A 115,343-nucleotide genomic window follows, 5' to 3' on the forward strand; every position below is an offset into this window, starting at 1 on the left:
GCATCTATGCAATTGGGGGGCTGTCGCGCGAGGCACAAATGGTTGATCGAGTGGGCAGGCAACCGGTCCCCCTGAATACGATTGAAGTCTATGATTCGCAACAAGATGAGTGGCAACTTAGAGCCCGTCTACCACATGCCGTTGCGTTTGCAGCCGCAGCACTTCTGGGCGAAGATATCTATGTTTTTGGCGGGCTCAGCAAAAACATTCCGGTCGCCTTGATTCAACGTTTTCGCCCGACCACCAGCGAGGTCACGCCTTTAGGCGCTACCCTCCCCCAGGTATGGTGGGCTGGAGCCGCCCTGCCCTATCAGAACAAAATTATTCTGCTTGGAGGACTTGGTGACCGGGAAACCCCGTTGCCCAACGTTTATGCTGTGCAGTTCATGGAGAGAGCTGCAGAGTTTCGCGAGCGTCCTCCCCTGCTGCAAGCTCGCCTTAGCTTTGCCGCCGTGGTGCATAACGATACCGTGTTTGTTTTTGGAGGCCTGAATCAGCGCGACGGTTATCCGTTGCGTACGGCTGAAGCCGCCGCTGCGGCCGTCCTGACGCCGCGGGAAGCTCTTACCTTACCTGCCGACTTTGAGCTGGCGCTGCCTTATCCGCAACCGTTCCGCGAGCAGGTTACCCTGACGTTTCGCGTCAGCACGCGTTTGCCCGGTGCGCTGGTGCAACTGGAGGTATACGACCTGCTGGGACGCCTGGTCACCCGGCTGCTGAATCAGCCGCTTCCGCCGGGCCAGCACACGCTCTTCTGGACAGGTCTTGACGCAGCGGGACATCCCGTGCCCGCCGGCGTTTATCTGGTACGTCTGCGGCAGGGGCCCTACCAACATGAACGTCTGCTGATTCGGACTCGCTAAACGTATGCGCCGGGCCGTACGCTGTTGGCTATTGATCCTCGCAGGAATGCTGCCGAGCTCATTCGGTTATGCCCAGCCGATTCCCAGGCCGGCGCAGCTCCTTCAGGCAGTCTGGCAGGCCTATCAGGCGTTGGACTACGACCGGGCCGATAGCCTGGCCCAGCGCGCTCTTGCCAACTACCGCCAGTTTACTCCAGACCAACTGGTCGAACTGCACACGGTGCTTGCGCTGGTGGCCATTTCGCGCAACGAAACCACCGAAGCGCGGCGCCACTTTGAAGCAGCCCTGTCGTTGAACCCCGGCCTTCAGCTTGATCCGGTGCTGGCCTCCCCCAAGGTCCGGGCTTTCTTTGAAGAAATTCGCCAGGAAATGCACGCTGCCCCGTCGGTTGCTGCTTCGCCCGAAGGGGTTATTCGCTACGTAGTGCAGCCAGATCTGCGACCTGCCGCCGCCCTGCGCTCGTTGCTGGTGCCCGGCTGGGGCCAACGCTACAAAGGGCAACGCCTAAAAGGATGGCTCCTGACCGGAAGCTGGGGGCTGCTGCTCGGAAGCAGCCTTACCGCCCATCTGCAGTACGAACGCGCCCACAACCGCTACCGGCGCGCAACCAATCCCGATGACATTGAAAAGCGTTATCAGACAGCCAACCGCTGGTTTAAGATCCGCAATGGATTGCTCATGGGGCTGGGCGCTGTATGGGCATATAGCTATCTGGATGCGCTGCTTTATCCTGTTCCTACCGCTCCCGATGCGCCGGTTGTGCGCCCTCACGTCTCAGCGGCCGGCGCCGGCCTGAAAATGCGCTGGCACTTCTGAAATGCGCACGCGCTGCGCCGCCGCGTTGCTTGTCTGCACAGCCCCCGGTCGGACTATATGCTTTTACATGCCTTCCTGAATGGCATGCTCTTTGTTTTATCACAGAACAGGGGGGTGATCGACCCGTCCCGCGCCGGAAGCCGGGATGAGGGAGCACGCGCAAGGGGATCCCATAACGGGATCCCCTTGTAGCTTTTCATCCCTTGATGCATCCGATGGGTCGAAGTTGCGCCACTTTGCGTGAGATACCTGCCTGATGGCACACCTCAACCACTTCCGCTACATCCTTATAGGCCTCCGGGATTTCCTCATTAATGGTTCGCAGGCTGGCGCCGCGCACAATGATCCCCTGGGCACGCAGTTCGTCGGCAACGCGGCGTCCACTGGCTACCTTCTTGGCCTTTCTTCGACTGAGCTGTCGGCCAGCTCCATGACACGTGCTGCCAAAAGTCTCTTGCATGGCCTGTTCCGTGCCGATCAGCACATAAGAGTAGCGGCCCATATCGCCAGGTATCAGCACGGGCTGTCCTATGCTTCGATAGGCGGCCGGAATTTGTGGATGCCCTGGCGGAAAGGCCCGGGTGGCACCCTTGCGATGCACGCAGACGCGCCGCTGCTCGCCATCGATGGTGTGTTCTTCAATCTTGGCAATATTATGGGCGACCTCGTAAACCGTCCGCAGCCCCACCTCTTCTTCTCGCATGCCCAGCGCTTCGGCAAACGCCTTGCGCGTGTTATGTGCAATGATCTGGCGGTTGGCAAAGGCGAAATTGATGCCGCAACGCATGGCCGCCAGGTACTGCTGTCCTTCTGGTGAGCGCAGCGGCGCGCAAGCAAGCTGGCGATCGGGCAGGCGAATGTGATATTTGGCCAATGCGCGGTCCATAATCGCCAGATAGTCATCACAGATCTGATAACCAAAGCCCCGGGATCCCGTGTGAATGATAACGGTCACCTGTCCGGGAAAAAGCCCTAGCACCCGGGCGGCTTCGTCATCGAAAATTTGCGCCACGTAGCCGACCTCCAGGAAGTGGTTGCCCGAGCCCAGCGTACCGAGTTGATCGCGACCGCGTTCATAGGCGCGTTCCGACACAGCATCCGGATCAGCGCCCTCCATGCGTCCGCTTTCCTCAATAAAGGCCAGATCTGTTTCGGAACCGAAGCCCTGACGTACGGCCCAGTGGGCCCCTTCGACAGCCACGCGCCGCAGCTCCTGGCGCGACACTTTGAGCGCTCCGGCAGCCCCAACCCCTGTAGGAACCCGCCGGAAAAGAATATCGACGAGTCGCTCCAGGTGGGGAGCCACCTCCTCATAAGTCAACCGGCTGGCCAGTAGCCGCACGCCGCAGTTAATGTCGTAGCCCACCCCTCCGGGCGAGATTACCCCTTCTTCCAGATCAAATGCGGCCACGCCGCCAATGGGAAAGCCATAGCCCCAGTGAATGTCGGGCATCGCCAGCGAGTACTTGACAATACCCGGCAAATGGGCCACGTTGACCGCCTGCTGGGGCGCCTGATCTTCCTTTAGCTCGCGCAAGATCCTTTCGCTCGCATAAATGCGGGCGGGCACCCGCATGCCACCCGCTTTAGGGATTTCCCAGAGATAGTCGTGCACCTTGACAAAGCGCAATGCCGCCATGGCTGTTTTCTTTCCATTAGAAACGCAGCTTTCTTTTTAACAGCCTGGCGGACTTTCCGTTCAGGCCACGGCGCGGCGCCGCGTCGAACGCACGCCCCACTGCATCCAGGTAGGCCGACGAGCCAGAAGATCCAACACCAGCGCTGCTGTCCAGGAAAACTGCTCCGAGCCGTGCCCTTCACCTGTGTACGGATGGTAGTATTCGTAAAAGCCGTGACGCTCGACCAGCAGGCGCACGGTGCGGCAGAGATGGGCCGCATGTTCTGTGTAGCCGTACCGGGCAAGCCCCTCGATCAGCAGCCAGTTAATGTTGATCCAGACCGGTCCGCGCCAGTATTGCACGGGTGAAAAGCCCAGTCCATTCGGGTCATAACTGGGCACCGAATATCGTGAACCGTCCCAGTTAAAAAAGCCGGAAGCCTCCAGATGACTGACCAGCCGGGCCGCCTGGAGTCCATCAGGAATGCTGGCAAACAGGGGCGTAAAGCAGGCGGCCATGCGCACCCAGATTCGCTGGCTCACGCCCAGATCATAGTCGAAATACAACGCCCGCTGTTCATCCCAGAGGCATCGGTTGACGGCCTCGGCGACCCGACGTGCCCGCTGGCGAAACGGCTCCGGATCTTCGCCCAGCACCGACGCAATTTCTGCCAGGTCCTGCTCGGCCTGGCAAAGCAAGGTGTTAAACAGCACGTCTTGCACCAGGAACGGGCACGCTTCCCGAATGCGCGCTTCGTCGTAGCCTGCTTCGGCGAACAGGCGCACCAGGTATACATAGCGATCGTATTCAGCCCCTGTGGGGCGGTCGGCTTCGGCCACCAGCATGGTATCGACGCGCCGGTAGCGCGGCCGATCGCTCGGGTTCAGGTGCATTCGCTGTTCGATCCCATCCCACAGCGGCGCATTGTCCATGCCCGACTCCCAGGGATGGCGTATGTACACCAGTCCCTCCCCCTGGGGATCACGCTCCCGAAAAAGGTAGTCGTGCCAGGCTACCAGCTTTGGAAAAAGCTCTTCCAGAAAAGCGCGCGCTGCGCTTCGATCGGTCGCCTGCTGGTAAATAGCCCAGGCCGCCGTCGCATGCAGAGGGGGCTGCACCACGCCAGAAGTTGCCTTGCGAGCCGGAGCGTGCGGGCAACGATGGGTTTCCCAGACCTGGGGTCCTGGAAAGTAGCCCCGCGCCCGCCGGTCAAACACAATGTGGGGCACCAGTCCATTGCGCCATTGCGCCCGAAACAAATGCCGCAGCTCCTGCTGCGCTCGTTTCTGATCTACATGCGCCCACCCTAATGCAATGAACGCTGCATCCCAGGACCACTGGTGCGGGTACAGACGCGGAGCCGGCCTGGTAAAACGCCCCGTCCAGTTGGACTCCAGAATTTGACGCGCCTGTTCCCGTAAAGCTGCCGTTGCATTCATACGGATACGTCCTGAACAACTCCGGGTATGCGCAGCATATGTTATCGGACACTTTCATCAAAGATTAACATGGCGCAAAACAACTTCACCATTGGTTCGAGAAAAGCGGTATTTCTGACGCAAGAGGCCCCGATACTCTGGCGCATCTGGAAGTCGGAACCTGGACGGTAGGCTATACCGTTTCTGTTTTTAGCAGGCGTTCTCTCACAACGTCAGAACCTTTGGTCTCATCGGAGCGACCCGGAGACTCGGTCATCAAACAGGAAAGGAACCATGCGCATTGAGATACCACGGGAAGCTGAGCGGTTTGGTGCCAATCACATCTACGGCGTACAGAAGGTCTATGAACTAGACTCAGGCCTTCGCCAGGATGCACCGGCTTCGGAAAACAGCGTCATCCAGAATCTTCCCTATGAAACCCTCTATGAGATCGAGCGCGACATGGCCATTGTCGTTCCGATTCGGGACGAACGTCTCAAGCTGCTGGAAGGTGTATTGTTTGGGATCCCTCATCAGTGCACTGTAATCATCGTATCGAACAGCCGGCGCGCTCCGGTTGACCGCTTTAAGATGGAGCAGGATGCCATTGAAACCTGGTCGCGTTTCACGCAAAAGCAGTTGTTGCTGGTCCATCAGAAAGATCCCTTCATCGCCCGCGCCCTGGCCGAAGCCGGTTACCCGTATATCCTGGATGAAAATGATCTGGTGGCCAATGGCAAAGCAGAAGGAATGATCATCGCCACCCTTCTGGCGCGCATCCTGGGCAAACGGTACATCGGGTTTATTGATGCCGACAACTACTTTCCGGGCGCTGTTTACGAGTACGTGCATGAATATGCCGCTGGTTTTGCGTTGAGCAAGTCGCCCTATACCATGGTGCGCATTGCCTGGCACAGCAAACCCAAAGTGGTCCAGTCGCAGCTTTTCTTTGCCAAGTACGGCCGCACGTCGGTCGTTACCAACCGTTTCCTGAATCAGCTTATCAGTTATTACACAGGCTTTGAAACCGAAGTAATCCGCACGGGCAATGCGGGCGAGCATGCCATGACGATGGAGCTGGCCATGCTCCTCGACTATGCCACGGGCTACGCCATCGAGCCCTATCACTACATTGATCTGCTCGAGAAGTATGGCGGCGTCATTGAAAGTGCCCATCCCGAAGTGATGCAGCATCAGGTAAACGTCTTTCAGATTGAGTCGCGCAATCCCCACCTGCACGAGTCGAAAGGAGAAGAACACATCGACGACATGATTCTTTCTTCGCTGCAGGTAATCTATCATTCCAAGATCTGTCCCGAGCCGATCAAGCGGGAGGTGCTGCGTGAGCTGTATCGGCGAGGCATCCTGGCCAAAGGAGAAGAGCCGGCCCCGCCACGCATCTATCCGGCCCTGCTACACGTGGATCTGGAAGCCTTCCGAGATGCGCTGATGCGCGCGCCCTATGGTGAGCAGTTGGAAACGATTGCGCAGGTGCGGGGTTATCGCCGCCGGCTGCCTCGGCCAACGGCCGTCACGCCTCCCGAAGGTGATGGATCCGAACAGGTTGCCACCCCTGCATGAACCGGTTACCCACGCCTCTGCCAGTCGTCTTTACGGATCTGGACGGGACGCTGCTGGACCTGCATACGTACGATCCCGGTCCAGCCCGTGAAGCTGTAGCGCTGCTGCAGGAACGCCGCATTCCCATTGTGTTCTGCTCCTCTAAAACGCGGGCCGAACAGCTTGTCTACCGGCGCCTGCTGCGCATTCAAGATCCTTTCATTGTGGAAAACGGAGCCGCCATCTTTATCCCTAAGGGTTATTTCACAGTACCCCACGAAGCACGCCCCACCTCGCATGGCCTGGAAGTCATCGAACTGGGCCGTCCAGCAGCGGCCATTCGCCGCGCCCTTCGGGAAATCCGCAAAGAGACCGGGCTGTCATTCCAGGGCTACCACGAAATGACCCTTGAAGAAGTATCTCGACTGACTGGCCTGCCGCCAGAAGCAGCGCGCCGCGCCACGGCTCGCGAGTATAGTGAAACCATTGTCGTGGACTTCGGCCCGGCCGACTGGCAGCGATTCAATGCGGCCCTGGTTGCGCATGGCCTGGTATGCTTTGCAGGTGGCCGTTTTCACACCGTTGTGGGCCTCGGCACCGATAAAGGTCGCGCCGTCCATCTGTTGGCCGAGCTGTACCGCCGGCAATACGGCTCCATTCTTACGATCGGGCTGGGCGACAGCCCCAACGACGTTCCCATGCTTCGCGCTGTCGAACGCCCCTTTCTGGTACAGCGACCCGACGGAAGCTGGGAGTCGGTCGATGTGCCGGGCCTGGTACCTGTTCCAGCTCCTGGCCCTGAAGGCTGGCGCATGGCTATCGAACAACTCCTGACCCAGCTTGCCGTTTAAGCTGGCCTGCTGCGTGCCAGCACAATCGCCATCTTGCTCCTGAATTGCTGGAATGACTTGCCATTGATCAGGGGCATTGCTTCCCAGGCTGCATGCCAGGGCGGCAGTAGCAACCGCGCTGGAATGTACTTGACAGTCACCCCGGGCATCTCTACCTGACGCGCCGGAAAGTGCTTCAGAAAATGCCAGAACTGGACAAAGACGTTCGGCAAAAGCTGCTCCCGTCTCCATCCCCGCAACAGTAATCCCTTTAGCAAGGCCGGCGTGCAGACGTCCTCCGGCACCACGCTGGTTTGCAACGCGCGGCAGCTCATCACCTGCCGGGGAATACGTTTTGCCTCAGCCCCCGGGTAACGCTGCTGGCGAAGGGTCAGATCAATTACCTGAAAAGGTGGCGCCACTACCCACGCATGTGGAACCTCCAGCGGCTGCAAATCAAACAGGTAAAAGACGCGTGGACGCACATTAGCCGGTACAAAGGATAGCACACATCCGCCGGCCACCACATAGTTCCAGATGCCCAGATCTTCCAGCAATCGGCTCAGCAACGCACTGGCCTGCACACAGAGCCCCGGACGTCCATCAGCGGCCAGTTCCGCTCCGAGCCACCGAACCAGACGCGGCACAACCTGCCGAACATGCTGCAAATAATCTTTCGAATAGCTCCGCGCTTCCACATGCCGTGCGTAAAGCTGCAATGCCGTCGGATAACGCGCCAGCAGCTCCTGGAAGGCAGCCGTGCGATAGCAGCCCGGCACGTCAAACGAGAACCCGTCGTCTTTGGGGACAGCATGTATGTCGGACAGGCGCGAAGGCATGACAGGCAGCATTTGTCCGAACAGATTATTTCTGGAATCGGCCTGTAAAGGAGCAGCTTAAATATCCTCACGAGCTCCACCGATCGGCTCGTAGCAGCGCCGGATCAATTGGAGGCGTGTCTTCTCCAACAAGCGCTGCCACCAGCTCACCGGTCACAGCCGCCAGTGAAATGCCCAGCATGGCATGGCCGGTGGCCAGCCAGAGGTTGTCGGTACCGGGCACCCGATCAACTACCGGCAGGCCATCCGGGGTGCAGGGACGCAGCCCCGCCCAGATCTCAGCCTGCTCTATTGGAGGCAAGGGTAGCGCTGGCAGGTACCGTTGAGCAGCTCGGTAAATGGCCTGCACGCGTCGCTGTCGAATAGACAGCTCCAGCCCGGACAGCTCCAGCGTTCCAGCCAGGCGAAATGCCTCCCGGAATGGGGTTACTGCCACTTTGGTCTCAGTCAGGAGCAGCGGACGCCGGGGCACCAGCTCTGGTGGCGGCGTGAAGGTTAAACTATACCCCTTGGCCGGCTGCAACGGCAACCGGTATCCGACTGCCCGTACCAGACGGGCCGACCAGGCGCCGGCAGCCACCACCACCTGATCGGCGGCCAGCGTGCCATTAGACGTCTGCACCTCGGTTACCTGGCGTCCTCGACGCACCAGTCCGGTAACCTCTGTCTCTGGCAAAAACTGCACGCCCTGCCGTTCCAGATAGCGGTGCAGCGCTGCCGTAAATCGATCGGGCCGCAGATGGGCATCTCCCGGAAAGAACAGACCGCCTATCGCGCGCACCTCCATGCCCGCCAGCTCATTCAACCGATCCACCGGAACCCACTCATGGGTCATGCCCAACCGCGCTGCCTCTCGGGCCAGTTGTTCACACTCGCCTCGCCCTTCTTCACTCTGGTAAGGCATCAGCAGGCCGTCCTGACGCAACTCAAAATCCTCCGTTACGTCCTGGATCTGGGCTGTCAGATCGCGACTGCGCTCCAGCAGCGCCTGCAATACCGGAGCACTGCGCGTTACATGCGTTGCCGTGGCCGACCGGCGAAAGCGCCAGAGCCACCGGAAAAGCTCCAGATCCCATCGAGGCCGAATATAGAAAGGGCTTTCTGGATCCAGCAGCCAGCGCAATCCTTTTCCAATCACGCCAGGTGCTGCAAGCGGTACCATGTGACTCGGACTCAAAAATCCGGCGTTCCCGTAGGAACAGCCATTGCCAATAGGGCCCTGGTCCAGTACCGTAATGGAAAAAACTCCCCGTCGATGCAGAAAAAAGGCGGACGCCAACCCGATAGCGCCGCCTCCTACAATAACAACCGATGCCATATCCTGCCAATCGGATGGTTACCTCTAGCTTCTTTTTATCATTTTAATTTAATTTAGAGCACCTGAAAGCCATGACAGTATGGATCAGCTTCATCAATGAAAATCGTGTTGAATCCGATCACCCGGGCCCATCCTTCAATGCTGGGAATGATGGCAGGGTATTCTCCCACGCGCGCCGTCGCTTCAACACGCCCGATGAACAGGCTGCCGATAATGCTCTCGTGCACAAAGCTGTCCCCTACGTTCAGCTTCCCTTTCGCGTAGAGCTGGGCCATCCGAGCTGACGTGCCCGTCCCACAGGGCGACCGGTCGATGGCTCTCCTGCCGTAAAAGACCGCGTTGCGGGCATTGGCTTCCGGATGACGCGGCGGACCGGTCCACATGACATGACTGAGCCCCGAAATGCGTGGATCTTCAGGGTGCACAAAACGGTGCGCGGCATTCAACCGCTCCCGAATCACCGGACTCCAGCGCAGTATGTCCAGCGCCGAGATGGCCTCCAGGCCCGGATAGTTCTCCTGGGGATCAATAATCGCGTAGAAGTTCCCGCCATAAGCCACGTCTACCCGTAACACGCCCAGCTCCGGACACTCCACGCAAAGGCCCTCTGCATAGAGAAACGAAGGCACGTTGACAATGCGCACCGCCTCCACATAGTCACCGACCTTCCGATAGTAGGCCTCTACGCGGCCAGCAGGTACTTCAAGCGCCACGACCCCTTCCCTTCGGGGACGCACCAGACCATGTTCCAGCAGCACCGTGACCGTTCCGATCGTTCCATGCCCGCACATGGGCAGGCAACCGCTTGTCTCAATAAAGACCAGCCCTATATCGCAGTCAGGCCGTTGCGTCGGGTAAAGCAGACTGCCCGACATCATGTCGTGGCCGCGCGGCTCAAACATTAACCCGGTGCGAATCCAGTCGTAACGTGCCATAAAATCCAGCCGCTTTTCGGCCATCGTATCGCCCTGCAACGGGGGCGCTCCCCCTACCACAACCCGCACCGGATTGCCACAGGTGTGCGCATCAATGCACCAGAACGTGTAGCGCGCCATCTTTCCGCTGCCTTGCTCAGCCTACTGGCGGACGTGCTGCCACATGCCCCGCCAGGCAGTCGCTCAGGGCGCAACCGTTCGCTGAATCACCCGATGCGTAAAACGCTCCATCGCCCGAATTAATTCCTCAGAAGCTGCTTCGGCCGCCTCAACCGCCTCTTCTGCAATGCACTCCATCAATTGCGTATGCAGTTGAATGGCCTCTTCCAGGTCGCCTTCATGATGATAGGCATACCAGAAACGGCGGCTCAGCGTATGCAGCGGCGCTACTGCCCGAACCGCAAACCGGTTGTGGCAGGCCGCCTCAACCAGATGATCAAATCGACGGTCTAACTGCATGAACGCGTCCAGGTCCGGCTCCTGCAACTGACGCATGGCCTGCGCCAGACGGGCAAACTGCGCGCGCTCCTGCGGACGAGCCAGCCGGGCAGCCCGCCGTACCATCAGCCGGTCTAGCTCCCGTCGCACTTCCAGTACGGCCAACTGCTCCGTCAGGTTAATCTCTGAAATGTAAATCCCTTTGCGCGGCAATACAGTTACCAGGTGCTCCTGAGCCAGGCGAAGCACAGCCTCCCGCAACGGCGTGCGACCAATGCCAATGTCCTCCACCAACTCCTGCTCCGTAACCACAGTGCCCGGTACAAGCCGAAGCGTCACGATGCGATGCTCCAGGGCCTCGTAGGCCTGATCGGCTAAACTTATGCGACGTACTCTCATGACTCCGTAAACTTCAGGTGCGACATAGTAAATTCTGATCGACGTGTGCAATTTCTGCACACACTTTTCTGCACTTCGCGACTATAGCCCATCTCCCGCTCCCCCACGAAACATGAGTTTCCTCCCTCAAAAAACCGTTTCCAGGGCCCACCTGCCTGCGCCAGTGCAGGGAACGGATGCATTGGCATGAGCGCATGAAAACGCTAACCGACAGGCTATATCCCGCAGCCAGCGCCGCCTGGTGCGTGCACATGCAGATAAGCGTCACGATGAACACCAGAATTTCCCTCTAATTGGTGGCACACCCGTATTTACCGCTCCATCGCTGCCTGCGCCGGCTAACCAAACAACCACTACGCGTCTGGACAACTCAATGTAATAAATCGCGTTGCATCGAATCTTCCCTCAATAACCGGTCCAATATGGTGCCCCTGATTCCGCCAACCGTTCAGAAACTCCATCCCCACCGTGAAATGCCAGGCTGTTGCGCAGCATCCATTGTCGGGTCAAGTCCCCGGCCAACTGTCGCAAGTGCCTGATCCGCTCAGAGCAGCCGACCCAACACGGACCCCCCCACCACGGTCCGCTACGAGCCAGAACTGATCGCCTGCTCCAGGCGAGGCCCAACCGTCACAACGCTCTCGCCCAGCACATCTCCTCCCGCCCCCTACTTGCCCTGCTTACGCTACCGGTACTTCTCCACACGACACGTTACCCTTTTCCAACGTTTCGGAGCCGTCGAATTCCCCTCATCCAGAAAATGTACCGGCCCGTATGCCCGAGCACGCCCCCCTGAACGGCCTCCACCGACAATGCGTAGCAGTCGAAGTCTGTGCTCGTTCTGCGATGAAGCGGTTGTCTGGAATACTACAGTATGCACACGCGATATATCAATCCCAGAGACCAGTACCCCGAAGGTATCCGTTGCTTACCTGCCGCTTTCCAAAGAATTTCATGATCTTCCGTACAATACCTTTCCATGTCCCGTAGCGTCTCAGCTTGCATCATCCCACCGCTCCCAGAGCGCTTGCGATCCACAGCTCAGAAGCCATGTGATTTTCTCACTGAAACCGTTCGAAATGCCCCCGTATAGCCTTCGCGCCTCGTTTTCTTACCTGCTGGCACACGTTAGCTACATGCCTATCTCTCAGGACCTCAGAAAAGTGTCGGCATTCATCCAGAGCTGCTCAGCCCCCGACTGCTTTTCTACCATAGGATGTGCTTATCTGTCGCTCCAGAGACGTTACGTCCTTTTCCAGCGGCCAGGCGTACCCTGCCCGTTCCGCTTAGCGGATATACCATCCTGACCGGTCGATGCTGGGTGCTATACCCGTAGATCAATGTGACGGCCGGTATCGCCTACGGAAGAAGTACCGGAAGCATGCGACGTTTTACGAACTTTTTTCTTACGACGTCGCCGATGCGCCGGCTCCTCCTTCGCACGGTATTGCTCCCGGTCGGTCGCCACTTCGGTAACCCGGGGCATCCAGCCAATGTCACCGGGACGCATGGTAACCCCTGTAAATTGATAAACATCTTTCCGAAATATCGCATATTTCGTGCCTTAGTTAAACTTCTACGACAGAGAAACGGGAAGTCGGCGCGTAAAAGGACGCAACTGTGAAAGCAGCATGCCTCCCAGCATCAGCATGCATCCCAGAAGCTGGCGCGTTGTGAGCGTTTCGTTGAGCAACCACCACCCTCCAAGCGCTGCAAAAACCGCCTCCAAACTGAAAAGAATCGCTGCATGCGTGGGATGTGCTTCGCGCTGAGCCACCACCTGCAACGTGTATCCAATGCCTACGGAAAGAAACCCGGCATAGAGTAATGCCCCCCAGGCATTACGTTCGGTTGGCAACACAGGCGTCTCGACCACCGCAGCCGTCAGCCCGCTTAGCAGAGCACATGCGACAAACTGGGTAAACGCCAGCCGAAAAGGAGGCATGCGGTGGGCATAGCGATCGATTAGATGAATATGGAAAGCCCAGCAGACAGCGCTCGCCAGCACCAGCATATCTCCCGGATTGACGGTAAGCGTTTCCGCCACACTGAGCAAATACATCCCGGCGGCCGCTAACATTGCTCCCAGCCAGGCATCCAGATAAGTATGCTGCCGCCAGAAAATGCCCAGAAGGGGCACAAAAATCACGTAGAGGCCGGTTATGAAGCCAGCCTTGCCCGCAGTCGTATAGACCAGACCAATCTGCTGCGCAGAAGCGCCGAGGAAGAGAATCAGACCTGCCAGCAATCCCACCCGCAACTGTACGCTGGGAGGGATTTCGGCAGAACCACGCTGGGCGAGCAGGGGCACCAGGACAAGACTACCCATCGTAAATCGCAACGCATTAAACCAGAACGGCCCCATGTACTCCATACCGACGCGCTGCGCCACAAAGGCAAAGCCCCAGATGGCCGTGGCCAGCAAAATGAGCAGGTCTGAGCGAAGCGTACGGGTTTTCATAGCTCCCTGTCTTTTACACTGGTGGCCCATGATACGCCAGACAGCGCTTTTCAGCAATCGGCTTCAAAAGTCCTTGATGCTCTTCTAAACGCAATGTCAAAGTCAGAACGGAAATCGCTACCTACGGCTGGATGGAATTGCGGCGAGACGTTTTTTCGCGGCAGACGTTACAGGTCCCTGAGACCAACCCAGACACCGACGCAGTATGTCAACAACAACGTTGCTCCGCGTCTATCCGGTATGGATTGAAGCGGTAGGCACCGTCCTTCAGGAGATTTTTCGTTCGCCACTGCCGGCCGACACCATCTTGCAACAGTTCTTCCGAAAACATCGCAAGATGGGCAAACGGGACCGGGCCTTTGTCGCTGAAACCGTTTACGGAATGCTGCGGCACTACCGACGCCTGGCTTACGCCGCCCGACGCCGCGCCGATGATCTGCGTTTTCTCACCTTGCTCTATTTAAAAGTGTTTGGCTTCGGAGCGGCCTCGCTCGATCTGCCCGTGCGTCCCTCCGAACAGGGAGCCCTTGAAGCATCGGTCCAGCGGTTTCAGCACCCCTCGCTTCCGGACGATCCGGTAGCTGCTCTCGGCCTGTGCTACAGCCTGCCCGACTGGCTGATAGCTGCCTGGCTGGACACGCTTCCCCGCGAGGCAGTCGAAGCCCGCTGCGCCGCCCTGAAAGCGCCGGCCCCGCTGACCATCCGGGTCAACACGCTAAAAACCGACCGCGAGACCGTCCGGCAACGATTGCGGGCCGAGGGCTTTCCGAGCCGCCCGACCCCTTACAGTCCCGTGGGGTTGATCCTGGAAGAAAAGGCGTTCATTTTCCGCACCCGTGCCTTTCAGGAAGGGCTTTTCGAGGTGCAAGATGAAGGCAGTCAACTCATCAGTTTTCTCACCGAAGCTCAGCCGGGTCAGGTGGTCGTGGACGGCTGTGCCGGTGGCGGTGGCAAGACGCTCCACCTGGCGGCGCTCATGCAGGGCAAAGGACGATTGTATGCCTTCGACATCCATAAAGCGCGCCTGCAGGAACTCCGCCCACGAGCACGTCGTGCGGACGTGCACAACATTCGGCTGCACGTGCTGCCGCACAACCGCGCCTCCATTGTGCGCCGCCTGTATGGCAAAGCTGATGTTGTGCTCGTGGATGCACCTTGCAGCGGCACCGGCGTCCTTCGGCGTAATCCAGATGCTGCCTGGAAAATGACGCCTGCGCGCGTAACCGCCCTTGTCGAGCAGCAGCGGCAAATTCTTGATGCCTACGCTCCCCTGGTGCGGCCGGGTGGCCGGCTTGTTTACGCTACCTGCTCGCTATTGCCGGCAGAAAACGAACAGCAGGTGCACGCTTTTCTGGAGCGCCACCCGGACTTTGTCCTGGCCCCGGCCACCGATGTGCTATCCCGCCAGGGAATTGTGCTTCCCCATCAACGCGATGCATTTCTCCGCGTGGAGCCTGCCACGCATGGAACCGACGGATTCTTTGCAGCCGTACTGCTGCGGCGGTCGTAAACGGCTTGTTTTTTCGCGTGCTGCCCTGTAGTATTGATCCAGTGTTTTGTCTTTCGCCAAACCCAGATGCCGGCTATGCGGTACGCTTTGATTGGCGCATTCCTGTCTCTGTCGGCGCTTGTGCTGCAGGCGCAGCCTTTTTCGCTCGAAGACGTGCTGAGCGCTCCCTATGTGGAAGCTGCGGTCTTTGCGCCGGAGGTCCCTCGCGTCGCCTGGGTAGTCAATCAGGAAGGGGTGCGGAACATCTGGATAGCCGACGCCCCGGACTTCCGTCCGGTACCGGTAACCCATTACACAGAAGACGACGGACAGGTGCTCGGTAGCCTCGCCTTTACCCCCGATGGTCGCCTGCTGCTGTATGTGCGCGGCGGCGCACCCAACCGACGGGGGGAATATCCCAACCCCCGGAGTCTGCCCGACGGCGTGCGCCGCGAAGTGTGGGTGGTCGAGCTGGCTACCGGTCGGACCTGGTCCTTAGGAGAAGGAGCCAACCCGGTGGTTTCACCGGATGGGCAGACCGTACTGTTCAGCCGACGCGGCACCCTGTATCGCATAGCTCTGCACCCCGACTCAACCGAGGCGCGACCGCTCTTCCGAGCGCGGGGCAGCACTCAGTCGCCTGCCTGGTCGCCGGACGGCCGCTACGTAGCGTTCGTGAGTAGCCGAGGCGCCTATAGCTTCATCGGCGTTTACGACACCCACGCCCATCGCATTCGGTGGATGGCACCAGGCGTTGACCGCGACATGGATCCAGTCTGGTCGCCCGATGGCCGGCATCTGGCCTTTATTCGCCAGCCCGGCTTGAAGAAAGGGGAACGCTATAACCTGATGGCCGGCTATCCTTTTCAGATTTTGATCGCCGAAGTAGCAACGGGCGAGGCACGCGTCGTCTGGAGGTCGCCGGGTCGCGATGGAGGATTTGCGCAGTACTATCCGGCCGAACCGCTGCGCTGGGTACGCAATGGCCGACTGCTGTTTTACTCGGAGCATGAAGGCTGGCTGCACATTTACAGCCTGGATCCAGAACAGGGTACGTTGACCGATCTGACCCCGGGCAAAGCAGAAGCCGAGCACAGCGTTGTGTCGCGCGACGGTGCCTGGCTTTACTTTAGTGGCAACCACAACGATATCGACCGGCGGCACCTGTGGCGGGTACCAACGACCGGAGGCACTCCTGAACTGCTTACGCCGGGCACCGGCATCGAAACAGATCCCATCATTTCGCCGGACGGTCGCTGGCTGGTTTACCGGGCCGCTACGGCCCGACGCCCACAGCATCTGGTCGCGCTCGACCTGCAAACGCGCAGGATGCATCGCATCTTTCCGGAGCAGTTACCCGAACGTTTCCCGGAGGCTTACCTGGTCGAACCAGAGCCTGTGGTTTTCGCTTCCCTGGATGGACTCACGCTTCACGGTCAGCTCTTTCGGCCGCCTGATCTGCGCTCGGGCGAACGCCGGCCAGCCGTGATCTTCCTGCATGGCGGCCCTATCCGCCAGATGCTGTTAGGCTGGCATTACCGGGGATATTATGCCCGGGCGTATGCCTTAAACCAGTACCTGGCAGCCCGGGGCTATGTGGTGCTGTCGCTTAACTACCGTACTGGGATTGGGTACGGACGAGCGTTTCGCCTGGCTGCGCGTCAGGGACCTCGTGGCGCTTCAGAATACCAGGACGTTGTAGCAGCTGCGCTCTTTTTGCGTCACCTGCCTGAGGTCGATCCTGACCGCATCGGCCTCTGGGGCGGCTCTTACGGCGGCTATCTAACGGCCATGGGGCTGGCCCGCGATTCCGAGTTGTTTGCTGCCGGCGTCGATCTGCATGGCGTGCACGACTGGGCGTTCCGTGCTACGGACTTTTCGCCCGGCGGCGGCTGGGGCATCGCCAACCATCCTGATAGCCTGGCCCTGGCCTATCGCTCTTCACCCGTAGCCGACATAGATCGCTGGCGCTCTCCGGTCCTGCTGATCCACGGCGACGATGACCGCAACGTCCTCTTCGAGCAGACCGTGGATCTGGCCCAACGGCTACGGGAACGGGGCGTGCACGTTGAGCTGCTCGTCCTGCCCGACGAGGTGCACAGCTTTCTGCTGCATGAAAGCTGGCTGCGCGCCTATCACGCCACCGTAGACTTTCTGGACCGTATGCTCCGCGACCGCACGCTGCCTTTCAGGCACAACTAACGGTCTGTGCGAGCCGGTACAGGTGGAGGCTGGTCGGGAGGCAGCGGCGACTGATAGGGTTTGCCGCCGGTCAGGCGCAGAAATTCCTCACGGGCAGCCTGAAGCAGCTCAGGCCGCAGCAACATGTCCAGACCTGTGGTGGCAATTACCTTAGCAGCCACTTCGGCGCCTTTGTAACCGATGGAAGTGCCATGACAGGCCGTGGTGGCCCAGCTATGCCAGGGGACATCTTTCGCAGCCGTGGCCACGCTAAAACCTACCGTTGGCGTAATCCAACTAACCTCCGCCACATCGGTCGATCCGCCTCGAGGTGGCTCTGGTCCCTCAGGCAGAGGCTTGATCGTTGTATCCAGACCTACCGGATCTACTTGCAGAAATTCCTGCAACGCCCGGGCAAACTGTTGCTCTTCCGCATCAAAACGCGGAGGCCCCACCAGCTCCAGGTTGGCCTGGACGGCTTCCTGCAGCGGCCGGTTCAGAAGCACTTCGTGCACGCCCGTGATGAACTGGATGTCATACTCGGTGCGCGTCATGAGCGCTGCCCCTTCGGCGATTTTCTTCAGCCACTCGTACATGAACTCGACGCGCTCCCGGTTGATATCGCGGACGTAGTACCAGACTTCAGCGCGCTCGGGCACAACGTTGGGGGCTTCACCGCCGTCTGTAATCACATAGTGGATGCGCGCCGTTGGATGAACGTGCTCCCGCATCATATTGGCCGCGTGGTTCATCAACTCGACGGCATCCAGCGCACTGCGGCCGTTCCAGGGATCGGCCGAAGCATGCGCCGCCTGACCATAAAAACGCACAATAAAGTTGTTCATGGCCCGTCCCGGCTGGTTGCGCACGGCCGTTTCCGTCCCGGGATGCCACTCAATGGCCGCATCCAGATCATCGAACACACCTTCGCGGGCCATGTACACCTTGCCCACGACGGTCTCCTCGGCAGGCGTTCCATAGAGCCGAACCGTTCCGGGGAGCTGATGGCGCTCCATGAGACGCTTTAACACAATGGCGCCCACCGTGGAAGCTGCGCCAAACAGGTTATGCCCGCAGCCATGTCCGCTGGTCACTGCGTCGGCTCGAGGCTGACGAGAGGGAACCGGTTCGTTGCCCACACCAGGCAGCGCATCGTACTCGGCCAGAATGCCGATAATAGGCCGCCCACTTCCCCATTCGGCGATAAACGCTGTCGGCATCCCGGCCACGCCCCGCTGCACCCGAAAGCCCTCAGCCTCCAATGCACTGGCCAGCAATTCGGCCGACCGGTGCTCCTGCAACGCCGTTTCCGCATAGCGCCAGAGCTCCTGCGCTAAATGCTGCAGCGTCTCCCGAAGCTGCTCTGTTTCGCGCAACGCCTCTTGCTTATAAGCGTCCAGCGTCTGGGCTTCCGCGACCGAAACACTTACAGCCAGCAGTAAGCCCCAGATAATCCCGTAGCGCCGCATGATGACTATCTGTTTGTTCTGTTTTTGCGGGAAATTGAGCATTTCCAGGCACTGGTGCAAGCCCTTCCAGCAACAAGTCCCTGCCAGCAGTGCAATTCTTCTCCAGAAGATACGGGCTATAACCGTAGGGGAATAGCGCAGCTGAAGGGTATATCCAGTAGCATTCCCTTTAACTCAACCATGCGATGCCATGCGTACCCGGAGCAAGGTAGGTTTTTCTCTGCTACTGACCGTCCTGTTGCTGATTGGCTTTGTCGCAAACGCAGCGCAGGCTCATCCCAAACGGATAGTGAAAGTGCTTCCGCGTGGTCACGTGATCGTTCACGTGGGCAAGCTTCGCTACCACTACCATGCCGGCGTCTTTTACCGGCCGGTTCGAGGAGGCTTTGTAGTGGTCCGCGCTCCGGTTGGAGCCATCGTACCAATACTGCCCCCGCGCTATCGGGTCGTGCATGTGCACGGACGCGTGTACTACGAACACCGAGGCGTGATTTACCGACCCATTCGACGCCATGGTCACACCGCTTATATGGTCGTCAGGCTCCACGTAGACTTGTAGGGCCCAATGCCCGAGCTTACGCTACTCCGCTTCATGAAGCGGACCGTTTTTTCTCGGGGCAAGCAACTTGCATAATCAAAACGGGACGCATTCCGCGTAAGGGAGAATCTCCTGCAACTTCTATCGAATGGGGCAAGTAGCTTTCGCCCTCCAGCCCCTGGTCTTGCCACGACTGAGCTTCGGCCCACCAGTAGCCCGAAGGTTGTCGCGCGGGCAGAAAGTCAGAATCATACCAAATTCTTTCTGATCTGGAGGAGCAAGGTAATCTGCCCACCTCCGGTCAGTGGAAGTCTGTCCTGCACTCCTCAGAAAGATTCGAGACTGCCTTGAACCCGGTTGAATCTTTCAAAGCCTGGTGCCGGTTGTACTTTCAAAAAGCGAATACCGCCATGAAACTCCGTCTTACCGAACGCGACCTGCGCCTCCGCCTGGAAGCTGACGATCTGGAAATGTTGCGGCAAACGGGCCGTGTGGAACTCGCAACCCCTTTCGATGCACAGACAGCTTTCACCTGCACGCTCCGTATCGATGCGCAGACGGCTGTCCCGGTGGCTCATCTGGACGGCTCGCGTCTTACCGTGCTGCTTCCTACCGACGAAGCCCGGCAATGGCTCGACAGTGATCAGATCGGTATTGAAGCGCGCCAGTCGGCCGGTCCCAACCGCACGCTGAAGCTGCTCATTGAAAAGGATATTGGCTGCCGGCACAAACCACAGGCGCGGCCGTCCGATGCCACCGTTGAACACTGACCTGACGGCACTTTTACTGGCCGGCGGCCGAAGTCGCCGCTTTGGGACCGACAAAGCGCGGGCCGAAGTAAACGGCAGGCCCATGCTCCAACGGGTCTATGACGTAGCCCGGCGTTTCACGCCGCACGTTCTGCTCAGCGTTCGGGCCGATGGCGACTTTTATTTTGATCTGGTACCGCCAGCCGTTCCGCGCTTGCTGGATCCGGTGCCCGATGCCGGTCCGCTGGCCGGGCTGGTTGCAGGACTGCGCACCGCGCGTACGCCCTGGTTGCTGGCCCTGGCCTGCGACCTGCCTTTCCTGACGAAGGAAGCCCTTCAGCCACTGCTTGAGGCCCGCACTGCTGACGTCACGGCTGTGGTGCCCATTACGTCCGACGGTTACCGTCAACCGCTCTGCGCGCTGTACCATGTAGCGGCGGTGCGTCCGGTCGCCGAAGCGCAGCTTACGGCTGGTTGCTACGCGCTACAAACGTTGCTTGACCGGTTACGGCTCGCTATCCTGTCCCTGCCGGATGCTTCCCTGCGCAATGTCAACGTACCCGACGACCTACGACTCGGAGGCATCGGTCCGGAATGAGGCTTTTCGGAGAGGAAGGTATTGTCGTTGCATTCCTGATCTGACCTCCGCCGGATCCAGCCGGAAGCGTCCGAACTGGATCGTGGCAATTTCACGCGCCTGAAAGGGAGGGGCCCAGAGATACAGCCACTGCAGGTCGGCGTCATACCGGGTTACGATCCCCAGCACCCGGGCGAATCCATATCGATCACAGAGAGCCACCAGGCGATGCCGGACCGCTTCCGGATTGTCCAGCGCCGGTACCATGCCGTGCAGTCCACGCGCGCGCACCGACAGCCGCCGCAATCGCGCCTCGGCAAAGTAGCGTTGAAATCGGTCGCGGCGGTACGAGCTTCGCATCCACCGGTCGCGCTCCTGTACGGCTTCCGCCACTGCCAGCCGAATAATCCGAGGGCGCCGGCTTCTTCGGAAGCACTGGAGCACTGGCTCCAGCTCAGCATCGCGTTGGAGGGCGACCACATAGTCCGGGCGCAGCACATCCAGCATCTGAAAAAACAGTTCACGTCCAGCTTCGTTGGCCATATGGCCAGGCAGGTCGATTACCAGCCGCTGCGCCCGATGGCGACGCGCTGCTTCGACCAGGCGCACCAGCCCGCTGAGCATCTGCAGCAGATGTCCCTCCGGCGAAATATGCCCCACAAATCGGAGCTTGAGCCAGCGCTCGGGATGAAGCGGAAGCGCGCTCAGCGCCAGCGTAGTCGGTGGACCTATCAGCGATTGCCCTGGATCGGCATCCAGAAAAAGCGTACGGGTTTGCGCCTGCAATTGCTCGGCCAGCCAGCATGCCAGCGTGGTCTTGCCGGCATTAATCGGGCCTGCCACCATCAGCAGGCGCCATGGCCTTCCGTTCAATAACCGCGCGCGCAACGCTTCCCATTCAGCCGGAACGGTAATGTCCATGGCTCAGGCAGGTGGTTCGACGCGCACCCGAAGCGTCCGCAGACGGTTCAGCGCAGCCGCCAGCTCTTGCGCGCGAAATCCGGCCAGGTCCAGCAACCCCCGGGGATCCAGCACGTCCAGACCTTGCCGCTCGATATCTGCCAGCACAGCCGCCACGATTTCCGGAATCGTGCGGCGGCCATCCATGTAACGCCGACGGGCATAGGCCAGCGCCTGTCCAATAGCTCGCGTCTGTGCCACGTGCACCAGTTGTTCAACGGCCCGCAGGTCTACAATGGTGGTCCCGAGCTGAAGCGTTTCGCGCCCGCGTGCCCGAACGTAGGACAAACGTTTTCCTTTCTGGGGCGACACGCTGGATGGATCAGGCACGCGTCGCACAGACGGTTCCCGGAAGGGATTATCCGGAACGGGCGTGCGCTCGCTTGGAAACGCCCGGGCAATTTCTCGAGCCGCTGTGGTCACGTCTTCCACGCGGTATTCGTGCAGTTTGATGACGGTGTCGGCCACGTCGAAAAAGTCGCCGCTGGAGCCGACCACCAGAATCGTACTGACGCCCCGCGTTTCGTAAAGCTGGCGCACGCGGTCAATGAACGGTGTGATGGGCTCTTGAGCGCCGGGCACCAGGCGCTGCATCCGTCGGTCGCGTACCATGAAGTTGGTGGCCGCCGTATCTTCGTCGATAAGTAGCAGCGAAGTGCCGATTTCCAGCGCCTCCTGGATAGCGGCCGCCTGGCTGGTTGAACCGCTGGCATTGGCCGTGGAGAACGCGCGCGTATCAATGCCAGAGGGCAGATTGCGAATGAAAGGGGACAGATCCACGCCAGCCACACTCCGCCCATCCTCCGCCCGCACTTTGACCGCATCGGGCACGGTCACGACGAACTCCCGGCCGTCGCCCGGCGCATGGTTATAGACGCCGCGTTCCAGCGCCCGCAGGAGCGTGCTTTTTCCGTGATAGCCGCCGCCCACGATAAGGGTAACGCCGGCCGGAATGCCCATGCCGGTCAGGCGACGACCGCTGGGCAGCACGACCTCTCGCTGCAGGGAAGGTGGCGCCTGAAACAGCACGGCACCGGTTTCCAGAGGCCGCTCGTCCACGCCGGAGCGACGAGGCAGGCAGGCGCCGTTGGCCACGAACGCCACCAGTCCCCAGGACGGCAGTTGCGCCCGCAGCCAGGTAGCGTCTTCGTTCACTTCGGCGAACGTGCGCACGGCGTCCGGATCGTAGGCCGAAAAGCGCAGGCTTTCGCGCACGACCCGTGGTACGTCTTCCAGCAGCAGAGCCTGGGCCTCGTCGGCAGCAATCCGGCGACCGTAGGCCGGGAGCCCGACGGAAAAGCGGGCTTCGACGCCTTCGGCCGTTAGCCGCACCGCGGTGCGGGGGAGCACTTCCTGGCCGGGGCAGTCCATTTCGATCCGTCCGCTGTGCCCGCTCCCTCGCGGACGACTGAAACGTCGAGCTTTCTCAGCAAAGGTGCGGGCCAGCAGATGAGCCACGCCGATCGCCCGCGCCTCCGACTGATAACTCCACACGGGAAATTGAGCAACCTGCTGGGGGACCCAGACGTGCACGCGGCTGGGCGTGGCAAAGGGATCGCCCTGCACGTGCACCAGATGCAGCACGAAATCTCCTAGATCATAGGCTCCCTGCAGCGTCTTGTATGCCTTGTATCCCCGCCCGTCGATGCGCCGGAGCTGCCGTCGCAGGGCTTCGGCCGTCTGCACCGACACCGCATCCGTTCGCATTCTCATTGCTTTGCGGCAAACGCGTTGATCCGGAAACGCTCATAAAAAACCGGCCTCACCGTAACGTTCCTGTCGGTGAGGCCGGCCCTAACTGAGCGTGGCAAACCGTCCCTTAGAACTGTCCGCGCAACGTGAACACGTGGTTGTTCTCGAAGAATTGTGCAGGGATAAAGCCGTAGTCGAACGCCATATTCACACCCAGCACAGGACGCAGATTTAGCGTAGCGCCGAAGGCCGGTCGATTATCGAAAGGCCCCTCCAGATTGCCTTGCTTTTGCGTATTCTGGACGTAGGCGCCCCGTACGATGAGGTAGTCCTGGAAGTTATAGGAAAGCTGGCCCTGCACCTGGCTGGGGCCGTAGGTATTTTCCATATAGGTCAGGCTGACCGAAAGGCCCTGCCAGACGCGATAACTGACCGCCACATCGACTACGGTCGGCACGTCGGCGTCGGCGGCTACGACTTTGTACTTTGTAACGGACCGTTCTCCTTCTGTGGTGCGGGCATCTACCAGCAGGGGTGGCCCGTCATACCGCATGGAGGTCCCGATGTTGCGAATGGCCACTCCTATCGAAAGCCCGCCCACTCCCAGGAAGTTATCGTACTGCACGCCGGCATCGAACGTTACGCCACTGGCGGCGACGTTGGCGAAGCTTTCGTAGTTCAGGTTAACGGTGGCTCCGACTCGAATGCGGTCGGTCATAGCCCGGCCGTAAGAGAGGCCCAGCGTAAAGAACGTGGGCGAGAAAGTCTCGCCGGTGCCGTCCATGTTGAATTCATCCGTCTTCGGAATATCGCCTATGTCGAAGCTGCGCAGGTGGAGGGCAAGCGCCCCGAGCGTCCCAAAACGCAGTCCGACCGCTGCAAAGTTGATCCCAATGTCCGCGATATAATTACGCCGCGAAATCATCACCATCACGTTCCCTTCGCCGTAGTCGAGGCCGGCCGGGTTCCAGAGCACGCTTTCGATGCCCGTGACGGCCGCAGCCGCGCCTCCGCCTCCCAGGAATTGCCCTCCCAGCGGAATGAGCAGTTGGGAAGCAGCGTTCGTTCCGTTACGGGCCTCCTGAGCTTGCAGCGCCCCGGCTGAGCTCAGCAGCAGGACCAGCAGTACCAAGAGACCTGTGCGAAGCGATTTGGCTTTCATAATCTATGCCCTCCGTTTGGCTTCAACATGATGGCTCAATACCGTTGCAGAATCTGCTCTTCCTGCACAATGGCCAGCTTCAGCACCTTCTCGCCATAGGGGGTTTCTATGTGCACGATGTAGATGCCGCTGGCTACAGGGATACCCGATTCATTCGTCAGATCCCACCGCTCAAACTGAGAGGGGCCTTCATGCTCAATCACCTTGACCGGTACCCCCGCCAGCGTAAAGATTCGGATCGTCGCTTTCTCGGGCAGGTGCGTAAAGGTGACGAACTTCTGGAATCGGTTGGCTTCCAGTCGGCTGAACCCGAAGTAAGGGTTCGGGAACACGTTAATGTCCTCTACCGCCTGCCGCTTCAGCTCAGGGTCATCCTGGACAATGCCTTCAATGGTGAATTCGTACCGATCATTTGGCGTCAGGGCAATGGCCGGGTAGAAGTACAGGCGGAAAGGAGCTTCTAGATATTGAAGGTCTTCGACTAGCTGGGGCCAGAAAGCATACATCACATCCGCTCTCGGCGCCCAGTTGTCGTTGTTATAGTCAGCTCCTTCGTTGTAGTCGGACTTATGGATAAAGACATATTCCCGTCCTCCTGATTCCTGGCATTCTTCCCGACCGGTAAGCACCCCCAGATCCCATCGCATGTTGCTGCAGGACAGGTTCAGCTCCACAAAGCTCACGTTCACCTGACGCCGTGAGCCATCTGGCTGGATCTCATAGGCGGCAAACGGCAGGTAGCCGGTTCCCGCATAGGCATACCCCTGCCCCCGAATATAGACAGCGCCCTTACTGGCCCAGCCGTCAGCCGGTCCGCTTGTGGTGTCGCCCTGGAATTCCAGCACGACAGGCGCCAGTTGATCGTCGGGTAGCGTGCTTCCGAAGAAGTGCGATCCGATGGCGGCCCCACCCGACAGGGCTTCGCCGCCCCAGTTAACACCGGTTATCCAGCAGGTGCTGTCACAGCGCCAGTCGGCAATCTGGGGCACCACGAAGGGGACGTACACCTGCAGCCCTTCAATTACGGGCACAATTTCCTGCGGCGGAACCGGGCCATCGGGATCAATCTGCGGCATCCAGTCGCTGATGGGCTGTCCGTCCCGAAGGAGGCGCCAGCGCAGTGGCCAGGGATCCCCGAGCTTGAACTGGTTCGCCGCGCTGTAGTGCTCATGCTCGAAGAGGCCCTCGACCGCGGTCAACGTATCTTCGGGGGCCAGCGTGGTTTTCGTGGTGCCGGTTGCCGGGTCATAGTAGGCAAATTCCAGCGTATAGGTGCCGTTTTGCACCCGGGCCGGGTTGACCACCTTGATCTGCACGGCACTGGTGGAAGTCCCCGTATGCTGTAGCGTCACATCACTTTCAGGCGCCGGTAGCTCTGTTGAACCCGGCCTGGGTGGTTGAGGCGTGGCGGCTACGACCACAGGCGTACTTTCCAGCACGCGGAAGGGGGCCTCTATATCTTCGGTCAGCACAGCATAAGAGGTAATAGCGAAGTAATAGGTTACCCCGTTAGCGAGCGGACGCTGCCGTATGGCATCCCGCGTGATGGTAAGGTAGCGTTTGAGCCCTTCATCCGATCCGAACTGGACCGGCTTTTCCAGCACGAAGCCGGTTGCCGGGTCAAACGCGTTGTCAAAGACAATGGTAATCAGGTTTTTCTTGTCAAAGGTGGCCAGTCGCACCCCATCTGCTATTGAGGCGGTGGGAGAGGGAAGCTGATAGACGTTATAGCCTTCAAATTCAAACCCGGAGTCTCGATAGCTTTCGACCTGGGCGACCTGATCCCCATCGAAGCCCCAGTCCAGTACGATTTGCTTGTCCAGCTCTACCACCTGCACAGGAGGAACGTCTGGAGGCGAGGGCAGGACAAAGTTGTTGTCGTAGGCAAACTGGGCGAACAGGTCGTAGTACTTCAGGAGACTGATGCTGGAGAGATTGTTCGTTCCCAGGGCAGCGATCTGCCCCACTACGACATCAACCGTATCGCCTTTGTGCATGGTGAAGGGTCCACTGGAGAGGACGATTCGGCGGTCACCGGGAGGCAACTCCTGACCGTCGATCCAGCCGCGTCCGGTTACCGGATCGCCGGTCAGGGCAAACTTGGTAGGTTGCCCTGTATTCGGATCAATGAAGGGGTCTCCAGCGGGATATTCTGGCCGCGGGCGATACCCGCGCATCAGGTTGTACCACTGGAGCGTCCCGCTGTACTCGCCCAGATCCGGGTCGTTGATATCGGAGCCGGCGGCAAAGTACACAAACGCCGTCATCCCCAGCGTATCGCCCTCCGCATTGACCGGTCCTTGCAGGAAGTCCCAGCCTACCGCCGGTGGGGGCAGGTTAAACGCTTCGTAGGAGTCATCACGCGGGTTGGCGTTATAAGCATATCCCAGCGATAGCGTCGTGTCGCTGCCGGCAAAGTCGTCCGAATACGTGCCTACGTCTGGGTCAACCCACCAGACCACAAACATCGAATCGATACGAGCATCCGGAGGCGTGTCGGGCGTGCCCGTGTAGATCAGACGCGCCCGCATAAAGGCGATGTTGCCCAGCGGGTTGGTGGCTGGAAAGTCGTACCCCCAGATGGTGAGCTGATACTCGATGCCAATGGCTGGCGACCCATAGCTCCGCTCCGAGGTCCCCTGCCGCAGGTCGTTGGTTACGATCCAGAGCGTCTGATCGGCTCCGGGATAGCCTGGAATATCCCCATCCTCAGGGGAACACTCAAATTCACCATCTTCGTCGGGATCCGTCGCAGGCTGGTAGCCTGGGATGCCGTTGCACTCCTGGTAGGGCGCGCCCCACTCGGCCGGCCAGTTGTTCCAGTCATATTCGTATTGATCTAGGATGGCCTGGCGTTCCTCCTCTGTAACCTCGCTCGGATCTTTACCGAAGAAGTAAGCAGCGGCCGCGGTCACGTCGAACGAGCTAGACTTCCAGCGGCGATGGACGCGCCAGACGTGGTACTTTTCCAGGCTGATCTCGTCGGGCCCTTGCACGGTCCCGGTCACGGGATCCCAGAGCACCCGGCCCGGATCCAGGCCGGTTTCATAGGTGCTCCCGTTTACCCGCACGACCGGCATTTTACCATCCATTACCTTCCCGCCCCACACAAACCCCTGCGCAAAAACCGGCCCAGCTGTGCGTTTGGGCATCGTGCCATTGACCCCGGAGAAGGGGTCAATCCAGTCAAATTTTCCGTCATTCCGGATCCAGACGGTTGAGTTGTTCACATCCAGTACCGAAAAGCGTGGATGCTGAGGTTGCGCCACAGCACGGGGCTGCTTCATGAGAGCGGTTTTATCCTGCGTCCAGGCAATGCCGGGTACCAGCAAGAGCAGCCCCAGACCTACGAGCAGTCGCTTTATTTTCGCGTACATTGCTCCTCCGAGTCCTTTCGTTCAGACGGTTGTTATTGGATATGCTGCCTTAAAATTCCACCCGCAATCCGAGCCGGACCTGACGAGGCCGGTCAAAGAGATCTACCCCTTCATCGGCGATGTAATGCTGCCGGTTGCGCAGGTTGATCTGCTGATAGTAGTAGACATAGTCCGGTCCCTGTCCCTGCACAATCTCTTCGCTCAACTCCGGATTGCTCAGGAACCCGTCATCGAAGGGGTTCCCGGTGCGCAGGTACACGTTGATCGGGTTGCGCCGGTTGAGCAGATTTTCAATGTACATGTAGGCGGTAGCTGTAGCCCGTCCCAGCGCAAATCCTTTCTCAATGCGCAGGTCGGTGCGGAAGTACCAGGGCGTTGTGGAGGCGTTCAGCGGTTCCAGCGGCACGCGGTTCCGCGGGTCACTCCCCGTCAACAACGCTCCCTCATCGGCTCCCCGCTGCCCCACGCCTCCCGTGCTGCGCGTAAAGCGATGTCCACTGTTAAAGGAGAACAGCAGGTTTACGGACAGATGCTGCAATACCACCGGCTGATCAGCCCCTGTTCGGTAGTCCAGCACAATTGCTCCCCGATGGCGCTGCTCAAATGACAGGGGTTGCAGCAGCGATGGGGGCGCTGTCCCGTTCTCCAGGGCCGAGACCTGTCCCCCAGGCTCCGAGTTCGTCCCCTTCGCATCGGTGAGCGTGTAGTTGAACATGGCCATCACGCCCCCAATGCGCCGCGTGCGCAGGCTGATTTCAATGCCTCGGGCGATGGAGAAATCGCCATTGGTGAACAGGTTGTACGGATTGGCTGAAGAGGTGGGATCGGTATTGATCCGAATAATCTCAATCTGCCCTTCGGTCTTCCGATAGAAAGCCGTGATATCAAAGGCCGAAAAGTCCGTAAACTGATGGCTGAAGCCAATCTCGTACTGCGTCGTTTTGATCGGCTCCAGCTCAAAGGCAAAGGGATGGGCAAAGAAGAACCGGCCGCTGAAGATCAGCGCCATGCGCGAGCGCCGGGTATAGGCAAAGCCCATATCCGGCATCTGGGCGAACTTCCCGTACTGCAGGTGAAACACCGTCCGATCGGTCACCGGGAAGGAGAGTCCGAGGCGCGGCTGCAGCACCGATTTAGCGGGCGCTGCCTTCAGCCCATTGGGAATTCCCGGACCTGCTCCCAGTACGGTTGCCTGGTTTGGATCATAGGCAGGATTGCGTCGATCTTCCACCGTCCACAGATCCATATCAAAGTAATCCCACCGCAATCCAGCATTTACAATGATGTCGTTGAATTCAATTTTGTCGTTAATGTATAGCGAGGCAGTAACCGGGCGCTTGGGGCCGTCCAGACCCCTATTCAGCTTGTTCATGAACTCGTCGTATCCATACCCGCCCCATCCGTCCTGGCGAATCCGAAATGCAACTTCATCGGCCTCTGCCTGAATCTTCTGGATATAGCTCGGGTCGTTTTGCAGAATAGAGGCCAAACCGCTACCGCTGAGCACGTACTCACGAAGCGTCCAGCGCTGGTAATGCCCCCCAATGCGCAGCTCGTGATTCCCCTGCTGCGAAACCAGGCCCAGCGCAATGTTCCAGTATGACTGTTCGCGCCGCTGATAGGTGGTCAATACCCGTCCCGGACGATGGAAGCGGAACGTGTGGAATCGATAAAGCGGGGGTTGCTGATACTGCCCCTGCCAGAACCGCGTATAGAGATCAGCTACCTCCGGGTCGCTGCTCAGGGCCTCCCGAACGGCCTCCCGGTTGTAATAGTTCACGACATTGAGGACGGCTCCGCCTTTTCCATCTGCCCGGGGAGGATCAAACAGCGGGTCGTAAATCTCAAAGTTGTACTGGAAGAATCCCAGCGTTCCTTCCAGGTAGGTATTGCTGCTCAGGAAGTAGGTAGCCTGCAGGCTGGCCAACCAGCGCAGGTCGTCCCGACGGGGCAGCCGCTTCTGGTTGTAGAAGTTCCGGATGGGCAAATTATTGAGCCGTCGATTCCCGGTCAGCAGCGCTCCCCCCAGCCGCACGCGTAGCGGATTGAAATCAAACAACAGCGTGCCATTGATCCGCCACACTTCCAGGGGCCGTCCAATTCCCGGCAGCTTACCATCTTCCCACCGAAGAGGCGCTACCGCCGTATCTCCTCGAATATCATCAATCGGGGGGATGCACTCCTGATCGGGGTCGTTGACGCACAATCCCCCGTTCTTGCTGTAGTCCAGGTTGGCGCCATACCAGAACAGGGGATTATAGTTGTCTGTGCTCCGTCGATTGACGGCGATGAAAAAGCGATGCTGCTTCCATACCAGCGGTCCCCCCAGCGTCAGGGTCAGATCGTTATATCCGTACGCATACGTGTTGTTAAATGCATCCGCGACAAAGTCGCTTTCGTACTGCACCATTCCGCTGAGCCGGGGCCCACCGGTCCGCAACACCTGCTGCACAATGCCCGCGTTGGCTCCTCCCAGCTCAGCACTATATCCCCCGGCGAAGACCTGAATCTCTTCAAGGGCCTCGGGAATGACCGGAATCACGTTGTCCGTCCCAATCAGGCTGCGCGCGCTGATGCCTTCCAACAGATATTCCGTCTCATCGGGACGTCCGCCGCGGATGTAAACCTCGCCATTGAGCAAGGTAACGCCCGGTTGAATGGCATAATAGGTGGCCACACTCCGGGTAGGAAGCTTCTCAAACGCCTCGCGGTCGAGGCGGCGCACTGCATTGGTCGCTGTGGGATTAATCAGCGGCCGCGCTGCCACCACGACAATTTCCTCGCCTTCAATGGTTGCAGGCCGCAGTTCGAAGTCCAGCCGCGTGGTAATCCCTGCAATGACCTGTACATTTTCCTGCCGCACTGTCGCATATCCCACAAAGCTGGCTACCACCGTATAGGTGCCCGGTGGCACCTCAAAGATGGTGTATTCCCCACTGACGTCGGTCGAGGTGCCCAACGTTGTCCCTTCCAGAAACACGTTGGCCCCTGGAAGGGGTTCGCCCGTACTGGCATCGATGACTCGTCCCGCTAGCTTTCCTGTGTTCTGGGACCATGCTAGTGCAGGGAAGAGCAGGAATGTCAGCAGTTGTAGCATCCATGTGCGCAACATCATACGTCTCCTCCGTGATTGGCTCAGACTTAGGAAAAAGCGCTCTCAGAAACGGCGCTATAGAATCTGAATCCTCCCTCACGAAAGGCCTATCTCCTACGGGCGGAGGTAATGTATACCATGCGTCCCTGTTGTGCCAGCCTTCTGGCTGACAACCTCCCAAAATCGATGTTCAATGGTCGTTTTGGGGACTTGAATGGTCAGGAGGCCCAAATGGGCTTCCACTGTCGCAGCCGATCTTTGATGTAGGAGAGGAGCTGGGTTTCATGAACGCGCTCCTGCTGCATCGTGTCGCGGTCGCGCACGGTAACAGTACCATCTTCTAGGGTCTGGCTGTCGATCGTCACGCAGAAGGGCGTGCCCACCTCGTCCATGCGCCGGTAACGCCGACCAATTGCCCCTTTTTCGTCATAGAACGTGTTCAAGAACGGCCGCAGCTCGCGCACCAGCGCCTGCGCGCGCTCGGGCATCCCATCTTTGCGCACCAGCGGGAGCACCGCCACTTTAATAGGCGCCAGCCGTGGATGCAGCCGGAGCACCACACGCGTTTCCCCTTGCACTTCCTCCTCGTCATACGCCTCGCAGAGCAGCATCAGGATCGTGCGGTCCAATCCAGCCGACGTCTCCACCACGTACGGGATATAGCGCTCCTGCGTCTGCGCATCAAAGTACTCCATCTTCTTCCCGGAAAACTCCTGATGCCGCCGCAGATCGTAGTCCGTCCGCGAATGTATACCTTCGACTTCCTGCCACCCCATCGGAAACAGGTACTGGATGTCGACGGCCGCATCGGCATAATGCGCCAGCTTCTCATGCACATGGAAGCGCAGATGATCGGGGCGAATGCCATTCTCAATGTGCCACTGCAGCCGCTTTTCCTTCCAGGCTTCGAAGGCTTCCATCTGCGTGCCCGGCCTGACGAAATACTGCATCTCCATCTGCTCAAACTCGCGCATCCGAAAGATGAACTGCCGGGCTACAATCTCATTCCGAAATGCTTTGCCAATCTGCGCAATACCAAAGGGAATCTGCAGCCGCGAGGAATCCTTTACGTTGTGAAAGTTGACAAAAATGCCCTGGGCCGTCTCCGGGCGCAGATATACCTTGGTCTCTTCCGAAGCGACCGGCCCGACGTGCGTTACGAACATCAGATTAAACTGGCGCACTTCGGTCCAGTCAAAGGCCCCTGAGTCCGGAGACGGAATGCGCTCCTCCATGATGATCTGATAGAGCGCGCGCGGCATGTCGTCAGCATTCAGCGCTTCAATAAGCCGCCGATGCAGCGCTTCGGCCCGTTCTGTTTCCCCCCGGGCCCGAAGTTTCTCGATGTAATCTTCAATAAGCTGATCAGCCCGATAGCGACGCTTCGACCGTCGATCGTCAATGAGCGGATCATTAAAGGCATCCACGTGGCCTGACGCCTTCCAGACCATGGGATGCATCAGGATCGCGGCGTCCAGGCCGACAATGTTCTCGTGCTCATAAACCATGGCCTCCCACCAACGCTGCTGCACGTTTCGTTTCAGCTCAACGCCCAGGGGGCCATAGTCGTACACAGCCGCCAGTCCCCCATAAATTTCCGACGAAGGAAAAATGAATCCGCGTCGCTTGCTGAGCGAAACAATCTTTTCGAGCCGATCCTGCATGGTTGTTTCGTATCCTCTTACAGAGCAAACGGAGTTTTCAAAGGTAGGCCGCCCATGCGCCGGACGCAACGTATTCCTGTTGAATTCCTTTCAAACCCCACAAAAATAGGATTTCTGCTTCTCGTTGTCTTCTTGCTGGGATTGACGGCCTGCGCCTCCGAATCCCCACCCCGTCCCCGAACGTTCCTGTTCGTGCATACGGCGACAGGGGCACTATTCCGGGCGCAGACGTCCGTGCCCGAAGTGATCGCCCAGGCAGAAGCCGAGCTGAACCGTCCTTTCCACGACCGACACCTGTTCCCTAATGGACTCATCGCTCGCGGCGACGGCGGCCACAATGCGCCCTGGTCCTGGCATTTTGTGCCAGACCAATGGGAGCTGACCGAGGTCAGCATCGAAGTCTGCGATGCTACTCCCGAGTACGTCGAAGCCAACGTGGACTATTTTGTCGATACGCTGGGTCGGTACTGCCCCTGGGGGGCCCGTCTGGTGCGCACGCCCGATGAAGCCCGCCTGCTTGTTACAGCACGCCTCGCTCTGCCAGGGATGTGTACGTGGTGCCCGCAATAATGATGTGATCGTGCACAGGAATCCCCAGCAGACGTCCCGCTTCGGCAAGCTGGCGTGTAATCCGAATGTCCTCAGGGCTGGGCTCTGGATTCCCGGAGGGGTGGTTGTGCAGGCAAATGATCCCGGCTGCGTTGTCCAGAATGGCCCGCTGAAAGACTGCCCGGGGTTCCACAATGCTTGCCGCCAGCCCGCCTTCGCTGATCGTGTAGTCGGCAATGATATAGTTGGCCGCATTAAGCAGAACAACCTTGAAAACTTCGCGCTTGAGATCGCGAAGAAGAGGTCCGTAGCAGGCAACAACGTCGTCCGGCGTGCGCACCTGGATGCGCTGGCCTGGGCGCTGCGCTTCAACGCGGCGGCCGATCTCAAAAGCCGCCACGAGCTGGACCGCCTTGGCTGGTCCGACCCCGGCCACGCGGGTCAGTTCTCTCAGATCGCGCTGCGCCAGTGCATAGAGCGAGCCATAGGCGCGGAGCAAAGCCTGTCCAAGCTGCACTGCTGAGATAGGTCCATGCTTCGTGCGCGTGCCACTGCCAAAAATCAGCGCTATCAGTTCAGCATCAGAAAGTGCCGAAGGTCCGCGACGCATAAGTTTTTCGCGGGGGCGATCCGCTTCATCCCACTGGTTGATGGGCACCTGGTAGCGCACGAAGGGCTCTTCCGAATGCGCCTCGCGAGACATGGATCTTTCTGTGTTTTTCTCCCAACAGACACCCGCACCGACCACCTGTTACCTTTTGTGCAAATGAATGTCCCTTTCAGGCTGCCGCACTCCTAAGAGGGTAGTCCAGCGCTTTACCTTCCCGCCTTCCTTTCCTCTAGGGAGCGAAAAGAAAAAAAGGTTGGTAGCTGATGCGGGGACTGTCTGGATATGCGTGCTGCGGGGACAAACCAGCTTCGCATGCCCCAAAAGCAAGGAAGCAGCTACCTCGAAGGCGCGAAGGCGTGGCTTGCGAAATCTCGAAGAAACGGCCCAGCCCGACCCGGCCTGACGAGCGCCCATCCAGCACATGTGCGTCTCCTTGCCGGATAGCTGTCCGCAGAAGATCACAAACTGCTGCCTCACGCCGCCGAACATACCGAGAAAAGCGATAAAATCCACGCAAATGCCTGAGGTCAGCACTGCTTCTACAGAGAGTTGCTTCCGAGCGACCGCGGAGGTAATCCCCGTAGCAACCGCTGACGCCGGAGCCGGAGGAGTTCAGCGGGAAAGCCTCTGCCGCGGCTTTCCTTCAAGGTGATCAGATTACTCCACAGGCACCAGGCTGTTAAGCAGTTCTTCGTTGGATTCTGTTTGCTGCATATGACGCAGCAGGGCTTGCATGGCCTCAATTGGGGGCCGCGAGTTCAATGCCCGGAACAGGCGATGATGCTGTTCGACCCGATCCCCGAGGAGTCGCTCTTCATTCCGCGTACCGCTTTTGCGCAGGTTGATGGCCGGATAGATGCGCTTGTCGGCCATCTCGCGGTCCAACACGATTTCTGCGTTACCAGTGCCTTTGAACTCCTCGTAGATCACTTCGTCCATTCGGCTGCCCGTTTCAATGAGCGCCGTCGCAATGATGGTCAAGGACCCCCCGCCTTCAATATTCCGGGCCGCTCCGAAAATGCGTCGCGGGATTTGCAATGCCCGCGCATCCAGACCACCTGAGAGCGTACGGCCGCTGCTTTCAACGTACAGGTTGAACGTGCGCCCCAGCCGCGTAAGCGAGTCGAGCAACAACACGACGTCATGCTTCAACTCAACAAGCCGTTTGGCAAACTCCAGCGCCAGCGTGGAAACGCGGATGTGGTTGTCTTCCTCTCGATCGTTGGATGACGCAAAAACGACAGCGGGCGTCGAACGCCGAAAGTCGGTCACCTCTTCAGGACGCTCGTCCACCAGCAGGGCGACCAGCTTGACTTCTGGATGGTTCTGGGCAATACCGGCGGCAATTTGCTTAAGCAGCACTGTCTTACCGGTGCGCGGTGGGGCCACAATCAGAGCACGCTGTCCCTTGCCAATCGGTGCCGCCAGATCGACCACGCGCATCGCGTAGTCTGTGGGCCCCGTCACTAGGTTGAACTTTTCGTCGGGATAGACGATCTGCCCGGACTCAAAATCTTCAGTCTTCGCCCATGCTTCAGGCGAAACCCCCATAATTGAGTGGATTTCATCCACCTGCATATCGCCTTTGCGGCCCGGGCGCAGCGTGCCTTCAATCAGTACCCCGTCCCGCAGCTTGTAGTGCCGAATAACCGGTGGGGCAACGAAGGGATCATTCTTGCCCTTAGGCAGATCGGGACGAAACTCGCGCACAAAGCCAAACTTTTTGTCCCCGATCAGTTCTAAAATGCCTCGAAACGTTTGTCCGTTCATAGATGCCACGTTTACTGCTTCAATTCATACACCTGGAAGCTCTCGATTGGATGCTATCTATCCAACAGAAAGTACATGCATGTTTTACCGAATGCAATGCGCGGAAGACATACGTATCAACTCTCTGCCCCCGCTCGGGGCCTGCCACAGATCTCGGATCCGTCCCCACCAACCACGGAAACTCGTTGGCCGACGGATAGAGAGGGAAACCTGAACCAACCGAACCGGTCCCTGCTGCATGTTGGAACGACAGCCGTGCTGGTTGGTTTCCCGACCCAATCCATGACGCTGCTCCATGCAAACGGTTGAAGTGTCTGCTGCCTCCCAGCACATTCTGCCAGCCTGGACGAAGCGGCTGCACCTGGACGTGCAGGGCCCAGAAAATGCACCGCCCGTGCTGTTGCTGCACGGATGGGGGAGTAGCGCGCAGCTCATGGCGCCTATTGCAGAAGCGCTGGCCGATCGCTATCGGGTGTTCAACGTAGACCTTCCGGGGCATGGGCTTACGCCGCCCCCACCTGAACCATGGGGCATTCCCGAACATGCTGCTCTGGTTGCCCACCTGATCCGCACCCGCATTGGCCGCCCCGTTGCGCTCATTGGTCACTCCAACGGCGGCCGCATCGGCCTCTATCTGGCCTCCGAACCAGAAGGGAAGGAGCTGCTGCGGGCCCTTGTGCTGATCAGTCCGTCCGGCATGCGCCCCCGTCGCCCCTGGCACTATTACGTGCGCACAACGGTGGCCCGCCTGCTCAAGGCGCCTTTTCTGGCGCTGCCACAACCACTTCGGGAGCCTGCGCTCGACTGGCTCCGGCATACGGTCGTCTGGAAGGCGCTGGGATCGTCGGACTACCGCCGGCTCGAAGGCGTCATGCGGGAAACCTTTGTGCGGGTCGTCAACACCTACCTCGAAGATCGGCTCGACCGCATCTCAATCCCTGTCCTGGTCTTCTGGGGCGAACGTGACCGAACCGTCGGGCGCGAACAGATGGATCGGCTTGTCCATAGCCTCCCCGATGCCGGTCTCGTCGTCCTGCGCAATGCCGGCCACTACGGCTATCTGGACGATCCCGATACGTTCATCGCCGCCACCCGGTATTTTCTGGAACACCTGCCGAAAGACTGAGATACCTGCTGCTTTCAAAGACCCCGACGTGCCCGCCGCTCTGGGCGAGTATCGCTGGGACGCCGGCCGCGGACTGTACACCTTCGTCTATCTGACCATCGGCACCGGCATCGGCGGCGGGGCTATCGTGAACGGCCAGCGCCACCACGGCCACCAGCACCCTGAAATGGGCCGCCTGCTCCTGGCGACCGCGCTGGCGTTCTGGGCGCCCTGGCCCTGGCCGAAGAAGTGCTCGCCTGAAAGCCCCCTTTCTCCGCTGCCCATTATTGCCGGAGCACTACCCGGTAGCGCCCGATCAACCGACGATCCGGCTCGTCCGACAACCGAATGTAAAGATGATAGGCCGCGTCCCGCCCCAGCACCGGGCCCGGAAGCTCCAACGCCTGCTGCCACCTGCCCGACGTCGAAACAAGCACCCCATAAGGCGCAATCGCCGCATCCTCCCAGCCCGGACGCTCATAAAAATCCACCTTCTTGTTGTAAAAATACGCCAGCACCAACGTATCGGCTACAAAATACGCCCGGCTCATCCATGAAGCCCGCCGCATGAGTTCGTTATACCGCGCACGGTTTTCTACCGCCAGACGTGCCGGCAACTCTTGCGGCGGATCCCGCCAGGCAGGATGACGCAACACCACACGACGCAACAACACCCCACCTGTGTCCGATACCGCATAAAACTGCACCTCCGAAGACAAGCCATACACCGCTACCGCAAGTCCCCCGTCAACCTGCACGTCTATCTCAGCAGCACGCGCAGCATAATTCCCCTCCCAGTACATTTGAGGATACACCCCAAACCGACCCGTAACGCGTCCCAGCCCGGTATCAACCACCGAAAACACCCGCGTCTCGGCACACACCGGCTCCCACACCGAACTGCACGGCTCGGCGTAACTAAACGACGGGACCACCAGATGCCCCGCATCTAACAACCTAAACCCCAGCGTAGCAGGATCATACCCCTCCGGAAAACGAAGCCGATCCATGAAGCGTCCAGCACGATCAAAACGACTGATTATGCCATATTGCTGGAGCACATAGATAAACTTCTCATGTAAGAGCACCCGATATGGAGGATATAGCGCCCCTGGTCCCTCGCCGCGATGTCCAATTACCTGAACGGGACGCCCACTGCTATCGTAGACCACCACGCGTCCCAGCCGAAAATCCGGCACATACAATCGAAATGGCTGCAGAGCTACCTCAATCCATAGAAACTCCCCCAGAAACAGCGTGTCCGGCTCCGCAAGCCGAATCGTATCGACCAAAACCAGCTCGGCCCGGAGCTCGGCAGGCTTTTCCGCACCACACCCGCACAAAAGGGCCCCGGTGACCACCACCCACAGCCACCGGAGCCCCTTGTTATCAGTCCCTAAGCCCATCACTGCGGCGTAATGATGATCGATCGAATGGGCTTTTACTAAACCTGGCTCATCCAGGAGCAGCGACATCGGAACGCTTTGCTGGCGGAAGTCCTGCCCTGTACTCCTTAAAGAGGATGTAGCTGAGATCTATGAACAGCACCAGCAACACAATATAGGACCACATCGGGAAATCATGTGCCGCAAGCACATACAATGCAAAGACGAACATCGCTAGTGCGAGCGTCTCCGCCACAAAAAAGATAGGCAGAGATAGCGAGCGAAAAGGAATATCTCCCCGCATTTTACGACCCAATAAATACACCAACCATCCTATTAGTGGAGATAGGGCAAGGATTATCACTTCGGGAATCGTATTCCATACAACATAGGCCATAAATGCACTTGCGACCAGAACAAATATGGTTACATGAAGTAAATGTTCTCTCGTATTCATTTTTATTCTTGTGCTTTGTTTATAAAGATTATATCTAGGCACATACTACCGCTCCAACCACTCCTATTGCAAATCCTACGAGAGCAGTTGTTCCGGCTGAAATTCCCCCAAGTGCTAGGGCATACCCTATCCAGGCACCATATTGTGCAAAGCCTATTCCACATATCACACTTTCTAACTTACCCCTGACCTCGTTGTTATCTGCTAACATGTTCTCTGCTTTATAATTTGACAAGGAGAATAGAAATGATAGGTTATTTATCAAGGCATAGTTAGCGCTATACAATCCATATTTTTTATAGCATTCATGGCTTCTCTAAGAAGCGTTGTAAGTTCTTCCTGGAAGAAATTTTCTTGCATCTTACTCACTGTTTTACTATGAAAAAATTAATTGTAAATTTCATCAATTCTATCTGCTGATGAATGGCGTTTTCTATATACGGATTTTCCCAATCCTCTTCCACAGGCGAGACGGTTTCGCTGCATCCAGCATTACCCAGAAACCCAGCGATTAACATTGCCGAGATAAAGAGCGTATTCTTTCGGCGCTTCATAGCTACCTCCTAGTTTCCAACCGCTAAATGCCACCAAAGGCTATCTCCCTGATAATCTGCCAACACCAAACCGATTCGCCTCCACACCACACGCGCCCTCCGATCCCTCCATCCAGAACGCCGCCGTGCGCGCCACCGTCTGCCCGCATTCGTCCGGGCTGAAAAACAGCAGCACCTCGCCCCGAGCAACGGCCGTTGCGCTCGAGGCTCCCCGAGGCGACCAGACCGGCACGAACGCCTCGGACGGGAAGGGCACCTGCGGCAGGCGTTGCTGCGTTTGCCAGCCGTAGAGGCCCCAGCTCAAGGCGACAAGCAACAGGCCCAGACCGATTTTCCAGGCCGCCGACATGGCCGAAATGCTTCAAAGGGAACCGTACCTCGGCTTTGAGAAGCTGCTATTAAATTACACACACCCAGGATTTGTCAAGTAGGAGGGTCGACATAAAATGTAACTTTTTTACCTTCATATACTTGAATAAATATATAGGATGCGTAGTTGGTTGGAGCGTGAGGGTTTGCAGGCGTGGCCTTTCAACAGAGCGATGGATTTATTCCGGCCCCCCTGCTGCGTCGGCCTGCCCAAAACTGAGGCACCGGATAGCAGGTATGAAAACATCGCGTTGAGTGGGCCTGGCGTTTCATTGCGGGTCGTGCGTCCGTATCTTGAGCACCGGTCATTCGAGTTGCATGCGGCTTATGCTCTGGCTGGTTGCCCTGCTGGCTACGCTGTTCGCGGGTTGGCGCGCCATGCGCCGACTCCTGTTCTTTTTGCACCTGTTCCAGCTTGAAGGCTACAAGCCGATCCGCTTCGTGCGCTGGCTGCAGCGACACCCTGATGTGCTGCTGCGGCGTTCGCATGCGGCCGGTGCCCTGCTGCTGGGAGCAGGTGCGCTGGCGTTTTCGCTGCTGGGTCCCTTCTGGACACCGGTTCTGGTGCTGCTGGGCTGGTGCGTCGCCTTTGCGTCGTCGCGCCGCTACCGCCGCGACCGTCCGAAAAAGCCGCTGGCCTTTACGCCGCGCATGCGTCGCCTGCTGAGCGTAGCGGCCCTGCTCACGCTAACCGGCCCCTTCGTCGGGGGGCTGCTGGGCTACGACGCGGGCGCGGTCGGCTGGCTGTATTACCTGGGCGGCTGGCTTGCGGCAGACCTGGGCGCACCGCTCTGGGTATTGGTGGCCGGATGGCTGCTCTGGCCGGTCGAACGCGCGATCCAGGAGGGATTCAAACGCAAAGCCCGTCGCAAGCTTGCGGCCCATCCCGACCTGACCATCATCGGGATCACGGGCTCCTACGGCAAAACCAGCACGAAATTTATCCTGGCCGAAATCCTTCGCCTGCGTTACCAGGTGCTGGCCACGCCAGGCTCTTACAACACCCCCATGGGTATCTGTAAGGTGATCAATGAGCAGCTCCGCCCCGAACATCAGGTGCTCGTACTGGAAATGGGGATTCGGCATCCCGGTGATATCCAGGAGCTGTGCGCCATCGCCCGACCGGACATTGGCGTGGTGACGACCGTAGGCCCCATGCATCTGGAAACCATGGGGTCGCTGGAGGCCATCGCCCGGGAAAAGAGTGAACTGGTGGCCTGCACCCGGCCGGGCGGCCCCGTCGTGCTGAACATAGATAATCCGCACGTAGCGGCTATGGCCGAGCGGGCCCGGGGACCGGTCTGGCGCGTGTCGGTCGAAGGACACCCGGAAGCCGACCTGAGGGCCTGTGACATTACCTATGGGCCCGAGGGCACCCGCTTCGTCGTGCGCGCAAAGGACGGAACCGAGCAGACGTTTCAAACCCAACTGCTGGGTCGCCACAATGTGCTGAATATCCTGCTGGCGCTGGCCGTCGGACGCATCTTTGGCCTTCGGCTGCGCCAGATGGCCCATGCTGTCTCCCGGATTCGCCCTGTCGCGCACCGCCTTCAACTGCGCCGGGAAGGCCCTATTACGGTGATCGATGATGCCTTTAATGCCAACCCTGTCGGTGCCCGCAACGCGCTGGAGATCCTGGGTCAATTCCGAACCGGCCGTCGCATTGTGGTTACCCCGGGCATGATTGAACTCGGCGCGCGCGAAGCCGAAGAAAACCGGGCACTCGGCCGCTTCATGGCCCAGCATGTGGATCTGGCCGTGCTGATTGGTCCACGCCGCACGCAGCCCATTCAAGAAGGACTGCGCGAAGCTGGCTTCCCGGAAGACCGGATTCGCGTGTTCAAAAGCCTCTTTGAGGCGCAGGATTTTCTTAAAACGTATCTTCAGCCAGGCGACGTGGTCCTCTACGAAAATGACCTGCCCGATCAGTACGACGAAACCTGAAACCTTTATGCCCGGGAACGCTCCGGAGTTTGACTGCTGGAACCGGGGGTATCGATATGTAGCCGGTGTGGATGAAGTCGGACGCGGCTGCCTGGCCGGTCCCGTTGTGGCAGCTGCCGTTATTCTTCCGCCCCACTTTCAGCTTGATGGTCTGCGCGACAGCAAGCAACTCCGCCCTGCAGTGCGCGCCCAACTGGCTACCGCCATCCGTGCCCAGGCGCTGGCCATCGGGATCGGGCTGTGCACGCCGGCAGAAATCGACCGCCTGAACATTCTCAACGCGGCGCTGGAGGCTATGCGCCGCGCCGTAGCCAACCTGTCTCAAAAGCCAGACTATCTGCTTATCGATGGCAACCGTTGCTTTCCTGATCCCCCCTGCCCTGCAGAGCCTGTTGTGAAAGGCGACCAGCAAAGCGCCCTTATTGCGGCCGCTTCCATTCTTGCCAAAACCACCCGCGATGCCTTGATGCAACGGCTACACCAGGAATTTCCGGTCTACGGCTGGGATCGGAACGTGGGCTATCCAACGCGAGCCCATTACGAGGCGCTGGCGCGCTATGGCCCCTCCCCTTATCACCGACGTTCATTTCGGCTATCGCGATAGGTGCGAAGCGCATGCAATACGGCCTCGACCGTCTCCGCGATCGACAGCCCGTCGGCAGCGACAACATGGTGCGCCCGCTGATACCAGGGCACGCGGCGAGCCAACAGCGTGGCGATGCGTCTGCGCAGGGCCGCTCCCCTTAACGGACGTCCATACCGGTCCTGCAGGAGGGGGCGCCCGGCCGCCCGAGGCGCCAGCCGTCGGACCAGTTCATCGACCGATACCTGCAGGTACACCACCCGTCCGTTGCGAAGGGCCCACGCCAGGTTGTCGTCCGAAACCAGCGTTCCTCCACCCGTAGCGATGACGTAGGCGTCCATCATTGCTGTCTGGCGCAAAGCTTTGCGTTCCAGCGTCCGAAAGGCAGCTTCTCCGCCCGCAGCAAAAATCTCTGGAATCGAACATCCTGCCTGCTGCACAATCAGTGCATCCAGGTCTAGAAATGTGTAGCCCAGACGTCGCGCCAACAGGGGCCCGATGGTGCTTTTGCCACAGCCCATAAAACCGGTCAGATAGATGCGCGTAGGAAAGGCCGCCAGAAACTGCATCGGGAGTCAATGCCTACGTATCGGTTGTTGATCGAATACGACGGAACCGACTTCAGGGGCTGGCAGATCCAGCGCAACGGTCCCAGCATCCAGGCTGCGCTGGAAGAAGCGCTGGCCATCGTGCTGCGCGAGCGCGTGCGCGTTACCGGATCCGGCCGCACAGACGCCGGTGTCCATGCCCGTGGCCAGGTGGCTCATTTCCGCACGCAGCAGCCTGTGGACCCAGAGCGGCTGCAGGGTTCCTTAAATGGTCTGCTGCCACCCAGCATTGCGATCCGAGCGGTCACGCGGGCTCCCGACAACTTCCACGCCCGTTACGATGCTCGCTGGCGTCGGTATCACTACTACGTTGCTACCGTTCCCTGCGCGCTGGAGCGACACCTGCGCTGGTATCTGCGTCCGGCCCCCGACTTTGAGCGCATGAACCGGGCAGCACAGGACCTGATAGGTACCCATGACTTTTCTACGTTCTGCCGTACCCAGAGCGCCACGCGCAACCGCATGTGCACGGTGTACCTGGCCCGATGGGTACCGGATCCTCGCCCCGGCGACTGGCATTTTGAAATTGTAGCCGACCGGTTCCTGCATGGCATGGTGCGCGCGATTGTGGGCACGTTGATTGAAATCGGGCGGTGCCAGCGTGCCGAAACATCTATCCCGGAACTGCTGGCCCGCCGCGACCGTCGCCTGGCCGGTCCTGCCGCCCCAGCCCATGGGCTGGTCCTGGAGGCTGTTGGGTACGAAAACGATCCGCCTCTCTGATGAAGTCGCCTGTCGCCCTGGCCCCGCTGCTGATGCTGCTCGTGGCCTGTGAGCGGCCATTTGTACCGGTGCGCGCGCCTGAGATTGAGGTGGTAACGCCCGATCTTACGGAAGTCCAGACCAACGCGCGCCTGAAGCTCGCCGTGCGGGCTACCTCGTTCCGCGCTATCGCGCACGTAGAAGTCGAGGGTCGGCCGATGCGCTACGACAGCCTGCGCGACGTGTGGGTTGGCGAGGTTTCGCTGCAACATGGCCTGAATCGCCTCCGAATTACGGCAGTAGATGAAAAAGGCGTAGCGGCCACCGATACGGCCTGGGCCCTGCATCTACAGGCAACGGTGCAGCCGGGGCCGCCGCTGCCTGCCGGACGTGGCGGGGGACGGTTGCTGCGCCTGAGCGACGGGCGGGTGCTCTTCGCCGGAGGCGCTGAAGTGTGGACCGGCCCTGCCAGCCATGATCTGTATGTCTGGACACCTGAAGCCCCTACCTTTGAGCGCCTGAACCCGGGCCTGCGTGCACCGCGGGCCGGTCATACGGCCACCCTCCTATCTGACGGACGCGTCCTCTTGCTGGGCGGTAGCGTCCGGGGACGCCCGGCCCTCGCCGAGGAGCTGCGTTCCGATGCCGAGCTGCTGGATCTGGAGAAAAGCGCGCGCCAACTGCTGCCTATCGTCGCCAGCGCTGCCCGCGCCTGGCACGCAACGGCACTGCGCCGGTACGAAGGCCGGCGCTTCCTGGAGGTGCTGGGCGGCTACCGCCGGTTGCGCAGCGGCTCTCCTGACCTGGGCGCCGCAGCCGACCTGATCACGTTCGAACTGAAAGAAGATTCCCTGGTATTGCTGACGCCCGGTCTTGGACTCTACCTCACTCCGCTGGCCGCCCACATCATGGCCCCACTCGACGCAGCGGGCACCCGCTTTCTGGTAGCCGGATCGCTGAGCATGCCGGGGGGTTATCTTGAAACCCAGACGTTTCGGCTGGTGCTAGAACCTGCCGGTTGGGTTGACACGCTTGGCGCACCTCCTCTTCCTGAACCCCGCCAGTTTGCTACGGCCGTTATGCTTCGACCGGGCGTCGTGGTTCTGATAGGCGGCTATGCGGATCAGTTTCTCCAACCTTATTCCTACGTACTCTTGTATTTAGAGGCGGCCAACCGTTTCTTTCGCTTTCGAGCGCTGCCGTTGCAACCGCGCTTCGATGCCAGTGCAACCTTGATCGGCGACTTTCGAATACTGGTTACGGGCGGCTTCGGCCCGAATGGGCAGGGGCTTTCACAAACCGAAATCGTGGCGTTTATGCCATTTTGAAAATCCGGACGTGCTATGGATCTGCAGCAGGTATTGCGCGGACTGATCGTGGTTATCGTATTGCTGGTGGCTGCCGTACTACTGGGCGTGATTCTTCAGGTCGCCACCGCGCTGTTGAAGTTTGCCCTGAAGGTATTGCTCATCCTGATGGTTGTGCTCATCGTGCTCCGCTTTTTGGAAATGCTTCGCCGTCGGGTCTGATCTTCAAAACGCTTCCGACGTATCTTTGCACGTCGTCTCTTTGACCAACTGAAAAAAGAAATGTCCACCACGGCCTCGCTTCCGACGGTTTCGTTTCGCTTTGCCATAACCTCGGAAATCGATCCGCTGCAGCAGGTGATCGTCCATACGCCCGGCGCCGAGCTCGAGCTGGTGATCCCTGAACAGCGGCTAACGTTGCTTTTCGATGACATTCTATTTCTGGAAGAAGCCCAGGCCGAACATCGACAGATGTGTGCGCTGTTCGAAAAAGTCGTTGGCTCGCAAGGCGCCGTGCTCCAGATCACCGATCTGCTGCGGACGGCCTTCGCCTCAGAGGCAGCGCGCGAAGCGTTTATCGAGCAACTCTGTCGCCTGCAGCCGGAAGCCAACTTGCAGGCCTTTGCCCGGGAACTGACCCGCCTGGAGCCAGACGAGCTCCTGCATTTTGCGCTGACCGGACAGAGCCCGCTGCCGCTCAATGCGTCTCCGCTCCCTAACTTACTCTTTACGCGCGATCTGGCCGCTGTCGTCAACGATCATCTGATCGTCAGCCATCCGGCTACCGCTGCCCGCGCCCGCGAAAGCCTGATCCTGCGCATCATTCTGGAATATCACCCGGGGTTTGCGGCGCTGCGTGACCACATCATTTACCTGCCCGAAGGCGTTACCTTTGAAGGCGGCGATCTGCTGGTAGCCTCTCCCGAGGTGGTGCTGCTGGGGCATTCGGAGCGGACCTCACTGGGTGGGGTGGCCCACGTAGCCCGGTCGCTGTTCAGCCGCACGGCCGTTCGACACGTGCTCGTGGTGGATCTGCCCAAACAGCGCGCTTCCATGCACCTCGATACCGTCTTCACGTTCGTCTCGGCCGATGAATGCGTCGTTTTCCCCCCGCTGCTCCATCAGGAAGGTAATGTGTTGCACCTGATGCCCGGTGATACGCCCGAGCAGTTCGTCACCGAAATGCCAGCCGATCTGAAGACAGCCCTGGAAAATCTGCTGGACCGCCCCCTGACGTTCATTCCCTGCGGCGGCGACAATCCGGTTCACCAGAAGCGCGAGCAGTGGACTGATGGGGCCAACTTCTTTGCCCTGGCTCCCGGCGTGGTAGTGGGATACGAGCGCAATCATTACACCTTCGAAGAAATGCGGCGCCACGGCTACCGTGTCGTTACTGCCGAAAGCTTCCTGTCCTATTACGCCGAGAGCCCCTTCGCACCGGGCGCCGAAAAACTCGCCATCAAGCTGGAAGGAAACGAACTGTCGCGCGGCCGCGGCGGTCCCCGGTGCATGACCCTCCCGCTGGCCCGGCAAGTCATGCCCCCGGAGGCGAAGGCCTCTACGGCCCCTCAGCAGCGGTAGACGCGTACTTCAACGAAATCGTCCAGAATACACCAAAAAACAGCACGGCAAGGATAAGTATTAAATAAATGAAGGAAGCTATCTCCATAAAAGGATCTCTAAACAATTGAATTATAATAACAGGCATGGCAAGCAAGATGGCAGCATAGCTGGCAAAAAGTCCTACTATAATAGTTTTTTCACCCTTGTTAACATTTAGCCGTTTATTTACACCGATCCATAATTTTAAGGCACACATTTCACCCGCTATTCCAACTCCACTCATCAAAATAGCAACCATGTTTTCATCATAATCGCTTATTTTCATAACAATCTTAATCACAAGATAATACAGTAAGGATAGTACAATCCATCCCACAATATAAGCAACGATCTGCTTAATCCTGGTTTGCATCATCTTTGCTGATCAATTTAAAACCGATCTTCGAGCTGAGCATAGACCGTGGAAGCAGTAAACTGGTCAGGTAAACAAGTATAAAAATGACTACAAATAAAATTACAATGATAAAATAATCCACTTCATCCCATATAGTCCTATTCCAGATTTTCAGTTCAAAAAATATCAAAAACATGGCAAACACAGATAGAACCAGTGCATATATATGAGACACAATTTGACTTATTCTTTTATTTTCCAATTCATAAGCTATAGTCAGAAGAAAATGAGCGAATCCAACGCCCGCGAGATTGATCACAGCAGCCCTTCCCAAAGCATTGAAGATTATCTTTAGATGAAATGCAGAACTTTCTTCCGAATTTGAATAGAATATAAAATCATTTATTAGAAATAATATTGACAGAATAAGCCAGTTAATCATGTAGAATAGAAAGGGCCTTCTCTGTAAAAACTTGCGCCACATTACTCTTTCTTTCTGAATAGCCACCCATATTTTCTGAATTTTAACGAAAATATCTATTTCACATTTATTCAAAACAATTTTTATTTGTCTTTTTAAAAGACCACAGAATGCAACCATGAGCCTGCATCGTCTGCTGGAGGCGCATCGGCGCTGGATGGCGGCTGCGCTCCGCGAAGCGGAGCAGGCCTTTGACGAAGGCGAAGTGCCCGTCGGCGCCGTCATCGTGAAAGACGGTCGGATTGTCGGGCGCGGCCACAACCGCGTTGAGCAGCTCAACGACCCTACGGCCCACGCCGAAATGCTGGCCATCACGGCTGCCTGCTCCACGCTGAACACGAAATACCTGAACGGCTGCACGCTCTACGTGACGCTTGAACCCTGTCCCATGTGCGCCGGCGCCATGGTGTGGGCCCGGCTGGACCGGGTCGTCTTCGGCGCATTCGACGAAAAGGCCGGGGCGGCCTCCACGCTGTACAATATCCTGCAAGACCCTCGCCTGAACCATCGCGTGGAAGTTATCTCCGGGATAGAAGCCGACCGCGCAGCCGCGCTGCTTCAGCAATTCTTTCGCCAGCGCCGCACCGAATGAAAGATGCTTTACGCAACACTTCATGGCTCAGCTCGAAACCCAACTGCACGCTCTCGGTACAGCCAGCAAGTTGTAGTAACAGCAGCCTGTGGCCATGTGGGATGTCATCATCATCGGGGCAGGCCCTATTGGTCTGGCCTGCGGCATTGAAGCCCGCCGGCGTGGCCTCCGGGCGCTCCTCATCGAAAAAGGGGCGCTGGTGAATTCCTTTCTGGGATATCCTACCAATATGGAATTCTTCTCGACCCCGGAGCTGATGGAAATTGGCGGGCATCCTTTTCCCACCCGTGGCTACAAACCCACCCGCGAGGAAGCCATTGAATACTACCGACGGGTAGCTGCAGTAGAACAGCTTCGCATTCGGCTCTATGAGCGCGTGTTGCGCGTGGACGGCTCGGACGGCAACTTCACGGTCGTTACGGAGAAAGGGACCTACCCTGCCCGTAAAGTGGTGGTGGCCACCGGCTTCTTCGATATCCCCAACTATCTGAACGTACCGGGCGAGGATCTGCCCAACGTCACTCATTACTACAAGGAACCGTTTCCTTACAGTGGTCAGAAAGTGGCCGTTATCGGCGGGCGCAACTCAGCAGCCAAGGCGGCGCTGGACTGCTACCGGCACGGCGCTGAGGTGACGCTCATCCACCGCGGACCGGCGCTGTCGGATAGAATCAAATATTGGATCCGCCCGGACATTGAAAACCGCATCCGCGAAGGCAGCATTCGGGCTTTTTTTAACACGCGTGTGCTGGCAATTCGGCCCGATAGCCTGCTGATTCAGACGCCCGACGGACAACGCGAACTCGAAAACGACTGGGTGCTGGCCATGACAGGCTACCGGCCTGATCTGGATTTTCTCGCCCGACTGGGCATCCAGATCGGCGACGATCCGGCTCGCACGCCCTGTTATGACCCGGAAACTTTCGAAACCAACCGACCCGGTCTGTACCTGGCCGGAACGGTCTGTGGCGGGTTGAACACAAGCCGGTGGTTTATTGAAAACGGTCGGCTGCATGCACCCCGCATCATGGAGCACATCGCTACCGGCCGCGTCGTCGAAGCTCCTGCCCTCGACGGCAGGCACTGGAAAACCGCAGAATAGCACAGAGGCGATCCCTCCTTGCGCCGAGAAAAATCCAAAAAACAGGGGACACTTCCCGGGCAGGCTGCCGGCAAACAGCAGGGCATGCCAGGAACCACCCGTGGTGCAAAGAGCGGACGTTCGGCTTGCCTGTTCCTCGGAAGCAACGTACGATTCCAGCAGCAATGCTGACTCAGCGCGGCTGCCTGCGTCGGAGGCGGCTCAGAGAACCAGCAAGCATTTGCTGCCCAGCATTTTCCCGGGACAGAGCGTGCTCATCGCATGAGGCGTCCTTTTTCGGCAGGGAAATGTAAGCTAATAGCGCGGTCTCCGTTCGAGCCAGGCTGCGCCTCAATCCAAATCCCGCTGCAAGTCGCCCAGAACCGCGCACCACGCCGGGAGATGCCGGTGTTTCTCGGTGCTGCCCCCTGCGTTGAGTTCGTCTATGTTTTCCCCACTGTCACCTGCTCGATCCAGCGCCAGAGATCACGAAGGCCCAGACCGGTATGCGCTGAGGTCGGGATGACCGGTACCTCCATAGCACGCGCCTGCAGGGCCTGCTTGACTTCCCGCACGGCCTGAGTGCGCCGATTGCCCGACACCTTGTCGGCCTTGGTAAGCGCAATCAGATAGGGAACGTGCTGGCCGCGCATCAGATCCATCATCGCTTCGTCGAGCGGGGTGGGCGGATGCCGACTGTCAATCAGGTGGACAACGAGTGCCAATGCCGAGCGTTCTTGCAGGTAGCGTGTAATCAGTCGTCCCCACAGCCGCCGCTCTGCTTGCGAAGTGCGCGCAAACCCGTAACCGGGCAGATCTACAAAATAAAGCCGTTCATTAACCCGGTAGAAGTTGAGCTGGCGCGTTTTGCCGGGTGTGCTGCTCGTGCGTGCCAGTCCGGGAGCCCGAAGCAGTGCATTCAGCAGCGAGCTCTTGCCCACATTGGAACGTCCCGCAAAGGCGACCTCAGGCAATCCGTCGTCGGGCAGATCCTCCCACCGCGTCACACTCCGGACAAAACGTGCTGCCGGTTTTTTCATGGCAGCTTACTGTCAGGCCAGCGCGCCCAGGTGCTCCCGTACCGTCTCACCAATCAGGGCAGGATTACGGACAACCACCGCACCGGCGGCCTCCAGCGCCTTAAATTTCTCCTCGGCCGTTCCTTTCCCTCCTGCGATAATGGCTCCGGCGTGGCCCATGCGGCGTCCCGGAGGCGCCGTTGCCCCGGCAATGAAGGCAAAGACCGGCTTGGTCATATGCTCCTTAATGAAGGCCGCCGCTTCCTCTTCGGCCGTTCCTCCGATCTCTCCAATAAGCACCACGGCTTCCGTTTCCGGATCGTTCTGAAACAGTTGAAGCGCGTCGGTGAAACGCAGCCCGATGATCGGATCGCCGCCGATCCCCACGGCAGTACTCTGCCCCAGGCCCAGACGCGTCAGTTGATCAACGGCTTCGTAGGTCAGGGTGCCCGAGCGCGAAACGACCCCGATGGGTCCTGCTTTAAAGATGGTGCCCGGCATAATTCCCACCTTGGCCTGTCCAGGTGTAATGACGCCGGGACAGTTGGGACCGATCAGCTTGGCGCCCTTCTGCCGGACGTAGTGATAGACCGGAATCATGTCACGTACCGGAATACCTTCCGTGATGCAGACGATCACCTCAATGCCTGCATCGGCCGCTTCCAGAATGGCATCAGCGGCAAAAGCTGGCGGAACAAAAATGATGGATGTATTGGCCCCTTCCTTTTCGACGGCCTCAGCTACAGTGTTAAAGACGGGACGATCCAGATGCTTCTGCCCACCCTTCCCCGGCGTTACGCCAGCGACCACGTTGGTCCCATAGGCGATCATTTGCTCGGTGTGAAAAGTTCCTTCCTTACCGGTAATGCCCTGCACAACCAGGCGCGTGTTACGATCAACTAGAATACTCATGGGTCTTGCTCTTTGGCTCGTGGCGTTGGGTGCTTTTCAGAATTACGAAAAATGAACGCACTTTTTCACGCCGTCCCGCTTATTTCCATCAACGCCTGTCCTACCTGCAGCAGGGTAGCCTCGTCGAAGTGGCGTCCCAGCAACTGGGCGCCTACCGGGAAGCCACTCGAATGCGTTCCGATCGGCACCACCAGCCCTGGAACGCCGGCCAGGTTAGCGGTTACGGTATAAATGTCATTCAGGTACATTTCGAGGGGATCATCCAGCTTACTGCCCAGCGGAAACGGGGGCGTTGGGGTAGCCGGGGTGAGCAGCACGTCGACCTGTTCGAAGGCCCGATCAAAGTCCTGGCGGATCAGTCGGCGCACGCGTTGCGCTTTGGCATAGTAGGCTTCGTAGTAGCCGGCCGACAGCACATAGGTCCCCAGCATGATGCGGCGTTTGACTTCCGTGCCAAAACCTTCGCTGCGCGACCGCACGTACAGTCGGTAGATGACCGAGTCGTCGCTGTCGCTTTCGGCCAGCTCCCGCCGAATCTGCTGCACATCGGCCCGGTATCCGTACCGGATACCGTCGTAGCGCGCCAGGTTACTGGAAGCCTCGGCCGTAGCCAAGATGTAGTAGGTCGCAATGCCGTATTCCGTGTGGGGCAGCGACACTTCTTCTACGATCGCGCCGGCTGCCTCAAGCTGGGCGGCCCGTTGCTCAATAAGCTGGCGAAATTCTGGATCAAGCCCCTCCGCAAAGTATTCACGCGGCAATCCAATGCGAAGTCCTTTAACAGGGCGTTGGAGTGCTGCCAGATAATCGGGGACTTCTACGGGCGCGCTCGTTGAATCCCAGCGATCCACGCCGGCGATCACCTGGAGAATGCGGGCGGCGTCTTCGACCGTATGCGTCATGGGGCCGATGGTATCGAACGACGACGCATAGGCCACCAGCCCGTAGCGACTGACGCGTCCATAGGTGGGCTTCAGTCCCACGATTCCGCAGAAGGCGGAGGGTTGGCGAATGGAACCGCCCGTATCGCTTCCAAGCGCGGCCTGGCACATTCGGGCTGCCACGGCCACCGCCGATCCGCCCGATGAGCCGCCCGGCACATAATCCGGATTAAGCGGATGGCGGGCCGGACCAAAGTAAGAGGTTTCGTTCGACGAGCCCATAGCGAACTCGTCGCAGTTGGTCTTGCCGATAAAAATAGCGCCGGCTGCCCGTAGGCGTTCGATAACCGTCGCGTCGTAAAGGGAAACGAAGTGTTCCAGCATGCGCGAGCCGCAGGTGACCCGCTGGTCTTTGATGCAGATGACATCCTTGACAGCCAGCACCAGGCCTCCGAGCGGCGGGAGTGGCTCGCCGCGGGCCAGGCGTTCGTCCAACGCCCGCGCCTGGGCCCGTGCGCTTTCTGCATCCACCGAGATGAACGCGTTCAGGCGCGCATTGTCGGCCGCAATGCGTTCCAAAAAAGACGAGACCAGCGCTTCACAACTGGTCTCGCCCTGCTCCAGCGCCCGACGGGCGTCGGCATAGGTCAGATATTCCATAGGAATCGTCGCTGCTCAATGCTGCGTGGGTTCCGAGGGCTGCGACGAACCGGCCGCCGGCTGCTGCGTCGGCGTCGCGGTGGTCCGTGCCGTCGGCGCTCCCTGCTGCGGCGCCCGAATCTGAGGGGTCTCTTCAACCTCTACAGAAATCTCGCGCGAAATTTCCCGGGTTGCTTCTTTAAACTCCCGGATTCCCCGGCCCAGGCCACGCGCAATTTCAGGAATACGCTTGGCCCCAAAAACCAGGAGCACTACCAGAAAAATCAACAGTAATTCGGGCGCTCCAATGTTCCCAAACATGGCTTCACCTCAACAGGCATCTGGTGACACATGGCACACGTCGGCATGCAGCCGGCCATTCATAAGTTAAGCGATTCAAGGCCACGCGTGCAGGAAAATCCCGCAAAAGCTGCATGCCTCCGACACGTGCGAAACGACTGCTTGAAATCGGGGTTCCGTCGGGCGAAACTCTGGCCGGACGTAGCCGTTTTTCTCTGGTAAAAAGCCCATCATGGAAGCCCCGACAACGCTTACGCGCGATACGATCCTGACCTGGCCGAAGGCTGAACTGCACTGTCATCTGGACGGCTCATTGCGCCTGACCACGCTTCTGGAGCTGGCGCGCCAGCAGGGCAAGCTCCGTCTGCTTCCGGCCGACAGTCTCGAAGGTCTCGAAGAGATTCTGCGGCAGGTGGACACGGCCGACTCGCTGGAAGCGTATCTGGCCTGGTTCCGCTACACGGTGCCGGTCATGCAAACGCGCCAGGCATTGCGCCGCATTGCCTATGAACTGGCCGAAGACGCCGCCCGCGAAAACGTTCGTTACCTGGAAGTGCGTTACGCACCTGTACTGCACGTCGAAGAGGGCCTGAAGCTTGAACAGGTCAACGATGCCGTGCTAGACGGTCTGCGGGCAGCGGAACGCGATTTTGGCATTCGCACCGGATTGATTCTTTGCGGCCTGCGCCATTTGCCCGAGAGCGTCTCGATGCGCACCGCCGAGCTGGCCGTAGCCTATCGCAAGCGCGGCGTGGTCGCTTTCGATCTGGCCGGCGGAGAAGCTGGTCATCCTCCCAAGCACCATTTGCATGCTTTTTATCTGGCCCGCAACCACCTGCTGAACCTGACCGTCCACGCCGGAGAATCCTGGGGCCCCGACTCTATCCATCAGGCGCTTTTCTACTGTGGAGCCCACCGCATTGGCCATGGCGTTACCTTAGAGCAGGACCCGGATCTGCTTCAGTACGTCATCGATCATCAAATTCCCCTGGAAATCTGTCCTACCAGCAACGTGCAGACCAAAGCCGTCGCCGACTATGCTTCGCATCCGCTCCGGCAATATGTTGCGCGCTCGGTACCGGTCACCATTAACACCGACAATCGTCTCTTTAGCCGCACCACCCTGACTGACGAACTCTGGCGCGTGCATCGCCATTGTGGACTGGACGTGCAGCAGCTCCGAACGGTCGTGCTCAACAGTTTTCGTCATGCGTTCCTGCACTGGGACGAAAAACAGGAACTGCTGCGCGATGTGGAAGCCAGGCTCAATCAGTTACTGGCTGGCCTTTCGCAACCTTCTCCAACTTCCTGAAACCAGCCTCTGTCCATGATTCGTCGCGTATTGCCAGCCCGAAGCCTGCTGGGCGTTGTTGAAGTGCCACCGGACAAATCCATTGCCCACCGGGCAGCCTTGCTGGCCGCGCTGTCCGAGGGCACGTCACGCCTGGTAAATTATTCACCGGCCGCCGACCCCCAGTCCACCCTCTCATGCCTGCGCCAGCTAGGCGTCTCCATAACAGAAGATGCCCATGGTATCCTGATCGTCGAAGGGCGGGGACTTGAAGGGCTACAACCGCCCGATCGCCCACTTGACTGCGGCAACTCGGGCACCACAATGCGCCTGCTGGCAGGCATCCTGGCCGGTCAGCCCTTTAACAGTACGCTGGTAGGCGACGCGTCGCTCAGTCGCCGCCCGATGGAACGCATCGCGGCACCGCTGCGCCAGATGGGAGCTGCTCTGACACTCACCGATGGCCATGCCCCGATCCATATCCGGGGCAACCGCCCGTTGCGCGGTATTACCTACCGGCTGCCCGTGCCATCGGCTCAGGTCAAATCGTGCGTGCTACTGGCCGGTCTCTTTGCTGAAGGCGAAACGACCGTCATCGAACCAGTTCCTTCTCGCGACCACACCGAGCGCATGCTGGGGCTGAGCGTTGTCGAAATGAATGGGGAGCGCTACCTGACAGTCCCGGAAGGCCTGCGCATTCCACCACGCACCTGGACCATCCCGCGCGACTTTTCAGCAGCCGCTTTCTTTCTGGTAGCCGGCACGATTGTACCCGACAGCGAAATTCGTCTGCCCGGCGTGGGGATCAATCCTTCCCGCGCAGCGCTCCTCGACGTGTTGCGGGCTATGGGCGCCGACATTACGGTCGAAAACGAACGCACATACGGAGGAGAACCCATTGCCGACCTGATCGTCCGCAGCAGCACACTACACGGCGTGCAGGTGGGCGGCGCGCTCATTCCCAACCTGATCGACGAAATTCCTGTGCTGGCAGTAGCAGCTGCCTGCGCTACCGGACGCACCGAAATTCGGGATGCTGCTGAACTGCGCGTCAAGGAAACCGACCGCATTGCGGCCATGGCGGCCAATCTGCAGGCCCTGGGCGCTCACGTCGAGGTGTTCGACGACGGCCTGGCTATCGAAGGAGGCCATCGCCTTCAGGGCGCGACCGTCCGCAGTTTTGACGATCACCGCATCGCGATGGCCATGGGCGTGGCAGGACTTGTGGCCGCCGGCGAAACCCTTATTGAAGGCGCCGACTGCGTCCGCATTTCATTTCCCGACTTCTGGGAAGTGCTCAACCACCTGGCCGGCCACCCGGTGCAGTCCTAGCCACCGCACGTGGTTTCGTCTTCTTCCTGTCCGGGAATCCACAGGTGACGGGACAGATCGACGCGACCGTCTTCGGTGAACGTGACTCCTTCGCTGCGCAGGCGCTCCTCCATCACAAAAGGCCCTTCGAAGTGCATGCGGCCGGTCAGTTCACCTCGACGGTTGACGACGCGATGGCAGGGCAAATCCGATCCCGCAGCAGCGTTGAGCGCCCAGCCAACCGTGCGAGCAGCGCTTCGCGTCCCCAGGTACTCAGCAATATGCCCATAGGTTGTTACCCGTCCCGGAGGTATCTGCGCTACCACCTCCCACACACGCTCAAAAAAGTCCTTGCGGCCTGCCTGTCGGTTTGCTTGCGCTGCTGACGAAACGCCCTGCCGCCCCTTCATGAGGTCGTAATCTCAAACCGAATGGTTCGGGCTACCTCCTGTCCTGAAACCAGATCCCGCACCCGCACCACCACTTCGACCGAGCGAACCCGTTTCCATTCCTGAAGATCCAGCACAATATACTCCCGTGCTGTTCGGCTCGTGCCTTCATACACCGTACGCGAGGTAGTCTGCACCGTTCGATCCCGTCGCAGCAGCCCACCATCTGTTCGCCGTCGCACTTCATAGGATACTTCGTAGCGCGTACGGTCGTTGGTCCCAAAGGTCAGATGGTAGATCTCGAAATAGAGGGCCAGCGGAACTTCTTGATTCAGGCGAGGGAACGGATAAGGAAGTCCTGGCAGGGTATCGCTCACCGATGGATCATACCACAGGGGCAATAGATCGCTCATTTCCAGCGTGGCCGGGTCGGAGTTGAGCGCGTGCAGCGAATCGAACCGAATCGAAGTGATCTTCAGCAGCGGTCCGGGACGCGGCGGCTGCGTGGTACGGTCCAGAGCAAACTGTGAAATCTGCAACACCAGGTGATAGAGCCCCGTGTCGCCGCGGGCTTCCAGTAAAACAGGATCAACGATTCCTTCCGCATACAAGTCCTCCTGCCATACTTGCTGTCGCCGCACATGCAGGGTGCGCGTTCGATAGGCCTCGTCGCGCTGAGCCAGGGTCGTGGTTACCAGAAAGTCGGCGCCCACCATACCCGTTTCCTTCAGGCGCTTCTGGGCCTGTTTGCCGGGCTGCAAGGCTTTGTTCGAGGCCGACCAGTACAGACGCGTCCGGGTTGTCCCGTCCGGATCAAGGAAGCGCGCCAGCCGAACAGAAACAGGCAGAGGCTCCACTTCTTCAAAGAGATTGCTGTAGACCCGGGGCACCTGCTCCTCCCGCCGCATAATGGCCTCTTCCTCTTCGAGCTTGCCTTCCTGAATCATCCGCAGCGCGAACTGATGGGGCTGCTCGTCCGCAAGGCCCAGGCCGGGATACCGCACGCCGCCCATAATCGGGACGCCCATCATCTCCGCCATATTGAGCCGGCGCTGGGTTTCGGGATCCAGTTCATCAGGCAGATCCGTAACCTGGGTGCGAAGGCGCACCCAGTTAGCCGTTTCCTCTGCCAGTTCCAGCTCATCGAGCCAGACAGCATACGTAGCCAGATCCTGATAGCGCAGGCCAAAGAGCGGGTGGTTTGTTGCGAGCTGCCCGTACAGTTCGGCCAGGATACGTATAGCCGCCCGTGCCTTTTCCTGTCCCCGCGTGGTTGCGCCGATGCCCGTAAGCAACCATGAAGGCAACAAGTCAAACGAGGTGCCCAGGCGATACGGCTGGTTGTCGCGGCTGACAAAGACGTACTGCGCATCCCCGTTAATGTGCCGATAAACCCAGAACTCGCCGCGGGGAAACTGGATTTCCATGAGCGTCGGCATGCGGGCAAAGACTTTGCGCCGGAGCCAGGGACTGCTGACTGAAAGCCGAACGCGCCGCCAGGGCGGCCCCAGCCGCACATAAATGCGTGCTCGATCATCGAATCCTTTGTCCGGGTCAACAAAGTGCGTTAGCGCATAGCCAACACGCTCCAGATGCTCCTCTAACCGTTCATTGCGACGGGTGGCAGGAAGCGGATCCTGACTGCGCCACCAGGCCAGCAGCAGGCTGCCCGCACCCGAAGCAGGCTGGCCGGTGAGCACGGCTGCCACAGCCGGACGGGCCCGCATAGCAGGAGGCAGAATCCAGGACAGTGCTGTCAGATGAGGCTCCAGGAGCTGATAGGTGGCGTCATCCAGCGGTTGATCCAGTAAAGCCAGCAGTTGCTGATAGACCTGGGCGCCCCGTGCGTACCGGGTTCGGTCTCGAGCTATAAAGACCCCCCGCATGTAAGCTTCCGCCATCCGCACATCCACCTGTCCATGGCGCGCCAGCAGATTCAAGCCTCGCTCCCATAATGCAAGAGCTGCCTGCGTGTCGCGCTGGATCCATCGGCTCTGGCCCAGCCAGTACAGGGCAGCTCCGTGTTGCGGCGATACGTAGCCTGAGTCGCGCTGCACCACCCGCTGAAGTATCACTTCGGCCTTTGCCGGGTGCTGGGGCAACAAAGCCACGCCCTGTTGCAACCACTGCTCTAGTGAATCGACCGCAGGATTAGCTGCGCTCAGCCATAGTCCCAGAAGGAGTCCCCACATGACAGTTTTTTCTTCAGATGCGCTGCCCTTCTGGGTTGCACGCTTAATGATTCCAAGAGTTCTAAAAAAGGGCCGCCCGGCTCTCTGTCCGAGCGGCCCCCTGTTCAGTCTGGTCGGGTATTGATCAGAGATTCGGGTTGGCGTTGCGTTCGTTCTGAGTGATCGGCAGGTACATCCACCGTCCTGGCGGCAGGTGCCACCGGTTAAAGCGCCGCTGATCGGGCAGCCGAGCCCCCTGCACAAACAGCTCCTTATCCCGCTCTTCCAGAATCAGGTCTTCATCTACGATGGTATCCACCGGCAACAGCGTAACGCCATGGCTCTGCCGCACCTCGTTGATCAGGGCCAGTGGATCCAGGCCACCAATGTCCTGGCCGCGCAGGGCGCCCAGTTCTGCCAGCATCAGGTGATTTTCCTGCCAGGTCATGAACGGAATGGGCGAGCTCTGATCAGGATATTTATCCTGGATGTAGTAAATCGTCTCGCCATCATTGCCCAGCTTAGTCCACAGCGGAATACGCGCTGCCTCGGAGGGATCGTCCTCCACATACTGGGCGAAACGCCAGTCCGGCACAAACTGCGTCCGCCCTCGGCCTCCCCCAAAGTAGAAGTCGTTCGGTGCTTCCACGCTGAACAGCGCCAGGAAGGGCGGATCGCCAGGCTGCATGCCGTTCAGGGCTGCCTGCGTGGCCGCCGCATAGTCTCCTTTATACAGGTGGACCCGGGCGATCACCGAGTTGACCACCCGCCGCAATTGCGCTTGCGTGAAGGTGACATTACCAATTTGCAGCTCCTGGGGTAGGTTCTGGAGCGCAGCGTTCAGCTTCTCCAGGGCCAGATCGTACATCTGATCAGAGGGGATGAATGGCCCCGCATCAATGACCCCACCTCCCTGATCCGGGTTTAGGCCAAAGTAGGTAGCATAGAAGTAGCGCGCCACGCCGCCATAGAAGTACCCGATAAAGCGTCCCAGCGTCGCCAGGTCGGCGGGGACATCGTCCATATTGTCAATGCGTTCGACCAGCTTGTCGGCCAGGAAGCGCAGTTCTCCGACGTCATTATAGACCCCATCGACCGAGTTGTTATCCAGCAGGATGTCCCCCTGATCAATTTCTCGGTACGAGGGGAACGTAGCACCTGGTACATTCTGGTCAAAAAAGAGTTCGTCAGAGAGCCCTCCACCTAGTAGAGCCAGTCCCCCGTAGGTATCCGCAAAACGGGCATGCACGCCGAGTACCAGGAAAGGAATCTGCTCGGGATCGTTCAGCCGTTCGTCCGGAATGGTATCAATCGGGGGATCCACATCTTCCACAAAGGTGTCGCAGCCAGCCAGTAATCCGACCAGTAGCAACAGGCTGCCGCTCACCCGCACAAGCAGTCGTTTCATGGTGCAATTCCACATGGTTGGTTTCACACAACAGGTTCTGGAAAGAAGGAGGGGTGAGGGACACCCCTCACCCCTGTCTGGTTATAGCGTTACGGTAATTGTGGCATAGACGACCCGCGGGATGGGCAGCGTCAGGAAATCCTGCCCGCGAATCAGTCCGCGGCCACCGGCAAAGTTCAGCTCTGGGTCCATGCCGCTGTATTTCGTGAACAGCGCGACATTCTGGGCCGAGATCGCCACGCTCAATCCGCGAATATGCCGGCCTAGCATTGACCGCCGAAGCAGGTCTGTGAAGTCATAGCGGAGACTAAGCTCCCGCAGGCGCAGGAAGTCTCCATCTTCGACAAAATTGCCATCATAGTTGCCGTCGAGGGCAGCGTGGCGTTCGGCGGCTTCACGATACTCCGGCGTTCCCGGCTGGAGCGGCTGGATACCCTTGGTGTACTCAAACCGGTCGGGGTCCAACAGCCCCAGCTTGGCCGCCAGAATATTCCGCTCTTTGTTGCCGCCGAAGCGGACCTGGAACAGCTTGGTCAGATTGAATACGTTCAATCCCAGTTGCCAGTCGGCCAGCGCATAGAAGGTGAAGTTCCGGAGGAAGCGGAAGCTGACCGAAAACGATCCGCTGTGCTCTGGATAGGGCGTACCCAGGTAGAAGCGTTTGGCCTCGCCATTTTCGTCCTTAATGACTTCTGAACCCAGGTACTCACCCGTATTGGGGTCAAAGACGGCCTTGGAGCGGTACGTGTAGAAGGCGGAGCGCGGCAGCCCCTCCTTGATCACGTTCACGTCGAAGGGATCAAAGATAGGCTGCGCACCGCCCAGGTCCTTCACCTCGTTCCGGCTCCAGTTCCAGATGAGGGTGAAGTCCAGGCTGTAGTTACGCGTGCGCCAGACGTTAGCTGTCAGGGCAGATTCAATTCCCCATCCCTGCGACTCTCCCACGTTGAAGGGCACCGCCGAAGCAATCAGCCCGGTGGATGGTGGATTCCGGAAATCAATGATTGAATTGGTGGCCCATTGCCGATAGTAGGTGAACTCGATACCGATACGGTTGTACAGTTCGGCATCAAAGCCCACCTCCAGTTCCCGCACGCGCTCGGGCTCAATCTCCGGATTCCCGATCTGGTCGGGCGTTGCTCCGGCGCCGTAGCCGGAAGGTTCAGCGCCAAACAGCAGGGCAAAGCCATCCAGGGGACCGGGCAGCACGCCGGTTTCTCCGTAGGCAATACGTGGTTTCAGGAGCGTAAAGAAGTCTGGCGTGAAGTCAAACTGATCCAGCCGAAGCGCCATGCTGGCCTTCGGATAGAAGATGCTGGGGGCCTTCCGCCCCACCGCACTGGCATAGTCCCGCCGCAGCCCCAGCGAGACAAACAGCCGGTTGGCATAGGCGAATTCCTGCTGCACATAGATTCCCGCCTCCCGGCTGTGGGCAAAGCCTTCATCGCCGTTGATGAAGTCGGATCCTGCCCCGATGTTGGAGATGAGTTCGCTTACGAAGTTTTCTTTCTGCATGAAGAAGGTGCGCAGGATCCGGTTAAAGGCCTGCCCACCGACGATGGTTGTTGCTTCCAGCTCGGGCAGAATGTTGTAGCTGTAGCGGGCGTTGAAGTCGTACGTGTACTGCTGGTTGCGGCGAATAAAGATGGAACGACGGCCATTGGTTGTGACATCAATGCCCCGCGGCAACGTCCGATCTTCCCGGAAGTCCGACCCCTGGTAGCCGATGGAGGCTCGCACTTCCAGGTTTTCAATCGGGGTATAGGTTACTTCCACCGATCCCAGAAATTCGGTAATCCGTGAGCGGTCTGTAACGTCTACCAGATCGGTGCTGTCTTCAAAGAGGAAGGGCCGGGTAGCCAGCAACGTATTCCCCAGGAAGCCCAGAATGTTGTTGTCGTTCTGGGGCAGGTCCATTTCGTTATAGGTGTAGCCTGCACTGGCCCGGACCGTGATCTTATCGTTCGGGAAAGCATCGAAGTTAGCCTGGAAGGTCTGCCGGTCCATGGCATTGTTTCGGATGTGCCCTTCTTCCTTGCGGCGGTCATACGAAGTGTAGTAGCGCACGTTAGCCGTGCCGCCGCTGATCGAGATGGTATGCTGGCTGATGACCCCGTCGCGGAAGAAGCCATTTGCCACATCAGGGGTCGGTGAGGTGTCCAGCGTATACTTCTTGAGCTGCTGGTTGGCCCCGACGACGCGTTTGTACTGCACGCGGAAGTCTCCGGTCCGTCCGCGCTTGGTCCGGATCAGGATGACACCATTAGCCCCACTGGTTCCGTACAGCGCAGCGCCTGCCGGGCCTTTCAGCACCTCGATGCTTTCAATATCCTCTGGATTCAGATTGGCCAGCATGGAAAATTCCTGCCCTCCTGTGAAAAAGCCAGCGATCTCGGCATTGTCGATGCGGACGCCATCTACATAGATCACCGGCTGGCCGTTACCGTTTAGCGCTGCGTCAGCCCGCACAATGAACCGCAGCCCTCCTCCAACATTACCGGTTGCCTGCTTGGCCGTCACGCCTGCGATCTTGCCATTGACGAGCGCCGTGATGTCCTGATAGGCATTTTGCTGGAGCAGCTCTTCCGTATTGATGCGCGAGACGGCTACCTCGGCGCGGGCTTTGGACGTGCGGGAAGCAATTCCGGTTACTACCACTTCTTCCAGACCGGTATAGTCGGGATCCAGCGCCAGATTTAGCTCCTGCGCGCCACTGCGAATTTCCACCGACTGCTCCAGCGTCCGATAGCCCACATAAGAAACCCGGAGCGTATAGGTACCCTCCGGGATATCCACGATTTCGTAGTTCCCATCGATGTCCGAGGCGGCCCCCCGCCGGAGCTCTACCAGCAGAATGTTAGCTCCGGGCAATGGCTCGCCGGTCTCGGCATCGGTAACGCGTCCTCTTAGAATGCCCTGCGCCTGTGCCAAGAGGGGCACCAGCAGCAGGATACTCCCGAGGATCCAGGCTCTCACTCTGGGTTCCATGGCTGGCATGTTTAATTTGGTAAATTCATTTATGAAACGAATATAATTGTTCTAACAATTGAACACAATTCCATAGACACAAAAGCTGCTCAATGGTACAAAGTGCTTTTTAAACAGTCATGTAAGCCCTTTCAACAGGAAGCGCTTCCAATTTTGAACCAATCGCCTGCTTCCTCGGTATAGGACGGCGAATCCCAAACGCCCCCTGCTGTGAAACCGGCCTCCCGCTACACGGCTCTACAACACCGGCTGGGCCACCGCGTGCAACAACACGTCCTCCTGGCCCCCTACACAACGTTCAAAATCGGGGGACCCGCCGATCTGTTTTTTGAGGCGCGCACGCGCGACGAACTGGCCCAGGCCGTGCAGGCTGCCCGTGAGCTCGACATTCCCTATTTCGTGCTGGGCCTGGGCGCTAATATCCTCGTCGGTGACCGGGGCTTTCGGGGACTGGTCATCCGCAACGTCGCACGCGCCCACCGCCTGCTTCCCGGCCATCGCCTCTGGGCCGAAAGCGGCGCTATCGTCTATCCTGACCTCATTGAAGCCGCCGTCAATGCCGGCCTCTCGGGTCTCGAACACTACGTGGGCATTCCTTCTACCGTGGGCGGCGCACTCTGGCAAAACCTGCACTTCCTCTCTCCCCCTCCCGCCCGCGAACGCACCGTCTTCATCGAAGAAGTGCTGGCCGAAGCCGAAATCCTGACCGCCGACGGAAAGCGCCAAACAGTCGGGCCCGACTATTTCCACTTCGGCTACGACTACTCCATCCTGCACGAACGCGACGACATCGTGCTGGCCGCTACCTTCCAACTCAAGCCAGGCGACCCGCAACGCATGCGCGAAATCATGGCCGCTAACCTCGCCTGGCGACGCGAGCGCCATCCCCCGCTGGAAACCGAACCCAGCGCCGGATCCATTTTCAAAAAAATCGATGGAATCGGCGCCGGCCGCCTCATCGACCAGTGCGGCCTGAAAGGAACCCGCATTGGCGACGCCGAAGTATCACCCCGCCACGCAAACATCATCGTCAACCGCGGCCGCGCCACAGCCGCGCAGGTGCGCGCGCTCATCGCCTACGTGCAACAGGTCGTGGAAGCCCGAACCGGCTACCGCCTCGAACCGGAAATTCGTTTTATTGGAGAATTCGAGCCCCTTTCCGAAAACAACCGACTGCTTCCTCAAAATGCCGCACCCCACCATCCAGACCGTTGACCTGGCCTACCGAAGCTACGGCACGGAAGGCCCCCCGCTGCTCATCTTACACGGCCTGCTGGGCAGCAGCGGCAACTGGCACACCCTGGCCCGCAACGCCTTTAGCCCACACTTTCGGGTCTTCGCCCTGGACCTGCGAGGCCATGGCCGCTCACCCCACGCTCATCCCATCGATTACCCTACCATGGCCGCCGACGTGCAGGCGTTCATGGACCGGCATCACCTCGAATCAGCGCATGTGCTGGGCCACTCCATGGGGGGAAAAGTAGCGATGGAACTGGCACTGAGCGCCCCGGAACGCGTCCGGCGGCTTGTGGTCGTTGACATCGCACCGCGTTCCTACCCGGCCCGTCATCGCACCATTCTGGACGCGCTGCAGGCCATCGATCCCGCCCGTTACGCCAACCGGCAGGCCATTGATCAGGCGCTGGCCACATACGTCCCAGAGGCTCCGATCCGTCAGTTTCTTTTGAAAAACCTGCTGTATAATCCAGCCACCCGACGATACACCTGGCAGGTGGATCTGGACGGACTGGTGCGCTACTACGACCGCATTAACGCAGCTATCACCGACGGCCGTCAGTTTACCGGACCGGTCCTTTTTGTCCGAGGCGCCCGCTCTGATTACCTCACCGAAGCCGACTGGCCGACCATCCGTCAGCTTTTTCCAGACGCCTGCCTGGCTACCATCCCGGAAGCCGGTCACTGGGTGCACGCCGATGCTCCTGAAGCCTTCGCCCACCTCGTTCTGGCGTTCCTGCAGGAAAAAAGCGGATGCGTCTCTTCCAGCAAATCGTAAATGGAAAAGAGGCCGGTCTGTCCCCACCTGTGATCCAGTCCCTGTGCTGCTACCAACAGCCACCTCCTGCTGCACAGACAGAGAAGGCGCCCGGAGGCGCCTTCTCTTTAAGAGCGAAGCAAACCTGCCTTCTCAGCAGCTTCGCGCAAAATGCGCTGCTGCTCCCGGGAAAGATGCCGGGGAATTTCGAGTTGCACCTCAACGTAGAGATCTCCCTTGTGCGTCTCCGTCTCTACGCCATGTCCACGAATGCGCAGCCGCTCGCCTGGCTGCGTTCCGGGAGGGATGCGCAACTTGATCCGGCGGCCGTAGGCGTCCATCAGCTCCCGCGTGGTGCCCAGCATCGCTTCCAGGGGGTTAATCGTAACCGTCGTGTAGAGATCATCCCCTTCTCGCCGGAAGCGCGGATGCGGCTCGACTTCAAAAATAATGTACACGTTTCCCTGCGGCACGCCGGCAATCGTCGGCCCTCCATCCTTCAGGCGAATCTTGAAACCAGAGCGGACGCCTTTGGGCACGTTAATCCGTACTTTCTGGCCATCGGGCAGCGTAATGTCGGTCTTGCCCCCTCGTAAGGCCTGCTCAAACGGCAACCGCACGCGGACTTCAACGTCGCGCGGCCGACGCATCCGGCTGAACGGATCCTGCCGCGTGCCGGTCCGCCCAAACCCTCCAAAGAAGCGGCTGAACAGATCTCCCAGGCTGCCAAATCCAAATTCTTCGTCCAGCAGATCTTCCAGGTTGCCACTCGTCTCGAAGTGGATGTACGTTCCCTCCGGCGTCCGATAAAACCGGCTGCCGTTACCCGAACCGAAAGCCCCAAACGGATGCTTCCGCATCATATCGTACTGCCGGCGTTTCTCAGGATCCGACAGCACGCTGTAAGCCTCCTGAATTTCTTTAAAGCGTTCCTCAGCGTTCGGCTTGTCCGGGTTTCGATCCGGGTGCCACTCGCGCGCCAGCTTTCGGTACGCCTTTTTGATTTCTTCGTCCGTAGCGTCTTCCGAAACGCCCAGAATTTCGTAATAGTCCTTCACAGCCTGCGCCATGGTTCCTTACTCCACACAACCCCGTACTGTCGATTTTTCAGCAGACGCGCCGGTTAAAAGAAGCAACGCGCCTGTCTTTGCAGGCTGCACAGATCGTGCCCGACGGCATGCTGTGCAAAAATGACGCACGTCTGTGCGGCCCTCCCATCTCCATCGCTATGGCATGGTATCGACGCGAGCAGTCCGGTAGTGTTTCTTATCGCACGCTCATGCCCGTCAATTAATGTTTTTCGCAGCGTTCCGCGGAAAGCCAGCGCGCCGCCTGTCCATCGTTCCCCCACTGCCCTGCCGGCAGCAAGTCGCCAGGCCGCAGCGTATAAGTGCCTGACCGGAACGTTACTGGAAAAAGCACGCGACACCGGTCCACAACGGCTAACTTTCCCCAACTGCCACATAACCAACACCGATGAAGCCGGGCACGCTTGTTGAGTATCTGGAAGGAGACCGACCACAATTCGCGCTGGTACTGGAATCGCGCGACGGCGCCGTGCAGGCGCTAACGCCCACAGGCCGCCGCATCCGATTGCCGGCACGCCGCATTGCCATTTGCCACGAACGCACCACAACGGCAGAAACGCTGGCCGAGATCGCGCGCACACTGGAAACCCGGATTGAAACCCTTCAGGCAGAAATTGACCTGGCGCTGCTCTGGGAAACTGCCCGTGAAGAAGGAGACGCCTTTGACCTGAAAGCACTGGCCCACCTCTATTTTGGAGAAAGTGGCCCACTGGAGCAGGCAGCCCTGCTGCGGGCCCTGCTGGCCGACACGCTCTACTTCGGCCGCCGGGGCCTGACGTTCACGCCCCGCACTCCCGAGCAGGTTGAAGCGCTCCAGACCGCCGAACGCCGGCGCCGCGAACGTGAAGCCGAACGCCAGGCGCTCCAGACGCAGCTCGAACAACTGCTTGACGCTGAAGCCGACGAACTGTCTGAGGTGCCCACGTCCCTGCTGGACGCCCTGGAAGCCTATCTGCGCCAGAAACAACGTTCCGATGCTACGCAGGTACTGGCCGAAGTAGCCCGCAGCCGGGGCATGACCACCCGTGAAGCAGCCCTGAATATTTTGCTGCGCACGGGACGCCTCGACGCCTCGGTTGATACGTTCGCCCTGCTGGCCGGCATCGAACCCACCTTCCCGCCTGAAGTGCAGGCTGCGGCCGAAGCCCTGGTACCGTTTGCCTCCGACTCCGACCGCACCGACTTCACCCATTTACCTGCTTTCCATATCGACGATGCAACCACCCGTGAAATTGATGACGCATTTACGGTGGAGTCCCTGCCGGACGGCGGCTGGCGCATTGGTATTCATCTGGCCGATGTCCCGCACTTCGTAGCGCCAGACGATGCGCTCGACCAGGAAGCCCGGCGCCGGGGGCTCACCCGCTACCTTCCCACCGGGGCCATTCCCATGTTTCCCGAACGCCTGAGCCACGAGCTGGCCAGTCTTTGCCCCGATACCGTTCGTCCCACCCTGAGCGTCGTGGTCACCACAGACGCGACCGGACAGATTCAAGAGGTGCAGCTCACGCAGGGCCAGATCCGTGTGGGGTGCAGCTTCACCTATGAAGAAGCCGATGCCGTCATCGCCGGTCGACGCTCCCATGAGCTGGCCGAAGCCCTGCAGGTGCTGGCGCGCCTGGGCCAGAAGCTCACCGAAACGCGCCTGGCTCGGGGTGCCCTGCTGATCCGCAGACCCGAGCTCAAGGTGCAGGTGGAGGGCAGTACGATTACCCTGAAAGTGATTGATCCCGACACGCCCGCACGGCGCATGGTCAGCGAATGGATGATCCTGGCCAACGCTGAAGCAGCCCGGTGGGCCGCAGAGCACGAACTTCCCATGATTTACCGCGTGCAGGACCCACCCGATGATCCCACGCTACAGGGACAGAAGCTGGACTACGATCCCGTACGGCTTGCCACCCAGTTGCGCAGCCTGCGGCGCACGCGTCTTTCCACGCATCCGCAACCTCACGCTGGACTGGGCCTGGAGGCCTACGTGCAGATCACTTCCCCCATTCGGCGCTATGCCGACCTGGCCTTGCAGCGTCAGATTGTGGCTGCTCTGGCCCACAGGCCCCTTCCTTATGACACCACCAGACTCTTCGAGGTGCTGGCTACCGCCGAAGCGGCCGAGCGCGAAGCCCGCGCCCTGGAACGACAGGCCACGCGCTACTGGGCGCTGGTGTGGCTCAGCCAGCAGGCGGCGCAGTCCTTCGAAGCCATCGTGATCGCTCGCCGCCCGGCCGGCTATCTTGTTGAGCTGCAACCGTATGGCCTGCGGGGCTTGCTGGCCACGGCTGATGCGCTGGTGCCTGGCGAGCAGGTTACTGTCCGCCCGGAAGCCATTGATCCCCGTCGCGGTCGCCTCCGTCTGCAACGCGCCTGAGGGGGCGGTCAGCGCTGCTCATCCTTCCACATCTTCCATCCCACAACCGCCTCAAACGCAGCTCCGAGACGCAGTAACGGTTCGGGCCAGCGCAACAGCCAGTCCAGCGCCGGTTTATACCAGTGGGGCATCCACCGACGCTGCCACCGCAAAAAACCACGCCCCCAGACCACTGTCATCAGACCATCGGCCAGCAAAAGCAGGGCAATAGCTCGGCGCACCCACGACATACTTCCATCCTGGTTGATTCTTGCCTTCGTTCCGAAAAAAACAAAGAGCTGCCCAAATAAGCTCTTTGGCAAAAACAGCCACCCTGGTGTCCTCCGGGCCCGTCCGCTTCCTCGTCCAGAAAGCGCTGCCTGTGGACCTGGCCGCAGGCACCAGAAAGCCGTATCGATTCGCCGCCACCTTTTCTGGAGCCGGCGCCCTGTCCAAACCGGGCACCGTCCCCCGCGGGACAGATCAGAAAAACGCTTCGGCCAGGCGCATGCCCTGCGTTTCCAGCCACGCGGTCAGGCAACGGATGGCTTCGCGCGTCCCGCGCGTCGAAAGCGGCAATCCGAACGGAAGCACCCGAACCAGCACCTGTCCATCTTTTGGACGCGCCTCGACCAGCACTTCCTGGGTCAGGTCTTCTTCCTCAATGCGAACCAGAAACAGCAAACCCGCGCCGTCGAGCGACCGGTAGGCTTCCAGCACAATCACATGACCGCCCTCAAAAGCATGCACCAGCTTTTCAAAGCGCGTCAGCTCGGGCAGCGAACCTTCCAGCAGAGCGTGATGCATACCGTCGTAGCGCTTGATGCAAGGAGGAAACGAATCCGCAGCTTCTGCCTGTTTCGTGAAGATCGCATGGTAAATGGATTTCTGCTGCGCCTGCCACTTTCGCGCATATTTGGTCTGCAGCGTCTCTGGCGGTGGCTTGGTTACTTCGATCCGGAAGAGCCCGGTTTTTTCGGCTTCCTCCAGCGCGAAGGAAAAATACGGCGCATCGTCGGTAGTCAGCCGGAGCGCTCCGCCGTCAGATAGCCGCGTGGCAAGCAGCATGAAAAACGATGCCTGCAGCAGGCGTCGGTCCTGATGTCGCTTTTTCGGCCAGGGATCTGGGAAGTTTACGTAAACCAGGGAGAGACTCCGAGGCGGCAGCACATTGCGCACCAGAAAACGGGCCTGTCCCAGGTAAAGCCGCACGTTGGTCAGGCCGGCCCGACGCACCCGTCCAAATGCCCGGCGCATGGATCCTGGAGAGATCTCCACGCCCAGCACGTTCCAGTCCGGATGGCGCGCCGCCCAATCTGTGAGAAAGCCCCCATCGCCAAAGCCAATTTCCAGCATAAGCGGGGCCTCCCGCCCGAAGAGCTGGGCAGGCGGCGTTGGGAAGGTGAACTGTCCGGTACGCAAGATCATGGACGGCCCTCCGTTCAACCCTCTGTCTGATGGATCGGTTTATCTGGCGCGTACGTTATAGCCTCAGGTCATGGGGAGTTTCCCCCGAAGCTGTTTTTTGCAGGGATTGAACCCGAAGCGTATGCCTATGCCGGGAAAACCACGTATCCTCTGGGCCGACGACGAGATCGAACTGCTCCGGCCGCATATTCTGTTTCTAGAAACGAAAGGCTACGAAGTCACCAGCGTCACGAACGGAGCCGACGCGGTCGAGCAGGTGCGCCGCCAGCACTTTGATGTGGTGCTCCTTGATGAGCAAATGCCGGGCATGGGCGGCCTGGAGACGCTCTCAGCCATCAAGGCCATCGCCCCCGAACTGCCGGTCGTGCTGGTTACAAAAAGCGAGGAAGAACAGCTCATGGAAGAGGCGCTGGGGCGTCAGATCAGTGACTATCTGACCAAACCCGTCAATCCAAGCCAGATCCTGCTCACCTGTAAACGGTTGCTGGAGCAGCCGCGCATCCGGAGTGAAAAAGTCTCTCAGGAGTACCTGCAGGCTTTTGCGCGCATTGCTGCCGCCCTGCAGGAGCCGCTGTCCCCCAATGAGTGGGTGGACCTGTACCGCGAACTGACCCGCTTTGATCTGGAACTCGAAGGCGACGAGGGCGCCCGGCAGATTCTGGAAGATCAGTTCCGTGAGGCCAATCGGGTCTTCGGCCGCTACGTAGAAGAGGTATACCCTGACTGGCTGGCTTCCGGATCTGAAGTGAAGCGTCCTGTTCTGTCCCACGAAGTGCTCCCGCGCTTTGTGCTCCCGGCGCTTGACGAAAAACGGCCGGTTCTGCTGTTCGTGATCGATTGCATGCGATTCGATCAATGGCTGGAATTTGAGCGGCTACTGGCCCCTTTGTTCGATCTGGAGCTGACGTTCTATTACGCCCTGTTGCCCACAGCCACACCGTACGCTCGGAATGCGATCTTCAGCGGCCTGCTCCCCCGCGACCTGGCCCGGCGGTATCCGGAGGCATGGTCTGAAGCCGAAGACAGCGAAAGCAGCCGCAATCGTAACGAAGAGCTCTTTCTGAAAGACTTTTTTGAACGCCGCCGTCTTCGCGCCCGCATCCGCTACGAAAAGCTCATCGGTGCAGCCGACGGCCGCGCCTTCGCCCGCCAGGTAAACGACTTTTTACAGCACGATCTGAGCGCCATCGTGGTGAACTTTGTCGATATTCTGGCCCATAGCCGCTCCGACTCGGACGTGCTCAAGGAAATCGCTCCGGACGAACGCGCCTACCGGGCGCTGACGCGCACCTGGTTCGAACATTCCTGGCTTTACCAGGCCTTTCAGGAACTGGCCCGCCAGCGATGCACGATTCTGCTAACTACCGATCATGGCGCCATCCGCTGCCTGCATCCCACCAGGGTGCTGGGCGACCGAGAGACTTCGACGGCACTTCGGTTCAAATTTGGCCGGAATCTCCGCGGTGACGAACGCCACGCCATTTTCGTGCGCGATCCGCTGCCCTTTGGCCTGCCCCGAAGCAGCGTAACCACCACCTACCTGCTGGCCAAGGAGGACTATTACTTCGTCTATCCTACCAACTATCACCACTACGTGAACCTGTACCGCGACACGTTCCAGCATGGCGGGGTGTCGCTGCAGGAAATGATCGTGCCGTTCATCACCATGCATCCTAAAGCGCTATGAGCGCTGCCCTTCTGTCGGATCTGCTGCCCTGCGAAACAAGCAGCCCCGAGGCTACGCACGCGCTGGGCCAACGACTGGCCGAGCGCCTGCAACCCGGTGACGTGGTAGCGCTCTACGGCGACCTGGGAACAGGCAAAACGCAACTGGTCAAGGGCATAGCCGCCGGCCTGGGTATTTCGGACGAAGCGGTCAGCAGTCCGACGTTTACCCTCGTGCATGTGTACCCGGGAGGCCGTCTGCCCCTGTATCATTTCGACGCCTATCGGCTGCGTCGTCTGGAAGAGTTCTTTGATCTGGGCTACGAAGAATACTTCTTCGGCGACGGCATCAGCGTAGTGGAGTGGGCTGACCGCGTTGAACCGCTGCTACCACCACACGCGCTGCGCCTGCGCCTCGAACATCTGGGAGGCGACCGCCGCCGCATTACCTGGCTGACCTCTTCTTCGGACTCCACCCGTCCGTAAGGCTAATTCTTCCAGAAAAATTTTTCTATTCGTACCTTAAGCAGCAAGCCGTCAACCAACCTGATAGGATCGACAACAATGCGTCTGTCTCTGTGCTGCATACTGATCGGACTCCTTCCTCTGGCCTGCCAGACAGCCGACCCGATTCGGACAGCCCACGAAGCAATCACACCCGAGCTGCTGGCCGAGCACATCCAGGTACTGGCCTCCGATGCATTTCTGGGCCGCGCCCCGGCCTCACCAGGCGAAGAGAAGACCGTAACCTACCTGGTCGAGCAATTCCAGACGCTGGGCCTCCGCCCCGGGAACGGCGATCGCTATACCCAGGAAGTTCCACTGAGTGAAATAACAGCCGATCCGTCCTCAGCGCAAATGGAAGTGCGCGGACGCCGAGGACGGCTGCAGTTTCGCTACGGAGATGAAGCCATGTTCTGGACCAAACGGCTGGTATCGGACGTGTCGGTCACCGGCAGCGACATGGTGTTTGTGGGGTATGGAATCGTCGCGCCCGAGTACGGGTGGAACGACTATGCCGGGGTGGACGTGCGCGGCAAGACCGTCGTCATGCTGGTAAACGATCCCGGCTATGCCACCGGCGATTCGACGCTGTTCACCGGCCGGGCCATGACGTACTACGGTCGCTGGACCTACAAATTTGAAGAGGCAGCGCGGCAGGGCGCCGCCGCAGCGCTCATCATTCACGAGACCGGTCCGGCTGGCTACCCGTGGGCCGTAGTAGAGGGCTCCTGGTCTGGTCCGCAGTTTACGCTGGTCAATGCACAGCAGAACCGGGACCGGTGTGCCATTGAGGGGTGGCTGACTTATGAGGCAGCGCAACGTCTGTTTGAGCTGGCCGGGCAAGACCTAACGCAGCTCAAAGCAGCGGCCGCCCGACCGGGCTTTCAAGCAGTGCCACTGAACCTTCGCTTTTCGGCGTCGCTCCGCAACACCATCCGAGAGGTGCGCTCGCAAAACGTGCTGGCCCTGCTGCCGGGCCGGGAGCGTCCCGACGAAGTGGTGATCTACACAGCGCACTGGGATCATCTGGGCGTCGATCCGTCGCTGCCCGGCGACAGCATCTACAACGGCGCCCTCGACAATGCCACCGGCACAGCAGGCCTGCTGGCGCTGGCCCGGGCTTTCACGGCGCTCCCGGAGCCCCCTGCCCGCTCCGTGCTGTTTCTGGCCGTTACGGCCGAAGAACAGGGCCTGCTGGGCTCGGCCTATTACGCTACGCATCCGGTCTTTCCCCCCGAAAAGACCGTAGCCGTGCTGAACATGGACGGCCTGAACGTGCTGGGCCCCATGCGCGACGTAACGGTGATCGGCTACGGCCTGTCGGAGCTGGACGATTATGCCGCAGCCGCTGCGGAGGCGCAGGGTCGCTACCTGCGACCTGATCCGGAACCGGAAAAGGGCTACTATTACCGCTCGGACCACTTCAGCTTTGCCCGCGTGGGCATCCCGGCCCTGTACCTGGACGCCGGCATCGACCACGTCACGCACGGCTCGGAGTGGACGCTGGCCCGACGCGCTGAGTACGTCGAGCGCCATTATCACAAGCCTTCCGATGAATATGATCCGGCCTGGGACTTACGTGGAGCGGTTGAGGACCTGCGCCTGTTCTTCGACATCGGCTATCGGCTGGCCAACGGCACCGACTTTCCCAACTGGCGCGAAGGCACGCCCTTCCGCGCTCTCCGCGACCGGCAACGCGCCCAGGCCACTGCTCCGCCAACCACCCCTTAAGGGAATTCATTCAGGCATTTGCCTGGCGTGTAAAATCTACAGGGCACTGCTGATCGCACTCCTTGCCCTCAAAAGTCAGCCTAGCGCCGCTGTCTGCTTAGCCCGAGGTGGTCGTTGCACCAGGGGAGGGTAGGATCTTTCTTTTCATATGCTCCGCTTCTGTGGCATAGCATTTGAAACGCCCCCTTAGAGGGCGCGTTAGAGCGGCACTGTTACCTGAACTTTCTGAGCGCGATTCCCATGCTCGACACCCACCCGCTTACCCGCCTGCTGCAGCAGCGCATTTTGCTGCTCGACGGTGCCATGGGCACCATGATCCAGCGCCACCGGCTCTCCGAAGAAGATTTTCGGGGAACGCGCTTTGCCGACCATCCGCAGCCCCTTCAGGGCAACAACGACCTGCTCGTCCTGACCCAGCCCGAGCTGATCCGCGAGATCCACCGCGCCTACCTCGAAGCCGGCGCCGACCTGATCGAAACGAATACGTTCAACGCCAACGCCATCTCCCAGGCCGACTACGGCCTGGAGCACCTGGTCTACGAGCTGAACCGGACCGCTGCCCGGCTGGCCCGCGAAGCCGCCGACGAATACACGCGCCGCACCCCGGAGCGTCCCCGCTTCGTAGCCGGCGCCATCGGCCCCACCAATAAAACGCTCTCCATCTCGCCCGACGTCAACAACCCCGGCTACCGGGCCGTCACGTTCGACGAAATGGTCGCGACTTACCGGGAACAGGTGCGCGGCCTGCTCGACGGCGGTGTCGATGTGCTCCTGGTCGAAACCGTCTTTGACACGCTCAACTGCAAGGCGGCCCTGTTTGCCATCCAGGAAGAATTTCGGACGCGCGGCCGGGCCGTGCCCGTCATGGTCTCGGGCACCATCGTAGACCAGAGCGGCCGCACGCTCTCCGGGCAGACGCCCGAAGCGTTCTGGATCTCCATCTCCCACATGCCGCACCTGCTATCGGTCGGCCTCAACTGCGCACTCGGCTCCGGCCAGATGCGGCCCTTTATCGAAGCACTGGCCCGGGCGGCCACGGTCTTTACCAGCCTTTACCCGAACGCCGGCCTGCCTGATGAGCTGGGCCAGTACCGCGAAACGCCCGACTACATGGCCCGCCAGCTCGCCGATTACGCCCGCGAGGGCTGGCTCAACCTGGCCGGTGGCTGCTGCGGCACCACGCCTGAACATATTCGCGCCATTGCGGAAGCGCTCGAAGGCCTTCCGCCCCGCCGGATTCCCGAGGTACCTCGAACGCTGCGCCTCGCCGGGCTGGAACCGCTCGTCTTCCGAGCGGACCTGAACTTCGTCAACATTGGCGAACGCACAAACGTTACCGGCTCGCGCCGCTTTGCCCGCCTGATCCGGGAAGGACGCTACGAAGAAGCGCTCGACGTAGCCCGCGAGCAGGTCGCTGGCGGGGCGCAGATGATCGATGTGAACATGGACGAAGGCCTGCTCGACGGCGTTCAGGCCATGACCACCTTCCTGAACCTGATCGCCGCCGAGCCAGAAATTGCCCGCGTGCCTATCGTGATCGACTCCTCCAAGTGGGAGGTGATCGAAGCAGGCCTGAAGTGCCTCCAGGGCAAAGGCGTGGTCAACTCGCTCTCGCTCAAAGACGGCGAAGAAGCCTTTAAGGAACGCGCCCGCCGCGTGCGCCAGTACGGCGCAGCCGTTATCGTGATGGCCTTCGACGAACAGGGCCAGGCCGACACGCTGGAACGCCGCATTGAAATCTGCCGCCGCGCCTACCGCATCCTGACCGAAGAAGTAGGCTTCCCCCCTGAAGATATCATTTTCGACCCCAACATCTACGCTGTCGCGACCGGCATTCCAGAACACAACCGCTACGCGCTGGACTTTCTGGAAGCAACCCGCTGGATCAAAGCCAACCTGCCCTACGCCCGGGTCTCGGGCGGCATCTCGAACCTGTCCTTTTCCTTTCGAGGCAATGAGCCCGTCCGCCAGGCCATGCATACGGTGTTTCTCTACCACGCCATTCAGGCGGGCCTGGACATGGGCATCGTCAACCCTGGCCAGCTAGGCATCTACGAAGAAATCGACCCCGAGCTGCGCGCGCGCATTGAAGACGTCCTCTTCGACCGTCGGCCCGACGCAACCGAACGGCTCATTGCGCTGGCCCAGACGCTTAGCGGTGCTACTTCCGAAACTGCTAACTCCGAAACGCTCGCCTGGCGGCAGGCGCCCGTAGAAGAACGGCTGCGCCACGCGCTCGTCAAAGGCATCACCGAATTCATCGAAGCAGACGTCGAAGAAGCCCGTCAGCAGTACGGCTCGCCCCTGGCGGTCATTGAAGGACCGCTCATGGACGGCATGAACGTAGTGGGCGATCTGTTCGGCGCCGGCAAGATGTTTCTGCCGCAGGTGGTCAAAAGCGCCCGCGTGATGAAAAAGGCGGTGGCCTACCTGGTGCCCTTCCTGGAAGCCGAAAAAAAGCGGCTCGGCGACACGCGTCCTAAAGCCCGCATCCTGCTGGCCACGGTCAAAGGCGACGTGCACGACATTGGCAAGAACATCGTCGGCGTTGTGCTGCAGTGCAATGGGTTCGAAGTGATCGACCTGGGCGTGATGGTGCCCGCCGAACGCATTCTCGAAGAAGCCCGTCGCCACCAGGTAGACCTGATCGGTCTGAGCGGCCTGATCACGCCAAGCCTCGACGAAATGGTGCACGTTGCCCGCGAGCTGGAACGCGCCGGCTTCGACACGCCCCTGCTGATCGGGGGCGCCACCACCTCAAAACTGCACACGGCGCTGAAAATCGATCCCTGCTACCATGCCCCTGTGGTGCACGTGCTGGACGCCTCGCGGGCCGTTCCTGTAGCCAGTGCGCTGGTGGACCCGAACCGGCGCGATGCGTTTGTGCAAGACATTCGCCAGGAATATGAAGCGATCCGTCGGCGGCACGGTCGCCGCTCGGAGGAGCGTCTGCTGACCCTGGAAGAAGCCCGGGCCAATCGCTTCACCTGCGACTGGTCGGCTGTACCCATTACGCGGCCGAACCGTCCGGGCCTGACTGTTTTTCGCAATTATCCCCTGGCCGAAATCCGGCGCTATATCGACTGGACTCCCTTCTTTCAGGCCTGGGAGCTGCGGGGTAAGTACCCGCGCATTCTGGAGGATCCAGAAAAAGGTCCGGAAGCCCGCCGTCTGTTTGCCGATGCCAACCGCCTGCTGGATGAAATTATCGAACAGGGGTGGTTGCAGGCGCATGGCGTGGTTGGCCTGTTTCCCGCCAACAGTAAAGGGGACGATGTTCTGGTTTTCGCGGACGAATCACGGCGCGTCGTGCAGGCCGTGCTACATTTTCTGCGCCAGCAGACGCCCAAGCGGGTGGGCCAGCCCAATCGTTCCCTGGCCGACTATGTGGCGCCGGTCGATAGCGGTCGCGCCGACTACATCGGGGCCTTTGCGGTAACGGCAGGTCATGGATTGGACGAGCTGGTTGCCCGTTTCGAGCAAGCGCACGACGACTATCAGGCCATTCTGGCCAAGGCGCTGGCCGACCGCCTGGCTGAGGCCTTTGCCGAGTTGCTGCACGAGCGGGTTCGTCGTGAGCTGTGGGGGTACGCGCCCGACGAACAGCTCACCAACGAAGACCTGATCGCCGAACGCTACCGGGGCATTCGGCCCGCTCCAGGCTATCCAGCCTGTCCGGATCATACGGAAAAATGGACACTCTGGAAGCTATTGCAGGTTGAGCAGCATACAGGCATCCAGCTTACCGAGCACCTGGCCATGCACCCGGCTGCCTCTGTGTGTGGTTACTATCTAGCGCATCCTGAAGCGTCTTATTTCAACGTAGGGCATCTGGGCATGGACCAGATCGAAGATTACGCTCGCCGCAAAGGCATGACCGTCGAAGAAGTGGAACGCTGGCTGGCGCCACGTCTGGCCTACGATCCAAGCGCTCGGGCCAATGCCGCATAGGCGCCTCGGCAGCCTGCGCCCGACCTTTTTGCCCTGGGTCCCTACCATCCAGCAATCCTCTTTTGCGTTTAGAGAGGCGTGTTGGTTTGCTATGCCGATCAGCCGCGCACTGCCTTTCTTCAGCCCCCTACGGGGAGCATTTTTCGAGTTGGCCTGAAGTTGACGGTTTTAGGCGGTAATGTCCGGGCTATTTCGACCGCGGCTCCCGACAGGTGGGCGTCTTCCGATCCCTTAACGAGGCGCTTCCAGCCACCCCTGTAGAAAAGCCTGCGAGCTACTTACTCAGAGGCGTCAACTGCAACAGAGGCTGCCGGCAACCAGATGGTAAACCGGCTACCTTTGCCCGGCGTGCTCTCAGCAGCAATTCCTCCGCCCATAATTTCAACGAAGCGCCGCGCCACGGCCAGTCCCAGCCCCAGCCCTTCATGGGTACGGCTGATGCCACTGGAAGCCTGCCAGAACTCGTCGAACACATGCGGCAACGCTTCTTTCGGAATACCAATCCCGGTGTCTTCTACAATGATTTCCACCTGTTCGGCTACCTGCCGAAAACGCACGGTTACCTCTCCGCGCTCGGTAAACTTGACTGCATTATCAAGGAGGTGTTCGACAACGCGCTCAAGCAGATCCGGATCAGCCCAGACCTCCACGATTGGCGCCTGCTGCACGCGTAGCTTCAGGCCTTTTTGTTCAGCCCGCGCGCGATACACGGAAATGAGGGGTTTAAGGTGTGCCGGTAGCCGAAGAAGCTGCCTCCGGGCGCGCAGCGTCTGCGCTTCGAGCTGGGCCAGATCCAGCACTTCCTCCAGCGTGCGCAGCAGGCGCCTACCGCCATCGGCAATCAATTGTGCAAACTCATGGAAGCTGGATCCTGGTGCGGCTTCTTCCCGAATCAGATCAGCAAAGCCAATCACTGTTGTGAGCGGCGTGCGTAGTTCGTGGCTCAAATTGGTGAGCAGCGTCGATTTAAGCCGACTCATCGCTTCGGCTTCTTCACGAGCACGGATCAGTTCGGCTTCGTAACGGAGCCGCTCAGTCAGATCCCGTACGATCAGGAGCGTGCCGGTGCTGGCTTCCTGCGTGATGACGGTAGCGGACAGCTCGGCCGTAAAGCGCGTGCCGTCGCATCGGACGGCGTCGACCTGCACCGGGGTTTCGGTCGACGCCGGTAGCTCCGACAGGCCAGGCAACAGTTGCGTGACGGGCTGGCAGAGCACTTCGTTGGCCCGACAGGCAAAGAGGCGTTCCGCTGCCTGGTTGAACAGCACGATCCGCTGCGTTTCATCCAGCAGCAGGATTGCATCGCCGGCCTGTTCAAGCACAGCGCGCAACTGCCGCTCTCGGGCCTGTAGCAATTCTTGCTGGCGCGACCGCTCCAGCGCCACAGCCGTCAGGTGGGTGGCCAGCGCCACCAGTTCGCGGTCCCGTTCATCAGGAGGCCGCGGCTCTCGATAATAGAGGGCAAACGTGCCCAGCACGGTACCATCGGAGGCAAGGATCGGCGTTGACCAGCAAGCCCGCAGGCCATGGGCTAGCGCAAAGTCCCGGTAGGGGGCCCAGCGCGGATCGGTGGCAATGTCTTCGACAATCACGGTGGTGCGATGATAGGCGGCCGTCCCGCATGAACCGGCAGCTGGTCCAATCCGTTGTCCATCAACCGCCTTTCGATAGGCTTCAGGCAGACTGGGTGCTGCCCCATGATAGACACGATCTCCCCGGAGGAGAAGAATAGAAGCAAGTGCTCCTGAGGTGCTTTCTGCTTCAATCCAGCACACAATTTCTTCCAGGACCGTCTGCAAGGACTGTCCCTGGGCAATTTTTTCCAGAATCGCTGCTTTCTGTTGCAGCAACCGCTTGAATCGTGCCTGACGCTGTCGCTCTAGCTCCTGCTGCCATGCATGACCGGCCAGCTCGGCCAGGGCTTCCAGTTGCAGGCGTTGCTCGGGCCCAAAGCGACGCGGGCGCACGTCGGCAAGTGATAGTACGCCAATGGTTTCCACAGGAACGCCGGCATAAAAGCGCAACGGGGCCCGACTGGACGACTCGGTAACATCCTCCAGCACCAGGGGGGCGTGCCGCGCGCGCACCTGCGCATCTAACGCAGCGGTATCTAGCTGAAGGGATGTACAGGCCTCCGTTTCCCAGACAAGGCTTTCGGTCCGCAGGCGCACGCACGGCACCCGAAACACTCCAGCCGCAAGCGTTAACAGCAGACGAATGAGTTGGGTAAGGGCATGTCCTGTCGATGCTTCAGACCGTGGTTCCATTATGCCGACCCTCCCTGAACCTCCTCAGCATCCTCGCGCTACTCCCGAACGGCACTGCAGGTGAGCAGCACAGGGGTTGAAAGCTTAGGATGCTCAACGCTATTCTGCATGCGCAATTCTGCGTATAGAAGCTATTTTCTTACAAAGTTTTATATTCCTAAATATTGTTTTCAATAACGATAGCATCTATGAACTTATAGATGCATGAGACAGCGTCCACTTTGGCTGACGCGCGGCGTTGCAGCGGCTTGCGGAGCCGCTGTTCAGCCAGTCTTTCCGTTAAAGAGGGGGATTCGGAGGTGCGAGGGCTCCGCGCCTGATCTTTAAGTCGGTGGCATTAATCGGTTGCTCGTTCAAGAATGAGCTGCACCAGGCGATCCAGCACTTCATGTTTTGACACAAAGGCATCAGCGCCTCGCCGGCTTGCCTGCTCCTGGTACCATTCGCTGTCGTGCGAAGTCAGTACAATAATGTAAGCGGAGGGGGCTGCGGCTCGCACTTGAGGTAGCACATCCATTCCGCTCTGGCCAGGCATGGAGAGGTCTAGCAAAATAACTTCGGGTTGCAGCGCCTGACTCAAGGTAATGGCTTCTTCTGCTTTATGGGCAACGCCGACCACTTCAATGCGTGGCTCTGTCCCCAGAAAACGGAGCAGATACTGCACAAAGAGGGGTTGATCGTCGATCAGCAAAACCGTCACCGCACCCGCCATATGGTGAAAGAGCGGTTTTTTTTCAAGAAAAAAGTAAACCCCTCTTTCACACCCAATACGCAGGGCTACGTAAAGACAAAAGGGTTAGAACCGGCGGGGTTGCACCAGGCCACGTTGCACTGCATAGTGGATGAGCTCCGCCTGGCTATGCAAGCCGAGCTTGGCCATTAAGTTCTCTCGATGCTTTTCAACGGTACGAGGGCTAATGAAGAGACGCTCGGCAATTTCTCGGCTGGTATAGCCTTCGGCTGTCAGATGCAGGATCTGGCGTTCTCGGTCGGTAAGTGTTTCGTACGGATCTCGAGGTTCACGTTCCTCGTCGGCCTGCGCCAGCAGGCGTTCCGAAAGCGGGGCGCTCAGATAGCGGCGCCCCTGGTAAAGCGCTTCCAGCGCACGGACCAGTTCTTCCACCGGACTCCCTTTCAGCACGTAGGCCATGGCACCGCTGCGCAGCGCTTCCACCACGTAGGCATCGTCGTCATACATCGACAGCACCAGCACACGCATAGAGCGGGCCCGTCGACGCGCCTGCCGCAGCACTTCCAGTCCATTCAGTCCCTTGAGCGATAGATCCAGCAAAAGCAACCGAGGCCGGTGCGTTTCAATGAGCTGAAGCGCTTCCAGTCCATCCCCTGTCTCAGCTACGATCTGACACCCCTGTCGCTCCAGCAACATGCGCAATCCCTGTCGAACAATAGGATGATCCTCAACAATGATGGCCGTCCAGTTGTTATTCATAGCGAAACTTCTGTTGATACCAGACGATTGGCTTCTTCAGGAATCGGTAGCAGGGCGCTCAAGCGCGTCCCCTGTCCGGGTTGACTTGCAATTTCCAGCCGTCCGCCCAGCAATTCGATGCGTTCTCGCATAGCCGCCAGCCCCATGGATCGCCCGGCCGCAAATACCGCCTGGGGATCAAATCCTATTCCCTGATCTTCAACCGTCAGCAGAAGTTCCCGGCCGGTAAGGTGCAGACGCACTGTAACGTCTGAGGCCTGTGCGTGCCGGGCAACGTTTGTGAGGGCTTCTTGAACGAATCGATACGCTGTCAGTTCAACCAGTTCGGGCAGCCGGTCTTCAGGATTCAGAGCAGCCGTCAGATGCACCGTAATGCCTGTCTGCTTCTGGTAGCGGCCAATATACGCCTGCAAAGCTCCGACCAGCCCCAGTTCATCCAGTAGCGGCGGGCGTAGCTGGAGCGTAAGTTGACGAATTTCCTGACTGAGCCGATCGATCAGCTCTCGCGCTTCTTGCAGGTTCTGGGCCAGCGCATGCTGCTCTGCCCGCACCTCCGGCTTCGCCATGCCCAGGCAAAGCTGCGCCGACGTTAACAGCGCACCCACTTCGTCATGCAACTCCCGGGCAATACGCCGCCGCTCCTCTTCATGGGCAATGAGTAGCCGCCGCGAAAGTCTGCGGAGTTGCATAAATAACCGGACATTTTGCAACAGCACCGATGCCAGCGCAGCCAGAGACTGGAGCAGCGCCCGCTCATAGGGTGCAAAAGCATCCGCCCGGGTGAAGCTGTCGGCGCAGATCACTCCCTCCAGGGTATCGTCCGTACGGATAGGCACTGCCAGAGCTGCCTTCAGATGCCGAAGCGCAGGTACCGTTCGGGCCTGCAGCACAGCCGCCTCCACTGGATCCAACGTGTCGATCGTCTCCAACCGATTAATCAATTCCGCCGTAAGGGGGAGCGCAAAGCCCGGTTTCAGTTCCTCAGGCCCTCCATTGCGCTGCACCAGCACAAACCGATCCCCTCGCCGCATCCAGAGCAACACCGCATCGGCCGAAGGCACAATTTTCCGCACCGTCGCCACCAGCTCTACCTGCAACCGCTCACAATCCGTTGCTTCGCTCATAAGCTGCCGACTGACTTCCAGCAACCGCTCCAACCCTTCCCGATAGCGGGCATTTTCACGGGCAATGCGGTTACGCTCAGTCACATCCTGCACCAGCACCAGCACAGCCGGCCTTCCCTCCCACTCAATCAGATGAGAGTCAATTTCCACCTCCAGCAGACGTCCATCCCGCGTTAAATGGCGCCAGGGTCCTGAATGCTTAAATGCCCCTCGCGGCGCCCAGGCACTGGCCGCCACCCTGGGCCGGTCCTCCTCTGGACGAATGTCCAGAATGGTCATGCGCCGAAATTCCTGCTCATTGTACCCATAAAGCGCAACAGCCGCCCGGTTTACCGCCAGAAAACGGAGCGTCTCCAGATCATAGATCCACATAGGCCGAGGGTTGTGCTCAAACAACAGCCGATAGTTCGCCTCCGACTCCTTCAATCGCTTCGTCTGCTCCAGAAGCAACCGCCGCCCTATCTGCATCAATCCATAAAGCCCCAGCGCCGAAAGCGTCACAAACACAACCCCCTTGGCCGTCTGCCAACGCGTAAGCGTGGCCGGATCCACCCCGGCTTTCAATAAGAGATGATCCGAAAGGAAAACCCAGAGCAGTCCTACCCCCCAGTACAGCAACGCAATGCCCGCAGGGTCCATCCAGAAACGCCGTTTCTTTCGTCGCACACGCATGGGCTCTTGAACAGCCATGCCCGAATGGACTATCTGTTTCATCAAATAAAAAAATGTGAAAAAATGCAAGTTCTTTTTCTCTTCTTTCGGCAAATTGATGTTTGTCCTATCTCCCGATAGGCTCTCTGACCTGCTCCAGCAAGTGCTCTCTCCTAGAAAAGCAATGGCACACGGGCCGGGCCTGTGCGCCCGTCAACACCAGCTTTCCCAACAAAAACAGCGCCAGCGTAAAACAGGCATTCTTCCGGTCCACTATGTTTTCCTCGAAGCCCAGGTGAGCACCTGCTCCGGCAAAAATTGCCCGCTACCTGCAACCTTGCCGCACGGACCCAGGCGACTTCGCATGTAAGCAACGACCGCTGCTGGCATGCCCTGCACCTCTTCGCCCGCTAACGCGCAGTTATCCTACGCTCCGAAACGACCGGACCCGCATACGAATCGACAGGAGCTGCACGTTAGGCAAATAGTCGACTTAGCATACCCTGAGATGCAATGCGACCGACACGGTACGTGCTCCTGATATGCGCATTGCCCTTGCTGAATGGATGGGCGCAAGACGAACCCCGCCTTTTTCAATTCCGGCTGTTTTCCAGAGGAGCCTGCCCCTGTCCTCCCGGTGAAGTGCTCACGCAGCCCCCGGTTGATCGGGCCATGATCCGAACGCCGCGCACGCGCTACCATCCGCACATACGCCTGGTTCGGCCGGCACCCGCCGTACAGCCGCATTTCCGTAACCTGGCCTGTCGTCCTCTGCGCCAATGGGCCAAACGCACCGCGCCTCAGCGGCCTGAACGCTGGCTCAAAAAATGGAGGCCTTTTTCCAATCAGTCACGACAGAACCTCCCGAATGAATCGGTACGCTTCATTTTCCCGTCGATCTTGAAGCAATCCGCAACGTCCGCTGTAAAAAATGCCCCTGCCGGACCCACCTGACCGCTTCGCCGTTCTGCTCTCGAAGTAGCTAACCCGTGCGACACCCTTATGCACAACCGGCGACGGTGCCTCCTTATCTGGGTACTGCTGCTCGGAAGCCTGCACGGAGCCGCCGCGCGAGGCCAATCGGTTCCAGCGGCTTCCGTGCTGGACGACCCGCTGGTTCGCGCCGAAGGTCGCGCCGGATTAGAGCGTCTCTACGACCTCGACTTTGCAGGCGCCCAGCAGCATTTTGCACGCATTACCCAACGCTACCCGGACCATCCCATCGGGCCGTTTCTGACCGGCCTGAACCTCTGGTGGCAGATCCTGCTCGACCTGTCCGACCGATCCCGAGACCAGGCCTTCTATGAGCTGATGGAAGCTGTGCTCCAACGATGCGAACGCATCTTGCGCCACGATCCGGACAACCTCGACGCCCTCTTTTTCAAAAGTGCCGCTTTAGGCTTCCGAGGACGGCTTCGCGCTAATCGTGGCGACTGGTTCCGAGCCGCGCTCGATGGCAAACGCGCACTCGATGCCGTCATGGCCCTGGCACGCCGACGCCCCCAGAATCCTGACTTTCGCTTTGGGAAAGCACTCTACGACTACTACGCCGCTGTCATCCCAAAACGCTACCCTTTTGTTAAACCGGTCATGCTCTTTTTCCCCGCCGGCAATCGCGAAGCCGGCCTGCGCCAACTGGAGGCCACCGCCCAAAACGGCTACTACATCCAGGCAGAAGCCGTCTATTTTCTGGCGCAGATCTATTACCTTTTTGAGGAAGACTACGCGCGCACTATAAAACACGTGCGCTGGCTGCGCACCCACTTTCCCAACAACGGCTACTTCCACGCCCTGGAAGGACGCGTCTACATTCGCTGGGGCTACTGGCAACAGGGGCGCCAGACCTTCAAAGCCGTGCTGGCCCGCTTTCAGGAAGGCCACCGAGGCTATAGCGCCGCACTGGCAGAACAGGCCCTGTATTTCTTAGCACTTTCGTATATGCTCGAACGCCGCTACCAGACCGCACTGGACTATCTCCTCAAACTGGAAGCCCTCACCGCTCGTCGCAACGAAGACACGTATTTCAGGGTTATGGGACGGTTGCGACAGGGGATGGCCTACGATGCGCTGGGACAGCGCGAAATTGCTATCCTGCGCTATCGCGAAGTATTGCAAATGAAGGATTTTGGTCGCGCCCACGAACGCGCCCGGCAATACCTGAAAACGCCCTACCGGGGCTGAACCTCCTCTGCTTCCGGTCGTAATGCACCATAACCCAACGGCAGAGCGTGGCCCAGACCATGTGGATTCGTTATACGCAATGGGACCCCCGGCGACACGGCCAGCATCTATCAACCTTTGACCGACTCTTCGAACTCTTCAGACAACTGCTCCATTTTACCGCCGGAGACGCAGCCGAAGCACTCCGCTGGCTCAGCCAGCTCGACCAGGAGTACGGGCTCACCGATGAAGAAATGGGGCTGGGCGACTTTATTGAGGAGCTCAAACGCCGCGGCTATCTGCAGGACGACGCACGCACAGGCGTTGTGCACCTGACTCCGCGTATGGAGCGCACGCTGCGCCAGAGCGCCCTCGAAGAAATCTTTCGCAAGCTGCGGCGAGGCAGCCCGGGCCAGCACAAAACCCCCTATGCAGGGCAGGGAGATGAGCGCCTACCCGAAACACGCCCCTGGCAGTTCGGTGACGACCCGCACCGGCTGGACCTGACGGGCACCCTGTCCAATGCCTTCCGCCGCAGCGGCCTCGACCAGTGGTCGCTGCGTGAAGAAGACCTGGAAGTGTATGAAACCGACCATCACACAAGTGTGGCAACCGTACTGCTGATCGACCTGTCGCATTCCATGGTACTCTACGGCGAAGATCGCATTACGCCAGCCCGCAAAACAGCACTGGCCCTGGCTGAACTGATTACCACCCATTATCCCAAAGATACGCTCGACATTGTAGCTTTTGGCAACGACGCCTGGGAAGTGTCGCTCAAAGAACTGCCCTATCTGCAGGTCGGCCCCTACTACACAAACACCCGGGCAGCTCTTCAACGCGCACGCCAGATTCTGCACCGCCGCAAAAACCGTAACAAGCAGATCTTCCTGATTACCGACGGTAAACCAAGCTGTCACTTCGAAAACGGCCGCATGTACCGCAACGCCTTCGGCCTGGATCGCCGCATTGTCAACAAAGTGCTCGACGAAGCCGTGCGCTGCCGCCGCGAAGGAATCACAATCACTACGTTCATGGTAGCACGCGATCCCTATCTACAGCAGTTTGTCCGGCAACTCACCCGAGCCAACCGAGGACGCGCCTACTACGCCAGTCTGGACCGGCTTGGCACCTACCTGTTTGAAGACTACGTGCGCAACCGCCGCAAACATCTGCGCTGAACCCCATGCCCGCCCCTTTCCGTCCCCGCAAGCGCCTGGGCCAGCACTTTCTGGTGGATCCCAACGTTGCTCGCAAAATAGTCGAGGCGCTGCAGGCCTCACCTGAACAACCGGTGGTTGAGATTGGTCCGGGCACCGGAGCCCTGACAGGCCTCCTACTGGAACGCTACCCCCGTCTAACTGCCCTAGAAATCGACCCCCGCGCTATAGCCACGCTGCAAACCCGATGGCCGGCACTGGACGTACGCCACGCCGACGTGCTCACCGTAAACTGGGCTGAGCTGGCTGCCGAAAAAGGAGAAAAACTTCATGTAATTGGCAATCTTCCGTACTACATCACCAGTCCCATCCTGTTTGCGCTGCTGGACGCCCGCGACGTGCTCGCCGAAGCCGTGCTCATGATGCAACGCGAAGTGGCCGAACGCCTTGTTGCTTCGCCCGGTAGCAAAACCTACGGCATCCTGAGCGTCATCGCCCAGCTCTGGGCCACTCCTGCGCTGTTGTTTCCCGTCTCGCGTCACGTCTTTCGGCCCAGGCCCCGCGTCGAAAGCGCCGTCGTCCGCCTGACCTTCGCCCAGCCGCTTCCTGACGTCGATCCCACGCTGCTGCGCCAGGTGATTCGCACGGCCTTCAACCAGCGCCGCAAGACGCTGCGTAACAGCCTGCGCCGTCTGCTACCACCCGGACAAACACTCCCCGCGCCCTGGTCTCAGGCCCGCGCTGAAATGCTTACGCCGGCCGACTATGTGGCCCTGACCCGCTGGCTTCAACGATCCTCCCCGCCGTTCTCTCCGAAAGGCCTCCCTTCACCCATCTCCGATCCTCTGAAGCGGCAGCCCCAGTCCCATGCAGCCACTCCCTGTTCTCCGGCAGAAACGGAAGCCTCCGACCCTCCGTTATCCGAATAGAAAAAGGCTCCATATAGCAAAAGCCGTACGTGTCCCGTATTTTGTCCAGGTAAATTACGTCCCTGTGAAACTATGCCCATGGAACCCCTGATTTTGCGGCATGGCGGCTCGGTCGGCTGGATTGAGGTGATCTGCGGCTCCATGTTCAGTGGCAAAACCGAAGAGCTGATTCGCAGGTTGCGTCGCGCGCAGATCGCTCGCCAGCGCGTAGAAGTCTTCAAGCCGCGGATGGACCGGCGCTATAGTGAAACAGAGGTTGTCTCGCACGACGAGAACGCTCTGCGTTCTACTCCGGTCGACAACGCCGAGCAGATCCTGCTACTGGCCGGATCAGCCGACGTGGTAGGAATCGATGAAGCCCAGTTTTTCGACATGACGCTGGTGGACGTATGCCAGCAACTGGCCAACGACGGGAAACGGGTGATTGTAGCGGGGCTGGACCAGGACTACATGGGCCGACCGTTTGAACCTATACCGCAGCTTATGGCCGTGGCCGAGTACGTCACCAAGCTACATGCCATCTGCGCCGTCTGTGGAGCCCCGGCCAACCACTCCCAGCGCCTGACCAATGAGGAAGGGCGCGTGGTGCTGGGCGCAGCCGATCGCTATGAACCCCGCTGCCGCCGCTGCTTTCAGCCGCCCCGTCCCTCTGCGGAGCGTCCTTTCAGAGCAGTGGCTCCGGAGGCGGCGCCGCGTTCCGACGCTCCGCAAGCTCTACCAGCCGCTTCAAGTGCTCGGCCATGTGAAAAATGACCACGATCAGTTCCAGATAAATCCGAATGCCAATAGCCCCCAGCACAAACAGCAGAGGAGCCGCCATCAGATACAGCAGGCCCAGCTCTATGCCCAGCGTAAATCCGGTCCCTACCATAACAACCATAGAGAAGCCCCACGCAATGAGCGCCAGTCCATAAAGGAATCGAATAAGGCGAGACGTAATGAAGTCCGAGAAAGAAAAGTCAAATAGCGTGGCCAGAAAACCTTTACGGGATTCCATGAATCGCCCGGGTTTTGTTAACGAACAGGACCGTGCTTCACAAGATATTCGCCCCGGGATCCACGCGCAAACCGGGCGATCCTTTTGCCGGGTAGATCGTTCTGGAAAAGAAACCCTGCGTCCCTGACCCCCGCCTTGCGTTATGCAGGAACAGCGTTACCTGGTAGCTGCCCGTAAGTACCGCCCGCAGCTTTTTCGCGAACTGGTCGCCCAGGAACACGTAACGGAAACGCTAAAAAATGCGCTTCGCCTGAACCGCCTGGGACACGCCTATCTGTTCAGCGGTCCGCGCGGGGTAGGAAAAACAACGGCCGCCCGCCTGCTGGCCAAAGCCATTAACTGCCAGACCCCCCTGGAAGCCCGCGAGGACGGCGCCGAACCCTGCCGCCAGTGCGAGGCGTGCATCGCTTTTGAGGAAGGGCGTAGCCTGAACGTGTTTGAAATCGATGCGGCCTCGAACAACAAGGTGGAAGACGTTCGGGAGTTGCGGGAGACGGTTCGGGTTCCCCCGCAGGGCGCGCGCAAGAAGGTCTACATCATTGACGAAGTGCACATGCTTTCCAACGCGGCCTTTAACGCCCTGCTCAAGACCCTCGAAGAGCCTCCTCCTCATGCCCTGTTCATTTTCGCTACCACAGAACCCCACAAGGTGCTGCCCACCATCCTTTCTCGGTGCCAGCGTTTCGATTTTCGACGCATTCCTGTAGACGCTATTGTAGCGCGGCTGCGCGAAATCTGCGCAGCCGAGGGCGTGGAAGCCGACGACGAGTCGCTTATGCTACTGGCCCGCAAAGGGGACGGTGCCCTGCGCGATGCTCTTTCAGCGTTTGATCAGGCGGTTTCCCTTTGCGGTACCACGCTACGCTACGCCGAACTGGCGCAGGCGCTGGGCGTGGTAGATCTTGACCTTTACTTTACGGTAACCGAACACGTCCAGGCAGGCAACGGGGCCGGCATGCTTGCCGTGGTTGAGCAGGTAGTACGCGCCGGCTATGACTTGCAGGAGTTTGCGCTCGGGCTGGCAGAACACCTTCGCAATTTGCTGGTGGCCCGCACAATGCCTGACCTTTCTCTCATCGAAGCGGGTGAAGCCACGCGTCGACGGTACGCCGAAGCAGCCAGCGCCTTTGAAGAGGCAGATCTGCTGCGCCTGCTGGGCCTGGTGGCCGATCTGGAGACGCGCCTGAAAAGTAGCGCGCAGCCCCGGCTGCAACTGGAGTTGACGCTTCTGCGCATGGCCAGCCTACCCCATGCCATCGATCTGCGCCGGGCGCTCGCGTTGTTGGACCAACTGTCCCAAACGCCGCCGCGCCTTGACTCGGGAAGTCCGCCCCCTGCCCGCTCGACTGCCAGCGGAACAGGCACTCCACCGACTCCGCCAGCAACTCCGCGCCCAGATCCCACGCCTTCTGCCCGCCCGAATCTCGCTGCCGACACAACCCGTCTGTTTGGCCCGCCTGCTCTGGAAACCCTGAAACATGCCCGTCCTGAACGTCCAAGTGGCCAGGCCGCGCTGGCCACTGCCTCCGAAACCGACGTGCTGGTTGCCGACGCGCCTTCTACCCTGTTGGAAACGCTGCGGATGCGCTGGTCCACCTTTGTGGAGCATGTCCTGCAGGTTCGCCGCCACGTAGGCATGGTGCTAACCGATACCCATCCTGAAGCAATTGAGGGCTCCCGGCTCTGGATCAGGGTTCAGGACCGGGCCTATGAACGATTGCTGCAAAACCAGGCCGACTTTCTGTTACAGCAGCTCCACGCCTTCTTCGAGGAAACAAGATGCCTTACGGGCCTGCGCTTTCGCGCTGCCGAATCCGCTCCGGAAGCATCTGGACCGGAGCCTTCCATGGCCCCAGCGCCTGAGCCGGAAGACCCCACGCAGGTGCTGGAACGCCTGCGCCGCACGTCGCCCGTCGTGCAGAAACTCCTTGAGCAGTTTGGCTGCGAGCTGTTCTGGGGCAACGGCCGTTGAACCCGGAATTATGCCAGGCGTTCATCCTCTGTAACGCACCAGCAAGCACAGCAAACCCATGGACGGATCGCTGAATTTAGGCGACGTGTTTGGCAAGGTGTTAGAATTGCAGCAGCGCCTTGCGGAAACGCAGCAGACGCTGGGTAACCGCACAGTTACAGTCGAGACGGGCGGCGGGCTTGTGCGCGTCACAGCCAACGGTTTGCAGCGTATCGTCCGCATTGAGGTAGATCCGGAGGCCTTCCGCACTGAAGAGCAGGACATGCTGGAAGATCTCATTGTAGCCGGCGTCAACAAGGCGCTGGAAGAAGCGGCACAACTGACCCGCGAAGAAATGCAGAAAGCGGCCGGATCTGTGCTCCCCCCGGGTCTGAACATTGATTTGAGCGCACTGGGTCTGTGAGCAATGAGCTTCACGTCTCCGTCGGTTGAAGCCCTCGTTGAGCAGCTCATGCGGCTGCCCACCATTGGGCGCAAAACCGCCCAGCGGTTGGCAGCATACATTTTGAAGATGCCCCGCGAAGAGGTTGAAGCACTGGCCCAGGCCCTGCTTGCCGTTAAGGATCGGGTGCGCCACTGCGCGATCTGTTTCAATGTGACCGACGAAGTGGTCTGCACGATCTGCCGCTCCCCCCGTCGCGACCACACAACCATTTGCGTGGTCGAAGAGCCCAGCGATGTGCTAGCGCTGGAGCGTACGGGTGAGTACCGAGGCGTGTATCACGTGCTCGGCGGCGTTATCTCGCCCCTGGATGGTATTGGCCCAGACGACCTGCGCATTCGGGAACTTGTGGAGCGGGTAGCCCCTGCTTCCAACGATCCAGAGCGGGCTGCGCACTACCCGGACGGCCAGATCCCTCGCATTCAGGAAGTGATTCTAGCGCTGAATCCCAACGTTGAAGGCGACACCACCGCCTACTATCTTGCCCAACTGCTCAAGCCTTTAGGCGTTCGCGTCACCCGTATTGCGCGCGGCTTGCCCATAGGGGGCGACCTGGAGTATGCCGACGAAGCGACGCTCTCGCGCGCGCTGGAAGGACGCCTGGCGCTTTAGCCGAACGAACCGCCGTAATGTGTAAAGCCTTTTCGAACTGCACAATTTGGTCTTAAAAATGGATGTTTCTGGCCGTATCTTTGAGCGAATCCGTCATCGCCTGGCCCCCTGCAAGCTGTCTCATAACAAGCCATCATGCGCCTGACAATCATTGGAGCCGGAGCTATTGGTTCGGCCATTGCCTCGTTTCTGGTGCGGCAGCCTGAAGTCACGCAGGTACAGGTTTGCGACGCCCGCGCGCGCAACTTACAGGAGCTGCACGACCGGCTCCAGACAAGCCGGCTGCGTTCTTTCCAGATTGACGCGCGCGACCACGGCGTGCTGGAACCCATTCTGCGAGGTAGCCAAGTCGTCATCAGTGCGGCGCCTCCGCAGCTTAACCCGGCCCTGGCGCGTCTATGCCTGGAACTGGGTGTCCACTTCTGCGACATGGGGGGTAACGATCAGACGGTGCGCCAGGAGCTAGCCCTGCACGAAGAGGCGGTCCAGCGAGCGGTCTGGATTGTACCGAACTGCGGACTGGCTCCGGGACTGGTCAACATTCTCTGCCTTCATGGCATCGATCAGTTTGACGAAGTGGAAGCCGCCTACCTGCGCGTGGGCGATGTGCCGCTGGATCCCCATCCGTTCAACTTTCGCATTTCCTGGTCTGCCGAAAAAGTGATCGAAGACTACACGAACCCTGTCCAGATCATTCGCGAAGGGCAGGTGCAGACCGTGGAACCTCTAACCGGCATGGAACGCATTCGCTTCGGCGAGCCGTTTGGTGAAATGGAAGCGTTCTACACCGCCGGCGGACTCTCCACGCTAACCGACCAACTGGCGGGACGGCTTCAGGTACTCGACTACAAAAGCATTCGCTGGCCCTGTCATGCCAGCCAGATGCGTTTTGTGTTGGGACTAGGCTTTGGCGAGCCACGCACCATCGACGTGCGCACGCACCTTACCTATCGCGACGTGCTGGTGCGGCGCATGCGCCAGCGGCTGGGCGGCCACTACGAAGACGCTGTGCTGCTCCGCGTCGCCATTCACGGGCGCAACGCAGGTCAGCCCTATACGCTGCTTTATGAAATGGTAGATCGGTATAACCAGGAACACCAGATCAGCGCGATGCGCCGCTGCACGGCCATTCCTACAGCCCTGGTAGCTCTCATGATCGCCTCAGGCGAGGTGAAGGGCGGTGGCGCGTTACCGCCTGAGCAGGTGGTACCACGAGACCGTTTCTACCAGCGCCTCACGGAACATGGCCTCCCCCTGACCCACCGCTGGTACGAAGGCTATATCGAGGTTACCCATCCGGACCCCGAACGCCTGCTGGCCCGGGCACCTGCGTCCCAAAAGTCAGCCGCCGCGCGGAAAAAAAGCCGAAAGCGCCAGGCGGCTTCCAGTTCGCAATGAGCCTTCAGAGGCGTCTGCCGCGCACCTACCCGGGCATGCGTTAAAATCCGCGGCCGTAAGCGCGCAGCACGGTACCGTTTAACGCAGCACCGGCAGCCGAACACAGATAAACGCAGAGCTCCGCCAGCTTGTCTGCTTCGACACCGGACGTTCCTTCCTGCCCGTCGTACCGAATGACCGAAGGAGCAATGACGTGCGCTGTAATGCCCTGCGCCGCCAGCTCACTACCTATTGCCTCAACCAACCGCACGAGCCCCCCCTTAGCAGCTGAGTAAGCTGCCTGCCGGGCGCGTCCACGGTCGGCTCCCTGCATCGACGCAAAGGCAATCAACCGACCATTGGGGCGCCCGCGCATCAGGCGAGCTGCTTCGCGAAAGCAGAGAAACGTCGAAGTCAGATTGGCATCCAGCAACGCGCGCCAGTCGTCCAGCGTCATCTCCAGGAAAGGCCGCTCTGCCCACAGCCCGGCCGCATGCACCAGCACATCAACATAGCCAAAACTGTCCCAGATCTTGCCAAAGCAGGCAGCTACCTGCGCCTCATCGGCCAGCTCTGCGTGGAAAACTGCTCCTTCAGCCCCTTCCGGCAACTGAAACTGCCGGGCCTGGTCTGCCGTGCGCACCACCGCCGCCAGACGCGCCCCTTCTCGAGCAAAACGCTGCAGGATGGCCTGGCCCAGTCGCCCACCCGCACCGGTGACCACCACCACTTTATGCGTAAGCGAACGGGTTTCCATCGCACCGGTTGGTTGGTTACACCTGTCCACAAGATAGGCGACACGTGAAAATGGCTCAAGCAGCCGAACGAGTCCGGTGCCGACGCAGCACTTCCTCGTACACTTTCACGTAATCATCTACCATGCGTTCGCGGCTGAAGCGACGCGCGGCATAGGCCCGAATCTTCGCCCGATCCATCTGCCGCAACCGGGGGAGCGCAGCTACCGCCTCTTCTACCGATTGCACCAGCACACCGGTTTCGCCATCCTGGATAATTTCCGGCATAGATCCTCGCGGACGTGCCACCACAGGCGTCCCGCACGCCATTGCTTCTACAACACTGAGCCCGAACGGCTCGTCAAAGTTAATCAGATGCAGCAGCGCATAGGCTTCGCCCAGGAGGCGATCCCGTTCGGCCGGTCCGACCGACCCCAGATACTGAATCTGCGCACCATCGATAAACGGCGCCACTTCTTGCTCGAAGTACGTGCGATCCTGAATAATGCCCGCCATCTTCAGCGGCATACCGCTTCGACGCGCCACCTCAATCGCTTCCCGGGCGCCCTTGTCGGGATGAATGCGTCCAAAAAAGAGCAGATAGTCGCCCGGTTCGGTGCGTAGCGTAAAGGCGTCCAGATCGATTCCGTGATAGACGGTAGCAATGTACTCCAGATCAGGATGCCGGTCCGCGTGGCTAATTGAGACGTAGTAGGTGCGTCCATTATACTTGCGATAGACCGGCAAAATGCGCTCCGACGAAAAGCCATGAATGGTGGTCAGCACCGGCGTGCGAACCAGGCTACTGTAGCTCAGCGGTAGAAAATCAAAGTGGTTATGGATCAGGTCAAACTCATCCGCCCGTTCAAAAACCTCACTGATGTGCAGACACTCCCAGACCTTGGGGTCCAGCGAGGGATCTTCTTCGTAGGGGCGTGGGCAGACACCGATAAGCCGGGCGCGCGTCTGGGAATCGGCCGTAGCAAACAGCGTGACGTCAACGCCCCGGTCTACGAGTCCTTCTGTTAGCAGCCACACGACCCGCTCCCAGGGACCATAATGACGAGGCGGCACGCGCCAGGCAATCGGAGCCAGCATGGCAATGCGCATCGCTCAACGCTGCGCTTGTCCATTATAGTGACCGTTCAAAAGCCAATCGAGCAACTCGCTCAGCCGCGCCTCGGCCACGGCCACGCATGTATCGGCGGCGCCATAATAGAGCCGCAACGTGTCGCCATCCAGCACATAGCCGCACGGAAAGACCACGTTAGACACGTCTCCCACGCGTTCGTACGGGGCCCGCGGTCCCAGGATCCAACCAGGCGCCCGCCGGATGACGCGCGTGGGATTCTCCAGATCCAGCAGCGCCATGCCAACCCGATAAATGTCGCCGGCTACCGTCGTGCGAACGCCGTGGTAGATGAGGAGCCAGCCTTCTGGTGTCTCAATAGGAGGCGGACCGGCCCCTATCCGCACATGGTCCCACCAGATTCCCGGACGCGGGCGCAACACCACCCGCGGACCACTCCAGTGCCGCAGATCCGGCGACCGGCTCAGCCAGATAGCCGGACGCGTCTCACGCCGCATGCTGGAGGTGCGATGTAACAATATCCAGTACCCTCCAATTTTCCGCGGGAGCAGCACGCCATTTTTGTCTTCAGGCGGCATAATCAAGCCGCGCCGCTCAAAATGCTTAAAATCATCGGTCAACGCCAGCGCAATAGCTGGACCCTCCTCCGAAAAGGCGGTGTACGTGACGGCATAACATCCCATCTCTTCAAGCCATACAATGCGCGGATCTTCGATCCCCCAGGCTTCCTCAGGCCAATGCGCTGGATCGGGCACCAGCGTTGGCTCGGGATCAATCGTCCAGTCGGTCAACCCATTGGGGCTACGTGCTACCGTCAAATGAGACACGCCGCGATGGTCCTCTACGCGCACCAGCAGCAGCGTTTCCCCCGTGTCTAAACGGACAGCGGCTGGATTAAAGACAGCATTGCACGGGTAGGGCCAGTCCTCGGCGGTCAGAATCGGATTCCCTTCATAGCGCCGAAATAACTCGCCCACCTGCTGGGGCGCTGGCAGTACTTCATGATCCCGCATAGCCCAGTGCTAGGATGGTTTGACAGCAGATACGGCCAATTCTTCTGTAGAGCATTGATGCAACGCCGCTATTAACGCATGCATCGGAATGCGCGCCCCGAAAATGCGGCTGTCGGCTGCCGCATAAGGTATAATCAGGTTATTCTGCCACACATAATTTGCACACGCAAATAGTACATTATCCACTCCTAACTCTGAATCCCCTACCTTTTCAGCATCCCCACAGGGTCGCATAAGCGGCTCCAACCGAGCGGTTACGGGACGGGGACAGTTAAAATCCAGCAGAGCCACAGCCAGATCGTACTCACGGCGTCCGTCCCAGTCCAAGTGGCCCTGATGATAGACCATCAGGAAGCGTTGATCTCCCAGCGCAATAGGTGGCCCACCGGCTCCAATCCAGGAGCGGGCAAACTCCTGATAGCGATAGCTGGCCATCAACAATCCTCGACTGTAGAAAGGACCTTCCGGTTGGTCGGCCTCCGCCAGATGAATAGCCATGGGATGCCGCCCGTCGAGAGGGCGATGCAGCAAGAGCCATTTGCCATTGACCGGCTCAGGCAAAAGCGCTGCATTTTTATTGTCCACTTCATTTACATTGCCGGCAATCGGTCCATGCAACTCCCAATGCACAAAATCCTGCGTCGTGGCCAGGCAGATATGCACGCGCCCTACAAATGAAGGAAAGCGAGGCTGTTCACTGGAGTAGCCGGTATAAAACAGGTAATAGGTATCACCAATTTTTGTGCACCGCGCATCTTCAGCGCCCAGGTCATGGAAGACGGCCTCCGGGCGAATAACCGGTTCTGGCCAACGCCGCACCAACTCCAGCATGGGCGTCAGTACGGCCAGTCCCAGCGATGACGGAGCATGCCCGGCAGGACTTCCCTTTGCCCCTTGTGCCCGGTAGATCATCACACAGGCACCACCCGCCTTGCGGAGCCGCTCGCGCTCTGCGTCAGGAAGCTGCCAGGCGTCCATAAGGCGCTCCAGCTCCTCCCCGGCTTCCACAAGCACGGCAGCAGGATTTAACACCACGCGCGACTCCCAGGGATGCTGCGGATCTGGCTCCAGTATCGGTTGGCCCCCATGCAGGCGTTCGACAGAAACGGACGCTGACGCTTCAATCGTGCGCAGGGCACGCCCCCGATCACAGGGCATCATGTAAACCCGTGGCATGGTCCAGGTGCGCCGCTGCACCTCCAGCACAAAGTCAACGACATCTTGTAAAGGAGCCTGCGCATGCCCGATTACCCTGTCGGCTGCCCCGTAGTAGAGATGAAGCTGGCCATCAATTACAACCGCTCCCTCCGGAAACACCACATTGGGCACGTCGCCTTCCCGCTCGAAAGGAAGCTGAGGCTCCAGCACAGGCATGGGAGCCCACGCGATGACCCGCTGCGGATCGTCCAGATCCAACAGGGCCACCCCTGCCCGGTACGTATAGGTTTCGTCCACTCCGTGATAAATCAAAAGCCACCCTTCAGGCGTTTCAATGGGAGGCGGTCCGACGCCAACCTTCTTGCGCTCCCAGCGTCGGGACGGACGCAGCACCACGTGTTCGTCCAGATCAGCCAGGTGCCTGTTCCATCGTTCAGGATTGCGCAGCTCTTCCCAGTCCCTGAAGTAAACGATCTGAATGTCCGGCTCAATGCGGTGCAGCAGCGCCAGTTTGCCTCTGATGCGGCGCGGAAAGAGCGCAGCGTCTTTGTCCCGCACCGGTGGCCCGATCACACCGTGCTTTTCGACTTGCACAAAATCGGTCGTTGACGCCAGTCCAATGCGCACGCCGTCGCCCGGTCCAAATGCCGGCGTGCTTAGCACGGTGTGCACGATCCAGTAGCGTCCCTCTAAGAAGGTCAGACGTGGGTCTTCCAGGCCATAGCAGTCGAAGGGTTCGCCTGGCGTCAGCAGTGGCGTTTCGCGCCAGGTGAAATGCACGCCGTCCGTGCTGGTCGCATAGCCCAGCGATGAGATGTAAGGCGCAAAGCCATAGGTAGGTTCGCCGGGCCGCGCCGCTGGCAACCGAAAGCGCCGGTATCCGGCCGGAACGGCCCGAAAGACCAGGTGTACCTGCCGACCGTCGTACCAGGCGCCTGGATTAAAAACGGCGCCCGAAGCCCACGTCAGGTCAGCGCGCGGTGCGAGAATGGGAACGTTTGTCCGTTGAAACAGCGACATTTTCCTTTTGCTTTCGGGCCTTGGCGGGCGAAGCGAGCCAATCGCTTAAGCCCTCAGCTATGTTCCACCGAGAAGTCCGGCGAACGCCACTTTTCACGTAAAGGTTGCGTCCAAAAACATGCCGGGATTCGGCACGCAGCCAAACCCCGGCCCGGATTTCCCACCGACGTCCAGAAGGGTCAATAAGTCAGGCCATATCCATAGGGGAACAGCGGCGCATAAGGCTCGTCGCCCACATTGAGTGGAATCTGCTCCATGGAGCGCGGCCAGGTAAACGGCAGCTTCCCTGTCGGGGCATAGTCTCCAAAGATCACATCGGCCACGCCATCACCTTCGCTGCCGGGCAGCCAGGCTGCAATAAAGGCGTCCGCCATTTCTAACACCTCGTTGATGATCATAGGACGCCCTGAAATCAGAATAACCACCACAGGCACTCCCGCCTCCTTCAACCGACGCACCACGGCTACATCATCGGAATCCAGTGAAAGGTCGGAGCGGTCTCCCAGAAACTCAGCATAGGGCTGCTCGCCAATTACTGCGATCGCTACATCGGCACCAGCAGCGCCGGATCCGTCTTCCGAGTACGTCACTGTAGTCCGGGAGCTTACGGCCTTCCGAATGGCTTCCAGGATCGTGGTCCCCTCCGTAATGTCTCCACTCCCCCCCTGCCAGTCGATCGTCCACCCACCCATCTGATAGCCCAGGTTGTCGGCATGCAGGCCCGCCACATGGATACGGCTAAGATCTTTGGCCAGGGGTAGCGTCCGATTTTCATTTTTCAGGAGCACCAGCGATTTTCGCACCGCCTCCCTTGCAACCGCCCGGTGCTCCGCCGCACCAAATTTTGCCCACAGACGCCGATCAGCAAACACGCGCGACGCCCCATCCATCAGCCCCAGAGCAAACTTGACCCGCAGAATGCGCAGCACGGCATCGTCGATGCGCTCCACAGGCACCCGCCCCTCCTCAACCAGCGATTTTAAGAGTTGGAAGAATTCCCGATAGCGAGTGGGCACCATGGCCATGTCAATTCCTGCATTTATGGCGATCTCAATTGCCGTTTTGTAGTCGGGGTGTACCTGGTCGATCGCGTTGTAGTCCGAGATGACGATCCCCTCAAAACCCAACTCCTTTTTGAGCACCTCGGTAAGCATGTACTTATGCCCCGTCATCTTGACCCCATTCCAGCTACTGTAGGAGACCATGATGGCTCCTACACCTGCCTGAATGGCGTCGAGATAAGGACGGATGTGAATGCGGCGAAAAGTTGTTTCGTCTAGCTGCACGTCCCCCTGGTCCAGCAGGGCCCCTTGCGGCCCTCCGGTGCCAAATGCCGTGCCGCCATCGCCTGCAAAATGCTTGGCTGTAGCCAGCACAGCCAGTGGATGCTGCAACCCCCCGTTTTGCAACCCGCGTATCGCAGCCGCGCCCAACGTAGCAACCAACTCGGGATCTTCCGAAAAGCTCTCGTAGGTGCGCCCCCAGCGCTCATCGCGCGCCACTGCAATGCACGGCGCAAAATTCCAATGGATACCGGTAGCCCGCATTTCAATAGCGGTAATGCGGTAGACGCGCTCTACCAGGTCCGGGTCACGCGTGGCGCCCAACCCGATATGGTGCGGGAAAATGACCGCGCCCTCAACGTTGCTGTGGCCATGCACCGCATCAATACCGTAGAGCAGCGGAATGCCCAGGCGCGTGCGCAGGGCAATAGCCTGCAGACTATCGTACACTTCTGTCCAGGCCTCCAGGCTGTTGCCAGCGGCCGGATCTGAATTGCCCCCACTCAGAATAGATCCCAGGTAATAGGTCTGAATATCATAAGGATCCTGAAGAAACGCCTGCTCTGCTTGAATCATCTGGCCGATCTTTTCCTCAAGCGTCATCTGCTCCAGCAGCGCGCGCGCCTGCTCGTCATAACGGGAAAGCGGTGGAAACGCGGCCGCAGCGTCTGTCTGCTGATCTACCTGACGACAGCCGGCCGCTACAAGTCCAAGCATAAGGCAGCCAATTACCAAGCGCTTCATGACATCCTGAAAGATTGGGGTGGAGCATGGCAACGCCGCTGTCCAGCCATCCACCCGCAACATCGTTCAAAGAAAGGCTGGACTAGCTCCCGAAAATCAATCGATGATCAATTCTTTTTACTTAAAGAGAGTTTATTAAAAACAGAGCATAAACGCAACATGCATCTGGCTTTCTGGAACCAGCGCTGTCCAGTGCGACGAAAAGAATTTTGTCAGAGAGCAGAAACAACACGAGCCGCTTGCCATTCTCTGGCCCGAACCCTTGGTCTGCTGAGATTATTGGCTAAGAATCAGTCCTGGGCTCTGCGCGTGCAGCCAGTAGCGGAACGGAATCAGATACCGTCGGCTTTTTTACGGTACCGCCCAATCGTCGACGACTGGGAGGCCTTCGTCGAGGCCCTGCGGCGGCCGCTGCCGGTGTGCGTGTGGACCAACACGCTCCGCACGACGCCTGCGCAAGTGAAGGCGGCCCTGGAGGCCGAAGGGCTACAGCCGGAGCCGCTCGCGTGGCGCCGCGATGCCTTTCGTCTGCCGCCGGACAGTCAGCCCGGCAACCGGTTGGCCTACGTGCTGGGCCACTACCATGTGCAGGAAGAAGTCTCGCTGCTGCCCGTGCCACTGCTCGACCCGCAGCCCGGCGAACGCATCCTGGACCTGTGCGCTGCCCCGGGCGGCAAAACCGCCCAGATCGCTGTCCAGATGCAAAATCGAGGAACTATCGTGGCCAACGATCGCAACCCCCTGCGCCTGCGCCAGCTCTCCGGCACCATCGAACGCCTGGGACTGCTGAACGTCACTACCACGCTGCACGACGGCGCTGACTTTCCCCTGAACAGCGGACCATTTGATCGGGTGCTGGTCGATGTCCCCTGCTCCTGCGAAGGCAATTTCCGGAAAGATCAGAAAGTAGCCGACGCGTTTGCCGGGGCGCCCGAGCTCTGCGGACAGCAGACGGCTCTCCTGCATCGGGCGGTTATGCTATGCCGGCCAGGCGGACGCATTGTCTACGCCACCTGCACGTTCGCTCCGGAAGAAAACGAGCTGGTTGTCGATACCGTGCTGCGACGCTGGGGCACCGCGCTGCGTTTGCTGCCGGCTCGCATTGAGGGGTTCCGGGGAAGCCCGGGACTCACCGAATGGAACGGTCGTCGTTTGCATCCCTCGCTGGAACGCACCCTGCGCGTCTGGCCCCACCTGAATGATACCGGTGGGTTTTTTGTAGCCGTTCTGGAACGACAGGCGTAACGTTGTCCGTTGCCATGCAGACCACCCCGGAATTGCAGCAGGCTGTCCGAGTCGTCGATCCCACCCCGTACTTCCGCTACCTGGAGGAGCGGTTTGGCATACCGCCCGCCACGTTTGACGGATACGTGCTCGTGCAACCGGGCCGTAAGAAAGTGTATATCGTGACGGCCGATCACCGGCCGCCTGCTCATCCGCGTCCCCGCACCGTGGGCCTTCCTTTCCTGCGCATCTACTTGAAGTTTCCCAAGCTATCAACGGCCGCCGCCCAGCAATTCGGGCACGCTGCGACGCGCAACGTGATCGATACTGAACCACCTCAGGCGGAAGCCTTCCTGACGCGCCGGACCTTTCGCGCCCGCCCGGAGCAACTGGCGCGCTGCACCGGCCGGGGATATGTGCTGATCCGCTACCAGGGACACACGCTGGGCGTCGGCTTCCTTATTCCGGACGAAGCGGGTGGTCGCGTCGAAAGCATGCTGCCCAAATCGTGGGCGCGGGATCCTTCCTCGTTCAGTCTATTGGCGGAGTGATCGGCACGCCCGCCTGCGTTGCCAGCAGATCACGGGCCGCCCGGTAGCCGCTCTGCAGGGCTCCGGCGACGGTAGCAGGCTCTTCGGGATCGGTTGCCTCTCCGGCCAGAAAAATTGTGTCGTGAACAGGGCGGCGCAGGACCCGCCGGGCTTTTATCCCGCCCGGACGCACGTAGCTGTAGGCGCCCTGCGCAAAAGGATCACGCTGCCAGTCGCAAAGGCAGGCGCTGACCAGATAGCGTCCCGGGTCCTGAATGCCGTAGAGCCGCCCGATGGTGCGCAGTGCTTCCTGGATCACCGCTTCTTCCGGCCAGTCGGCCAACCGGCGGGCTGCCGGTCCCCCGGCCCAGGCCAGCAGCACCGGCACGCGCAGCGGCAACGGTTGCCAGATGGTCGTAAAGCGCTCGTCGGGCGCGTGGATAAAAGCCAGTTCCCGAAGCGCCGCATGGGTTTCCCAGAAGGCTTCCCGGAAGCACAGGTTCACGCGCACGGCCGCGCCCATCTCCAGTTGCGCCAGCGCGTTCCGCCAGGGTTCAGGTAAGGGAGGATCGACATGAAGGGCCGGCGTTTGATCCCCCTGCAGCAAGGGAAGCGGTACGGTCAGAATCAGCGCGCGAGCCTGAAAGACGCGGGGCTGCCCAAGCTGCTGCGCATGCACTTCGACCCGTCCCGGCTCCCAGCGCACCCCTGTAACTACCGTCTGCAGATGCACCCGGACCCGCGTAAGGTTAAGGCGGCGGTACAGGGTTTCTACCAGGCGATCATATCCTCCTACTGGACGAAACTGGGGATAGTCGGCTGCTTCGTTGGCCCGCACGCGCCAGTCTTCGGCCAGCGCCTGCAGGCTGAGTTGCTCAGGATCGGCGGCCTCAAAGCTTTCGGCCACGATGCGAGCCAGCGCCCGCGTCGCCGTCTGTTCCTGCGGTAGCGCCTGCTCCAGAAAGGCGGCAAACGCACTGTCGGGCGCTTCAGGCGGGGGCAGTTGCTCCAGCAGCGGACGAAGGGTCCGCACCAGGTCGATGGCCTGGACCCGTCCCTCCAGGAACAGGCCGTGCGTTTCGGGCACCTGCATCAATCCGATACCGCCCTGACGAAGAAGTCGGAGCGTCACGGCCGGTCGACCATGAACGAACTCCGCCCCCAGTTCCACCGGAATCGGAAAAATGGAATCGCGCCAGGTGTAGATGCGTCCTCCTATGCGATTTCGCGCTTCCACTAACAAAACGGTGCGGCCGGCCCGGCCCAGCATTTCAGCAGCAGCCAGGCCAGCCGCACCGGCACCAACTACAACGACATCCCACATAGTAGGATACGGCTCAATGCTCTCCGATGCCGCGCAGCAGTTTTTCGGTTTCCTCCTTGTGGCGCGTCTCGTCGCTGATAATCTCTTCCAGGTCGTTGACCAGGCCGTAATCGCCCAGCGCTTCGGCCTGCTTCCGTCGCTGCACGTAGCGGGCAATCGTTTCCTCTTCAGCCTTCAGCACTGCTTCCAGCATGGCCCGGTTGCTGTCGGCCAGCTTTACCGGCGCGGGCTTCGTGGTGGGCAGTCCCCCCAGCGCCGTGATTTTGTTGGCCAGAAACTGCGCATGCCGCAGCTCTTCCGGGATTTCGCGCTCGAAGAATTCCTTCAGGAACGGCCGGTGAATGCCACTGGCCATGGCCGCATAGGTCGCGTACATCACAATGGCCTGGTACTCGTGCGCCAGGTCCTCGTTGAGCCCTTTGATGAGCTGTTCGCGGGTGACTGTTTTGATTTCCGTTTCCATGATGCGCTCCTGCGGTCTTTGAGTACAGGTTCCTATAGAGATAGGAATGTGCCCCTTGGCGTAAAGTTTGCCCTCAAATGCAACCGTTGCGGAAAGATTACAGAGGGCCTCGCACTAAAAGCCTTCCGGTGGAGCTCCCCCGCATGCATCCCGGAACCGCCCCTCCTCAGGCGGACGCCGCACGTTTTTTCAGCAGATACACGAACTGACCGCTGGCGGGCAGCACGTTCAGCACGGTAAAGAGCACCGAACTCCCGATCAGATCGTATGGCCGCACCCATTGAAGGGGCGGCTGCGCATACGGGGAATCAGGCGAAAGGATCAGCCAGAACATGCCCCCCAGGAAAAGCAGCGCTGCGACGCCGAACAGCAGGGCTCCCCCACCATTATCTGGAACCGCGTGGGCGACGAGGGCACCTTCAGGTACAGGAGCCACAGGATGCTATGAAGCAGCGTGCCGGTCGCCAGTGGTAAGAGCAGCAGTAGCCGCGCCCCGAGCGCACTCCAGGTCAGTCCGACCAGCACCCCCAGCAGCAACCCGGCCATAGCACCGCTAAACCGCCGCAATCGTCTGAAGACCTGACGGCTTACAGGAAGAGGCGGCGGGAGCTCAGCCGTCGACGGATCCTCTTCAGGCCAGGCCACAGGTAGTCTCAGCAAAACCATACTCAACACAAGCCACACGACCTTCCAGAGAGCAAACTCAGAAAATCCTATTAAAAATCCTATCAAATAGAAGGATGCAACCAGGCCTGCATAAAACCAAGCCAATCTTCTTATTACTTTAATTTTATATGTTTTAATAGGACGAAATAAATAGAATAAAATATAATTATTATCGTAATCTAATTTTGCATCAATAAACAAATCTCGTGATAAACTATAGAAATAGAAAAAAGGAATCTGAAACAGGATGTCAATATACCTTATATACTGTGATCGAAATCATGGCGCGCCTTGGTATAATAAATGAGGAGTTTTCAGTTGAGGTCTCCGTATTGCCGGGCGCAGGCAATGATTCCCTGAAGCGTAGTGCCACAGCAATGGCCGATCACCTCGCCATTTGCCGTCACCGGTACACAGGTAAACCCGCCGCCTCCACCCCGAGGCCATCCCGGCGGAGAATCGCCCAGAGAATGGGAAGCAGCATCATCTCCTATCTCTTTTGAACTGAAGGGGTGTTAAGAGTCATTATTTGTTAACTTCAGGTAAAAAAATAAAACAAGCTAACGTCTTCTTTTCAATCGAGTGGTCTTGCAGAGGCATCCAATCAAACAGCTACGCGTCGGGCTGGCCCTGCCAGCATTGAAGTCCTCGCTGCCGGGCTGCTATGGCAGCGGCCTCGGCGAGGCTGCGTTCTGTAAAGACACCGAACAGGGCCGAGCCGGAACCGGAAAGCGCGGCGTACGCCGCGCCGCGTTGCCGTAGCCATTGTTTGAGGGCTTTCAGTTCCGGATACCGTGCAAACAGCGGTGCCTCAAAGTCGTTCTGGAGTTCCCGCTGCCAGCGCTCTGGATCGTTGGACGTGACGATTTCAGCAAGCGAAGGCCCTTGCGATGCACGGGGTTGCACCAGCCGGTAGGCCTCGGCCGTGGCAATCCGAAACGAGGGTACCAGAACAACCAGGTGAAAGGGAAACTGGTAGGCCGACAGGGGCTGCAGTTGCTCGCCTCGTCCTGTAGCCAGGGCTGCCGGTGCAGGCAGCAGAAAGAACGGCACATCTGAGCCCAGATCGGCCGCCAGCCGATGCAGCACGTCCGGCGCGAGGGAGGTGCGTTGCTGCCGCAGCAGCAGTTGAAGCGTGGCCGCTGCATCACTGGATCCGCTGCCCAGCCCCGCTCCATAAGGCACCCGTTTGTCCAGATGCAGCCATCCCGTGAGCGGTTGATGCAGCAGATTGGCCAGGCGCCCGGCTGCCCGCACGCACAGGTTGCGTTCGTCGGTCGGCAGCGCCGGGTCGGAGCAGGTAAAGGTAAAGCGATCCGCCGGCGTCAGCGTCAATCGATCGGTCCACGGAATGCGAAGCAGCACGGTTTCGATGTCATGGTAGCCGTCCGGTCGCCGGCGAAGCACGCGCAGGCCCAGATTAATTTTGGCCGGTGCGAGCTGCACCAGGGGTTGCTCCTCCAACTTTCGCATGAATTCGTTGCGTACGGTTGCAGATTATCGTAGCTTAGCCTCAAGTAAAGCACCCGCCAAGTTATTGCCTATCGCACGCAGATTGCCACCATTACGCACGCATTGCTTCACAACGATGATGAAGTTTTCCTTATGGGTCGCATGCACTGGTTAAGCATTACGGGTGGGCTTTTATTGCTCTGCGCCTCTTCTCTTTATGGGCAAGAACTCCCTCCCGCGCAACGGCAAACGCTGCCGCTTCCTTTTCAGCAACTGCTGCAGCGGCAACTGGAACGATCTGCCGAAGGACTTGCCCTGGAGGGTCCGGTTCGACCAGAAGCCTATCGTGTCGGTCCCGGCGATGTCCTCACGATCCTGATCGGGGGTGCCTTTGGCCAGAAGCTACGGGTGGAAGTCTCCGCCGAAGGCAAACTAACCCTGGCTGAAATCGGCGTGTTACCTGTGGCCGGGAAGTCCCTGGCTGCCGTGCGGGATACCGTACAACGCTTTCTGCGGCCCCATTTTGCAAACGTCCCTATTGAAGTCACGCTGAGCAGACCGCGCTCTTTTTACGTCCACATTACCGGAGCGGTACCCAGACCAGGACGCGTGCGCGCATCGGCTACTGCACGCGTCAGCGATATCATTGAAGCGGCCTTTGAATCCCCTTCGGAGATTACCCCACCGCCTTCTTCCGAAGTTGCTCAAGAGTCGCCAGCCTTGCTTTCCGCTCCGTTTTTACGGACGTATCGTGCTGAATCCTCGTCCGACTTTATGCCCGCCCTCCGCAACGTCTTGCTACACCGCCGCGACAGTACCACCCTGCGCATCGACCTGTTGCGCTACTACACGACGGGCACGCTGGCGCACAATCCTTATTTGCAGGATGGTGACGTCATTGAGGTACCTTCCTTTCATGTGCAGCGCGATGCGGTAATTGTACAGGGCCCCGTTCCCTATCCCGGAGCCTACGATGTGCGCCCTGACGATACGGTGCTCGATCTTCTTGTAGTGGCAGCAGGACGCGACGGCTTACACCACCTCACCGAAGTCCGGCTCATCCGCAAACCCGCTGCAGCCGATACAGCGACAGCCTCCCAGCTTATTACAATCGACTCCTTGCTGCAGCATCCGACGCGGGCCCCTCGGCTCCGGCCAGGTGATCGCGTGATGGTTCTTGAACCAGAGATGGCCACAGCCGCAGCCTACGGTTTTGTGCGCTACCCTGGCACCTACCCCATCACGCATGGCAAAACCACGGTGCGTCAGCTCATCAAAATGGCCGGAGGCCTCCTGCCCGAAGCCAACCCCCGCGTTGCTTACATTGAGCGAACCCGCTCGTTCTACTTTAAAGGTACGGCTCAGGCCACCGACCTGGATTTCTTTGGCCGCGCATACCTGCGCCAATCTCTGCAGACGAACCGAATTGTCGTCAATGTCGCGGATATTCTGGAGGGGAAGGCCCCCGACCTGCCCCTGTATGACGGCGACCGCGTGGTGATTCCCCGGAATGAACAAACGGTTTTTGTAGCAGGCCATGTCGCTAAACCAGGCTATGTGCCCTATCAACCTGGCCAGCCTGCCCGCTACTATATCCTGCAGGCAGGAGGCCTGGGCCCCCAGGCCCGAGCCGTGTACGTTTTCGATGCCGGCACTGGACAGGTGCGGCGTGGACTGGAGGCCCCGGTTTATTCCGGCGATACGATCTTTGTGGATCGTCAGCCAATGGCCGACACGCCAGAAATTGCGCAGTTGGTGCTGAACGACCAGATTTCCCGCCGTCAACATCGCATTCTGACCGTTCAGACCATCCTGACCGGAATTTCGACCATTGTCGGCATCATCACTGCCTATGCCGCCATTACCCGTTGATGGCCCTATGGCTGCCCAACCTACATCCAATGCGCAGCACGAACGAACGTGGGAGGCATTGCGCCACCTTTACGGGGCGCGTCGCTGGATCGCTGGAATCACCGCACTGGCTGCTATCGGATCGCTTATTGTCAGCCTGCTGCTGCCCAACTGGTACCGGGCCACTGCCCGCGTACTCCCCCCGGCCGGCGCTGGCCTCAGCCCTCTGGCCTCGCAGCTATTAAACAATCTGCCCGGCTTTCTCGGAGGGATGCTGGGAGGGGGCAGCACGGCCGGTTACGAGCGCTACCTGAGCATTCTCTCCAGCCGAACGATGCAGGAGCGACTGGTCGACCACTTCAATCTGATCGCAGTCTATGGATTGGAGGATGAGGAGCATCCCCGCGAGGCAGCCATTGAAGAGCTGCGCGACAATATTTCCTTCGACGTAGACCCCGACTTTGAGTACCTCGAGATCTCGGTGCTTGACCGCGACCCGCAACGAGCAGCCGACATGGCCAACTTCATGGTAGCGGAGCTCAACCGGATCAACGCGGATCTGCTCACGCAAAGTGCTCGGCGCTACCGAGCGTACGTCGAACGACGCTACCGGGAAGCGCTGGCCCGCCTCGACTCGGTACTGGACGCCCAGCAAGCCTTCCACGAGCAATACGGTCTGTTCGATCTGGAAGCGCAGGCGCGCGGCTTCCTGGAGTACGTGGCCACGCTCCGCGCCGAGGCACTTCAGACGGAAATGCAGTACGAGGCGCTCCGCACCCAGTTTGGCGACGAAAATCCCCAGGTGCGCGTGCTGGCAAAAATGAAAGCAACGGCCGAACGGCGCTACCAGGAAGCCCTGGAAGGCCAGGAACGCCTCCTCCCGGTTCCCCAGCAGGAAATTCCGGCCGCTTTGCGTCAGTATTTCGAGCTGGAACGTGAGCGATTGCTCCAGACGCGCATTCTGGAAGTGCTGGCACCGCTCTACGAACAGGCCCGCTTCGAGGAAGAGCGGCGCGTTGAGGCCGTGCAGGTAGTTGACCCGGCCGTTCCTCCAGTTAAAAAAGCCTGGCCACGCCGGTCGCTTATCGTGCTGGGCATCACCCTGGCTGCGCTTGCCCTGAGCATTCTGTTCGTGCTGGCCCACGCCTGGTGGCAGACGCAGCGCGAATTACTTCGTCAGCATGTATTCCAGCCTCCAACGGCTACTTCTTCCAGCCCCCAGCCTCAATCTGCCGAGCAAGCGTAACTTTTACGCCATTTATTTCGTATTTTTTTAGTATCTGGGTTCCCCTCTAAACCATCAGGACAGGCTATGTGGCTGCTCGTTGCTCTGGCGCTGCTACTCGCCTCGCCCTCCGACTCAACCCGACGCAACGAGATCGTTCCCGGACTGCACCTGAGTACCAGCCGGTGCGAAGCGCTCTGGGAGCTGGACTGTCGGCGCCCACGACCACTGGCCGCCTTTGCCGGCGATTTTCCCCATCGCTGGCCCTTCCGCGAAACCGCCCTGTACCGCTCGCTGCCAGGCCTCCGTTACAACCGTGTAGAGGGGCTGGTGTTGGGACTGGGCACCGAACCGCTGGAATGGACCGAGTACGACCGCGTGCGGCTGCTCGGACAACTGGCCTATGCCTTTGCGTTGCGTCGCTGGCGCTACGAAGTTGGCGCCGAAACGGTGCTCAATCCGGCCCGCCATGAAGCGTTCTACCTCAAGCTGGGCGGTGGCTACTATCGCACCACCCGCACCGACGACCTGTGGAAAACCACCCCGCTGGAAAACACGCTGGCCGCCTTCTTTTTCGGCAATGATTTCTATGCGCTCTACTACGAAACCGAAGGCTGGCAGCTCTACGCTGTGCAACGCCTGACGCGCTACGCACAACTGGGCCTGGGCTTCCGCGCCGAAGCCCACCGGGCGCTCTCTCAGAAAACCCGCTGGGCGCTGTTCGCCCGCCAGGCGGCGGACTTTAACCTGCCTGCACGGGAAGGCCGCCGGCATGCCCTCGTGCTGACGCTGGACGCCGGCCGCATTCTGGCCTACAAAGACCTGCCAACCGGATGGGCCCTCCGTCTCCAGGCAGAGCTGGGACGCCACCTGGGAGGTGAGCTTCTCTACAACCGCTATGTAGCTGACGGGCGCCTTTACCTCCCAATGGGCCACTACAGCCGACTGAACCTGCGGGTGCGTGGCGGATGGGCCGACGCCACCGCCCCTATCCAGCAGCAATTCTTCCTGGGCGGTATCGGGTCGGTGCGGGGCTATGCGCAGAATGCATACGTTGGCACGCGCATGCTGCTGGGTAATGCCGAACTGGTCATTCAGGGAGTGTCGCTGGTGCCCGGCGAAGTGATCGAAGACCTGGTCTTCCTGGCGTTTTTCGATGCCGGATGGGTCAATGCATTTGGCACCGATACCTTCCGGAGTCGCGACATGCTAAGCGCCGCCGGCATTGGCCTGGGACTGGACGAAGGCCGAAGCATACGTCTGGAGCTGGCCTGGCCGCTTCGCGACCTGGGTCAGGGATACCGACCATCGCTCTGGTTCCGCATCAGTCCGGCCTTTTAAACAAGGAGGGGGCCAGGCGGCCCCCTCCTTTGCGCTCAATGCCTTCCGGTTGAACCAAAGCCGCCTGCGCCGCGCTCGGTTTCGTCCAGCGAAGCGCGTTCATCCCACGAAACCCGGGCATGGCGTGCCACCACCAGTTGGGCAATACGTTCACCGCGCCGGATCACAAAAGGCTCTGAGCCCAGGTTGATCAGCAACACCTTGACCTCGCCCCGGTAATCCGCATCAATCGTTCCCGGACTGTTCAGCACCGTGACGCCATGCCGGGCTGCCAGGCCACTGCGCGGCCGCACCTGGCCTTCGTAACCCGGAGGAAGGGCCAGCACCAGCCCGGTGGGAACCAGCGCCCAGCGTCCCGGCTCCAGCACCAGGGGCTCGTCTTCCGGAACCGCCGCCCGCAGATCCATCCCAGCGCTGTACGGAGTTGCGTATTCAGGCAGCGCCAGTCCTTCGGCATGCGGCAGTCGCTGAATCGGCACAACCAGCGCGTCGATCTCGGTAAGCGTCTTCGTTTCCATCAGGATACTGGTTTTGCTGCTTTTAATCTACCTGTCCCATCAAACGCCGCACCGCCGGGCTCACCAGGAGCGCAATCAGGCCAGCCGCTCCGGTAATCATCGCCACGCTCCGGAAAAGCTCCGCGGGCATCAGCGTCTCCAACTGACCGGCCACCAGCCCTGCAAACAGGTTCCCCAGCGCCGCTGCAATGAACCAGAAGCCCATCATCTGGCCTACCCGTCCGCGCGGCGCCAGCTTCGTAATCGACGACAGCCCAACAGGCGACAGGCACAGCTCGCCTACCGTATGTAGAAAATACGTTACCACCAGCCAGGCGGGCGAGACCGGATTTTCGGGCGTGGCGTGAGCCGCTCCCCAGGAAAGCACAAAAAAGCCCGCCGCCAGCCCCAGCAACCCCAGCGCAAACTTCACCGGAATGGAAGGATTTGCCCGGCGCTGCGCCAGCCAGGTCCACAGCCAGCCAAAAACTGGTGCAAAAATGATAATGAACAGGGGATTAATGTTCTGGAGCATGCTGGCCGGCATCTCCCAACCGCCGAACTGACGGTCCGTCAGATCGCGCGCAAACAGGTTCAGCGATGAGCCGGCCTGCTCAAAGCCCGACCAGAACAAGCCTGCCAGAATAACCAGCCACAGGATCACGACGAGCCGCCGCTTTTCCAGGGCTGTATGGCCGCCGAAGAAGAAAATATAGGCGAAAAACAACAGCGTGATAATGACCACGCCCACGCCCAGACTCTGAGCCAGCGTCTCCAGCGAAAGAGGAAACTGCCCGGTAGCCAGCAGATAGCCGCAGAAAACTACCAGGGCAGCGGCAATGCCGGCACCAGTGTAGAAGCGCTGGGCCCGCCGTGCCAGTACGGTTTCATCTTCACCTGGTGCTGGCCGAAAGAGACCGGCTTCGCCCAGATATTTCTCGCCGACTTTGTAGGAAATCAGGCCAGCCACCATGCCAATACCTGCCAGCGAAAAGCCCAGGTGCCAGTTGTAGCCTTCCCCCAGCAGGCCGCACAGCGTGGGTCCCAGCACAGCGCCAATATTGATCCCCATGTAAAAGATGGAAAAGCCGGCATCGCGCCGCGCACCGCCTTCTGGATACAGCTCTCCCACGATCGTGCTGACGTTGGGCTTAAGCAGACCGGTGCCGATTACGATGAGGGCCAGTCCTAGAAAAAACGTCAACTGCGTCGGAATGGCCATGGAGAAATGCCCCATGGCAATAATGACACCGCCTACGAAAATGGCTTTGCGCTGCCCCCAGAGCTTATCGGCCAACCAGCCGCCCGGCAGCGAAAGAACATAAACAAAGAACGTGTACAGACCATAGATGGCCGTAGCCGTGCCAATGTCGAACCCCAGTCCCGGGTTTGCCTCCGTAACCGCCGTGGTCATAAACAGCACCAGAAGCGCTCGCATGCCATAGTAGCTGAAGCGCTCCCAGAGCTCCGTAAAAAACAGGGTGGCCAGACCGCGGGGATGCCCGAAAAAGCTTGTATCATTTACAAGCGCCGAGGCGCTGGCCGCCATTCCTTCCGGTTTGTTTGACATAGTTGCAGTCCCTCCAATTGGTACAACATCCACCTATTGCGGCTAAGCTTAGTAAATCTCCTGAAAAAAAAGTAAGAGGCCGGTCCCGAACCCCCTGTGAAACCGGAGCGCGGCCGTTTTTTTAGAAGGTATTCGCTATGAATCGAACCGGCATCGCCGTATATTCGCGCGGTTGTATAGCTTGTCCGGGGACCATCACTTAGCGGAGGAAACTGCATGAGCAACCAGCACGGGCAGGAAGCCTTAGCACCCGGCCGCGACCTGCACGGCCCACGCACGCACACCTGCGGCGAACTGCGGCGCACCCATGTTGGCCAGGAAGTAATCCTCAAAGGATGGGTTGACACCCGGCGCGATCTGGGTGGCGTCATCTTTGTCGATCTGCGCGACCGGTACGGCCTGACGCAGCTTGTCTTCTCCCCGCAGGACAATGAGGCGGCGTACCGGTTGGCCGACCGCCTGCGCAGCGAATACGTCATCTCGGTACGGGGCGTGGTGCGCGAGCGTTCTCCGGAAACCATCAATCCCAGGCTGGCCACCGGTGAGGTTGAGGTGCGCGTCCATGATCTGATCATTCTGAACACAGCCGAACCGCTTCCCTTTCCGGTCTCCGCTCATGAGGAGAAACGCACGGCAACCAGCGAAGAGCTACGCCTGAAGTATCGCTACCTCGACCTGCGGCGACCGGAGCTGCAGCGCAACCTGCTACTCCGCCATCAGGTCTACCTGATCACGCGCCGCTACTTCGATGCGCATCAGTTCGTCGAAGTTGAAACCCCCGTGCTGACCAAATCAACCCCGGAAGGCGCCCGCGACTTTCTGGTACCCAGCCGTCTGCATCCCGGGAAATTTTACGCACTTCCGCAGTCGCCGCAGCTCTACAAGCAGATTCTCATGGTCGCAGGCCTGGACCGCTACTTTCAAATTGTCAAGTGCTTCCGTGACGAAGACCTGCGGGCCGACCGCCAGCCGGAGTTCACCCAGATCGATGTGGAAATGACCTTTCCTACCGAGGAGCAAATCTTTACGCTCATTGAGGGGCTCATGCAGGCCATCTGGCGGGAAACCCTGGGCGTTGACCTGTCCCTGCCGTTTCCTCGACTCTCCTATCAGGAGGCGCTGCGACGTTTTGGCTCCGACAAACCCGACACCCGCTTTGGGCTGGAACTGCAGGAGATCGGCGACGTCTTCCGCGGCTCCGGCTTCCGGGTGTTTGAGCACATCCTGGCCCAGGATGGCGAGATTGTCGCACTGGTTGTACCGGGCATGGGCGACCAGGGCCGCGGCTATATGGATCGCCTGGACAAAGAGGTCGTGCGCAAGCAGATCGGCGCCGGCGGGCTGGTCTATTTCAAGCTGCCCTCAGACGGCGGCCCCATCTACGCGTCGGTCAAAGAACACATTCTGGCGCCGGAGTTCGTTCAGCGTGCTGTTGCGCAACTGGGAGCCCGGGCTGGCGACCTGGTGCTCCTGCTGGCCGGTCCAAAACCGCAGGTTTACCTGCAAGCCGGCGCGTTGCGCCTGCACATGGCCCGGGAGCTGAACTTGATCCCTCCGGCCGGCCAGGCCCCCTGGCACTTTCTCTGGATTACGGATTTTCCGCTGCTGGAATGGGACGAGGAAGCCGGACGCTACTATGCCATGCACCACCCGTTCACCTCGCCCCACCCGGATGACCTGGAGCTGCTGGAAACCGATCCGGGACGCGTACGCGCCCGCGCCTATGACCTGGTGCTCAATGGCAACGAGATCGGAGGCGGCTCGATCCGTATTCACCGGCAGGACGTGCAACGTCGCATGTTCCGCGTGCTGGGCATTGACGCAGCCGAAGCCGAGCGGCGTTTTGGGTTCCTGCTGACCGCCTTCCGGTACGGCGCGCCTCCCCATGGAGGCATTGCGCTGGGACTGGATCGCATCGTCATGCTGCTGGCTGGTGCCGGATCGCTGCGCGACGTAATCGCGTTCCCGAAGACCCAGCGCGCCCAGGAGCTGATGTCGGATGCCCCCGATGAAGTCGCTCCGGAGCAGCTTGAGGAGCTCCACATTCGCGTTGTGCTGCCCGAAGCAGAAACGTCAGGCTCCTGACCGGACCGTTTGCAACGCGCCCCGTTACCTGGTGCAGAACCTGCTGATGCGCATATGCGCATTGTCTGCGCGCATCAAGGCGGTCCTGTCCTATGAGCCCCGCATTTGAGCGAATCGATCCCGGGCGCGGCAGGGCATGCCCTGCTTTGCCAGAAGTCCTTTTCCCCTTGAAGCGGGGCACATTCTTCCTCATATTGCCAGCCTGGGACAGAGCGCCAGCCGAGAGTTTTCTGCAAAACCTGCTTTGCAGAACATCATGTCCACCACCTACCGCCCTGCTTTCCTGGAGCTGTTTGCCCGGCGTTTTCATTGGGATGCCTGGGAGCAGATAATCCGGCAACAGGGCTGGACGATCGACCGTCCGTACCGAAGTCGGCATCCCCTCTTTCCAGAAGTCATCTACCCGATCGACTATGGGTACATAAACGGCACGTGCAGCAGCGACGGAGAGCCCATTGATCTGTTTGTGGGACAGGGCCGTCGTGGTCTGGTAGGGGCGCTTCTGACCATTGATCGACGGCGACATAAGCGCGAAGTAAAACTGCTGTACAATTGCACGGCCGAAGAGGTGTACCTGGTGAATGGGTTTATCAACTTCGACCGGCGGTTTCTGGAAGGCTTTCTGGTGCTCCGCTATCCTATGTCGTTGCTGTGGAGCGACTCTGGGTGAGCCGGGCGGCTACGAGCATCTGCAAACAGGCGCCGGACAAAGCTGGGCAGAGCAAACGCAGCCCGATGCAGCTCAACATTGTAGTAGCGCAGACGATTGGCGAAAGGCGCCAGGCGACGCGCAGCCTGCTCTGAATCGAAATCGTCTACGGGATGCAGCCGTTTGCTGGCCAGCATGAAGGACCAGAGTCCCATTGGATAGGTAGGAATATGGGCCAGATACATATGCACCTGAGAAAAAAGCCGTCCCAGCATGGCGTGGGCTGCCTGAATGGAAGCCTGAAACGTCTGATCGAACGGCGATTCACTCTGCGTAACCAGCATGCCGTCTTCGCGCAAGAGACGGGCACAGTCCCGGTAGAATGATTCGCCAAAAAGCCCTTCGGCAAACTTCACCGGGTCGGTAGAATCCACGATGATTAGATCGTACGTAGCAGGCGCTGCTTCTCGCACAAAGGCGGCCCCATCAGCCACGTGCAACCTGGCTCTTGGATCGTCAAAGGCCCGGCTGAGCTCCGGGAAACAGGTTCGAGCGGCCTCAATTACGACCTCATCAATTTCTACCAGATCTACCTGCTCGATTTCGGCATAGCGGAGCACTTCCCGTAGCGTGCCGCCGTCGCCCCCGCCCACGATGAGCACCCGCCTTGGATGGGGCAAAAGACACAGGGCCGGATGGCAGATCATTTCGTGATAGACAAATTCATCCCGCTCGGTGAGCATCACCAGCCCATCCAGCGTCAGCACCCGTCCAAAAGCGTCTGTCTGCAACACCTGCACCTGCTGGTAGGCACTCTGTCGGTTAAACAGAATGCGTTCAACGCCAAAGCTCAGTCCGGTTCGTCCCTGCCAGAACTCGGTGTACTGAAACTGATATTGTTTGGGTGCTGCCATGATTACGGTTGATTAAAACAGAAGCGGCGTGGTGCCTCTTCTCCCTGGAAGCTACACCACGCCGCGAGTACGGTTCATGGGATGCTGCGCGGACTCAGGCGGTTGCCGCCTCTTCAAGCACGGGTTTGTGGGGCACGCGCTCAGGAAAGAGCCCTCGTTTGAGCTCCATGCTGGAAACGTTCCGTGCCCGGAACTGCTCCTCCAGGTACTGCTGAATGATCCAGGGGTCAATGGTATCGCCGCATGTAAAAATATCAACCGCGGCATAGCCGTGCTCCGGCCAGGTGTGGATGGCTACATGCGACTCAGCAATAACCACGACGCCACTAACGCCGTGGGGACTGAAGGAGTGAAACGTGTCGGTAATGACAGTGGCACGGGATCGACGCGCGCCCTCAATCAAAATTTCCCGAATCAGGGCCTCGTTGTTGAGCACCTCTCGGTCGCAGTCATAGAACTCGACCAAGATCTGCCTTCCGAGTGCTTGCATCGGCTACCCTCCTTTTGGTTTGCACCCCCCGTCTGCCACAAACGGGGAAACATTGTATGGTGAACAATTAATGCCTCCTGACGGAGGCACCCCATACAACCGCAGTCCTGGCGAGCGAAGGGTAGGAGGACGCCGGAAGACGTTGGCCACGCTACAGACGCGTCCTCTTTAGCTTACGAACTCGCCAGCCGCTAGCGCATCACGAGCACGCCCTGCCTGAGCAGAACGCCTCGTGAAAAGACGCATTCAAAGAACGCGGGCGTTGCGGTTCAGGATCGTACCTGGTGGCAGCAGGCCCTTTCCTGAAGCAGGAACAACAGTAAAAACTAAGCAGCAGAACGATCTTTGTAAAACCCAGTC

General features: G+C 59.6%; 96 protein-coding genes and 1 pseudogene (1 of these 97 running past the window's edge). 44 read left to right on the forward strand and 53 right to left on the reverse strand.

Annotation, left to right across the window (positions count from 1 at the left end; translation table 11 throughout):
* A protein-coding gene (locus BUA15_RS08630; protein WP_072715578.1) for a kelch repeat-containing protein crosses the window boundary here: on the forward strand, positions 1–863 show its 3' portion. Its footprint begins 424 nt before the window's first position; only the last 863 of its 1,287 coding nucleotides appear in the window; its start codon lies beyond the left edge, outside the window; it ends in the stop codon at positions 861–863.
* Positions 864–909: 46 nt separating this feature from the next.
* Entirely contained in the window at positions 910–1,680 is a 771-nt protein-coding gene (locus BUA15_RS08635) for a DUF5683 domain-containing protein (protein ID WP_245771988.1), read from the forward strand.
* Positions 1,681–1,876: 196 nt separating this feature from the next.
* Here the strand turns inward: BUA15_RS08635 and BUA15_RS08640 are convergent, their stop codons facing one another.
* Both BUA15_RS08640 and BUA15_RS08645 read right to left on the reverse strand, forming a co-directional pair.
* Entirely contained in the window at positions 1,877–3,319 is a 1,443-nt protein-coding gene (locus tag BUA15_RS08640; protein ID WP_072715580.1) for an RtcB family protein, read from the reverse strand.
* A gap of 60 nt (positions 3,320–3,379) precedes the next feature.
* A complete protein-coding gene (locus BUA15_RS08645; RefSeq protein ID WP_072715581.1) occupies positions 3,380–4,738 on the reverse strand; it encodes an amylo-alpha-1,6-glucosidase in 1,359 nt (452 codons plus the stop codon).
* Positions 4,739–5,011: 273 nt separating this feature from the next.
* On the opposite strand from BUA15_RS08645, the gene mpgS reads away from it, so the two are divergent.
* Positions 5,012–6,298 (forward strand): mannosyl-3-phosphoglycerate synthase, encoded by a 1,287-nt coding sequence (mpgS, locus tag BUA15_RS08650; protein ID WP_072715582.1) that lies wholly within the window; start codon positions 5,012–5,014, stop codon positions 6,296–6,298.
* A complete protein-coding gene (gene mpgP, locus BUA15_RS08655; RefSeq protein WP_072715583.1) occupies positions 6,295–7,128 on the forward strand; it encodes a mannosyl-3-phosphoglycerate phosphatase in 834 nt (277 codons plus the stop codon). Before mpgS ends, mpgP begins: the two co-directional genes overlap by 4 nt.
* Here the strand turns inward: mpgP and BUA15_RS08660 are convergent.
* From BUA15_RS08660 to BUA15_RS08685, 6 genes are all read right to left on the reverse strand, one after another.
* A complete protein-coding gene (locus tag BUA15_RS08660) occupies positions 7,125–7,946 on the reverse strand; it encodes a hypothetical protein (protein WP_072715719.1) in 822 nt (273 codons plus the stop codon). The two genes, mpgP and BUA15_RS08660, sit on opposite strands and share 4 nt — an antisense overlap.
* A gap of 67 nt (positions 7,947–8,013) precedes the next feature.
* Positions 8,014–9,264 carry an NAD(P)/FAD-dependent oxidoreductase gene (locus BUA15_RS08665; protein ID WP_072715584.1) on the reverse strand — a complete coding sequence of 417 codons (1,251 nt, stop codon included), beginning with the start codon at positions 9,262–9,264 and terminating at the stop codon, positions 8,014–8,016.
* 53 nt (positions 9,265–9,317) lie between these two features.
* Positions 9,318–10,319, reverse strand: coding sequence for a 4-hydroxyproline epimerase (locus tag BUA15_RS08670; RefSeq protein ID WP_072715585.1), 1,002 nt, complete (start codon positions 10,317–10,319; stop codon positions 9,318–9,320).
* A gap of 63 nt (positions 10,320–10,382) precedes the next feature.
* Complete coding sequence (locus BUA15_RS08675) at positions 10,383–11,036, reverse strand: GntR family transcriptional regulator (protein ID WP_072715586.1); 654 nt, start codon at positions 11,034–11,036, stop codon at positions 10,383–10,385.
* 1,324 nt (positions 11,037–12,360) lie between these two features.
* Entirely contained in the window at positions 12,361–12,546 is a 186-nt protein-coding gene (locus BUA15_RS08680) for a hypothetical protein (protein ID WP_072715587.1), read from the reverse strand.
* Between the two features lie 66 nt (positions 12,547–12,612).
* Positions 12,613–13,497 carry a DMT family transporter gene (locus BUA15_RS08685; RefSeq protein ID WP_072715588.1) on the reverse strand — a complete coding sequence of 295 codons (885 nt, stop codon included), beginning with the start codon at positions 13,495–13,497 and terminating at the stop codon, positions 12,613–12,615.
* A 205-nt stretch (positions 13,498–13,702) separates the two neighbouring features.
* On the opposite strand from BUA15_RS08685, the gene BUA15_RS08690 reads away from it, so the two are divergent.
* Together BUA15_RS08690 and BUA15_RS08695 are read left to right on the forward strand one after the other, a co-directional pair.
* Positions 13,703–15,007 (forward strand): RsmB/NOP family class I SAM-dependent RNA methyltransferase, encoded by a 1,305-nt coding sequence (locus BUA15_RS08690; protein WP_072715589.1) that lies wholly within the window; start codon positions 13,703–13,705, stop codon positions 15,005–15,007.
* Positions 15,008–15,082: 75 nt separating this feature from the next.
* Complete coding sequence (locus BUA15_RS08695; RefSeq protein ID WP_072715590.1) at positions 15,083–17,188, forward strand: alpha/beta hydrolase family protein; 2,106 nt, start codon at positions 15,083–15,085, stop codon at positions 17,186–17,188.
* On the opposite strand, the gene BUA15_RS08700 is transcribed toward BUA15_RS08695, so the two are convergent.
* On the reverse strand, positions 17,185–18,636 hold the full coding sequence (locus BUA15_RS08700; RefSeq protein WP_072715591.1) for an amidohydrolase: 1,452 nt from the start codon (positions 18,634–18,636) through the stop codon (positions 17,185–17,187). The two genes, BUA15_RS08695 and BUA15_RS08700, sit on opposite strands and share 4 nt — an antisense overlap.
* Positions 18,637–18,826: 190 nt before the next feature.
* Here BUA15_RS08700 and BUA15_RS08705 point away from each other — a divergent pair, with 190 nt between their 5' ends.
* From BUA15_RS08705 to mobA, 3 genes are all read left to right on the forward strand, one after another.
* Positions 18,827–19,195 (forward strand): DUF6515 family protein, encoded by a 369-nt coding sequence (locus BUA15_RS08705; protein WP_072715592.1) that lies wholly within the window; start codon positions 18,827–18,829, stop codon positions 19,193–19,195.
* Between the two features lie 389 nt (positions 19,196–19,584).
* Positions 19,585–19,944, forward strand: a complete 360-nt coding sequence (locus tag BUA15_RS08710) for a DUF7009 family protein (RefSeq protein WP_072715593.1) — start codon at positions 19,585–19,587, stop codon at positions 19,942–19,944.
* A complete protein-coding gene (mobA, locus tag BUA15_RS08715) occupies positions 19,925–20,521 on the forward strand; it encodes a molybdenum cofactor guanylyltransferase (RefSeq protein WP_072715594.1) in 597 nt (198 codons plus the stop codon). The genes BUA15_RS08710 and mobA overlap by 20 nt, the downstream gene beginning before the upstream one ends.
* Here mobA and BUA15_RS08720 read toward each other — a convergent pair.
* The 6 genes from BUA15_RS08720 to BUA15_RS08745 all read right to left on the reverse strand — a co-directional run bounded on the left by BUA15_RS08720 (position 20,492) and on the right by BUA15_RS08745 (position 32,449).
* Entirely contained in the window at positions 20,492–21,421 is a 930-nt protein-coding gene (locus tag BUA15_RS08720; RefSeq protein ID WP_072715595.1) for a Clp1/GlmU family protein, read from the reverse strand. The two genes, mobA and BUA15_RS08720, sit on opposite strands and share 30 nt — an antisense overlap.
* A 3-nt stretch (positions 21,422–21,424) precedes the next feature.
* Positions 21,425–23,173: an ABC-ATPase domain-containing protein gene (locus BUA15_RS08725; RefSeq protein WP_072715596.1), complete on the reverse strand. Its 1,749-nt coding sequence runs from the start codon at positions 23,171–23,173 to the stop codon at positions 21,425–21,427.
* A 106-nt stretch (positions 23,174–23,279) separates the two neighbouring features.
* A complete protein-coding gene (locus BUA15_RS08730; RefSeq protein WP_072715597.1) occupies positions 23,280–24,314 on the reverse strand; it encodes a PorV/PorQ family protein in 1,035 nt (344 codons plus the stop codon).
* Between the two features lie 35 nt (positions 24,315–24,349).
* Positions 24,350–27,691: a T9SS type A sorting domain-containing protein gene (locus tag BUA15_RS08735; protein WP_072715598.1), complete on the reverse strand. Its 3,342-nt coding sequence runs from the start codon at positions 27,689–27,691 to the stop codon at positions 24,350–24,352.
* 49 nt (positions 27,692–27,740) lie between these two features.
* A complete protein-coding gene (locus tag BUA15_RS08740; protein WP_072715599.1) occupies positions 27,741–30,806 on the reverse strand; it encodes a TonB-dependent receptor in 3,066 nt (1,021 codons plus the stop codon).
* A gap of 197 nt (positions 30,807–31,003) precedes the next feature.
* On the reverse strand, positions 31,004–32,449 hold the full coding sequence (locus BUA15_RS08745) for a glycine--tRNA ligase (protein ID WP_072715600.1): 1,446 nt from the start codon (positions 32,447–32,449) through the stop codon (positions 31,004–31,006).
* A 54-nt stretch (positions 32,450–32,503) separates the two neighbouring features.
* Here BUA15_RS08745 and BUA15_RS08750 point away from each other — a divergent pair, with 54 nt between their 5' ends.
* On the forward strand, positions 32,504–33,019 hold the full coding sequence (locus BUA15_RS08750; protein WP_072715601.1) for a BP74-related protein: 516 nt from the start codon (positions 32,504–32,506) through the stop codon (positions 33,017–33,019).
* Here the strand turns inward: BUA15_RS08750 and radC are convergent.
* Together radC and rho are read right to left on the reverse strand one after the other, a co-directional pair.
* Entirely contained in the window at positions 32,970–33,701 is a 732-nt protein-coding gene (radC, locus tag BUA15_RS08755; RefSeq protein ID WP_072715602.1) for a RadC family protein, read from the reverse strand. The two genes, BUA15_RS08750 and radC, sit on opposite strands and share 50 nt — an antisense overlap.
* A gap of 564 nt (positions 33,702–34,265) precedes the next feature.
* Positions 34,266–35,378 carry a transcription termination factor Rho gene (rho, locus tag BUA15_RS08765; RefSeq protein WP_072715604.1) on the reverse strand — a complete coding sequence of 371 codons (1,113 nt, stop codon included), beginning with the start codon at positions 35,376–35,378 and terminating at the stop codon, positions 34,266–34,268.
* Between the two features lie 295 nt (positions 35,379–35,673).
* Here rho and BUA15_RS08770 point away from each other — a divergent pair, with 295 nt between their 5' ends.
* Both BUA15_RS08770 and BUA15_RS14050 read left to right on the forward strand, forming a co-directional pair.
* Positions 35,674–36,504 (forward strand): alpha/beta fold hydrolase, encoded by an 831-nt coding sequence (locus BUA15_RS08770; protein WP_072715605.1) that lies wholly within the window; start codon positions 35,674–35,676, stop codon positions 36,502–36,504.
* A pseudogene (locus BUA15_RS14050) lies at positions 36,419–36,631 on the forward strand (ROK family protein); the annotation flags it as partial. The gene BUA15_RS08770 and the pseudogene BUA15_RS14050, both read left to right, overlap by 86 nt.
* A 136-nt stretch (positions 36,632–36,767) precedes the next feature.
* Here the strand turns inward: BUA15_RS14050 and BUA15_RS08780 are convergent.
* The 4 genes from BUA15_RS08780 to BUA15_RS08795 all read right to left on the reverse strand — a co-directional run bounded on the left by BUA15_RS08780 (position 36,768) and on the right by BUA15_RS08795 (position 39,228).
* Complete coding sequence (locus BUA15_RS08780) at positions 36,768–37,958, reverse strand: NHL repeat-containing protein (RefSeq protein ID WP_245771989.1); 1,191 nt, start codon at positions 37,956–37,958, stop codon at positions 36,768–36,770.
* On the reverse strand, positions 37,939–38,265 hold the full coding sequence (locus BUA15_RS08785) for a hypothetical protein (RefSeq protein ID WP_143149592.1): 327 nt from the start codon (positions 38,263–38,265) through the stop codon (positions 37,939–37,941). The genes BUA15_RS08780 and BUA15_RS08785 overlap by 20 nt, the downstream gene beginning before the upstream one ends.
* Before the next feature lie 425 nt (positions 38,266–38,690).
* The gene (locus BUA15_RS08790; protein ID WP_072715607.1) at positions 38,691–38,879 is read right to left on the reverse strand and encodes a hypothetical protein; all 189 of its coding nucleotides are present in this window, start codon (positions 38,877–38,879) and stop codon (positions 38,691–38,693) included.
* Between the two features lie 40 nt (positions 38,880–38,919).
* A complete protein-coding gene (locus BUA15_RS08795; RefSeq protein ID WP_072715608.1) occupies positions 38,920–39,228 on the reverse strand; it encodes a hypothetical protein in 309 nt (102 codons plus the stop codon).
* A gap of 347 nt (positions 39,229–39,575) precedes the next feature.
* Between BUA15_RS08795 and BUA15_RS08800 the strand changes: the two genes are divergently transcribed.
* Together BUA15_RS08800 and BUA15_RS08805 are read left to right on the forward strand one after the other, a co-directional pair.
* On the forward strand, positions 39,576–41,192 hold the full coding sequence (locus BUA15_RS08800) for a UDP-N-acetylmuramoyl-tripeptide--D-alanyl-D-alanine ligase (RefSeq protein WP_072715721.1): 1,617 nt from the start codon (positions 39,576–39,578) through the stop codon (positions 41,190–41,192).
* Positions 41,193–41,199: 7 nt separating this feature from the next.
* Positions 41,200–41,796: a ribonuclease HII gene (locus BUA15_RS08805; protein WP_072715609.1), complete on the forward strand. Its 597-nt coding sequence runs from the start codon at positions 41,200–41,202 to the stop codon at positions 41,794–41,796.
* Here BUA15_RS08805 and BUA15_RS08810 read toward each other — a convergent pair.
* Positions 41,766–42,344: a shikimate kinase gene (locus BUA15_RS08810; RefSeq protein ID WP_072715610.1), complete on the reverse strand. Its 579-nt coding sequence runs from the start codon at positions 42,342–42,344 to the stop codon at positions 41,766–41,768. The two genes, BUA15_RS08805 and BUA15_RS08810, sit on opposite strands and share 31 nt — an antisense overlap.
* A 9-nt stretch (positions 42,345–42,353) precedes the next feature.
* Here BUA15_RS08810 and truA point away from each other — a divergent pair, with 9 nt between their 5' ends.
* From truA to BUA15_RS08830, 4 genes are read left to right on the forward strand one after another with little or no spacing between them, the layout of a single operon-like run.
* The gene (gene truA / locus BUA15_RS08815) at positions 42,354–43,106 is read left to right on the forward strand and encodes a tRNA pseudouridine(38-40) synthase TruA (protein ID WP_072715611.1); all 753 of its coding nucleotides are present in this window, start codon (positions 42,354–42,356) and stop codon (positions 43,104–43,106) included.
* Positions 43,106–44,413, forward strand: a complete 1,308-nt coding sequence (locus BUA15_RS08820) for a Kelch repeat-containing protein (RefSeq protein WP_072715612.1) — start codon at positions 43,106–43,108, stop codon at positions 44,411–44,413. The genes truA and BUA15_RS08820 overlap by 1 nt, the downstream gene beginning before the upstream one ends.
* A gap of 15 nt (positions 44,414–44,428) precedes the next feature.
* Positions 44,429–44,614 (forward strand): hypothetical protein, encoded by a 186-nt coding sequence (locus tag BUA15_RS08825; RefSeq protein WP_072715613.1) that lies wholly within the window; start codon positions 44,429–44,431, stop codon positions 44,612–44,614.
* A gap of 60 nt (positions 44,615–44,674) precedes the next feature.
* Positions 44,675–45,973, forward strand: a complete 1,299-nt coding sequence (locus BUA15_RS08830; protein WP_072715614.1) for an arginine deiminase — start codon at positions 44,675–44,677, stop codon at positions 45,971–45,973.
* Here BUA15_RS08830 and BUA15_RS08835 read toward each other — a convergent pair.
* Positions 45,951–46,295, reverse strand: coding sequence for a hypothetical protein (locus tag BUA15_RS08835; protein ID WP_178139400.1), 345 nt, complete (start codon positions 46,293–46,295; stop codon positions 45,951–45,953). The genes BUA15_RS08830 and BUA15_RS08835 overlap by 23 nt on opposite strands.
* Before the next feature lie 653 nt (positions 46,296–46,948).
* On the opposite strand from BUA15_RS08835, the gene tadA reads away from it, so the two are divergent.
* Complete coding sequence (tadA, locus tag BUA15_RS08845; RefSeq protein WP_072715617.1) at positions 46,949–47,422, forward strand: tRNA adenosine(34) deaminase TadA; 474 nt, start codon at positions 46,949–46,951, stop codon at positions 47,420–47,422.
* A 94-nt stretch (positions 47,423–47,516) separates the two neighbouring features.
* Positions 47,517–48,524, forward strand: a complete 1,008-nt coding sequence (locus BUA15_RS08850) for a YpdA family putative bacillithiol disulfide reductase (RefSeq protein WP_072715618.1) — start codon at positions 47,517–47,519, stop codon at positions 48,522–48,524.
* A 422-nt stretch (positions 48,525–48,946) separates the two neighbouring features.
* On the opposite strand, the gene yihA is transcribed toward BUA15_RS08850, so the two are convergent.
* The 4 genes from yihA to tatA all read right to left on the reverse strand — a co-directional run bounded on the left by yihA (position 48,947) and on the right by tatA (position 52,275).
* The gene (gene yihA / locus BUA15_RS08855) at positions 48,947–49,543 is read right to left on the reverse strand and encodes a ribosome biogenesis GTP-binding protein YihA/YsxC (RefSeq protein ID WP_072715619.1); all 597 of its coding nucleotides are present in this window, start codon (positions 49,541–49,543) and stop codon (positions 48,947–48,949) included.
* 12 nt (positions 49,544–49,555) lie between these two features.
* Complete coding sequence (gene sucD / locus BUA15_RS08860; protein ID WP_072715620.1) at positions 49,556–50,434, reverse strand: succinate--CoA ligase subunit alpha; 879 nt, start codon at positions 50,432–50,434, stop codon at positions 49,556–49,558.
* A gap of 65 nt (positions 50,435–50,499) precedes the next feature.
* Positions 50,500–51,975: an Asp-tRNA(Asn)/Glu-tRNA(Gln) amidotransferase subunit GatA gene (gene gatA, locus BUA15_RS08865; protein ID WP_072715621.1), complete on the reverse strand. Its 1,476-nt coding sequence runs from the start codon at positions 51,973–51,975 to the stop codon at positions 50,500–50,502.
* A 15-nt stretch (positions 51,976–51,990) separates the two neighbouring features.
* On the reverse strand, positions 51,991–52,275 hold the full coding sequence (gene tatA / locus BUA15_RS08870; protein ID WP_072715622.1) for a twin-arginine translocase TatA/TatE family subunit: 285 nt from the start codon (positions 52,273–52,275) through the stop codon (positions 51,991–51,993).
* Positions 52,276–52,486: 211 nt separating this feature from the next.
* On the opposite strand from tatA, the gene add reads away from it, so the two are divergent.
* Positions 52,487–53,566 carry an adenosine deaminase gene (add, locus tag BUA15_RS08875; RefSeq protein ID WP_072715623.1) on the forward strand — a complete coding sequence of 360 codons (1,080 nt, stop codon included), beginning with the start codon at positions 52,487–52,489 and terminating at the stop codon, positions 53,564–53,566.
* Between the two features lie 15 nt (positions 53,567–53,581).
* Positions 53,582–54,877 carry a 3-phosphoshikimate 1-carboxyvinyltransferase gene (aroA, locus tag BUA15_RS08880; RefSeq protein WP_072715624.1) on the forward strand — a complete coding sequence of 432 codons (1,296 nt, stop codon included), beginning with the start codon at positions 53,582–53,584 and terminating at the stop codon, positions 54,875–54,877.
* On the opposite strand, the gene BUA15_RS08885 is transcribed toward aroA, so the two are convergent.
* The 4 genes from BUA15_RS08885 to BUA15_RS08900 all read right to left on the reverse strand — a co-directional run bounded on the left by BUA15_RS08885 (position 54,874) and on the right by BUA15_RS08900 (position 61,812).
* On the reverse strand, positions 54,874–55,266 hold the full coding sequence (locus tag BUA15_RS08885; RefSeq protein ID WP_084660560.1) for an MGMT family protein: 393 nt from the start codon (positions 55,264–55,266) through the stop codon (positions 54,874–54,876). The genes aroA and BUA15_RS08885 overlap by 4 nt on opposite strands.
* A complete protein-coding gene (locus BUA15_RS08890) occupies positions 55,263–57,437 on the reverse strand; it encodes a GWxTD domain-containing protein (protein WP_072715625.1) in 2,175 nt (724 codons plus the stop codon). The genes BUA15_RS08885 and BUA15_RS08890 overlap by 4 nt, the downstream gene beginning before the upstream one ends.
* Positions 57,438–57,561: 124 nt before the next feature.
* The gene (locus BUA15_RS08895) at positions 57,562–58,824 is read right to left on the reverse strand and encodes a RagB/SusD family nutrient uptake outer membrane protein (protein WP_072715626.1); all 1,263 of its coding nucleotides are present in this window, start codon (positions 58,822–58,824) and stop codon (positions 57,562–57,564) included.
* Between the two features lie 81 nt (positions 58,825–58,905).
* Positions 58,906–61,812: a TonB-dependent receptor domain-containing protein gene (locus tag BUA15_RS08900; RefSeq protein ID WP_178139401.1), complete on the reverse strand. Its 2,907-nt coding sequence runs from the start codon at positions 61,810–61,812 to the stop codon at positions 58,906–58,908.
* A gap of 210 nt (positions 61,813–62,022) precedes the next feature.
* Between BUA15_RS08900 and murB the strand changes: the two genes are divergently transcribed.
* The gene (murB, locus tag BUA15_RS08905; protein WP_084660561.1) at positions 62,023–63,027 is read left to right on the forward strand and encodes a UDP-N-acetylmuramate dehydrogenase; all 1,005 of its coding nucleotides are present in this window, start codon (positions 62,023–62,025) and stop codon (positions 63,025–63,027) included.
* Positions 62,999–63,826, forward strand: a complete 828-nt coding sequence (locus BUA15_RS08910; RefSeq protein ID WP_072715628.1) for an alpha/beta fold hydrolase — start codon at positions 62,999–63,001, stop codon at positions 63,824–63,826. Before murB ends, BUA15_RS08910 begins: the two co-directional genes overlap by 29 nt.
* Positions 63,827–63,933: 107 nt before the next feature.
* On the opposite strand, the gene BUA15_RS08915 is transcribed toward BUA15_RS08910, so the two are convergent.
* Positions 63,934–64,875: a DnaJ C-terminal domain-containing protein gene (locus BUA15_RS08915; protein WP_072715629.1), complete on the reverse strand. Its 942-nt coding sequence runs from the start codon at positions 64,873–64,875 to the stop codon at positions 63,934–63,936.
* A gap of 406 nt (positions 64,876–65,281) precedes the next feature.
* On the opposite strand from BUA15_RS08915, the gene BUA15_RS08920 reads away from it, so the two are divergent.
* Complete coding sequence (locus tag BUA15_RS08920; protein ID WP_072715630.1) at positions 65,282–67,261, forward strand: RNB domain-containing ribonuclease; 1,980 nt, start codon at positions 65,282–65,284, stop codon at positions 67,259–67,261.
* Between the two features lie 8 nt (positions 67,262–67,269).
* Here the strand turns inward: BUA15_RS08920 and BUA15_RS08925 are convergent, their stop codons facing one another.
* Together BUA15_RS08925 and trmB are read right to left on the reverse strand one after the other, a co-directional pair.
* Positions 67,270–67,491 carry a hypothetical protein gene (locus BUA15_RS08925; RefSeq protein WP_072715631.1) on the reverse strand — a complete coding sequence of 74 codons (222 nt, stop codon included), beginning with the start codon at positions 67,489–67,491 and terminating at the stop codon, positions 67,270–67,272.
* A gap of 232 nt (positions 67,492–67,723) precedes the next feature.
* Complete coding sequence (trmB, locus tag BUA15_RS08930) at positions 67,724–68,668, reverse strand: tRNA (guanosine(46)-N7)-methyltransferase TrmB (protein WP_072715632.1); 945 nt, start codon at positions 68,666–68,668, stop codon at positions 67,724–67,726.
* Between the two features lie 127 nt (positions 68,669–68,795).
* Here trmB and porX point away from each other — a divergent pair, with 127 nt between their 5' ends.
* The 4 genes from porX to metH all read left to right on the forward strand — a co-directional run bounded on the left by porX (position 68,796) and on the right by metH (position 76,519).
* A complete protein-coding gene (porX, locus tag BUA15_RS08935; protein ID WP_245771990.1) occupies positions 68,796–70,355 on the forward strand; it encodes a T9SS response regulator signal transducer PorX in 1,560 nt (519 codons plus the stop codon).
* Positions 70,352–70,819 (forward strand): tRNA (adenosine(37)-N6)-threonylcarbamoyltransferase complex ATPase subunit type 1 TsaE, encoded by a 468-nt coding sequence (gene tsaE, locus BUA15_RS08940; RefSeq protein WP_072715634.1) that lies wholly within the window; start codon positions 70,352–70,354, stop codon positions 70,817–70,819. Before porX ends, tsaE begins: the two co-directional genes overlap by 4 nt.
* Before the next feature lie 78 nt (positions 70,820–70,897).
* Positions 70,898–72,568 (forward strand): M28 family metallopeptidase, encoded by a 1,671-nt coding sequence (locus BUA15_RS08945; protein WP_072715635.1) that lies wholly within the window; start codon positions 70,898–70,900, stop codon positions 72,566–72,568.
* A gap of 240 nt (positions 72,569–72,808) precedes the next feature.
* Positions 72,809–76,519, forward strand: coding sequence for a methionine synthase (metH, locus tag BUA15_RS08950; protein ID WP_072715636.1), 3,711 nt, complete (start codon positions 72,809–72,811; stop codon positions 76,517–76,519).
* 278 nt (positions 76,520–76,797) lie between these two features.
* Here the strand turns inward: metH and BUA15_RS08955 are convergent, their stop codons facing one another.
* From BUA15_RS08955 to BUA15_RS08970, 4 genes are all read right to left on the reverse strand, one after another.
* On the reverse strand, positions 76,798–78,786 hold the full coding sequence (locus tag BUA15_RS08955) for a sensor histidine kinase (RefSeq protein WP_072715637.1): 1,989 nt from the start codon (positions 78,784–78,786) through the stop codon (positions 76,798–76,800).
* A gap of 337 nt (positions 78,787–79,123) precedes the next feature.
* Positions 79,124–79,498, reverse strand: a complete 375-nt coding sequence (locus tag BUA15_RS08960; protein ID WP_072715638.1) for a response regulator — start codon at positions 79,496–79,498, stop codon at positions 79,124–79,126.
* 84 nt (positions 79,499–79,582) lie between these two features.
* Positions 79,583–80,236, reverse strand: coding sequence for a response regulator (locus tag BUA15_RS08965; RefSeq protein WP_072715639.1), 654 nt, complete (start codon positions 80,234–80,236; stop codon positions 79,583–79,585).
* Positions 80,233–82,032, reverse strand: a complete 1,800-nt coding sequence (locus BUA15_RS08970) for a PAS domain-containing sensor histidine kinase (protein WP_072715724.1) — start codon at positions 82,030–82,032, stop codon at positions 80,233–80,235. The genes BUA15_RS08965 and BUA15_RS08970 overlap by 4 nt, the downstream gene beginning before the upstream one ends.
* A 981-nt stretch (positions 82,033–83,013) precedes the next feature.
* Here BUA15_RS08970 and BUA15_RS08975 point away from each other — a divergent pair.
* The 4 genes from BUA15_RS08975 to BUA15_RS08990 all read left to right on the forward strand — a co-directional run bounded on the left by BUA15_RS08975 (position 83,014) and on the right by BUA15_RS08990 (position 87,013).
* Positions 83,014–84,192, forward strand: coding sequence for a tetratricopeptide repeat protein (locus tag BUA15_RS08975; RefSeq protein WP_072715640.1), 1,179 nt, complete (start codon positions 83,014–83,016; stop codon positions 84,190–84,192).
* Between the two features lie 59 nt (positions 84,193–84,251).
* Complete coding sequence (locus BUA15_RS08980; RefSeq protein ID WP_072715641.1) at positions 84,252–85,352, forward strand: vWA domain-containing protein; 1,101 nt, start codon at positions 84,252–84,254, stop codon at positions 85,350–85,352.
* Between the two features lie 5 nt (positions 85,353–85,357).
* On the forward strand, positions 85,358–86,260 hold the full coding sequence (gene rsmA, locus BUA15_RS08985; protein WP_084660562.1) for a 16S rRNA (adenine(1518)-N(6)/adenine(1519)-N(6))-dimethyltransferase RsmA: 903 nt from the start codon (positions 85,358–85,360) through the stop codon (positions 86,258–86,260).
* Between the two features lie 72 nt (positions 86,261–86,332).
* Positions 86,333–87,013 carry a thymidine kinase gene (locus tag BUA15_RS08990; protein WP_072715642.1) on the forward strand — a complete coding sequence of 227 codons (681 nt, stop codon included), beginning with the start codon at positions 86,333–86,335 and terminating at the stop codon, positions 87,011–87,013.
* On the opposite strand, the gene BUA15_RS08995 is transcribed toward BUA15_RS08990, so the two are convergent.
* Positions 86,925–87,257, reverse strand: a complete 333-nt coding sequence (locus tag BUA15_RS08995; RefSeq protein WP_072715643.1) for a DUF4282 domain-containing protein — start codon at positions 87,255–87,257, stop codon at positions 86,925–86,927. The two genes, BUA15_RS08990 and BUA15_RS08995, sit on opposite strands and share 89 nt — an antisense overlap.
* Before the next feature lie 142 nt (positions 87,258–87,399).
* Here BUA15_RS08995 and dnaX point away from each other — a divergent pair, with 142 nt between their 5' ends.
* The 4 genes from dnaX to BUA15_RS09015 all read left to right on the forward strand — a co-directional run bounded on the left by dnaX (position 87,400) and on the right by BUA15_RS09015 (position 91,681).
* The gene (gene dnaX / locus BUA15_RS09000; protein ID WP_072715644.1) at positions 87,400–89,229 is read left to right on the forward strand and encodes a DNA polymerase III subunit gamma/tau; all 1,830 of its coding nucleotides are present in this window, start codon (positions 87,400–87,402) and stop codon (positions 89,227–89,229) included.
* A gap of 58 nt (positions 89,230–89,287) precedes the next feature.
* A complete protein-coding gene (locus BUA15_RS09005; RefSeq protein ID WP_084660563.1) occupies positions 89,288–89,632 on the forward strand; it encodes a YbaB/EbfC family nucleoid-associated protein in 345 nt (114 codons plus the stop codon).
* 3 nt (positions 89,633–89,635) lie between these two features.
* Positions 89,636–90,283 carry a recombination mediator RecR gene (gene recR / locus BUA15_RS09010; RefSeq protein ID WP_072715645.1) on the forward strand — a complete coding sequence of 216 codons (648 nt, stop codon included), beginning with the start codon at positions 89,636–89,638 and terminating at the stop codon, positions 90,281–90,283.
* 135 nt (positions 90,284–90,418) lie between these two features.
* Positions 90,419–91,681 carry a saccharopine dehydrogenase family protein gene (locus BUA15_RS09015; protein WP_072715646.1) on the forward strand — a complete coding sequence of 421 codons (1,263 nt, stop codon included), beginning with the start codon at positions 90,419–90,421 and terminating at the stop codon, positions 91,679–91,681.
* A 40-nt stretch (positions 91,682–91,721) separates the two neighbouring features.
* On the opposite strand, the gene BUA15_RS09020 is transcribed toward BUA15_RS09015, so the two are convergent.
* From BUA15_RS09020 to BUA15_RS09040, 5 genes are all read right to left on the reverse strand, one after another.
* The gene (locus tag BUA15_RS09020; protein ID WP_072715647.1) at positions 91,722–92,417 is read right to left on the reverse strand and encodes an SDR family NAD(P)-dependent oxidoreductase; all 696 of its coding nucleotides are present in this window, start codon (positions 92,415–92,417) and stop codon (positions 91,722–91,724) included.
* A gap of 55 nt (positions 92,418–92,472) precedes the next feature.
* On the reverse strand, positions 92,473–93,504 hold the full coding sequence (locus BUA15_RS09025) for a glycosyltransferase family 4 protein (RefSeq protein WP_072715648.1): 1,032 nt from the start codon (positions 93,502–93,504) through the stop codon (positions 92,473–92,475).
* 3 nt (positions 93,505–93,507) lie between these two features.
* Positions 93,508–94,497, reverse strand: coding sequence for a glycoside hydrolase family 130 protein (locus tag BUA15_RS09030; RefSeq protein WP_072715649.1), 990 nt, complete (start codon positions 94,495–94,497; stop codon positions 93,508–93,510).
* Between the two features lie 9 nt (positions 94,498–94,506).
* The gene (locus BUA15_RS09035; protein WP_072715650.1) at positions 94,507–96,675 is read right to left on the reverse strand and encodes a glycoside hydrolase family 130 protein; all 2,169 of its coding nucleotides are present in this window, start codon (positions 96,673–96,675) and stop codon (positions 94,507–94,509) included.
* Between the two features lie 179 nt (positions 96,676–96,854).
* Positions 96,855–98,702 carry a glycoside hydrolase family 3 protein gene (locus BUA15_RS09040; RefSeq protein WP_072715726.1) on the reverse strand — a complete coding sequence of 616 codons (1,848 nt, stop codon included), beginning with the start codon at positions 98,700–98,702 and terminating at the stop codon, positions 96,855–96,857.
* A 279-nt stretch (positions 98,703–98,981) separates the two neighbouring features.
* Between BUA15_RS09040 and BUA15_RS09045 the strand changes: the two genes are divergently transcribed.
* Together BUA15_RS09045 and BUA15_RS09050 are read left to right on the forward strand one after the other, a co-directional pair.
* Positions 98,982–99,947: an RsmB/NOP family class I SAM-dependent RNA methyltransferase gene (locus BUA15_RS09045; protein ID WP_218587572.1), complete on the forward strand. Its 966-nt coding sequence runs from the start codon at positions 98,982–98,984 to the stop codon at positions 99,945–99,947.
* Between the two features lie 14 nt (positions 99,948–99,961).
* Positions 99,962–100,477 carry a hypothetical protein gene (locus tag BUA15_RS09050; protein WP_072715651.1) on the forward strand — a complete coding sequence of 172 codons (516 nt, stop codon included), beginning with the start codon at positions 99,962–99,964 and terminating at the stop codon, positions 100,475–100,477.
* Here BUA15_RS09050 and BUA15_RS09055 read toward each other — a convergent pair.
* The 5 genes from BUA15_RS09055 to ispE form a co-directional block, all read right to left on the reverse strand.
* Positions 100,458–101,780 carry a flavin monoamine oxidase family protein gene (locus tag BUA15_RS09055; RefSeq protein WP_072715652.1) on the reverse strand — a complete coding sequence of 441 codons (1,323 nt, stop codon included), beginning with the start codon at positions 101,778–101,780 and terminating at the stop codon, positions 100,458–100,460. The genes BUA15_RS09050 and BUA15_RS09055 overlap by 20 nt on opposite strands.
* A 13-nt stretch (positions 101,781–101,793) precedes the next feature.
* On the reverse strand, positions 101,794–102,243 hold the full coding sequence (locus BUA15_RS09060; RefSeq protein WP_072715653.1) for a ferritin-like domain-containing protein: 450 nt from the start codon (positions 102,241–102,243) through the stop codon (positions 101,794–101,796).
* A 166-nt stretch (positions 102,244–102,409) separates the two neighbouring features.
* Positions 102,410–102,577 (reverse strand): hypothetical protein, encoded by a 168-nt coding sequence (locus BUA15_RS13730; protein WP_178139402.1) that lies wholly within the window; start codon positions 102,575–102,577, stop codon positions 102,410–102,412.
* Positions 102,565–102,789, reverse strand: a complete 225-nt coding sequence (locus BUA15_RS13635; RefSeq protein WP_143149593.1) for a hypothetical protein — start codon at positions 102,787–102,789, stop codon at positions 102,565–102,567. Before BUA15_RS13635 ends, BUA15_RS13730 begins: the two co-directional genes overlap by 13 nt.
* 732 nt (positions 102,790–103,521) lie before the next feature.
* Positions 103,522–104,382 (reverse strand): 4-(cytidine 5'-diphospho)-2-C-methyl-D-erythritol kinase, encoded by an 861-nt coding sequence (gene ispE, locus BUA15_RS09070; RefSeq protein ID WP_072715655.1) that lies wholly within the window; start codon positions 104,380–104,382, stop codon positions 103,522–103,524.
* A 141-nt stretch (positions 104,383–104,523) separates the two neighbouring features.
* On the opposite strand from ispE, the gene BUA15_RS09075 reads away from it, so the two are divergent.
* The 3 genes from BUA15_RS09075 (at position 104,524) to BUA15_RS09085 (ending at position 108,778) form a co-directional block, all read left to right on the forward strand.
* Positions 104,524–106,233, forward strand: coding sequence for a polysaccharide biosynthesis/export family protein (locus BUA15_RS09075; protein ID WP_245771992.1), 1,710 nt, complete (start codon positions 104,524–104,526; stop codon positions 106,231–106,233).
* Positions 106,234–106,240: 7 nt separating this feature from the next.
* Positions 106,241–107,458, forward strand: a complete 1,218-nt coding sequence (locus BUA15_RS09080; RefSeq protein WP_072715657.1) for a GumC family protein — start codon at positions 106,241–106,243, stop codon at positions 107,456–107,458.
* Between the two features lie 66 nt (positions 107,459–107,524).
* On the forward strand, positions 107,525–108,778 hold the full coding sequence (locus BUA15_RS09085) for a DUF5686 family protein (RefSeq protein ID WP_072715658.1): 1,254 nt from the start codon (positions 107,525–107,527) through the stop codon (positions 108,776–108,778).
* A 35-nt stretch (positions 108,779–108,813) separates the two neighbouring features.
* Here the strand turns inward: BUA15_RS09085 and dut are convergent, their stop codons facing one another.
* Both dut and BUA15_RS09095 read right to left on the reverse strand, forming a co-directional pair.
* Positions 108,814–109,296, reverse strand: coding sequence for a dUTP diphosphatase (gene dut / locus BUA15_RS09090; protein ID WP_072715659.1), 483 nt, complete (start codon positions 109,294–109,296; stop codon positions 108,814–108,816).
* A 22-nt stretch (positions 109,297–109,318) separates the two neighbouring features.
* A complete protein-coding gene (locus BUA15_RS09095) occupies positions 109,319–110,845 on the reverse strand; it encodes a peptide MFS transporter (protein WP_072715660.1) in 1,527 nt (508 codons plus the stop codon).
* 216 nt (positions 110,846–111,061) lie between these two features.
* Between BUA15_RS09095 and aspS the strand changes: the two genes are divergently transcribed.
* Both aspS and BUA15_RS09105 read left to right on the forward strand, forming a co-directional pair.
* Positions 111,062–112,930, forward strand: a complete 1,869-nt coding sequence (gene aspS, locus BUA15_RS09100) for an aspartate--tRNA ligase (RefSeq protein ID WP_072715661.1) — start codon at positions 111,062–111,064, stop codon at positions 112,928–112,930.
* Positions 112,931–113,186: 256 nt separating this feature from the next.
* Positions 113,187–113,600: an inorganic diphosphatase gene (locus BUA15_RS09105; RefSeq protein WP_072715728.1), complete on the forward strand. Its 414-nt coding sequence runs from the start codon at positions 113,187–113,189 to the stop codon at positions 113,598–113,600.
* On the opposite strand, the gene speE is transcribed toward BUA15_RS09105, so the two are convergent.
* Both speE and speD read right to left on the reverse strand, forming a co-directional pair.
* Positions 113,564–114,493, reverse strand: coding sequence for a polyamine aminopropyltransferase (gene speE / locus BUA15_RS09110; RefSeq protein ID WP_072715662.1), 930 nt, complete (start codon positions 114,491–114,493; stop codon positions 113,564–113,566). The genes BUA15_RS09105 and speE overlap by 37 nt on opposite strands.
* Before the next feature lie 94 nt (positions 114,494–114,587).
* Positions 114,588–114,983, reverse strand: coding sequence for an adenosylmethionine decarboxylase (speD, locus tag BUA15_RS09115; RefSeq protein WP_072715663.1), 396 nt, complete (start codon positions 114,981–114,983; stop codon positions 114,588–114,590).
* Between the last annotated feature and the right edge of the window lie 360 nt (positions 114,984–115,343).

Source organism: Rhodothermus profundi, from assembly GCF_900142415.1.
GTDB lineage: Bacteria > Bacteroidota > Rhodothermia > Rhodothermales > Rhodothermaceae > Rhodothermus > Rhodothermus profundi.

Excerpts from the sequence above, each read along its gene's own strand:
- BUA15_RS08635 (WP_245771988.1), top strand. The coding sequence starts at position 910 with ATGCTGCCGAGCTCATTCGGTTATGCCCAGCCGATTCCCAGGCCGGCG.
- BUA15_RS08640 (WP_072715580.1), bottom strand. The coding sequence starts at position 3,319 with ATGGCGGCATTGCGCTTTGTCAAGGTGCACGACTATCTCTGGGAAATC.
- BUA15_RS08645 (WP_072715581.1), bottom strand. The coding sequence starts at position 4,738 with ATGAATGCAACGGCAGCTTTACGGGAACAGGCGCGTCAAATTCTGGAG.
- mpgS (WP_072715582.1), top strand. The coding sequence starts at position 5,012 with ATGCGCATTGAGATACCACGGGAAGCTGAGCGGTTTGGTGCCAATCAC.
- mpgP (WP_072715583.1), top strand. The coding sequence starts at position 6,295 with ATGAACCGGTTACCCACGCCTCTGCCAGTCGTCTTTACGGATCTGGAC.
- BUA15_RS08660 (WP_072715719.1), bottom strand. The coding sequence starts at position 7,946 with ATGCCTTCGCGCCTGTCCGACATACATGCTGTCCCCAAAGACGACGGG.
- BUA15_RS08665 (WP_072715584.1), bottom strand. The coding sequence starts at position 9,264 with ATGGCATCGGTTGTTATTGTAGGAGGCGGCGCTATCGGGTTGGCGTCC.
- BUA15_RS08670 (WP_072715585.1), bottom strand. The coding sequence starts at position 10,319 with ATGGCGCGCTACACGTTCTGGTGCATTGATGCGCACACCTGTGGCAAT.
- BUA15_RS08675 (WP_072715586.1), bottom strand. The coding sequence starts at position 11,036 with ATGAGAGTACGTCGCATAAGTTTAGCCGATCAGGCCTACGAGGCCCTG.
- BUA15_RS08680 (WP_072715587.1), bottom strand. The coding sequence starts at position 12,546 with ATGCGTCCCGGTGACATTGGCTGGATGCCCCGGGTTACCGAAGTGGCG.
- BUA15_RS08685 (WP_072715588.1), bottom strand. The coding sequence starts at position 13,497 with ATGAAAACCCGTACGCTTCGCTCAGACCTGCTCATTTTGCTGGCCACG.
- BUA15_RS08690 (WP_072715589.1), top strand. The coding sequence starts at position 13,703 with ATGTCAACAACAACGTTGCTCCGCGTCTATCCGGTATGGATTGAAGCG.
- BUA15_RS08695 (WP_072715590.1), top strand. The coding sequence starts at position 15,083 with ATGCGGTACGCTTTGATTGGCGCATTCCTGTCTCTGTCGGCGCTTGTG.
- BUA15_RS08700 (WP_072715591.1), bottom strand. The coding sequence starts at position 18,636 with ATGCGGCGCTACGGGATTATCTGGGGCTTACTGCTGGCTGTAAGTGTT.
- BUA15_RS08705 (WP_072715592.1), top strand. The coding sequence starts at position 18,827 with ATGCGTACCCGGAGCAAGGTAGGTTTTTCTCTGCTACTGACCGTCCTG.
- BUA15_RS08710 (WP_072715593.1), top strand. The coding sequence starts at position 19,585 with ATGAAACTCCGTCTTACCGAACGCGACCTGCGCCTCCGCCTGGAAGCT.
- mobA (WP_072715594.1), top strand. The coding sequence starts at position 19,925 with ATGCCACCGTTGAACACTGACCTGACGGCACTTTTACTGGCCGGCGGC.
- BUA15_RS08720 (WP_072715595.1), bottom strand. The coding sequence starts at position 21,421 with ATGGACATTACCGTTCCGGCTGAATGGGAAGCGTTGCGCGCGCGGTTA.
- BUA15_RS08725 (WP_072715596.1), bottom strand. The coding sequence starts at position 23,173 with ATGAGAATGCGAACGGATGCGGTGTCGGTGCAGACGGCCGAAGCCCTG.
- BUA15_RS08730 (WP_072715597.1), bottom strand. The coding sequence starts at position 24,314 with ATGAAAGCCAAATCGCTTCGCACAGGTCTCTTGGTACTGCTGGTCCTG.
- BUA15_RS08735 (WP_072715598.1), bottom strand. The coding sequence starts at position 27,691 with ATGTACGCGAAAATAAAGCGACTGCTCGTAGGTCTGGGGCTGCTCTTG.
- BUA15_RS08740 (WP_072715599.1), bottom strand. The coding sequence starts at position 30,806 with ATGATGTTGCGCACATGGATGCTACAACTGCTGACATTCCTGCTCTTC.
- BUA15_RS08745 (WP_072715600.1), bottom strand. The coding sequence starts at position 32,449 with ATGCAGGATCGGCTCGAAAAGATTGTTTCGCTCAGCAAGCGACGCGGA.
- BUA15_RS08750 (WP_072715601.1), top strand. The coding sequence starts at position 32,504 with ATGCGCCGGACGCAACGTATTCCTGTTGAATTCCTTTCAAACCCCACA.
- radC (WP_072715602.1), bottom strand. The coding sequence starts at position 33,701 with ATGTCTCGCGAGGCGCATTCGGAAGAGCCCTTCGTGCGCTACCAGGTG.
- rho (WP_072715604.1), bottom strand. The coding sequence starts at position 35,378 with ATGAACGGACAAACGTTTCGAGGCATTTTAGAACTGATCGGGGACAAA.
- BUA15_RS08770 (WP_072715605.1), top strand. The coding sequence starts at position 35,674 with ATGCAAACGGTTGAAGTGTCTGCTGCCTCCCAGCACATTCTGCCAGCC.
- BUA15_RS08780 (WP_245771989.1), bottom strand. The coding sequence starts at position 37,958 with ATGTCGCTGCTCCTGGATGAGCCAGGTTTAGTAAAAGCCCATTCGATC.
- BUA15_RS08785 (WP_143149592.1), bottom strand. The coding sequence starts at position 38,265 with ATGGCCTATGTTGTATGGAATACGATTCCCGAAGTGATAATCCTTGCC.
- BUA15_RS08790 (WP_072715607.1), bottom strand. The coding sequence starts at position 38,879 with ATGAAGCGCCGAAAGAATACGCTCTTTATCTCGGCAATGTTAATCGCT.
- BUA15_RS08795 (WP_072715608.1), bottom strand. The coding sequence starts at position 39,228 with ATGTCGGCGGCCTGGAAAATCGGTCTGGGCCTGTTGCTTGTCGCCTTG.
- BUA15_RS08800 (WP_072715721.1), top strand. The coding sequence starts at position 39,576 with ATGCTCTGGCTGGTTGCCCTGCTGGCTACGCTGTTCGCGGGTTGGCGC.
- BUA15_RS08805 (WP_072715609.1), top strand. The coding sequence starts at position 41,200 with ATGCCCGGGAACGCTCCGGAGTTTGACTGCTGGAACCGGGGGTATCGA.
- BUA15_RS08810 (WP_072715610.1), bottom strand. The coding sequence starts at position 42,344 with ATGCAGTTTCTGGCGGCCTTTCCTACGCGCATCTATCTGACCGGTTTT.
- truA (WP_072715611.1), top strand. The coding sequence starts at position 42,354 with ATGCCTACGTATCGGTTGTTGATCGAATACGACGGAACCGACTTCAGG.
- BUA15_RS08820 (WP_072715612.1), top strand. The coding sequence starts at position 43,106 with ATGAAGTCGCCTGTCGCCCTGGCCCCGCTGCTGATGCTGCTCGTGGCC.
- BUA15_RS08825 (WP_072715613.1), top strand. The coding sequence starts at position 44,429 with ATGGATCTGCAGCAGGTATTGCGCGGACTGATCGTGGTTATCGTATTG.
- BUA15_RS08830 (WP_072715614.1), top strand. The coding sequence starts at position 44,675 with ATGTCCACCACGGCCTCGCTTCCGACGGTTTCGTTTCGCTTTGCCATA.
- tadA (WP_072715617.1), top strand. The coding sequence starts at position 46,949 with ATGAGCCTGCATCGTCTGCTGGAGGCGCATCGGCGCTGGATGGCGGCT.
- BUA15_RS08850 (WP_072715618.1), top strand. The coding sequence starts at position 47,517 with ATGTGGGATGTCATCATCATCGGGGCAGGCCCTATTGGTCTGGCCTGC.
- yihA (WP_072715619.1), bottom strand. The coding sequence starts at position 49,543 with ATGAAAAAACCGGCAGCACGTTTTGTCCGGAGTGTGACGCGGTGGGAG.
- sucD (WP_072715620.1), bottom strand. The coding sequence starts at position 50,434 with ATGAGTATTCTAGTTGATCGTAACACGCGCCTGGTTGTGCAGGGCATT.
- gatA (WP_072715621.1), bottom strand. The coding sequence starts at position 51,975 with ATGGAATATCTGACCTATGCCGACGCCCGTCGGGCGCTGGAGCAGGGC.
- tatA (WP_072715622.1), bottom strand. The coding sequence starts at position 52,275 with ATGTTTGGGAACATTGGAGCGCCCGAATTACTGTTGATTTTTCTGGTA.
- add (WP_072715623.1), top strand. The coding sequence starts at position 52,487 with ATGGAAGCCCCGACAACGCTTACGCGCGATACGATCCTGACCTGGCCG.
- aroA (WP_072715624.1), top strand. The coding sequence starts at position 53,582 with ATGATTCGTCGCGTATTGCCAGCCCGAAGCCTGCTGGGCGTTGTTGAA.
- BUA15_RS08885 (WP_084660560.1), bottom strand. The coding sequence starts at position 55,266 with ATGAAGGGGCGGCAGGGCGTTTCGTCAGCAGCGCAAGCAAACCGACAG.
- BUA15_RS08890 (WP_072715625.1), bottom strand. The coding sequence starts at position 57,437 with ATGTGGGGACTCCTTCTGGGACTATGGCTGAGCGCAGCTAATCCTGCG.
- BUA15_RS08895 (WP_072715626.1), bottom strand. The coding sequence starts at position 58,824 with ATGAAACGACTGCTTGTGCGGGTGAGCGGCAGCCTGTTGCTACTGGTC.
- BUA15_RS08900 (WP_178139401.1), bottom strand. The coding sequence starts at position 61,812 with ATGGAACCCAGAGTGAGAGCCTGGATCCTCGGGAGTATCCTGCTGCTG.
- BUA15_RS08910 (WP_072715628.1), top strand. The coding sequence starts at position 62,999 with ATGCCGCACCCCACCATCCAGACCGTTGACCTGGCCTACCGAAGCTAC.
- BUA15_RS08915 (WP_072715629.1), bottom strand. The coding sequence starts at position 64,875 with ATGGCGCAGGCTGTGAAGGACTATTACGAAATTCTGGGCGTTTCGGAA.
- BUA15_RS08920 (WP_072715630.1), top strand. The coding sequence starts at position 65,282 with ATGAAGCCGGGCACGCTTGTTGAGTATCTGGAAGGAGACCGACCACAA.
- BUA15_RS08925 (WP_072715631.1), bottom strand. The coding sequence starts at position 67,491 with ATGTCGTGGGTGCGCCGAGCTATTGCCCTGCTTTTGCTGGCCGATGGT.
- trmB (WP_072715632.1), bottom strand. The coding sequence starts at position 68,668 with ATGATCTTGCGTACCGGACAGTTCACCTTCCCAACGCCGCCTGCCCAG.
- porX (WP_245771990.1), top strand. The coding sequence starts at position 68,796 with ATGCCGGGAAAACCACGTATCCTCTGGGCCGACGACGAGATCGAACTG.
- tsaE (WP_072715634.1), top strand. The coding sequence starts at position 70,352 with ATGAGCGCTGCCCTTCTGTCGGATCTGCTGCCCTGCGAAACAAGCAGC.
- BUA15_RS08945 (WP_072715635.1), top strand. The coding sequence starts at position 70,898 with ATGCGTCTGTCTCTGTGCTGCATACTGATCGGACTCCTTCCTCTGGCC.
- metH (WP_072715636.1), top strand. The coding sequence starts at position 72,809 with ATGCTCGACACCCACCCGCTTACCCGCCTGCTGCAGCAGCGCATTTTG.
- BUA15_RS08955 (WP_072715637.1), bottom strand. The coding sequence starts at position 78,786 with ATGGAACCACGGTCTGAAGCATCGACAGGACATGCCCTTACCCAACTC.
- BUA15_RS08960 (WP_072715638.1), bottom strand. The coding sequence starts at position 79,498 with ATGGCGGGTGCGGTGACGGTTTTGCTGATCGACGATCAACCCCTCTTT.
- BUA15_RS08965 (WP_072715639.1), bottom strand. The coding sequence starts at position 80,236 with ATGAATAACAACTGGACGGCCATCATTGTTGAGGATCATCCTATTGTT.
- BUA15_RS08970 (WP_072715724.1), bottom strand. The coding sequence starts at position 82,032 with ATGCGTGTGCGACGAAAGAAACGGCGTTTCTGGATGGACCCTGCGGGC.
- BUA15_RS08975 (WP_072715640.1), top strand. The coding sequence starts at position 83,014 with ATGCACAACCGGCGACGGTGCCTCCTTATCTGGGTACTGCTGCTCGGA.
- BUA15_RS08980 (WP_072715641.1), top strand. The coding sequence starts at position 84,252 with ATGTGGATTCGTTATACGCAATGGGACCCCCGGCGACACGGCCAGCAT.
- rsmA (WP_084660562.1), top strand. The coding sequence starts at position 85,358 with ATGCCCGCCCCTTTCCGTCCCCGCAAGCGCCTGGGCCAGCACTTTCTG.
- BUA15_RS08990 (WP_072715642.1), top strand. The coding sequence starts at position 86,333 with ATGCCCATGGAACCCCTGATTTTGCGGCATGGCGGCTCGGTCGGCTGG.
- BUA15_RS08995 (WP_072715643.1), bottom strand. The coding sequence starts at position 87,257 with ATGGAATCCCGTAAAGGTTTTCTGGCCACGCTATTTGACTTTTCTTTC.
- dnaX (WP_072715644.1), top strand. The coding sequence starts at position 87,400 with ATGCAGGAACAGCGTTACCTGGTAGCTGCCCGTAAGTACCGCCCGCAG.
- BUA15_RS09005 (WP_084660563.1), top strand. The coding sequence starts at position 89,288 with ATGGACGGATCGCTGAATTTAGGCGACGTGTTTGGCAAGGTGTTAGAA.
- recR (WP_072715645.1), top strand. The coding sequence starts at position 89,636 with ATGAGCTTCACGTCTCCGTCGGTTGAAGCCCTCGTTGAGCAGCTCATG.
- BUA15_RS09015 (WP_072715646.1), top strand. The coding sequence starts at position 90,419 with ATGCGCCTGACAATCATTGGAGCCGGAGCTATTGGTTCGGCCATTGCC.
- BUA15_RS09020 (WP_072715647.1), bottom strand. The coding sequence starts at position 92,417 with ATGGAAACCCGTTCGCTTACGCATAAAGTGGTGGTGGTCACCGGTGCG.
- BUA15_RS09025 (WP_072715648.1), bottom strand. The coding sequence starts at position 93,504 with ATGCGCATTGCCATGCTGGCTCCGATTGCCTGGCGCGTGCCGCCTCGT.
- BUA15_RS09030 (WP_072715649.1), bottom strand. The coding sequence starts at position 94,497 with ATGCGGGATCATGAAGTACTGCCAGCGCCCCAGCAGGTGGGCGAGTTA.
- BUA15_RS09035 (WP_072715650.1), bottom strand. The coding sequence starts at position 96,675 with ATGTCGCTGTTTCAACGGACAAACGTTCCCATTCTCGCACCGCGCGCT.
- BUA15_RS09040 (WP_072715726.1), bottom strand. The coding sequence starts at position 98,702 with ATGAAGCGCTTGGTAATTGGCTGCCTTATGCTTGGACTTGTAGCGGCC.
- BUA15_RS09050 (WP_072715651.1), top strand. The coding sequence starts at position 99,962 with ATGCAGACCACCCCGGAATTGCAGCAGGCTGTCCGAGTCGTCGATCCC.
- BUA15_RS09055 (WP_072715652.1), bottom strand. The coding sequence starts at position 101,780 with ATGTGGGATGTCGTTGTAGTTGGTGCCGGTGCGGCTGGCCTGGCTGCT.
- BUA15_RS09060 (WP_072715653.1), bottom strand. The coding sequence starts at position 102,243 with ATGGAAACGGAAATCAAAACAGTCACCCGCGAACAGCTCATCAAAGGG.
- BUA15_RS13730 (WP_178139402.1), bottom strand. The coding sequence starts at position 102,577 with ATGTTCTGGCTGATCCTTTCGCCTGATTCCCCGTATGCGCAGCCGCCC.
- BUA15_RS13635 (WP_143149593.1), bottom strand. The coding sequence starts at position 102,789 with ATGGCCGGGTTGCTGCTGGGGGTGCTGGTCGGACTGACCTGGAGTGCG.
- ispE (WP_072715655.1), bottom strand. The coding sequence starts at position 104,382 with ATGCGAAAGTTGGAGGAGCAACCCCTGGTGCAGCTCGCACCGGCCAAA.
- BUA15_RS09075 (WP_245771992.1), top strand. The coding sequence starts at position 104,524 with ATGCACTGGTTAAGCATTACGGGTGGGCTTTTATTGCTCTGCGCCTCT.
- BUA15_RS09080 (WP_072715657.1), top strand. The coding sequence starts at position 106,241 with ATGGCTGCCCAACCTACATCCAATGCGCAGCACGAACGAACGTGGGAG.
- BUA15_RS09085 (WP_072715658.1), top strand. The coding sequence starts at position 107,525 with ATGTGGCTGCTCGTTGCTCTGGCGCTGCTACTCGCCTCGCCCTCCGAC.
- dut (WP_072715659.1), bottom strand. The coding sequence starts at position 109,296 with ATGGAAACGAAGACGCTTACCGAGATCGACGCGCTGGTTGTGCCGATT.
- BUA15_RS09095 (WP_072715660.1), bottom strand. The coding sequence starts at position 110,845 with ATGTCAAACAAACCGGAAGGAATGGCGGCCAGCGCCTCGGCGCTTGTA.
- aspS (WP_072715661.1), top strand. The coding sequence starts at position 111,062 with ATGAGCAACCAGCACGGGCAGGAAGCCTTAGCACCCGGCCGCGACCTG.
- BUA15_RS09105 (WP_072715728.1), top strand. The coding sequence starts at position 113,187 with ATGTCCACCACCTACCGCCCTGCTTTCCTGGAGCTGTTTGCCCGGCGT.
- speE (WP_072715662.1), bottom strand. The coding sequence starts at position 114,493 with ATGGCAGCACCCAAACAATATCAGTTTCAGTACACCGAGTTCTGGCAG.
- speD (WP_072715663.1), bottom strand. The coding sequence starts at position 114,983 with ATGCAAGCACTCGGAAGGCAGATCTTGGTCGAGTTCTATGACTGCGAC.